This window comes from Paenibacillus sp. sgz302148 (assembly GCF_056120465.1).
In genome coordinates this window covers 173,015-284,667 of sequence record NZ_JBVYOJ010000011.1, presented here as the reverse complement: position 1 = coordinate 284,667, position 111,653 = coordinate 173,015, and the positions used below count along the sequence as shown (strand labels likewise).

Below are 111,653 nucleotides of genomic sequence, written 5' to 3'. Positions count from 1 at the left end.
GCTACGCTCGCCGCCGACCATGTATTCTGAATATTCGCAAAGTAACAGAGATTATCCATTATCTCGACGCACTACCCTACTGACTTACACAAACTTCTTGACGCTACCACGAATTCTCGCATTATTGCATGATTCAGAAAAAAATTTCTGAAATAAAGAAAATTTTGGCTAAAAACAGAAAATAATTTCTGAATTCTGCTCTATCCCCCTCTTTGCTCCATAATTTCAGAAAAAAGTTTCTGATTTTCAGAAATTTTTTTCTGAACGCAATGCAGAGCACTATAAATACGAATCCTATCCATCTATTTCGGCAAGCTGCAAGTACCGAACAATCCGATCATCCATTTCATCGATGGTGACGGAACGGGTCCTGACATTTGGCCGCTTGCCATCCCAATACTTATCGTATTTATGAAAAAGGCTGCTCCTCCCTACCCGAACCATCGAGTGTTGGAGAAACAGCCTTCTTTTTAGTTGAACTATTCATTTGGATCGGGTCCGCTTGTTACCATCACTAATATCCAATACTATTGGAGCCATCTAGTTATCATTTAAATCTTAAATTACCATTGCAACCTTCCATCATCACAACTACCCATTATCATCGCAGCTACCTATTATCATCGCAGCTACCCATTACCATCGCAGCTACCCACTCATCGCAGCTACCTATTATCATCACAACTACCTATTATCATCGCAGTTACAACCAATCGCCACGATTTGCAGCTTACCCGTTTACCCTTGTAAAATCCGTTCAATCTCAGCCAGCTCGTCGGACGTGAAGATGAGCTTGCTTAGCGCCGCGACATTGTCCTCGATTTGGCTGACGCGGCTTGCGCCGATCAGAGCCGACGTCACGCGGCCGCCGCGAAGCACCCAGGCAAGCGCCATTTGCGCCAGCGTCTGGCCTCTGCCCGCAGCAAGATCGTTCAATTGCTGCACTTTGCGGACCGTTTCCGGCGTCACGGCGCTTTCCTGCAAGAAGCCGGTCGGCTTGGCCGCCCGCGAATCGCCCGGAATGCCGCCCAAATATTTGTTCGTCAGCAAGCCTTGCGCCAGCGGACAAAACGCGATGCTGCCGACGCCATGCTCGTCCAGCACGTCCTGCAAACCTCTCTCGATCCAGCGATCGAACATGTTGTACGAAGGCTGGTGAATGAGGAGCGGCGTTCCGAGCCCTTTCAGGATGCGGATCGCTTCCGCCGTTTGTTCCGCGCTGTAGCTGGAAATCCCGATATAGAGCGCCTTGCCTTGCCGCACGATTTGATCGAGCGCCGCCATCGTTTCCTCCAGAGGCGTGTTCGGGTCCGGACGGTGGGAATAAAAAATATCGACATAATCCAGCCCCATCCGCTTTAAGCTCTGGTCCAGGCTCGAAATCAAATACTTTTTGGAGCCCCACTCGCCGTAAGGTCCCGGCCACATATAATAGCCGGCTTTGGTCGAAACGATCATCTCGTCGCGATAAGGCGCGAAGTCCGTTCGCATCATTTGTCCGAACATCTCTTCGGCCGAACCTGCAGGCGGGCCGTAATTGTTCGCCAAATCGAAATGCGTGATGCCAAGGTCGAAAGACCGGCGGAGCATAGCCCGTCCGTTCTCGTATGTATCGACCCCTCCGAAATTGTGCCATAAGCCAAGCGAAATGGCCGGCAGCAGCAGTCCGGACTTGCCGGTCCGGTTATACTTCATCGTCGCGTAACGCTCGGAATGCGCTTGATATACCATACAATGGATTCCCCTTTCGGTGTGATCGGTTTCATTCGGTTCCATTGTAGCTCAATCGCGCTGCATTTGCCATGCAAAATTGCGACAAATGGATGGGGCTGCGGCGAATATCCGATACTTCCGTCGGACAGTGCCTAAGCCTCCACACTCGTCGTGACGCTGACCGGGCGTCCCGGTTCCGAATTGGGCCGCAACCGGCTAAAATAAATCATCATTCCATCATCCGAATCGAGCGCTTCTTCATCCCTATCAATTCCGGCAGCGCAATGCCTGCCAATATGAGAACGACGCCAAGCCATTGCCATAACGAGACATGCTCGCGCAAAACGAAGCACGACATAAGTACCGCGGTCGGAAGCTCGGCCGCGCTCAGGATGGAGGCAAGGCCGCCGCCGACGTGCGGCACGCCGAACGTAAAGCAGATCGTCGGGATGACCGCGCCGAACAATGCGAGCAGCAGCCCCCATAACAGCAAGCCGTTCCAGAGCGAACCGTCGAACAAAAACGTAGGCGGGTAAACGATCCATACCAATGCGAGGCCTCCGATCAGCATAATCAGGCTTCGGCTAATCGGCGCCACGTCCGACGCGGCACGTCCGCTGAAAATAATAAATGCGGCGTAAGAAACGGCGGATAGCAATCCGAGGACGATACCGCCCAAGTGGAGCGTAAGCGAACCCGAATCGCCGCCGATCAAGCCACCGGCCATCACCGTGCCTACAACAAGCGGAATCAAGGCGAGAAGCTTTTCTTTTCCGGGCATTTTCCGGTCAAGGATCGCTTCGATTAATATGCCGATCCACGTAAATTGAAACAGCAGCACGATCGCAATCGAAGCCGGAATATATTGCAAAGACCCATAATACAGCATGCCGGTTAACCCGATCGGCGCACCGACAACAAGGAGCGTGAGCCACTTTTTGCCGGACACCGTCTTCAGCCGGACCCGATCGTCTTTGCGCCGCATGACGAAATACAGCACGAACATCATCAGCACCCCAAGCATCATTTGGCTTCCCGTCACGCCGTTTACGCCAAATCCTTCGTCGTATGCCAGTTTGACGAATGTCGAAAGCACGCCGTAGCTGCATGCCCCGAGAATAATAAGAAATAAATACCGCATCGACAATTCCCCCTTTTCAAATAAAAAGAGGATACCTAAAAGGTATCCTCGAGTGTCTTAGTGTTAACTTCCTCATTTCTGAGTCCGTTCATCCGTATCGGATGTCGAAGAATTATTCAATTCTAGGCGCCGCTGCGCGCCTTAAGCTCCGCGGCCAAGCCGTCCGCCGCTTTCCATATGTCGCCCGCTCCCATCGTCAGAACGAGGTCGCCGCTGCGCACGCGGCCGGCCAAATACGACTGCACTTCCTCTTTGGTCGGAATATAAGTTGTATTGCCATTGCTATTCTGAATGATCAATTCGACGAGCTTCTTCGAATGGATGCCTTCGATTTGTTTCTCTCCTGCCGGCGAATAAATATCGGTAATAATCACTTCATCCGCTTCTTGGAAAGCCCGGCTGAATTGATCCAGCAAGAAATAGGTGCGCGTATAGCGCTGCGGCTGGAATACCGCAACGATTCGTTTTCCGGTCGCTTTGGCAGCTTGAATCGTTGCCTGGATTTCCGTCGGATGATGGGCGTAATCGTCGATGACGAGAATGTCGTCGACTTCGCCCATCACCTGGAACCGCCGTTTCGCGCCACGGAATTGCTTGATCGCTTCTTTGATCTGCTCGAACGACAGACCCGCTTCCAGGCACGTAATCAGCGTAGCTAACGCATTGTATACGTTGTGGCGTCCCGGAACCGACAGCTCCAGCTCGCCCAGCTCCTGGCCGCGGCAGCGAACCGTAAACGATACTTTGCGATCGCCGAGACGGATATGATCCGCCGTGTAATCGGCCTCCGCATCGATCCCGTACGTGATCGTACTCGAACCGATCGCAGGCAGCATGTTCCGCAGCGTCTCGTCGTCACTGCAGACGATCGCTTTGCCGCCATCGCGCACTTGGCTTAAGAAACGGGCATAAGCGTCCTTCAGCTTGCCGAAATCGCCATCATAATTTTCCAGATGGTCCGCTTCGATATTGGTTACGATCGCCAAGTACGGATGGTACTGCAGGAACGAGCCGTCGCTTTCGTCGGCTTCCGCGACGACATATTCCCCTTTGCCCGCCTTCGCGTTCGTTCCGACGTTGACGATTTCCCCGCCGATAATGTAGGTCGGATCGATGCCGCACGTTTCCATGACGAGGGCGATCATCGACGATGTCGTCGTTTTGCCGTGCGCTCCGGCAACCGCAACGCCTTTGCCGGAATTCATCAGACGCGCCAGCATTTGCGCCCGGTGCAGCACCGGAATGTTAAGCGCCTCCGCCGCGACCCGCTCGACGTTATCCTTGGACAGCGCCGTGGAATATACGACGAGATCGGCTCCATGCACGTTATCCGCCTGATGTCCGATAAATACGCGGGCACCTTTCGCCTGCAGCTTATCGATCAGCTCCTGACGAGCGACGTCGGACCCTGTAACCGTATATCCCATCTCAAGCATTACACGGGCAATCGCGCTCATGCCGTAGCCGCCGATGCCGATAAAATGAACATGCTCTGCTGTATTCAAAAACGTCTCACCAACCTTTTTCAGAATCGGATTGATATAAAATCCAAGAGCGTATGTCGGAAATTAAATAAAGCGTCCCGGTAACGACACCGAGATCGTCCTGCTTCGTCATCGCCTTCAGTTGTTCCAGCGCCGCTTTCCAATCGGGCTCAACGATGATGTTCACCGTTCGTCCCACTTCAGGCAGCAGCTCTTCAACAATATCCGAAAGCGCCGACGCGTCCATTTTTTTGCGAAAATCCGGTTCGGTTATGATGAGCGTATCCACTATTGGTAGTATATGCCGGAAATAGTCGCGATGATTCTTCGTTGACAGCATGCCGGCCATGATGTGCAGTTGTCCGTACCGGTACGTGCTGCGCAATGCCGCTGCAAGCGTCTCCGCGCCTTCCGGATTATGCGCGCCGTCGATGAGAATTCGAGGATCGCTCGAAACCATTTCAAGCCGCCCCGCCCACTGCGTATCCTTCAGGCCGGCTAATAAATCCTCGTCCTCTACGATCAACGCGTAATATTGACGCAATACTTCCAACGTCATGACGGCGACGGCGGCATTTTTGAACTGGTGCGGTCCGTTCAGCGAAATCGCTATATCCGAAACGGATCGGAATGGCCCGTTAAAATCGAATACCTGGTTATTCTCCTCCGACGAGATCGGCTTTACCGAGAAATTATCGTCAAGCAGGTAAAGCGTAGATTGACGTTCCTTTGCCGTCCGGCGGATGACTTCGACCGCTTCGGGCTGCTCCACCGCGCTTACGACCGGGACGCCCGGTTTAATAATGCCAGCCTTTTCGACGGCAATCTGCTCCAGCGTTTCGCCCAGAATGTCCATATGGTCATGGCCTACGTTCGTAATGACCGATACGACCGGCGTCACGATATTCGTCACGTCAAGCCTGCCGCCAAGTCCCGTTTCCCACACGACGTAATCCGGGTATGTGACTCTGGCATAGAACAGAATCGCGAGCGCCGTCGAAACCTCGAACATCGTCGGAGAACCGAGCTCGGTTGCCGCGATTTCATCGACATGCGGTTTTAATTCATTTGCGAGCCGCAGAAGCGTCTCTTCTTCGATATCTTGACCGTTATATTGGAAGCGGTTCGTGAACTTCGTAATATACGGCGAAGTAAACGTACCGACATCATATCCGCTTTGAATGAGGACACGGGTCAGGAAGGCGCAAGTCGAGCCTTTGCCGTTCGTGCCCGCCACATGAATGAACTTCAGCCTGCGCTCCGGATGGTTCAATCGCTCCATCAGCAGCTCCATGCGGCTTAAGCCGGGACGTACGCCAAACGGAATGAGTCCGTTAATCCAGTCCACAGCCTCTTGATAATGTGAAAAAGCGGCTGCCGCAGCAGCCTCATGCGATTGTACCATCGTATCTCTACCTTCTTACGCGCAAATTTTATGGATTGGGCAGCGGAAAACGATTGGACCGAGCGATGCCCGGCAATCCGTTCCGCTGCCGTTTCGATATCGATTTCTCAACGTCCGAGAGATCCGCGGGTACGTTAGCCGCGCAGCTCCGCGATCCGCGCCAGCACTTTTTCACGTTTGTCGGCGTAATCCTGCATTTTTGCTTTTTCCTCTTCGATGACCTTCGCCGGCGCTTTGGCGACGAAGCCTTCATTGGAGAGCTTCTTCTCGACCCGCTCGACTTCGCTGTTCAGAAGCTGCAGCTCTTTCTCCAGTCGGGCAATTTCCTGGGCAATATCGATCAGTCCCGCGAGCGGCAGCAGCAGCTCCGCTCCGGAAACGATGCCCGTCATCGCCTTCTCAGGCGCGGCGAGCGCGATATCGATTTCGAGCTTGGACGTGTTGCAGAATCGGCGAATATAATCTTCGTTCCGGCTGAGTACAAGCTGGATTTCTTCGTTCGCCGGCTTGATCAGCAGCTCGACCTTTTTGCTCATCGGCACGTTGACTTCGGCGCGAATGTTGCGGACGCTGCGAATGACGTCCATAAGCAGCTCCATCTCCCGGACCGCTTCCGGCGCTTCGAAGGAAGCCGTATATTCCGGCCAAGCAGCAAGCGTGATGGTTTCGCCTTCGTGAGGCAGATGCTGCCAAATTTCTTCGCTGATATAAGGCATGAACGGATGAATCAACCGCTGCGTCCGGTCCAGTACGTACGCGAGCACGGATTGCGTTTTCCGTTTCGCTTCCGCATTGTCGCTGTACAAGCTCAGCTTCGCGAATTCGATGTACCAGTCGCACAAATCGTCCCAAATAAAGTCGTACAGCTTCCGACCTGTTTCGCCGAACTCGTAGCTATCCAATAAACGCGTAACGTCGCGCGAAGTTTCGTTCAAGCGATGAAGAATCCAGCGGTCGGCCGTTCCCAGCTCTCCGCTTAGGTCGATATCGGCAGCCGTGAACCCTTCCAGGTTCATGAGCGCAAAGCGCGACGCATTCCAAATTTTGTTCGCGAAGTTGCGGGCTTGCTCCACCTTCTCCCAGCGGAAACGCAAATCCTGTCCCGGCGTGCTGCTCGTCGACAGCATAAACCGCATCGCATCGGCCCCGTATTGGTCGATAACTTCCAGCGGATCGACGCCGTTGCCAAGCGACTTGGACATTTTGCGCCCTTCGGAATCCCGCACCAATCCGTGAATGAGCACGTCCTTGAACGGCATTTGATCCGTGAACTCCAGACCCATAAAGATCATCCGGGATACCCAGAACGGAATGATGTCGTAACCGGTCACCAGAACATTCGTAGGGTAGTACGTTTTTAAGTCCTCGGTTTGTTCCGGCCAGCCGAGCGTCGAGAACGGCCACAGCGCGGAGCTGAACCATGTATCCAGAACGTCCTCGTCTTGATGCAGATTGCCGCCTCCGCATTTGGCGCATGCCGTTACCTCGTCACGGGAAACGTTCGGTTCTCCGCAATCGGCGCAGTGCCATGCCGGAATGCGATGGCCCCACCAAAGCTGACGGGAAATACACCAATCGCGGACGTTTTCCATCCAGTGCAAATAAATTTTCTCGAATCGGTCCGGCACGAAGTTGACGCCGTTGCCGCTTTTTTGAGCTTCGATCGCCCGCTCCGCGAGCGGCTTCATCTTCACGAACCATTGCGTCGACAAGTAAGGCTCGACGACGGCGCCGCTTCGTTCGCTGTGGCCGACCTGGTGCACATGGTCCTCGATTTTGACGAGCACGCCAAGCTCCTTCATATCGGCGACGATTTGCTTGCGGCATTCCGTTCGGTCAAGTCCTTTGTACTTGCCGGCATTTTCGTTCATTTTGCCGTTTTCGTCCATGACGAGAATTTGCGACAGGTTATGGCGTTGCCCGACCTCGAAGTCGTTCGGATCATGCGCCGGCGTAATTTTAACCGCGCCGCTGCCGAACTCTTTCTCGACGTATTCGTCGGCGACAACCGGAATTTCCCGGCCGATAATCGGCAATACGAGCATTTTGCCGATCATGTCTTTATAACGCTCGTCCTCCGGATGTACGGCAACCGCCGTATCGCCCAGCATCGTTTCCGGACGCGTCGTCGCGACGGTAATGGAGCCGCTGCCGTCCTTCAGCGGATATTTCAGGTGGTACAGGTGGCCCTGCACCTCTTTATATTCGACCTCAATATCGGAAAGCGCCGTGCGCGCCGCAGGGTCCCAGTTGATGATGAATTTGCCGCGGTAAATAAGCCCTTTTTCGTACAGCTTGACGAATACTTCACGCACCGCGCGCGACAATCCTTCGTCCATCGTAAACCGTTCACGGCTGTAGTCGAGGGAGAAGCCTACTTTAGCCCATTGTTCGTGGATGTTGTTCGCGTATTGCTCCTTCCACTCCCATACCTTCTCCAGAAACTTTTCACGCCCAAGGTCGTATCGGGTTACGCCCGTTTCGCGCAGCTTCTGCTCAACCTTCGATTGGGTCGCAATGCCGGCATGGTCGGTGCCCGGCAGCCACAGCGCATCCAAGCCTTGCATCCGTTTGGCGCGGATCATAATATCCTGCAAGGTGCAGTCGAGCGCATGGCCGATATGCAGCATTCCCGTTACGTTCGGCGGCGGGATGACGATCGTAAACCGTTCCTTCGCCTGCGGATTGCGCCCCGCCCGGAAATATCCGCCTTTCATCCAATAATCGTACCATTTGGCTTCGGCCGCTTTCGGATCGTACGTTGTCGGCATCGCCGTCGTTGTCGTCGTATTCGTTGTTGCTTCTGTTGACGCTTGAATTTCTGACATGCAGCATTCCTCCATATTGAAATTCCTAACTGTTCCTAATGGCTCAAGGTTACCGAAAAAAAGAAAAAACCTGTTCGCCGCAAAGGACGAAAGGTTTTGCTTCCGTGGTACCACCTTCATTTCGCATCCGTAAAACGGATACGACACTTGTTAGGATAACGGCTCTTCACCGGCCCGTCCGGCATACCGGACGCGCAACTCAAGGGCGACTTCGGCGAGTTACATCCTGCGAAACCTCACAGCGAACGGTTCCACTCTCTGAAGGGTTGGCTGCCTACTATTCCCTTTCAACGCTTTTATGCATATATAACAGTATGATACCCATCTTCTCCATAACAGTCAATATATAAACCACAATCGGGGAATATCCGCAGAAGATCCGCATCCCGTTCATCCCGCGGGGAAAAGCTTGTCATAACTTCGTTCGCTTCGCACATAAACATAACTAAAAGCAACGCAAGGTGGTGTTCACGTTGGAACGTTGGTGGTTCAAAGTCCGGTATACGATCAAAGGCATTATTTTTCCGCTCATTTGCATTCAGTTTGTGCGTACGCTGTTGCTCCCGACGGGGCTTGACGTATTTATCTTATTCGTGCTGTTCTTGATTTACTTGGGCTTTTTGCTCGATGTGTATTAAATGCTGCGGCAATTCGTATTTGACCTCCGAAAAATTACGGATCAATTGTTCTTCCTTCAATACGCTGCCGGTTGACTTGTCGATGGACCGCCTCCAAATTTCGTTCTCGCGAAAATTTAGGCCTCCCTGCCTCAGGAAGCGATGGTTCCTCTCTTCGATATGGTATGCCAACTTCCACTCGCGATCGCTATGAAGCGAACCTTTCAAATGCGTGTCGGTCAGCCACAGCTTGAACTGAAATGTGACGTCCGTCGGATTGTAGAAACGAAGATCGATATAGTTGAAAAAAACGCTCGCCCCGCTCCCGAAAGGTAGGACCCGCTGCTCATCAGGGAACGGATCGAAGCTATGGTGATGGCGCTCGACAACCTCAAGCGGGCTGTGGAGCGCCATCCATTACAGCAAATTCGCCAGCTGGCACAAGCCTCCGCCGACCCCGGTCTTCACTTCTCCCTTCGATAGCTGCAGTCCTTCCAAATACCCTTTGCGGGCCGTCGTTCGTCCGACAAGCCGCCAGAACGAGAACGTTTCGCCAGGCTGAATAAGAATGCCGTCCATCGCCTCGATGCTCAGCCGCAAATTCGTAATTTTATTTTCCTGCAGCTGCGGGTCTGAGGTTCCAAGTTTTCTTCGGAGCAGCGATTGATGTTTCTTGCCGGTATGCATATAAATTTGCCGGACTCTCGTCTTTGCGAATTTTCGTCCCGATATCGCGTCGTGCAGCCTTCGCTGGACTCGAAGCTGGGCCACCCGCAGCCGGTAGAAGCCCGGAATCCGCCGAATCCAGTTTCGCATCACGTAGCTTCGCCTCCTTCTGCCAAGCCCGTGCACGTTTCCATATAAACGCAAGCAACCGTTCGGGATCCGATTTGCCGCTTCTCGATCGAATACGGAACAAAGCCCAGCTTCGTATAAAACAACAACCCCGCCGTGTTCGTATTATGGCAGCACAAGCGCAGCTTAGGCACCTTCAGCTCGTCTCGCGCGAGCCCGATCATCGTCCGAATCAAATCTGCCGCCGCTCCTTGACCCCGGAATTCCGGGGCTACGATGACATTGCCGAGCCAACACCACCGGCCATCCTCTACATCGTACAAATTGGCAAAACCGGCGACTTGCCCGTCATGTTCATGAACAATGACTGTCGGGTGGAACCGGCTTTCGACATTGCGTTCGATTTGCTCCGGCGTTAACGGAAATGCGGCAGACGGGTACATATAGAACAATTCGGTATCGTTTTGCGGAAAACCGCTGATCCGTTCATAATCTTCGGGTGTTACTGGGCGATGCCAAAACATTTTCGATTCCCCCCTATTCATCGCCATCTCGCCGACTCGGCGGCGGCTCGGAAATTAACGTGATGCCGCACGAAGGGCAAACCGACGCCTGAACCGGAGCCGCATCGCCGCATGCCGGGCATGGCTCAAACCTTTCGATTGCAGCCCCTTTCGATCCGTTTCCCGACGCTCTTCCGCTGTTCTGCTCTTGCAGTTGGACGAGCAGCTTGGTCATGTCGTCCATCTTCCGGTTCATCTTCTTCATCTGTCTAGTCATCTCGGAATTGTCGATCGCAGCTTTAATGATCGAATATAAAATAACTATGCCGACTGCCCATAAAGCAAGTGCCCAAATAATTCCTCCCATGAAACCCGCCTCCCTTTCCACATGGTTCGAGTATACCATAATTTCCAAATTGTTTATCTGTCCTGATCGTCCTTTCATCACCTCTTCGCACGCTGCGACATATCATATCATGTTAAATTATGAGATCGATCAATAGAATTGATAAGTCTAGAGGTGTACGGAACGTGGATATTGGGATTGCATTGATGGGTTTGCTCGTTGGGGTTCTCGTCGGTTTGACCGGCGTCGGCGGAGCGGCGTTGTTGACGCCGATCCTCGTGCTGCTGGGCATTCATCCGAGCGTCGCGGTGGCGACGGATTTATTTTACAACTCGATTACGAAGCTGTTCGGAAGCATTCAGCATGTCAGGCAAAAAACGATTCAAACGAAAATGGTTTTGTATTTGGCGATCGGCAGCGTACCTAGCGCCGTTGCCGCCATCACGCTGCTGCACTTTTACGAGCCGCTTTACAAGCACCAGGAGTCGATCATTAAGCATGCTCTGGGCATCGTCCTGATCGTTGTGGCGTTAGCGACGATCGCCAAGCAGTTTTTCGATAAAATCGGCGCCAACCGATGGCAGGACAAACCGATTGAGGACAAAAAGACGCTGCTGATCGTGATCGGCGCCATCCTTGGCTTCATCGTCGGCCTGACGTCCATCGGTTCGGGTTCGCTCTTCGCGCTGGCAATGATCTATCTGTTCCGGATGAGTGCTTCCGAACTGGTCGGAACCGATATCGCCCACGCATTTTTGCTCGTGACGGCCGCCGCGGCGATCAACGCCATGTTCGGCAATATCGATTATTTACTGGCAAGCAATTTGCTGCTTGGCTCGGTACCCGGCGTTATCGTCGGAAGCAGCTTATCCGCCAGGGTTCCTTCCAAGCCGCTTCGCGTCCTTGTCGCGGCCGTTATTCTGGTCAGCGGAATCAAGCTCATTTAAGCGGACGGAAAAACCGAGATCGCCGGCGTCGTCCCCGGCCTTCCCGGTAGAATGAATCGGTTCATCTCGCTTTTTTGCCATATTTTACGTGAATGCTCGTGAATTCGGCCGTTTTCCGGCCGTTTTTTTGTTAGCGGGGAGCCGCCGCATCGTATAGTGGATGCTGCGGAGCTATTCGCAGGTCTACGGCCTATTGTGCATTGTTATAGCGCATGCCAAAAAAGCCACAACGGCTATTGTGGCTCTTTGTCGGATCATCCCGTTTAGGAACTCGGGATATAAATGACTTGCCCTTCGGATACGCTTTGCTCGGACAGCCGGTTGTAAAGCATGATTTCACGAGGACTCATATTGTAACGGCCTGCGATCGTTTCCAACGTTTCTTCCTTCTGGACGATGCATAACCGGACGGTGCGGAATTTGTTCTCATTGGATAAAGCGCCAAGGAACAAGCTTTTCCATTCCAGTTCATCGCCGGAAGTTCGAGAGTCGGTTTTCTCCGAAACGAGCGGCGTGTTTTCCTTCTTTGACGGCTTCGGCGTTTCCGCAGGTTCTTGTTGTTCTTTGAAGCTGTTATGTAACAAAGAACGAATGCCGACCGGCTGCTGTTCCTCGGCAATCTCCTGATTTTTGCCGGCGAAGGCGATTTTGACCTCTTTTTTCTCTTCAGGCGGAGCGATATCCGGAATCGTGTCGCGGGACGTAATTGGAACCTCGGCAAACGCCGGCATATCTCCATCATCCACCGGATCCTCGTTCACGGGATCGGCCGCGATAGGCTGCCTCTCCACTTCATCATCTTCCTCTTTCAATTCCGGTTCCGATTCCAATTGTTCTACCGCCGCTTCCTCTTGCTCTACATCCTCGCGGATGGATTCATAGGTTTCGTATGCCGGCGTGAATGCCGCATAATTGAATTCCTCAAATGCCGGTTCCGTAATCGAATATTCATTCGATTCCGGCACAATAGCCGAAGCCGGCGTCGAGTTAAAAGATAGTGCGTCGTCCTCCTGCTCGTAAGAGAACGAATCGCTGCTCCTGATCGGCTCAGACGAGAAAGTCTCCCCCAATTGCGGCTCAGTTGAGAAAGTCTCCTCCGATTGCGGCACATCGGACGATTCAGGCTGCCGGAATTCCGGTTGTGTCCAATTGACGGGTTCAAACTGGACGAACTGCTGAAATCCCTCGTCCGCCTGATGAACGGCATAAAACTCTTCGTCGCCCCAACGCCCGGGCGCTTCCGGCGCCTGCGTAGGCAGCATTTCAATGCCGCGCAGCGACAATACGCCCGTTATATTCATACTCCTCGATGAAAGAAGCTCGACGTCAAAATTGTCGATATCGATCGAAATATCCTCCAATCGCGGAATCCGATTCATCGGCAACGTAATTTCAACCGGAATCAGATGCTCCAGCGATTCGTTCGAACGCATTTCCCCTGCACTGGAATAAATGCCGGACAACAGCAGATGACCGCGCAAAACGGCATAATCCCCTTGGGCGACAACCTGGATGCGCGGCACAAGCTCGATTTCATCCAATTCCTCAATTCCTGCTACATGTTCCTGCAAGTGAATGCGTTCATAAATATCAAAGCGCATGCCGTTTGATTGATCGAACACGTTAACATCCTCCCCTCCACAAATCGCAACATCATCCGCATGACAGGCAGATCACGAGATTTCCCACTACTTATTTATATGCCTGGGCGGGGAGAGCATGCCTTATTTTTTGCCGAATCAACAACCGGAATCGCTTTTCTATTTTTTGCTGCGTTATTTTACTGCCATATCACCCTACTCTATGAATGGAGCAGTCGCTGCCCAAGATCGAGCATATCTTGCGGCCAAGGAGCCTGAACGCGAATTGTCTCGTTCTCGAACGGGTGAGGAAAATGAAGCTCCTCTCCATGAAGCGCCTGACGATGGATCAGCTTCGTCGAACCGCCGTATAAAGCGTCGCCGAGCAGAGGATGTCCGCGATGGCTCATATGGACGCGGATTTGATGCGTCCTCCCGGTCTCCAGCCGAAGCCGTACGAGTGCGGCGGATGCGTATTGCTCGATCACCTCGAAGCGGGTAACCGCCGCGTCACCGGCCTTCGAGACGCGGCGCCGATTCGGATGATGGCGGTCTTTGCCGATCGGCTCGCGAATGATGCCCGAACGAGGAGTAACTTTACCGCTTGCGAAAGCGACGTAGATCCGTTCGATCGTCTTCACGCGCATCGCCTCATCCAAGCGCAGGTGAGCGAGCTCGTTTTTGGCATACAATACGGGACCCGACGTATGCTCGTCCAAACGATGGATGTGCCGAACGCGGCAGCGCTGCCCGCTGCATTCATAATAGGATGCGACCGCGTGCGCCAAAGTCCCGCGCTCGCCCGGCGCCGTCGGATGCACTCGCATCCCGGCCGGTTTATTCACGACAAGGCAATAATCGTCCTCGTGCAGAATATCAAGCGGAAACCACTCCGGCTCGAATTCGCCGCTCTCATCCGGGAACAATCGGAGGCGAAGCCGGTCTTTGTCCAAGACCAATCCGCCGGTATGTCGTAATTTGCGGATCAGCTTATCCGGGAAATTCAGCGTTTCGCGTACGTATGCCGCCGCTTCCTCGACTGCTTTGCCCGTATTGTCGGCGCCGGCTGAAACCGGAGTATCGTCCGCAGCGGGTGAAACGCCGACGATTTCCAGCCATTCTCCGACTCTTCTCGTTCGAAGCTTGCCGTTCATTAAATCACTTCCTTCACGGTAATCGCAAACATCGAATAAAGACAAACCAGCCCTGAGCACATCAGCCGGACTGGTTTGAAAGTGGAACGTTATAAACGTTTCAATGCTTCATAATGCGCGGCAATCGTCGCTTCGATATCCTCGTCCGTATGCGCGGCGGAAACGAACATGCCTTCGAACTGCGAAGGCGCCACATTGACGCCGAGGTCAAGCAGATGCCCGAAGTAGCTGCGGAATTTGGCGAGATCGGATTGCTTCGCCGAATCGTAGTTGATGACCTTCTGGTCGGTAAAAAACGGGCAAACCATCGAACCGATCCGATTGATCGTGAAGGCCACGCCAAGCTCCTTCGCATTGCGCTCAAAGCCGGCTTCAAGCTTCGCCCCCTGCTTTTCCAGTTGGGCGTACACTTCAGGCGTGAGCAGCTTCAAGGTCGTATACCCTGCGGCCATCGCAAGCGGATTTCCGGACAATGTGCCGGCTTGATAGATCGGGCCGCTCGGCGCCATTTGCTCCATGATTTCGCGTTTGCCGCCGTATGCGCCAACCGGCAAGCCGCCGCCGATCACTTTGCCCATGCAAGTCAAATCCGGCGTGATGCCGAACAGCCCTTGCGCGGAATGGTAGCCAACGCGGAACCCGGTCATCACCTCGTCGAAAATCAGCAAGCTGCCGTATTGTTTCGTTACGTCGCGCAAGCCTTGCAGGAATCCCGGCAGCGGCGGCACGACGCCCATATTGCCGGCAATCGGCTCAACGATGACGCACGCGATTTCTTCACCGTACCGTTCGAAGGCCAGCTGCACCGACGCCAGATCGTTATAAGGCACCGTAACCGTATTGGAAGCAACGCCTTCCGGTACGCCGGGGCTGTCCGGCAGGCCAAGCGTCGCTACGCCCGATCCTGCTTTGATCAGCAGACTGTCGGCATGGCCGTGGTATGATCCTTCAAATTTTAAAATTTTGCTCCGTTTCGTATAGCCGCGAGCGAGCCGCAGCGCGCTCATCGTCGCTTCCGTGCCGGAGTTGACCATCCGCACGATTTCGACCGACGGCATTCGCTCGCAAACAAGCTTCGCCATCGCCGTCTCCAGCTCCGTCGGCGCGCCGAAGCTCGTTCCGCGTTCCGCCGTCGCTTTCACCGCCTCGATGACCTCGGGGTGCGCATGACCCATAATGAGTGGCCCCCAGGAACCGACATAATCGATAAAGCTGTTGCCGTCGATATCATAGATGCGGGAGCCTTGCCCGCGTTCGACGTAGATCGGAGTCAGGCCGACCGATTTGAAGGCGCGCACCGGGCTGTTCACGCCTCCCGGTATGTATTGCTTCGCCTCGGCGAACGCTTCTTTGGAACGGGAATCCACTCTTTTGTTAACCGTTTCGCTCATCGCGAATCACTCCATTCTACTGAAATCAATTGAAACTTATGGTAAAATGATAGGGTCAAGCATACGAGTAAAGAGGGTGATGACATCATGATCGAATTACTGAGAAAAGTAGATTTATTCGAAAGCCTAAATACGGAACAAATGCAATCGGTGCTAGGGATATCAAACAAAGAAACGTACCCGTCCGGCTTGGTATTGTTTCGGGAAAACGATCCCGGCTCCGCGTTTTTCATCGTTCTGAGCGGCTCCATCAAAATTTACAAAGCGAACCCATCCGGCGAAGAAAAAATATTGTCCGTATTCCGGGCAGGCGAAAGCTTCGGCGAGCTGTCGCTCATCGACGGCAAGCCGCGCTCGGCGACTGCGCAGACGCTCGAGGAAACGACCGTTCTCGTCATTTCCGGCGACGGCTTCATGGAACTGCTTAAATCCAACTTCGACATTACGCAAAGTATTATGGCTGAGCTCTGCCGCAGGCTGCGGGATACGAATCAGCATGTCCACGACTTGACATTTCTAGACGCCAAAACGCGGGTCATCAAAAATTTAATTACGCTTGCGAACCGTCATGGATCGAGGAAGGGCAGCATCATCGCAATCCCGCTCGCCTTGAATTTCGACGAACTGTCCCAGATGGCCGGGGTCGCCAAAAACGTCTTGACCCAAGTGATCCGGGACCTGGAGGAACGGCAAATTTTGCGGCTCACCATGAACGAATTTACGCTTGATTTAACCAAATTGCGAGCTTAAGCGCCGGATCTCCCGGATCCAAGATCCCGCAATTCCCAGAAGGCCGTCCGGCTGCAGCCGGACGGCTTCGTCGCAATTACCCTTTGAGCCAACGTGCTACATCCTTGGCGAAATACGTAATCAATATATCGGCGCCCGCACGCTTCATGCCGACGAGCATCTCCAGCACGATCGCTTTTTCGTCGATCCAGCCTTTTTCCGCCGCCGCCTTCACCAGCGAATATTCGCCGCTTACGTTGTAAGCCGCAACCGGCAGATCAAACTGCTCCTTCAGCGCCCGAATGACGTCCATATAGGCCAAAGCCGGCTTCACCATGAGCATATCCGCGCCTTCGACAACGTCGGATTCCGCTTCGCGCAGCGCTTCCCTAACATTCGCAGGGTCCATTTGATAGGTCTTGCGGTCGCCGAATTGCGGTGCCGAATGCGCCGCTTCGCGGAAAGGACCGTAGAAGGCCGATGCATATTTCACCGAATACGACAAAATCGGCACATGATCGAACCCGGCATCGTCCAGCCCGTCGCGGATCGCATGCACGAACCCGTCCATCATGTTCGACGGCGCGATGATGTCAGCGCCTGCGCGCGCTTGCGAGACGGCAGCGTTCACGAGCAGCGTAAGCGATTCGTCATTGGCGATGATCGCATCGGAGCAGCCTTCAATATGCTGAACAATGCCGCAATGTCCATGACTCATGAACTGGCACAGGCATGTATCGGCGATAATGAGCAGTTCGGGATAATGCTTCTTGATATAACGTGTCGCCACTTGGACGATGCCGTTCTCGTCAATCGCCGAAGTGCCGGCTTCGTCTTTGTGTTCGGGAACCCCGAACAGCAGAATCGCTTGGATGCCCAGCGCTTTGATTTCGGCGAGCTCCTCCTCGAGTTTGTCCATCGAATAATGGTATACGCCCGGCATGGAGCTGATTTCTTCTTTGACCCCGGAGCCATGCGTCACGAAAATCGGATACACGAGGTCATTAACGGTCAGTACCGTTTCGCGCACCAGATTTCGAATGGCTGCGGAACCGCGCAGTCTGCGGTGTCTTGTGATCGGAAATGCCATTGCTGTAACCTCCTGCCATCAGCCTCAAATTGTGTATTTACATTCATATATTATCAAATCAATAACGCCATTAATTCCTGCTTAATGCAGATTTCGTGCGATGCTATGTGCAACCAAGCTTTCGACTAGCGAATCAATCGTCGCTTCCTCGGACACGACGCTAACCTCGAGTCCGGCCTCGGAAGCCGTTTTGGCCGTAACCGGTCCGATGCAGGCAATCTCGATTCCTTGCAGCAGGGCGGCCGGGTCCGTAATGCCGGCGCCTGACAAAATGCGAAGTAAATTCGTTACCGTCGAAGAACTGGTGAACGTAATGATTTGAATTTCGCCGTTTTGCAAATATTCGATCAGTTCGTCGGCATGCTCATTCGTAATGACGGTCTCATATACATCCACTTCCGTGACGCCGAGACCGGCTACCCGCAGCTGATCGGCCAGGTAGGCCCGTGCCAAGTCTCCGCGCGGCAGCAGCACCTGCTGTCCGGAAAGCAGCTCCGGCCGCAGCGCCTCGAACAAGCCTTCCTGCTGGAACTTCGCGGGAAGCGATATGGCCAGCGACAGACCGCGCTCCTGCAGCGCTTCAGCCGTTTTGGGACCCACTGCGGCGATGCGCGCTTTGCTCATGCTGCGAATGTCGAGCCCCAGCTCGCGCAATCGGCGGAAGAAATGTTCGACGCCGTTCGGGCTCGTGAAGACCGTCCAATCGAACTCGCCGAGCCGACGCAATGCTTCATCGCAAGCTGCGATTTCCGCCGGATCGGACGGAGGCTGCGTGCGAATGACGGGGAATTCCAGCGCTTCTCCGCCCAGCTCGTCGATCCGTTCCGCCAGATCGCTCGCTTGCGCCCGCGCGCGAGTAACAAGAACTCTTTTGCCGAACAACGGCATCTTCTCGTACCATTGCAGCTTTTCGCGTTGGCTCACGACATCGCCTACGACGATCACCGCTGGAGGCTGGAAGTTTGCGGCCTTTACCTGCGCCTCGATCGTTTCCAGCGTGCCGACGATCGTCTGCTGCTCGACACGGGTTCCCCAGCGTATTAACGCAACCGGCGTCGTTGCGGGGCGGCCGTGCCGCATCAACTGATCCGCGATATAGCCGATTTTGGCCACGCCCATGAGAAAAATAAGGGTGCCGGTCGCATTCGTAACTTTATCCCAATAGATGTTCTGGTCGAGCTTGTCAGGGCTTTCGTGACCGGTCACGACGGAGAAAGAAGAAGCCTTGTCCCGGTGTGTCACGGGAATGCCCGCATACGTCGGCACCGCGATGGCCGATGTGATGCCAGGGACGATTTCGAACGGAATGCCGTGATCGACGAGCAGCTCCGCTTCTTCGCCGACGCGCCCGAAGATGGACGGGTCGCCGCCCTTTAGGCGGGTGACGATTTTGCCTTCCAAAGCGAGGTCTACGAGCAGCCGATTGATGTCCTCTTGCTTCATCGTATGCCGGTCAGGCAACTTGCCTACGTAGATTTTTTCCGCTCCGGGCTTCATGTGATGCAGCAGCCGCGGGCTGGCCAGCCGGTCATATACGACGACGTCCGCTTTGCGGATGCAGTCCAGCCCCTTCACCGTAATTAATCTCGGGTCCCCGGGCCCCGCGCCCACGAGAAATACTCTCCCTTTCTCCAACCGACTCATCCCCTTAGTTCAGCTAATATCCGGTCGGCTCCCCGGGCTGCGACCTTTGCCGCAACCTGATCTCCCAATGCGATCGGATCGATGCCAATCATCGTTTCCTTCAATAACAGTTTGCCGTCCGGCGACCCGACCATGCCGGTCATTTCGATCAGCGGCCGATCGCCGGCCGCAATGTCGGCCCCTTCGGCAATCGGCTCGGCCAACGTAGCGTAAGCGCCGATCGGCACTTGACAGCCGCCGTTGAGCTTGCCGAGAAACGTCCGCTCCGCTTGCACCGCAAGCTCGGTCGCCCGATGATTCAGCTTGCCGAGCAGGCTCAGCATCTCCTCGTCGTTTGCGCGGCATTGGATGCCGAGCGCGCCTTGCCCGACGGCAGGCAAACATACCGACGCCGGCAAATATTGCGTGATTCTGTCCTTCCAGCCGATTCGGTGAAGACCTGCGGCCGCCAACATGATCGCGTCGAATTCCTCCGATTCGAGCTTCTTCAGCCGCGAATCGATATTGCCGCGGATCGCTTCGAGCTTCAAATCCGGGCGATAATGAGCAAGCTGGCTCGCGCGCCGCAGACTGCTCGTCCCGATGCGCGCCCCTTGGGGCAGCTCGTCCAGCGTAAGGCCCGTGCGCGATATGATGCAATCGCGTGCGTCCACCCGCTCCGGCACGGCGCCGATTACGAGCCCTTCCGGCAGCTCCCAGGGCATATCCTTCATGCTATGTACCGCCATGTCGATTTCGCCGTCAAGCAGCGCCTGCTCGATCTCTTTAACGAACAGCCCTTTGCCCCCTACCTTCGACAAGGTGACGTCCAAAATCCGGTCGCCTTTCGTTACGATTTTTTTCACCGTAAACTCGCACGCGATCCCGTGCTCCATGCACAGCTCCTTCAGCCGGTCGATCACCTGATTCGTCTGTGTCAGCGCGAGCGCGCTTTGTCTTGAGCCTACTACGATTGTACGCATCGTATGACCTCCTGCTCTTCAGCTCTATGGTTGTTGCTTAACTTCGCGAAGCATCGTTTCTACCATCTTTTCTATTCCGCACCGGTTCCATTCATCGAATGTCCGGCCAAACCATAATCGATCCGGCTCCGCCTCGGCGATCAACCGCAGCAGCCGCAGGCGCGTCCGCTCGTCGTCCACCGTCGCCATGACTTGTTCACGAAACTCGTGCAGCACGTCCAAATAACCGGCATACCGCTCGTCGAATTGAAGCTCTAACTTTCGGCGGATCAACTTAGCCGCGGCAGGGCTTGCCCCGCCCGTCGAAACGGCAATCGTCAGCCGTCCGCGCCGGAACGCCGCAGGCACTTGGAACGAGCCCGCCTGCGGACCGCTCGCCGCATTCGCCCAAATCCCCAGCGCATCGGCCTGCTCTGCGATCCGCCGGTTGACTTCTTCCTTGTCGGTCGCCGCAAAAACAAGCGCCGCTCCTTGCAGCTGCGCCGCCTCGTATTCCCCGCGGAGCGCCTTGACGTCACCGCCTGCGATCCACTGCTCGATCGTATCGGTAAACGAAGGGCTAACGACCGTTACCGAAGCTCCACACTCGAGCAGCGAACCGATCTTCCGTTCCGCCACCGCCCCGCCGCCGAAAACGATGCAACGCCTGCCTTCCAGCCGGACCATCATCGGATACAACGGCTTTTCCACCATTCTAACGCCGCCTCCTGCCGCATATCCTCACGATTATTTCCAGATCCACTGATGGAAGCTGGAAAACGAATTCGAAAGGACGAAGTTAATGACGACAAACGCAAATGCCAGCAAGTTCATAAGCGCCAATCGGCGGCCGGTATCTCCCGCGCGTCTTCTGCGGATCAAATAGACGATATAAGCGCCCAACGCGACGAAAGACATGAACACTTTCGGGTCCAGCAGAAACATCCATTTGCCCTCCAGCGATACCGAAACGACGGCAAGCGCAACCGCCATGAACAGCAAGGGCACGCCGCTAATGACGCTCATATAAGAATAGCTTTCAATCTTCTCCAAGCTCGGAAAACGCCGCATCGTCGCCGACCATTGCTTCTCCTTCAATTTGCGATGCAAGAATAGGTACATTCCCGAAAATATCGCGCCGATCGTAAAAAATACGTAGCTGCATACCGCGAGCGCGATATGAATGAACAGCATCTCTCTTGCAATCTCCCAATTATGGAGCGGGCTCGGAGACATCGGATTGCCGAACATATTCAATACGAGCATGGCGAAGCTGACAACATTGACGAAAAACACGAGCAGTTCCACCCGGAAAAACCTGCTGACGACTAGCGACACCGTAACTAGCAGCCATGAGAAAAAAAACATAATTTCAAATAAAGTAAGCACCGGCAAGTAGCGGTGTTGGATCATCCTCACAATAAAAAACAACGTCTGAAGCACCCAGACGAAAATAAGCAGCCCTGTACCTATCCGCTTTGCACTCCGATTGGTTCCGGCAAAATCAGAGAAGTAAAACAGCAGGCTCAGGGCGTATATATAAATAATCGCGTCATATATCCAATTGTTCGTCATAGGGCGCCTCCTTGTCGTAGAGAAGGTTTGCCTTTAAGGCGCCGCAGGTACAAACGACATTGTGGCCGCGTTCGCATGCGCTCCGGCTTTGGCCGAATTCTCCGTCGCAGGAAGCGACTTCAGCTTGTCCTGCCGTTCCAACATCTCTTCCAGAGCAAAAATTTTCGAAAACATCGCGAGGGATTCGTCGCCGCGTTTTTCGCCGGCCATTTCCTTCACCCGCTCGATCGGATCGTGCATCATTTGATTCACGATGCTTTTCGTCAGCTTGCGGATCACTTTGCGTTCGCGCTCGTCCAGGTCGGGCAGCTTCTTGAACAAGCTGTCCATCGTTTCCTGATGAATGGCATCCGATTTTTCTTGCAGCGCGCGAATTACCGGTCCTACGCCAAGCGTTTTGTACCAATGACGGAATGCCGAGATTTCGCGGCCGATCATAACTTCGATTTTTTCCGCTTCCTTACGGCGCAGCTCGAGGTTACTCTCCACGATACCTTCCAAATCGTCGATATCATAGAGGAATACGTTCTGTACGTCACCGATCGACGGATCCAAATCCCGCGGCACGGCAATGTCGATCATGAACAACGGGCGCGCTTTGCGCTTGCGCATCGCCGTTTCGACTTGCGCCTTGCGAAGCACATATCCGTCCGCTCCCGTCGAGCTGATGACGATATCGACCTCGGCGAGCCGCTGCTCCGCTTGTTCCAACGAGCAAGCCGTACCGGAAAATTGCTTCGCCAATTGCTCCGCCCGGGCAATGGTCCGGTTGACGACGATAACCTCGTCTGCACCGTTCGAGTATAGATGCTTCCCGGTCAGCTCGCTCATTTTGCCGGCCCCGATAATCATAACCTTCTTGCTGCTGAAATTTCCGAATATCCGTTTGCCAAGCTCCACCGCGGCATAGCTGACGGAAACTGCCGCTTCGCCGATCGACGTTTCGGCATGCGCCTTCTTCGCCATCGTGACGGCTTGCTTGAACAACATGTTGAACAGTGTGCCTGTCGCCTTATATTGCTGGGCTGCCAGAAAAGCATCCTTTACCTGGCCCAAAATTTGCGTTTCGCCGATGACCATCGAATCGAGTCCGCTCGCAACGCGGAACAAATGCTCCATCGCCTCGTCGTCCTCGTAAATGTACATATGATTCGTGAATTCCTGGCGAGGCACCTTGAACCACGATTCCATAAAGCTGCGGATAAAATGTCCGCACAAGTGCAAACGGTCGACGACCGCATAAATTTCCGTCCTGTTGCAGGTTGCAACAATGACACATTCCAATATGCTCTTGGTGTCCTTCAACTGCCGCAGCGCAGCCGGCAAATCCTGCTCGGCGAAAGCGAATTTCTCCCTCACCTCAACCGGGGCCGTGCGATAGTTTAATCCAACGACGACAATGTGCATGTGCTTCACCTGCCTTCCTTCCGTTTCATGCCTAGATCAACACCCATTATACCATAGTTCGACAAGCCATTCAGAAATAAAAATTGAAAAAATTATGACTCTATTTTTCACGACTTTGGACAGCGTTATACGGTATGCATTCGAATCATTGCAAAATATTGCCGCGCAGCAGCTCCGTAATTTCCGTGTCTAGCTTGCCGACTTCGCTGTTCTCGGACGCAATGACCGAACCTCCGCTGCTTAGCAGCTTGCCGTAAGCGCCGTCCATCGCCTGAAACAACTCCTTGACCGCCGCCAGCGTCGCAGACTCCTGTTCCTTAAGCGGCCTGTTGCCGCCGATCTGCAAGCCGGAAACGTAGCTGACTAGCGCAGGCAGAGACTCCAGCGCGGCAAGCCTGTCGCTTCCGAGCACCGAAACAAGCCGGGTATGCGTATAATCCGCCATATAGGCGGTCAGCTTGATGGCATCCAGCGCGGTCGTTTCGTGCAGCTTAGCCGAATCGTTCAGAAAGCTGCTTAGCAAGCCCATCTGAAAATTCGACACTTCGTACAATTCCCGCGTGCTGTCCTGCTTGGCCGGTCCTCCAACCACATAACCGTATAGCTGGTACGCCGGCCACCCGATAACAACGATCATAACCAGAATAAGCAGCCACCTGCTCCCAGGCTTCGTGCGGCTCATTGCCGTTCCCCCTTTGCATGCAACCTGCGAGGCGCCTTTTGCCGGCACCTTCGTCCCAATTACATTGTATGGGGAACGGATATAACAAATAACCACGGAGCCGCAGGGCTCCATGGTTATACTTTGAATTCGATATCGTTTCTGTTCTCGGCTTCTGTAATTAAACAAGCTCGGCTTGCTTAATTACCGGCGTTTCTACAGTCATTTCGCCCACACCGCGAATCAGCTTTTTCGCATGCGTCGTTTTCGGTTTCAGCACGGATACCAGATAGTCGATGGCGAGTTGCGGATCGACAGTTTCACCGCAAGTATAGCAGTCGATCGCGGCGAACCCTTTCTCAGGATACGTATGGATGGAGAGATGGCTTTCCGATAGCAGTACTAATACGGTCGCTCCTTGAGGCTCAAATTGTTTCGATTGTACTGACAAAACTGAGGCTCCACATGCTTCTGCAGCTTCAACCATTTGTGATTGCAACCATTCCGCGCTGTTCAGCTTCTCGAATTCGACTCCCCAAGTATCAACAGCAACGTGTCTTCCGAAAGTTGAGTATTCCATCTTTCGGTTCCCCCTTCCTAGGAATAAAATGATAAACAAATTTCATCCGCTAGGACCTACGTCATTCACTTCTCGAGGGAATAATCTCTCGCAACATTCAATGTCCTGAGTGAATCCTGGTTCCTATATTGTTTTCAACGAAAATAAAAATAACATCTATTGCGAAGAAAAGCAACAACTTTTTTTCACAACAGCCTAATCGTGCCTAACGTCCGGCTCCAATATTCAAAATATGGCGGACGGGCGCGGATTGTGCGTCTCTACAAAAATAAAAAAGAAATCCGGCATGCTCATGGTTGAGATGCCGGACTGGGTTATGACTTATGCTTCGAGCACGAACAATTGATGCGTCCAATGCTTCAATTTGGCGTCGATCTCGCGAATCGCCTCCGGATCCCGGGTTCGATTGCGCATATCAAGCAGTTCATTAATGTGATGCTGAGCCGATACAATTTCCGCTTCGATCTGTCTTTTCTTGAACAATTGTTCCAATTGACCGAGGGTATCCTTGTATTCGTAAATCAGCTTTTCGCAGCCGTCGCCGCGGGATTCGATGATTCGTACGACGGAGCCTTTGACATAATGGTATACCATGGTGTAACTCGAGTAGATTCGATTGACAACCGCATCGCCTTTATAAGTTGCCACAATGTTGCGCATCACATTGACGAGCTTCGGATTCAACAAGCGACACGAGCCTTCAAGAATGTAACGATTGCCTCTCCGTTCGAACGAAAATGCGATTTCGTCTCCCGATGCGTCCTCCAATACAACTTCCTGATTGCCGTTCTCCATTACTTTCACGTTCAGGTGCACTTGATGTTCCGCAAACGACTGCACAAACGCCAACAATTCGGCTTCCGATAACTGCAGGCAGGTTTTGACATATTCCGTCGCTAACCGCTGAGCCATAAAAATCTCCTCAATTCTTTGTACCCGTATACCTTACCTGCTTATATTATACGATAAAAGAACTCATTATGCCTGCAAGCTTTTTGCGATATTTTCGCAAATTTCATAAAAAAACGCTTTTAGCCGGAAGCAGATGAACAAATTACATAAAATGCTCACTTTTCTTTGCTAACTGTTAAGGTTCCCTGTGGTGTCCGACGGTTTGTGCACATGCCCCTCGCTCGCCGTATCTTCGATTTGCTCCGTTTTTCCGGTTCCTGCGTAGGCATTAATCACTTCCCACAGCTCGTCTCTCCCGATTCCTTCCTCCGACGAGAACATGACGAACGGATCGTTCTTGTCCGCCTGGAGTTCCTCGCGAATGACTTTCAGATGCTTCTGCCATTTGCTGCGCGGAATTTTATCCGCTTTGGTGGCGACGATGCATACGTTCGCTTCGTAATGCTTCAGCCATTCGTACATGGCGATGTCATCCTTGGAAGGCGAATGCCGGATATCGATGACGAGCAGCACGAGCTTAAGAAGTTCCCGTTCGAGCAAATATCGTTCGATCATTTGGCCCCACGCTTTGCGCTGCGTTTGCGAAACTTTGGCATAGCCGTAACCGGGAAAGTCGACAAGGTAAAGCTCGTCGTTGACGCGGTAATAGTTGAGCTGCTGCGTTTTCCCGGGTGTGGAGCTTGTCCGCGCCAAATTTTTGCGGTTCAGCATTCGATTGATGAGCGATGACTTGCCGACATTGGAACGCCCTGCCAGAGAAATCTCCGGCAAGGCATCCTCAGGGTATTGATCGGGTCGAACCGCGCTTATTACAAATTCAGCCTGTTTGATTTTCATGCGATGTTATCCTTATACCTTCAAATTTTTACACTACGGTAGCGGGTGCCACCAGCGCATGCCGCAGCACTTCGTCTATATGGCCGACCAGCTCGATCGTCAGGTCGCCCCGGACGCTGTCCGGGATATCGCGAATATCCTTCTCGTTGTCCTTCGGAATGAGAATTTTGCGAATGCCCGCGCGATGCGCGGCTAGCGATTTTTCCTTCAGACCGCCGATCGGCAATACGCGTCCGCGAAGCGTAATTTCGCCGGTCATCGCGACTTCCTTGGACACCGGCTTGCCCGTTAACGCCGATACGAGCGCGGTTGCCATCGTAATGCCGGCCGAAGGGCCGTCTTTTGGTATCGCGCCCTCCGGAATATGAATGTGAATGTCGTTTTTCTCATGAAAATCGGGTGCGATATTCAGCTCGCTCGCTTTGGAGCGCGTGTAGCTGAACGCCGCCTGCGCCGACTCCTTCATGACGTCGCCGAGCTGACCGGTAAGCGTAAGCTTGCCGTTGCCCGGCATAACGGTTACTTCGATGACGAGCGTATCGCCGCCGACCTCCGTCCAGGCGAGGCCCGTAACGGCGCCGACCTGATCTTCCCGCTCCGCGGTACCGTATCGGAATTTGGCCATGCCGAGATACTGCTTCAGCATCACATCGTCGATGACCACGCCTTCCGCACGCCCTGCCACAACTTCTTTGGCCGCTTTCCGACACAAAGCGGCGACCTGCTGCTCCAAATTGCGCACGCCGGATTCCCGGGTATATTCCCGAATCAGCTGAAGCAGCGTCCCGTCGTCGATGATGAGCTGATCGTCCTGTAAGCCGTGCTCCTTGCGCTGTTTCGGAAGCAAATAGTTTTTGGCGATTTGCTGCTTCTCCAGCTCCGTATACCCCGGTAGATATAGCAGTTCCATCCGGTCAAGCAGCGGGCGCGGAATGTTGTGCGCGGCGTTCGCCGTCGTGATGAACATGACATTCGACAGATCGAACGGCAGATCGATATAATGATCGCTAAAAGTGCTGTTTTGCTCCGGATCAAGAACTTCAAGCAGCGCGGATGCCGGGTCGCCCCGGAAGTCCATCGCCATCTTGTCGATTTCGTCCAGCAGGAAAACCGGATTGCACGTGCCGGCATTTTTCAATCCCTGAATAATACGGCCGGGCATCGCGCCGACATACGTGCGGCGATGGCCGCGAATTTCCGCTTCGTCACGTACGCCCCCAAGCGAGATTCGCACGAACTTGCGGCCGAGCGAGCGGGCGATCGAGCGCGCTAACGACGTTTTGCCGACGCCCGGAGGTCCGACGAGACAAAGAATCGGCCCCTTCATCGATTGAACGAGCTTCTGCACGGCCAAATATTCCAGCACGCGCTCCTTCGGTTTTTCCAAACCGAAATGATCCTCGTTCAGGACCGCCTCCGCCTTCGCGATATCGTGATCGTCTTCCGTTTGCTTGAACCAAGGCAGTCCGAGCAGCCAATCGACGTAGTTGCGGATGACCGCGCCTTCGGCGGAAGCGGCAGGCATTTTCTCCAGCCTGTCGATTTCCTTCTCGATTCGCTCCCGCACCTTCTCAGGCACTTCAAGCTGCTCCAGCTGGGAACGGAGCTCCTCGGCTTCGCCGGCGCGGCCTTCCTTCTCGCCTAACTCCTTTTGGATCGCCTTCATCTGTTCGCGCAAATAATATTCCTTTTGCGTTTTTTCCATCTGTTTCTTGACGCGTTGGCTGATTTTGCGCTCGAGCTCCAGAACTTCGCGTTCATTGTTCAAAATATCGAGAAGCTTTTCCAGCCTTGCTCGCACATCAACGGTTTCGAGAATTTCTTGCTTGTCTTTGATCTTGAGCGACAGATGGCTCGTGATAACGTCGGCCAGCCGTCCCGGCTCGGCAATGTCGGAAACGGCGGCAAGCGTCTCCGGCGTCACCTTCTTCGACAGGTTGATGTAATGCTCGAATTGGCTCAACACCGTGCGCATGAGCGCGTCCATCTCGGAGTCGCTTGTTTCTTGTTCGGGCAAGTCTCTTGCCATGACCTCGTAAAATTCGTCGTTCGGTAGAAAATCGACGATTTCCGCCCGTGTAACGCCTTCGACAAGCACCCGAATCGTTCCGTTCGGCAGCTTAAGCATTTGGCGTACGCGCGCGACGGTACCGACGCGGTAAATATCTTGCTGCGTCGGTTCCTCGATATTTATTTCAGATTGAGAACAGAGCAATATCAAGTTGTCCTCGACCATTGCCTTTTCCAAAGCCCGAACGGACTTATCCCGGCCGACGTCCAGATGCAGCACCATGCTGGGATAAACGAGCAGTCCTCTGAGCGGCAGCAGCGGCAAACGGCGGCCTTTCGCCTTACTAGGCCCCATTCTCAAGCACCTCCTTCTTATCGTCCGACAACATCTCGGATCTTAGATGATCTACTCATTTTACCAAATGTTGAATGGAAACTCCAATTCGCCGGCGCGGCGGAATGCCTTATCGCTTCGACTCGGACGAATCGGCTTGCAGAAAAGGCGCCGTAGGGGACGCGATCAGCACTTCGCCTTGTTTCGGGACGGCCGCGACGACCGGCTGCACTTGTGTGCCGAACACATGCTGGAACACTTCGAATATATCGTCCACGGCGATCACCTGCAGCCCTTGCAGATCGGCGAAAATTTCCTGCCAGTTTTCCTTCGGGATGATCACTTTCGTCGCTCCCGCTTGGAAAGCGGCCTCTACCTTGGCAATGACGCCGCCGATCGGCTTCACCTTGCCGTGAATGCTCACTTCGCCGGTCATCGCGATTTTATTGTCGACAGGCACGCTCTTGACGGCCGACGCGATCGCCGTTGCCATCGCGATGCCGGCGGATGGACCGTCGATCGGCGTGCCTCCGGGGAAGTTAATATGCAGGTCGAACCCGCTTGTATCCATGCCGATGCGCCGCAATACGGTCAGCACGTTTTCGACCGAGCCTTTGGCCATGCTTTTGCGCCGCAGCGTTCGCGCGCCGCCGCCTAGCTCTTCTTCGTCAACGACACCGGTAATGTTGAATTTGCCTTGGCCGTGAGGCACGGGGGTCGCCGTCACTTCAATTTCGAGCAGCGTGCCCATATTCGGCCCGTAGACGGCTAAGCCGTTGACAAAGCCGATCTGCGGCTCGGCCGGTATTTTCCGGTCCGGACGGGGCGGGATTTGGCTGCTGTTGACGACCCACTCCACATCGGCGGCGCGCAGCTCGTTTCTCTTTTCCGAAAGCGCGACGCCGGCGGCAAGCTGGATCACATTGACCGCTTCGCGCCCGTTCGTGGCGTATCTTTTCACAACTTCGATCGCTTCCGGACAAGGCGGGAAGCCGATTTTCTTCACCGCATTCATCGCGATGAGGCCAATTTCGTCCGCCAGCAGCGGGCGGAAAAATATTTCCATGCAGCGGGAACGAAGCGCGGGCGGCAGCTCGTTAGCCGACCTTGTCGTCGCTCCCACTAAGCGAAAATCGGCAGGCAAGCCGTTTTGGAATATATCGTGAATGTACACCGGAATATTCGGGTCCTCCGAATTGTAATACGCGCTTTCCAGGAAAACCTTGCGGTCCTCCAGCACTTTTAATAATTTATTCATCTGCACCGGATGCAATTCACCGATTTCGTCGATGAACAGGATGCCGCCGTGCGCCTTCGTGACCGCACCGGGCTTCGGCTGTGGTATGCCCGCAACGCCCAAGGCGCCCGCTCCCTGGTAGATCGGGTCGTGGACCGACCCGATGAGCGGATCGGCGATGCCCCGTTCGTCGAAACGCGCCGTTGTGGCGTCGATTTCGGTAAATTTGGCGTCGGTTAAGAACGGAGAAGCGGGATTTTTCTTCGCCTCCTCCAGTACGACGCGCGCGGCCGCCGTTTTGCCGACCCCCGGCGGTCCGTATACGATGACATGCTGCGGATTGGCGCCGCACAAAGCCGCCTTAAGCGCGCGCAGCCCATCCTTCTGGCCGACGATATCCTGCATCGTCGAAGGGCGCGTTTTCTCGGACAACGGTTTGGTCAATGAAACCGAGCGCAGCTTGCGCAATTTGTCCATTTCCTTCTTCGACTCCCGATCGACGGCCGATCGGTTCGTTTTTTGGCTGCGCAGCAGGTTCCAGAAATACAGTCCGATCACGATGGCGAAAAAAACTTGAATTAACATCAGGATAATACTAAAGCTCATGACAGGTTCCTCCTCAAACAAAAAATCCAGCAAAAGGCTAATACTTGGTAGTATTGCCTTTTTGCCGGATTGTATAAGCCTGCCCGGATATAAAGTTGTTACGCCTCGATTCCCGGCGACAGCAAATTGAGAAAACGCCGCGTCCGTTCATCCCGCGGATTCCCGAACAGCTCTTCCGGCGGTCCTTGCTCGATGATGGCGCCATGGTCCATATGAACGACTTTGTCCGCCACGCTGCGGGCAAACCGCATTTCATGGGTCACGACGATCATCGTCATGCCTTCGGCGGCGAGCGCCTTCATAACGTTCAGCACCTCTCCCACGAGCGACGGATCAAGCGCCGACGTCGGCTCGTCGAACAGCATCACGGCCGGGTCCATCGCGAGTGCGCGGGCGATGCCGACTCGCTGCTGCTGGCCGCCGGACAGCTGATACGGATAAGCATCGGCCTTATGCTCCAGACCGACTTTGCGAAGCAGATCGTTCGCTTTCTCGCGTGCCTCATCTTTTCGTTTTTTCTGCACGGTCAAAGGTCCTTCCAGCACGTTCTCCAGCGCGGTCAAGTGAGGGAACAGATTATACGTCTGAAACACCATTCCCGTTTGCTTGCGCAGCGACAGCACTTGGTTGAAGCTCAGCTTCCCTTTCCCTTGAAAAGATACCCGCTCGCTCCCAACGCTGATTGTTCCTTCAGCCGGCGTTTCCAATAGGTTAATGGATCGCAGCAGCGTCGTTTTGCCCGAGCCGGACGGGCCGATAATGACGACGACCTGTCCTTTGTCCACCTGCAAATCGATGCCCTTCAGCACCTCGTTCGCCCCAAACCGGACGTGCAAGTTCGAAATGTTGATCATGGTTATATGTCCCTCCATCACTTGGCTACGTAACGGTCAAAGCGCCGCTCCAGCCGGTTTTGCAGCGCGGACAGCACCGTGCTGATCACGAGGTACAACAATGCGACCTCGGTATACAGCAAGAGCGGCTCGTATTTCGCCGCAGCGATTTGCTGTGAGGTTTGGAACATTTCCGTGACGGTGATCGCCGCCGCAAGCGACGTATCCTTCACCAAGCTGATGAACGAATTGCCGAGTGGCGGCACGGACACACGGGCCGCTTGCGGCAATATGATCCGACGCATCGCTTGGGTGCGCGTCATGCCAAGCGAATAAGCCGCTTCCCATTGACCTTTGCTGATGGAGAGCAGCGCCGCCCGAAGCAATTCGGAGTTGTAAGCTCCGACGCTAAGCGTAAAGCCGATGACGGCCGCGGGAAAGGCGTCGATCGTTATGCCGATGCGCGGCAAGCCGAAGAAAATGATAAACAGCTGCACGAGCAGCGGCGTGCCGCGAATGACCCAGACGTAAAACCGGGCGATCGCGACGAGCGGTTTGATGTTCGATAACCGTGCAAGCGCGGTTAGAAATGCCAGGATTAACCCAAGCACGAATGTAATGAGAGTAAGCGGGACCGTGAATAGCAGTCCCGCCTTAATTAAGGGCCAGAGCGAATCAAGAAAAATATCGATATAACGATCCATGCCGGAGTTCATCTAGCCGTCCCTCGCTTTTTATTTGGAGACGTCCGCGCCGAACCATTTCTCCGATATTTTCAAATACGTGCCGTCCTGCTTCATGTCGGCCAGCGCCTTGTTCACGGCTTCGACGACTTCAGGGTTGTTTTTATTGAACATAAATCCGCTTTGCGAAGCTTCTTTCGTTTCTTCAACGATTTTGATCGGCGCGTCCGGCTTCTGTTTCTTGAAATCAAGATACGACAACCCGTCGTTAATCGTAGCATCGATTCGTTTGGACATGAGCAGCTCGATCGCTTGGTTGAAGCCGTCCGTTTGCACGATTTCAGCGCCGTTCGCTTTGGCGATGTCCGTCAGGTTGCTTGTCAGCGATTGTCCCGACTTCTTGCCTTTCAGATCGGCCAATTGTTTAATGTCCGTGTTGTCTTGATGAACGATCAATACCGCTTTGGAGACGATGTACGGATCGGAAAAATCGTATTTTTCTTTGCGGTCGTCGCGAATTGACACTTCGTTGGCAACGACGTCGAACCTTTTGGCGTCCAGCCCGGCGAACATGCCGTCCCATTTGGACTCGATAAACCCCGCCGTAACGCCAAGACGCTTGGCGACTTCTTCCGCAATTTCGACGTCGAAGCCCGTCAGCTTGCCGTCTTTATCATGAAACGTAAACGGCGGGTAAGTTCCCTCCGTACCGATTTTGATTTTGCCGTTTGCTTTGATTTGCTCGAGCAAATTTTTCGCCGTTTGTCCGGAACTGTTGTCCGCACCGGATTGATCCGTCTGCTGCGATTGTTCGGTTTTTTGGCCGCAGCCGGCCAGCACCAACGTTAGAATGACGGTAAACACGATTGCTAATGCCCACTTCTTTCTCATAAAAACCCTCCTCCAAGTAATCCAAGTTGTTTACTCTGATTTATGTATCATACTCGGGTTTGGCCATTCCGTCAATAGTGTTGTCTGTGCGCATCCATAGTTTAGTCAAAATCTCCGGAAATTATCGAATTACCCGAGAAGCTGCTGACATCATATACAGATGCCACATCATCGTACGCGATCGGATTCATGAGAACAAGAGCACAAAAAAAGGAAGAAGCTAGGCTCCTTCCGAGTTGACCTTCTCTCGTACCCATTCTGTGATTGGTTCCGATCGACATCTCTGAAATCTATCAAACGACTCTGCTTAAAAAATGCTGCAAAAACCGGTCTGCTTCGACTTCCAGGCAAACGTCCATGTTCGGAGCCTGCGCCGGCTTGCCGCGCAAATCGCCGATCGTCCGGCCGAGCGAAAGATCACCTTCGAGGTCGACCTGGACGTGCATCGGCTTCGCCTTGACGAACGTCGGATCGATGACGACGCCGACCGCAAGCGGGTCATGCAGGGCGCAGCCTTGGATATCCGGGTAAAACTGCTGGTACGCATCGATGTAAAAATCGGTCATGTCGGCCAGGAAGTTGCCGAGACGCGGATTGCGCTCCCGCCATGCCGGCAGTTCCTCGCGCGGCAGCAGCGTTTGCATCGTGACGTCGAGGCCGACGAGCGTCATTGGAATGCCTGAACGGAAAACGTATTCGGCCGCTTCCGGATCGGCGTAAATGTTCGCTTCCGCCGAAGGCGTCAGGTTGCCGTGTACCGTAACGGCCCCGCCCATAATGACGACCCGCTCGACGAGCCCGACGATTTCCGGCGACCGCATAATCGCAAGCGCCAAATTCGTCAGCGTCCCGACTGTTATGATCGTCACCTTGTGCGGCTGCTGCTTCACTTGCCTGACGAAAAACGCGGCCGCGTCTTCCTGCAGCGGCTCCCGTTTCGGCAGCGCGGTCAGCGTGTTGCCGATTCCGTCCTCCCCATGAATATGTGTTGTATTTCCTTTGAGCGGATTACGGAACAAAGGCTTGGCCGCACCGGGAATGACCGGAACGTCGCTGTCCAGATAATCCAGCACGACAAGGGTGTTGCGGGTTGCTTCCTCCACTGTGCAATTGCCGAAGCAGGTCGTAATGCCGAGCATATGCAGTTCGGGCGAACGGACGGCGTACGCGATCGCAAGCGCGTCGTCGATCCCTGTATCTACGTCAAGTATAACCGGTTTCAAGTGGGGTTCCTCCTCCGTTTAGCTGGATAACACGCGAATGAAATGTTCAAGGAATCGTTCCCGATGAACGGCAACGCATACGGAAGCGTTCGTCTTCTCCGGCGGTCGCCGGAAATCGGCGATCGTCGCTCCTGAAGACAGCTCGCCCTTCGTCTCGATTTGGACGTACCAGTCCTCCGTTTCGCAGAAGCTCGGGTCGAAGGCGACCGCAACGGCAAGCGGGTCATGAAGCGGCGAACCGTAGAAGCCGTTTTGCTTCTCGTAGGCTTTAAAGTAGAAGTCGACGATATTTTCGATAAAATCGACCTGCTTCACAAGGCCGGGACCTGCTTGCTCTTTCAACTGACGGATATGCTCGCCGTGCCATACCGCTTCCATCGTAACGTCGAGGCCGACCATCGTAATCGGCATCCCCGATTCGAATACGCGATGCGCCGCCTCCGGATCGCCCCAAATGTTCGCTTCCGATACCGGCGTAACGTTGCCGGGCACCCGCAGCGCACCGCCCATGAGCACAAGGCGTTTTGCTTTTTTCGCTATCGTCGGATCTTTGGCTAATGCGATCGCGAGGTTCGTTAACCTGCCGACGAACACAAGCGTAATCTCACCCGGCTGCTCATTGGTCTGGCGGATAATAAAGTCGGCTGCGCTTTCTTCGATCGGCTGCTGCGAAGGCATCGGCAGCTCATAGCCGCCGATACCGTTGCTGCCGTGAATATGCGGAACCGGGCCGTCCCACGTACGGAACAGCGGGCGATCCGTTCCTTTGGCCACGGGCACTTCGCCCGCTCTCCCGGCCAGCTCAACCACCTGCAGCGTATTGAGCGTCGCACGTTCCACATCCACGTTGCCGAATACGGTCGTTATACCTACGAGCTCCACGTCCTTCGATTTAAGCGCAAGCAATAAGGCGAGCGCATCGTCAATCCCAGTATCCACGTCAAGAATCATTTTGACCGGTGCCATCGTATGCTTCCCCTTTATGCGTAATTTTTCAAGGAATCGATCAGAAGATTCCAGAATTTGTCTTGGTCCAGCTTCAGCGCGACCTTCACGTTCGGCTTGCGGCCCGTGACGCCTAGCAAATCAACGACCGTCATGCCGTAGCTGAACTCGCCCTTCGTTTCGATATCGACGCGCAGCAGCTTGCATTCGAACGCCGACGGATCGATGCAATACGCAACGCAGCATGCGTCATGAATCGGCGCTCCATCAAAGTCGAACACTTCTTTGTATGTGCCGGCGAAAAATTGCAGCAGCTCGACGATAAAATCAGATACGCGGTTGCCGACCGCGCCGATCCGGTCGCAAATGTCCGGCGTCGCAAGCGCCTGGTGCGTTAGGTCAAGCCCCATCATCGTAATCGGCACGCCGCTTTCGAACACGACCTTGGCTGCTTCGGCGTCGACGTAGATGTTGAATTCGGCGGCCGGCGTTTTGTTGCCGAACATGCCTCCGCCCATAATGACGATCTCCTGGATCTTCGGCAAAATGCGCGGTTCCTTGCGCATCGCCATCGCGATGTTCGTCAGCGGCCCGACAGGCACTAGCGAAATGTCGCCGTCCGATTCCAGCAGCGTGCGGATGATGTAGTCGACGGCATGGCCTTCTGCGGCCGTTTTGGTCGGCTCCGGCAGCACCGGGCCGTCCATCCCCGAATCGCCGTGAATGTCCGGCGCCGTCTCCCGTTCGCGGACGAGCGGCTGTCCGGCCCCTTTCGTGACGGGCACGTGCGGGATGCCCGCGATTTCGCACACCTTTAGCGCGTTGATCGTCGTTTTCTCAACCTCGGCGTTACCGGCTACGGTTGTGATGCCGACCAGCTCGATCGACGGATTTCCCGCCGCCAATAAGATGGCTATCGCATCGTCATGCCCGGGATCGCAATCCAATATAATTTTTCGTTTGGCAGCTGCATTCATGTCTTCGTCCTCCTGCGGGTTAGGTTACGGCCGACAGCTTGCGGCGCTTGCGCAGCGCAAACACGACCAAAGCGATAATCGTTACGATATACGGGATCATCTGGATAAACTGGCTCGGGAACGTGTTGTTCGGCGTCGTCTGAACGATCGTCGTCACCGCGCTAGCGAGGCCAAAGATGAGCGAACCGGCAAGAATGCCGAGCGGATTGCGGTTGCCGAGCAGGACAACGGCCAAAGCAAGGAAGCCGGTGCCCGCCGTCATATCTTTGACGAACATGCTCGTCATGCCCGTGGACAAATACGCGCCAGCCAATCCCGCGAACACGCCGCTCCAGGCGAGAGCCGAATACCGGATCCGGTTTACCGGAATGCCGAGCGACTTGGCCGCTTCCGGCGCTTCGCCGACGGACCGGAGATGAACGCCGTACGGCGTGCGGTAAATCAAGAAGATGCAGAACGCGACGGATAAAAACGCGATCCATGCCATCAGGCTGTGGCCGCTTAACAGCTTGCCGAGCACCGGTACATTTTCGATGCCGGGAATGTTGATCGTCGGGATGTTGCTGATGCTTTCCGGCGAATAGTTGCCGGTTACGCCGTAAATTTTGCTCATCATGAAAATCGTAAAGCCCGATCCGAAAATATTGACGGCAAACCCGGTTATGATAATATCCACCTTCATTTTGATCGAAAAAAAGCCCATGCCGTAGCTGATCACTACCGCTGCCGCAATTCCGGCGAGTATGCCCAGCACCCAGTTGTCCGTCGCCGAGTTGACGGCGATCGTCGTAAACGCCGACAGCAGCATCAGCCCTTCCAGCCCGATATTGATAACCCCGCCGATATCCGAGATGAGACCGCCCAAGGCGGAGAGCAGAATCGGCGTCATAAAACGGAACAGTACGACGATCAGCGTCAAATCGATCACTTGCGACCATAACGTGTCGAGCATTTACTTCACCGCCTTTGGTTCTGTCGAATATTTCTGCTTCAAGTACGTGAATATCGCCTGGGACGATACGAGCAGCACGAGCATGACCTGAATGATAACCGCCACTTCACGCGGCATGTCGCTGCCGACCTGCATCGTCTGGGCGCCGACTTGAATGTAGGCGTAGAATAATGCCGCGATCAACACGCCGATCGGATGGTTGCGCGCAAGCAAGGCGATAATGATGCCGTCAAAACCAAGACCGGCCGAGAAATTGTCTTTATACGTACCGTGAACCCCGAGCACCTCGACAATGCCGGCAAGGCCGGCCAAAGCTCCGCTGATGGAGATGCTGAGCACGATCATTTTCTTCGTCGCAATGCCGCCGTAGTTGGCGAAATGGCTGTTTTTACCGACAAGCCGCAGCTCATAGCCGGTTTTCGTTTTATAAAGCAGCAAATATACGATGACGACGGCGAGCAAGGCGATCAATACGCCTGCATGCGCGGGAAAACCTGCGAACATTTTGCCGAGCAGCAAGCTCGGATCGATATACGGCATGCGCGCGTAGCCGCCGCTTTGCGGATCTTTGAACACATTGTTGACGAAATAGGAGGTCGTTAAAATGGCGACAAAGTTAAGCATCAACGTCGTGACGATTTCGTTGGCATGAAGCTTCGTTTTCAGGAAGCCAGGAATGCAGCCGTATAATGCCCCGCCGAGCATGGCGCAAATCAGAATGACCGGAATGTGGATCCAAGGAGACAATCCCGGAATGTATACGGCCGCCAGCGACCCGATAAAGCCGCCCACATACAGCTGGCCTTCCGCTCCCATGCTGAACACGCCGGACTGGAACACGACGGAAAGGGCTAGCCCGGTAAAAATAAGCGGAACCGCTTTGTTCAGGATCGTCCCGATATTAAACAAATTGGAAACCGGGTCGATAATCAAGGAAGAGATGGCGGCCAGCGGCTCGTCGCTCGTGAACATGATCACGACAAATCCGCACAATAGCGCGAACAACGCAGCGAGAACAATGCCGGTAAGCTCTAAAGTAACTGCTCTTCTATTATTCATTGAGCCGCCTCCTCCCCATCCTGTGTTTTACAGCCTAACATGTAATACCCGACATCTTCTTCCGACAATAGATTGGAATTATCCAGAACGGCCACGAGCTCTCCTTCGTATAGCACGCCGATCCGGTCGCTTAAGCCGATGACCTCCGACAGCTCTGCCGATACGAGCAGAATCGCGGTGCCTTCGTCCCGTTTCTTGATCATTTCGCGGTGAATGAATTCGATTGCACCGATATCGACTCCGCGCGTCGGCTGCGATGCGATGAGCAGCTTCGGATTTTTCGACAGCTCGCGGGCGATGACGACCTTCTGCAAGTTGCCTCCGGAAAGCGAGCCGGCCATTGCTTCTTCGCTTTTGGCGCGAATGTCGAACGTCTGCATCATGCTCTTGGAAAACTCGCGGATTTTCCGTTTGTTCAGAAACGGACCGCGGCGGAATTCTTTTGTCCGGTAACGATCCAAGATGAGATTTTCCGCGATCGTCGACGTGAGGCATGCCCCCGTCGTTTGCCGATCCTCCGGTACGTGCCCGATCTGCAGCGCGCGAATGTCGGCGACGCTTCGTCCGGCCAGCTCCTTGTCGAGAAAACGGATGCTGCCGCCGGTCGCCCTGCGGAGTCCGGTAATCGCCTCGATCAGCTCGGTTTGTCCGTTGCCTTCGACGCCGGCAATGCCAAACACTTCGCCTGCCCGCACTTCAAACGAAACGCCCCGGAGCGCGGGAGCGCCTTTATCGTTATTGGCGCTAAGTCCATGAACGCTAAGCACCGTCCCTTGCGGCTTGGCTTCCTTCTTCTCCACGCGGAACAAAACGTCCCGGCCAACCATAAGCCTCGAGATTTCTTCCGGATTCGTTTCTTCCGTCTGCAGCGTTTTGATTGTTTTCCCCGCTTTGAGCACGGTGACCCGGTTGGAAATTTCCATAACCTCGCGCAGCTTGTGCGTAATGAATATGATCGTATAACCCTGGCTTACAAGCGATTTAATCGACAGGAACAGCTCATCGGTCTCTTGCGGCGTAAGAACGGCGGTAGGTTCGTCCAAGATGATCAGCTTGGCGCCTCGATATAACACTTTTAAAATCTCGACGCGCTGCTTCTGTCCGACCGTTATCGTATCGACGACCGCATGCGGATCGACCTTCAGGCCGTAAGTTTCCATGAGGCTTTCGATTTGCCCGAATTCTTTGTTCCGGTCCCGAACTAGCGAAAACGGTCCTTTGCGCGGCTCCTCGCCGAGCACGATGTTCTCCGATACGGTCAGCGACGGCGCCAGCATAAAGTGCTGATGCACCATGCCCATCCCTTGCTTGATCGCGTCCCTCGGGCCGTTAAAACGGACTTCGCGGCCTTTGTATTCGATCGATCCGCTCGTAGGCGCTTCGAGGCCGAACAATATTTTCATGAGCGTCGATTTGCCCGCCCCGTTCTCTCCGACGAGCGCATGGATCTCGCCTTCGTGAACGGTGAGATTCACCCCTTGGTTCGCCTTCGTCCCATTGGGATACGTTTTATGGATGTCTTTCATTTCAAGTAATATTGGCATCGTAACCCTCTCCCCGTCAGGGTTATTGGAGGGGGAAGGATCCCCCTCTGAAGTTTAAGGCCGTCCGTCTTATTTCAGGATCGAATTGACTTTGATTTCACCGCTAGCCATCTTGTCTTCGATTTCTTTCATTTTGTCTTGAATCGATTTCGGCACGTGTTTCTCATACAGATCGTCTTTGGCGATGCCTACGCCATTTTCTTTAAGTCCCAGCACTTCGTTTACGCCGAAGCTCAATTTGCCGTCGTTATAAAGCGTCAATGCGCGGGTAATCGATGTGTCGATGTTTTTCAGCATCGAGGTCAGCGTGAAGCCTGGGTACAGCGGGTTTTGGTTGGCGTCGACGCCGATCGAATATTTGTTTGCTTCCTTGCTCGCTTCCAGAACCCCTAGACCTGCTCCGCCCGCCACTTGGTAGGCGATGTCGACTTTTTGCGAGTTGTATTGGGCTAACGTTAGCTCCTTCGCTTTTGGCGCGTTGGCGAAATCTCCGATGTAGGATGCAACCACCTTCACGTCTTTGTCGATGTATTGCGCGCCTTGCTCATAACCTGCTTTAAAGTCGTTGATGATCGGAATGTCCATGCCACCGACAAACCCAATCACTTTATCCGGATTCGCTTGCGGCAATTCGGTGCTCGTCGTGACAAGCGCCGCGAATGCGCCGGCCAGGAACGATCCTTCGCTTTGCGAGTACAGCATCGAATAGATGTTAGGCACGTCTTTGATCATTTCGTCGAAATAAATGAATTTTTGATCCGGGTAACGCTTTGCGATGTCGATTGTAATGTCTTTCATTTGGCTTGTTCCGACAATGATCAAATCGTATTTTTTGCTCGATACGAGCGATTCCAGGCCTGCAGGCCAGTCCGCCTGGTTCGTGCCGCCTTCGACCGTTTTCGTTTCAATGCCGATGTCGGATTTCGCTTTCTCCAAGCCCTTTTGCGCCGAATCGAAAAATCCTTTGTCGCCGAGCGTTCCGTTGACGTAATAAGCGACGCTGAACTTTTTGCCGCCGCCTGATTCCCCCGACGCTTCGTCCTTCTTGCCGCCGCAGCCGGCCAATACGATCAACATGGATAAAATGACAAGACCGATCGTCCACAACTTATATCTTTTCATTCGAAATTCCTCCTCTAATTTGGTAATATAAATTGGATTTATTTGTATAGCGCTTACATTTCTATTTAAGTTAAATAAATGGATCACATTTCTTCCCGAGAAGCTCGCAGCATGAAAGCTTCCACTTCCTTCAAGTCGGGCATGGATGACTGCGCTCCGGCTTTCGTTACGGTTAACGCGCCGACGGCATTCGCGAATTGGGCGGCCGCCCAAACATCCTGACCCGAGACGAGGGCTGCGCCCACGGCTCCGGCGAACGCGTCTCCCGCCGCCGTCGTATCGACGGCTCGGACTTTGTAGCCTTCGACGAAAAACGTCCGGTTCGCATTAATGACGACGACGCCTTTTTCGCCTAGTTTGGCAAAAACCGTCTTGACGCCTTTGCGGAGCAGTTCGACCGCAGCTACTTTCGCGGATCGCGTATCCGTTACCTCAATGCCGGTTAGTCTGGATATTTCGCTCTCATTCGGCGTCATGTAGTCGACCATGGCCAGCAGCTCGTCTTGCAGCGGATGCTGCGGTACGGGAGCCGGATCGAGCAGAACCGGGACCTGATGGCGTCTTGCGATCGAAACCGCTTCCATAACGGTGTCCATCGGAATTTCCAGCTGCACGATAAGCAGCTTGGCTTGCTTGATCAATTGTTCCCGCTTGCGCACATCATCCGGCGTAATCCATTCGTTTGTACCCGGAGCGACGATAATGCTGTTATCCCCTTCTTCATCTACGGAAATTTGGGCGATGCCTGTCGCATGCTCCGAGCTTCTTTCGATACATGTCGTATCGACCCCCACTTGCTGTAAATTCGTAAGCAATTGTTCGGCGAATACGTCCATTCCCAGCTTGCCGATCATTGATACGGAAGCGCCCAGTTTCCGAGAGGCGTAAGCCTGATTGGCGCCTTTGCCGCCGGGACTCATAAAAAAATCCGAACCCATGACGGTTTCCCCTCGAGCGGGCCTTCGTTTCACCCTAACAACCATATCCATGTTCAAACTGCCGACGACGACGATATCAGAACTCATTGTTGTTTGGCCTCCCCACCACACGATTCTCTCTTTATTAGCCGGTGCTCCAGAATGACGTGTTTCTTTTCGGCCCTCACCCCTTTCACGCGTTCGTGCAGCAGCTCCATGGCGGTTACGCCGATTTGGTAAACGGGAACGGCAATCGTGCTGAGCATCGGGTTGCACATCTGTGCGAAAGCAATATCGTCGCAGCCGATAACCGCAATATCTTCCGGGACTCGCAGGCCTCTGCTTCGTATTGCGTTGATCGCTCCGAGCGCGATCAAATCGTTTGCCGCAAATACGGCCGAAGGCAACCCTTCGTCAAGAATGGACGACATTCTCTGGAACCCGGATTCATAGGTAAACGGACCATGGCTAATTATCGGCTTCAGGTTCGCTTCGTTCATCGTGTCCAAATATCCTTGCTTCCGTTTTTCCGCCGATTGAATGGACGTCGGACCTGCGAGATGACAAATTCGTTCATGACCTTGGCGGATAAAATAATCGACAACCTCGCACGCCGCCTTGAAATTGTCGATCGCCACCGCATCGAACGGCACGTCGGGAAACCAACGATCGCTTAGGACGAATGGAACTTTCAAAGAAACGAGCTGCTGGATTTGGACTTCCCCGAAGCTCGACGAAATGAGCACGATTCCTGCAACTTGCTGCTGGACCATTTTATGAATATATTCTTGCTCGATGGCCGGGTCGTTATCTGTATTGCACAAAAATAACGTGTACCCGAGACGGTGGGCGACATCCTCAATGCCTCGCGCCAAAACCGGGAAAAACGGGTTCGTAATGTCCGGCAAAATCAAGCCGATCATATTCGACGTATTGCTGGCCAAGTTTCTGGCTAACGTACTCGGGCGATAGCCCAGTTCGTCGATCGCCTGCAAGACGCGCGCCTTGATTTCATCGTTAACGCTGGAATTTTTGTTGATGACTCGTGAAACGGTCGCTTTCGATACATTCGCTAATTTTGCGACATCCAAAATGGTGGCCTTCATGTCCTGCTCCTTCACACCTTGTGAAACCGGTTTCTCATTACCTTAAAAAAAGAGAAAGCGGTTTCTGGGTTCTTGTAAAAACATCATAACGTGCAAGTCGGAAAAATGCAAGCGCTTTATTTATGGTAATATTCAACAATAAACGGCGCGAATGCGCCGTTTATGTTTCAAAAATCCATCATTTTTTGACCGATGCGGACGATTCTTGCTTGGCACGGTGCTTCTCGCGTCGAGCTGCTCGGTCTTCTTCTTTTAGCTTGGGACATGTATAACAGAGATGGCCGCCTTCCGTTAAATAATACAGGCAGCATACATTTTTCATCCGCATCTGCTTGGAGGGATCTTCGAGATGTTCGATCCGGCGGATTTTCACGTTCAACGGATTTTTGCTGCGGCCGAACGCAGCAGGATCGATTTCCTTCAGCACACGATAGTCTGCATCAATTCGCTCGCGAAGGCTCGGATCGCTTTCTTCTTCCATCCAAATGGCAAGGGAATAATTAAATCGCGTCGGAAGCTGCCCCCACATTTGGCCTACATCGATACCGCCGGATCGTGCGGCCGCCTCGAATATCGGACGCAGCGTATTGCCATAAAACTCATCGTATCCTTTGCGAAGCCATTCGGTACGTTCCGCCGTTTCGGTTGGTCCATCCTGCTCTGACCAAGAATGTATCTTATATGAGTACCAATAATAATCATCCTTGCAGTACAGCTGCACCGTAATGTTGTGCAGCGACAAATCGAACAGCTTGTTGCAATACGACACTCCATACTGCAATGCAAGCGCCGTCGCCCCGAACCAGCTGCAGAAATACGCCGCCGCCGCTTTACGCTCCAATGCCTTCATAAGCGGCGCGTACGTGTCGATGAATTGATCCATTTTTGCTTGCTCCAGCAGCTCTATGGCAGGAACGGACAGGACAATCTGTTCCTTATCGTTCCGATGTATATAAAATTGTTTGGATAACTGGTCGAAATCTACAGTTTGCAGAAACATTCTTTTACGCTCCTTGTAATGATATTGATAATTATTATCATTATAACACAATTTCGACCAATTGCCAATTTTACGCAATCGGGCGCCGAGCTGGAACACTTGCCCATCGGCTGCCGCGATTCAGAAATTTTTGGCTGAACGCCGGATGTAAGGTTCGCGATCGTAACGTCGTCAGCATTTTGCCAATCTCGTACTATGACGCAGAAAAGCCCATCAACGACGAGTTGATGGGCTTCGATTGCAGCCGTTCTATGGCACGGGAACTTACCCGTGTTTGCGTCCCGGTATTTTGCCGGTCCGTTCGAATTCCTGTACGATCGTATCGATTTCCTTCTTCAGCTCGCTGACAAGATCGGCTTCAGGCACCTTGCGCACCATTTCGCCGTATCGGAACAGCATTCCTTCGCCGCGCGCGCCCGCGATGCCGATATCCGCTTCGCGCGCTTCGCCCGGTCCGTTGACCGCGCAGCCAAGCACCGACACTTTGATCGGCACTTTCAGCTTCGAAATGTATTCCTCGACTTCGTTCGCTACCGAAAACAGGTCGATATCGAGCCGGCCGCATGTCGGACACGACACCAGCGTTGCGGCGTTCGTGATCAAGCCAAACGCCTTCAGCATTTCGCGGGCGACCTTGATCTCCTCGACCGGATCGGCGCTTAGCGAAATCCGCATCGTCGAGCCAAGCCCCATCGACAGCAAAGCGCCAAGGCCCGCCGCGCTCTTCACCGTGCCGGAAAACAACGTGCCGGCTTCCGTAATGCCCAAGTGAAGCGGGTAACGGAACTTCTCGGCCGCTTTCGTATATGCGGCGATCGCCATCGGCACGTCGGATGCTTTGAGCGACACGATAATGTCGCGGAAATCGAGCTCTTCCAATATGCCGATATGGTACAGCGCGCTTTCGACCATCGCGTCGGGAGTCGGATATCCGTACTTCTCCAGCAGATGATTTTCCAGCGAGCCTGCGTTCACGCCGATTCGGATCGGAATGCCCCGTTCCTTGCAGGCGCGTACGACGGCTTCCACCTTCTCGCGCCGGCCGATGTTGCCCGGATTGATTCGTACTTTATCGATTCCGTTCTCGATCGCTGCGAGGGCGAGACGGTAGTCGAAATGAATGTCCGCGACAAGCGGTATGCTGATTTGTTTCTTGATGTCTTTGATCGCCTCGGCCGCTTCCTTGTTGTTCACGGTCACGCGCACGATTTGACAGCCGGCTTCCTCCAAACGGTGAATTTCCGCGACGGTCGCTTTGACGTCCGCTGTTTTGGTCGTGCACATGCTCTGGATGATGACTTCGTCGCTTCCGCCGATCGTCAGGTTGCCGACCTTCACCGGTATCGTATCTTTACGCAAGTACATTGTTCATTCTCTCCCATGAACGTGCTTTAGGACGTATAAGCACAAAATTGCCGAGAACATCTGTGTACTCGCCGGAAAATGTCCGCTTTCCACAAATGATCTCGACATGGGCGCTTACGCGCTTTCTTCTTTTTTCTTGCCCTTCTTCGTCGTCAGCTCCGGCGCCAGCTTATCCTGAATCACCTTTTCGTTAACGATGCAAGTCGTTACATCGTCGCGGGACGGCACTTCGAACATCACGTCCAGCATGACGCCTTCGATGATCGCCCGCAAGCCGCGCGCACCCGTATTCCGTTTGATCGCTTCCCGGGCAATCGCCTCGAGAGCGCTTTGTTCGAACTCCAGCTTCACATTGTCCATGTCAAGCAGCTTCTGGTATTGCTTCACGAGCGCGTTTTTCGGCTCGGACAGGATGCGTACAAGCGCAGCCTCGTCTAGCGGCTCCAGCGAAGAAATGATCGGCAGACGGCCGACGAATTCCGGAATCAATCCGAATTTCAGCAAATCTTCAGGCAGCACGAGGGACAAATATTCGCCAGGCTTCAAGTCCTTCTGGCCGTCGCCGCCCGTTCCGAAGCCGATCACCTTTTTGCCGATCCGGCGTTTGATGATTTGCTCCAGGCCGTCGAATGCGCCGCCGCAAATAAACAGGATGTTCGTCGTGTCGATTTGGATGAACTCCTGGTGCGGATGCTTGCGCCCGCCTTGCGGCGGAACGGATGCAACCGTTCCTTCGAGAATTTTGAGCAGCGCCTGCTGCACGCCTTCACCGGAAACGTCGCGCGTAATCGAAGGATTTTCCGATTTGCGGGCGACTTTGTCGATTTCATCGATATAAATAATGCCGCGCTCAGCTTTTTCCACATCGTAATCTGCCGCTTGAATGAGCTTCAGCAAAATATTTTCGACGTCTTCGCCTACATAGCCGGCTTCCGTCAGCGATGTCGCATCGGCGATCGCAAACGGCACATTTAATATTTTGGCGAGCGTTTGCGCCAAAAGCGTTTTCCCGGAGCCGGTCGGACCTACGAGAAGAATGTTGCTCTTCTGCAGTTCAACGTCTTCCAGCTTATTCTGGGAATTAATCCGCTTGTAATGGTTGTACACGGCAACGGAAAGCGATTTTTTCGCATGCTCCTGACCGATGACGTAGGAATCCAAAATGTTGCGGATTTCTTTAGGCTTCGGCACGTCCTTCAGGTCAAGCTCTTCTTCATGACCGAGCTCTTCCTCGACGATTTCCGTGCACAATTCGATGCACTCGTCACAAATATATACGCCAGGACCGGCTACGAGCTTGCGCACTTGATCCTGAGATTTTCCGCAAAAGGAACATTTCAGCTGTCCTTTTTCGTCGTTAAATTTGAACATGGGATCACCCCTTTAACATTATTTGAGCCGAGTGATAACCTCATCGATCAGACCGTAAGCTTGCGCTTCCTCCGCGCTCATGAAGAAGTCGCGGTCGGTATCGCGCTCGATTTTTTCAATCGGCTGTCCGGTACGGTCGACATAAATTTGGTTCAGCTTTTGCTTCGTTTTGATAATCCAATCCGCATGGATTTTAATGTCCGCCGCTTGCCCGCGAACGCCTCCGAGCGGTTGGTGAATCATCACTTCGCTGTTCGGCAGCGCAAAGCGCTTGCCTTTCGCCCCGGCCGTAAGCAGAAGGGACCCCATGCTTGCCGCCATGCCGACGCAAATCGTCGACACGTCCGGTTTAATATATTGCATCGTATCGTATATGCCCATTCCCGCCGTGACGGAACCGCCCGGGGAATTGATATACAAGTGAATGTCCTTCTCCGGATCTTCCGCGGCCAGGAACAGCAGCTGCGCTATGATGAGATTGGCAACATCGTCATCAATCGCGCTCCCCAGAAAAATGATTCGGTCCTTCAGCAGCCGCGAATATATATCGTAGGAACGCTCCCCACGGCTCGTTTGTTCTACAACGATAGGTACCAGACTCATGTGCTCAACCTCTTTTCCTCTTCAAGATCCTAACAGCTTTATTCTAACACGTTCCGCTTGCGATGTCATTTTTCATAAGTCTAGTATTAGTGTATGAACCGGTTTATGTACAGATGTTTTGAGGTAAAAATAAGGCACGCAGAAGTATACGTGCCTTATATCTCCATTTACGCTACAGTTGCAGCCGTTTTGCTGTTCTCAACAAGGAACTTGATCGTTTTCTTGACGGTCAAATCGCTTGTAAAGCTTTCCCATCCGCCGCTTGCGACTAAGTTTTCGCGCAGTTGGTCGGCAGGTCTTCTGTAAGCTTGGGACAGCTGCTCCAGTTCTTCGTTGATTTCATCTTCCGTTACCGTGATGTTCTCGGCTTTGGCGATTTGCTCCAGCACAAGGTTGTTGCGAACGCGTTTTTGTGCGTCGTCTTTCATTTGCGCTTTCAGAGCGGATTCGTTTTGGCCGGAGAATTTGAAGTACAGCTCCAGGTTCATGCCTTGCATTCTCAAACGGTTTTCGAATTCTCTCACCATTTGATCCTGCTCGGTCTCGATCATCACTTGCGGAATTTCGACTTCGGCCGTTTCCGAAGCTTTTTCAACGACAGCAACTTCGCGTTGTTGTTCGTTTTCTTGTTGTTTTCTTTCCGTCAGACGTTTAACAACGTCTTGCTTGAACTCCTCGAGCGTTTCGAATTCGCTGACGTCTTTGGCGAACTCGTCGTCAAGAGCAGGCAAGTTTTTGCGTTTGATTTCATGCAGCTTCACTTTGAACACGGCCGCTTTGCCGGCAAGGTTGTCCGCATGGTACGTTTCAGGGAAAGTTACGTTTACGTCCTTCTCTTCGCCGATGGACATGCCAACGACTTGGTCCTCGAAGCCAGGGATGAACGATCCGGAGCCAAGCTCGAGCGAATAGCGCTCCGCTTTGCCGCCTTCGAAAGCTTCGCCGTCAACGTAGCCGTCGAAATCGATGATCGTGATGTCGCCGGATTGCGCCGCGCCTTCTTCGACAACGACAAGCTCGGCATGACGCTGCTGCAGGCGGTTCAATTCTTCGTTCACTTCTTCTTCCGTAACTTCCGTGGATGTCGCAGGCACTTCGATGCCTTTGTAATCGCCAAGGGTAACTTCCGGTTTAACCGTAACTTTCGCTTTGAACTTCATCGTTTGGCCTTTAGCGAATTGCTCGATCTCCACTTCCGGACGGTCTACAGGCTCGATGCCCGCTTCTTTAACAGCTTCAGTATAAGCTTCTGGCAAAATAATTTCGATCGCGTCGTTGTAGAGGCTTTCCACTCCGAATTTTCTTTCGAAAATTTGGCGAGGCACTTTACCTTTACGGAAGCCTGGTACGTTAACTTTGGCAACGACTTTTTTGAACGCTCTGTCCAGAGCGCCTGCAACTTGCTCTTCATTCACTTCGATATCAAGAACGCCTACGTTCTTCTCTATTTTTTCCCAGCTTGCTTTCATTTTATGCTTTCCCCTCCAACAAATTTAGCCAATCCGCATGTTGCTTCATTTGGCATTTAATGTAAGTTAATATTTACCCGCAGACAAATAACCATTCCATTATAAACAGAAAACTCGTCCATTTCAAGGCATCCCTTCCGGACGGAACGAAGTTGCCGCATAATTGCGGATAAAACGGTAAGCTTGCTCGAACCGGAACTGCAACGATTCGGTAATTCCGTACAATTCCATCGTCGCTTCGGGATCGGCTTTGCCCGTCATCGCCTCCAGAACGGCATGGTGCAGAGCGGCTGCCCAGAGAGCCGTCGTATGTTCATCCTCTTCATGAAGCAATGCATAAACCGAAGTGCCGTATATGTAAAATAAAAATTCCTTCCACATCTCCTCGGCAAAATAAGCGAGCATCGGGTGCTGGACTTCGCTCGTTTCCCTCAGCAGATCCACCACGCGGTGCAGCGACGGATGAAAGTCACCGTAAGATAGCGGCGTATCCTCAAGATCGAGAAGAACGTCCTCGCCCGACTTGCGCATCCGAATTTGGCCCTTCACGTTGCGATGCTTGAGCGTTTGCAACACTTTCAGTTGAACGAGCGGGTGCAGATCGACGTGCTCGGCCCAGCGGATCAATGTATCATTGATGTGGGGATGCTCGACAAATGCCAATTGTTCAAGCGCCAGCATCTTCTTGTCGATCGTCACGTCGGCCAGCAGCGTGTCCAGCAGCTTCTTCGCATATTGACTGTCGACTTCGGCTTTCGCCCGCGCATGCTGCCGGGCCATGTCATGCTCCGACTCGCCTTCCTCGTCCTCTTCTTCGTCCTCTTCTCCGTAGAACCTGCCTGCTTCCCAGGTCTCCGACTCCAGCGCCGGAAAGGCGGACAGCAGCCATTCGTGAAGCGCGCGCCACTCCTCATAGTTCCGCTCGTCCTCACCCTGGCACTGGAGCAGGAACTGAAGCAGCTCGACAGCTTCCTTATATCGTTCCGTCTCCAGCATCCGGGTCAGCTGAATTTGATAATAATCAAGCGTCTTCGGGAATAAAAAAACGTTTTGTTTGTTCGTATCCGTATCGTCTCACCTCCGGTTTTCCCGCGGGAAAACGTTGTTCAAAAGCCTGTCCGCTTCCGGTACAGCCATTGTCTCCACATGCGCTCGCGTTGTACCGGAGGAATCCGCTCCGGGCAAAGATAAACGTACTGCTCCGTCCCAATCGGTGCATTCGTTTACCGATGATATAAGCTAAGTATGGAATGAACCTTATGCTTTGCTCATATTTGAACAAGGGATTGGCACCATTGTAACATAGTTGCCGGTCCTTTTGAAAAAAGTGGGGGCAACGAAACATGAAAATGAAGTTCAGAAAAAAATATGTTGATTTTCACTATGCCCTATGATATTATAAACCATGCTCGCTTAAAAATGAATGCGGGTGTAGTTCAATGGTAGAACGCCAGCTTCCCAAGCTTGAGGCGAGGGTTCGATTCCCTTCACCCGCTCCATTGTTATATTATGACCCAGTAGCTCAGCTGGATAGAGCAACGGCCTTCTAAGCCGTTGGTCGGGGGTTCGAATCCCTTCTGGGTCGCCATTTATTGCTTATGAAACCTCCCTTCGGGGAGGTTTTTTGCTATGGCGACACAGAAACGGGGAAGAGAACCCCCGTAGGGTTCGTCGGAGCGACGCTTCGCTGAAATCGCTTCGCAGTCTCGACCGTAGGGAGAGCATCCCTTCTGGGTCGCCATTTATTGCTTATGAAACCTCCCTTCGGGGAGGTTTTTTGCTGTGGCGACACAGAAACGGGGACGAGAACCCCCGGAGGGTTCGTCGGAGCGGCGCTTCGCAGTCTCGACCGTAGGGAGAGTATCCCTTCTGAGTCGCCATTTATTGCTTCTGAAACCTCCCTTCGGGGAGGTTTTTTGCTGTGGCGACACAGAAACGGGGACGAGAACCCCCGGAGGGTTCGTCGGAGCGGCGCTTCGCAGTCTCGACCGTAGGGAGAGTATCCCTTCTGGGTCGCCATTCTACATAACAACAAAACCTCCCTCTGGGAGGTTTTTTGCTATGGCGACACAGAAACGGGGATGAGTACCCCCGGAGGGTTCGTCGGAGCGACGCTTCGCTAATTCCGCTTCGCAGTCTCGACCGTAGGGAGAGTATCCCTTCTGGGTCGCCATTTTTTCGCTGAGGGCGTCAAAAATGATCCAGTTTCAAAAATAACTGTATTTCCTGCCCTTAATTTCGCCTGTATCGCCCATTTCCACGGCATTAAATGGAAAACATGCAGTTATTTTTTTCGGTTTTATTCATTACTAGAGAAAATGGGTTATTTAAATACATGTTTTCCAGTTATTTTTTCCCCTGCGAATTTTTCATTCTTATTAACTACATCTTTTCCAGTTATTTTAGGCAAATTGCTTGCAGAAGCGCATAAAGCAACCCAAAAAGAACAACCGGCGCGTTTGCCCCATGCTAATATTCTCCGCACTCTCGGCAGCCGTTCCGCACACTCGAAACCTGCTCACAAACCGCCGCTTCTGCGTCACCATTTTTTCGCTTGCGCGGCAAAAATGATCCAGCATCAAGAATAACTATAACCTGCACACTTTTTCCAAGCTAACATTCTCCGCACTCTCGGGCAACATACGCACTTCGGCAGCCCTGCCCGCAAACGCGGCCTCGTCCGAGTCGCATCCAGCATAACAATAAAACCTCCCTTTCGGGAGGTTTTATGCCAAAATGTTGCTCCGGCATCAATCGGCATCAAGTGGATTTAGCCCTGCCGACATAATCCGCAAAAACATCGGCGAAAGCTTCCGCCGTTCGTAAACTTTCCTGCAGCGTATTGTTCGCGCCTCCGAATTCCAGCAGCAGGCTGCCGGGGGAAAGGGATTGATTGTACTCCCCGTTCCCCTCCTTCGCGCTTTTCTGCACAATGCCTCGCGACAAACCGGGATATTTCTTTTCCAGAAGAGCGTGTAGTGCTTCGGCGAATTTTTTATTCTTCGCATAATTTGGATGATCGGTACCGACAACGAACAGGATTCGCGCATACGTCTTGCCGCCTATTTTTACCGAGGTGGTTTTATGCGGAAGATCGCTATCGCGATGGATGTCGAAAAAATAAGCCAGGGAAGGATGAGCTTTCATCGCCGCGTTGACGGCTTTTCGCGACTCCGAATAGGAATCGCCGTAACTTTGCTTCTGGTCCTCCAGCTTCTTGGTGAAATCGTCGTCCCCGATTAGCGCGGGAATGCCCTTCTTCTGCAATAGCTGCCCTAGCTCCTTGCCGACTAATGTAATGTTGACGTTCGGGTTGCTGACCGAAGACCCTTTCGTGCTGCCGGCGACATTTTTCCAGGACTCGCGATTGTGAGTATGATAAATATACACTTTGTATTTATCGGCGTTCACGACCCAACTCGCGACATAAGCTGTCCCGCCGTCCCGAAGCGATACTTTGTACCACTCCCCCTCCGTATCGACGATCGGGAAAGATTGGCCCGGTCCGGCTTTGCCGACGATCTTGTAGTTTGTTCCCGGTCCGCTTCGCAGGTTGGTGTTTTTGGTCATTTTGACAACCTTCTGCTGAGGCGATGGTTGATCCTTCACATATTCGATATATTGGGCAGACACCCAGCCGTCTCCTTCGTCCGACAACCCGATCTTTACCCAATCGTCCTGTTTGTCCAATACTTGGTAAACCTTCGTTTTCCCGATCATTTGAATGATCGTTGCGGATGGATTCGGCTCCGTGCGCACATTTAATCGATCCACCTTGCTTCTGGCGTATTCTTTCCCTGCCCGCTTCGCACTAGTTCCGGTCCCAACGTTGACGCCCTCTTTGGTCGTTTTCGCCTGGGCGGCCGAATCTACTGAATGAACAGCGCCGAAAAGAAGAACAGAACATACGACAATACTTCCGATTTTGTATCGCAACAAGAAGGCTCCTCTCTCTATATCGTTCGTGTCTTTCTATCAATTCGACATAGATTGACGAAAACCTTCCATTTTCACCCTAAAAGGAATATTCGGAATGCTGGAACGATGCAGCAATCGCCCTTCGACTTGACATGCATGTTCACTGCATGGTACCTTGACTTTGACTTATCAAGGCCCATTTTTTAGGAGGTTTCTACCATGAAACGAAACCATTGGCTTAAACAGACTACAGCAATCGTATCGTTGGTCGCTCTATTATTCGGAAGTACCGGCATCGTAGCGGCGGCCCCCGCACAACCGGAACAAAAATCGTTTTTTTACACCGTAACGGGCTCAACTTCCGTTGAAACCGGCCTTTACTTCAGCGGTCCGGACAACGCGGCTCCTTCTGCCCTCATTACAGACGCCGTACGCAAACTACAGCAGGATGAGTCCATCGACAATTTGTTTGCGGGGTTGGAGTATTCGATCCAAACAGCCGGGGAGCAAGCGGAACCAAGCGAGTTGCAGCAGGGAACCGCGGGACTGCTGACCAAATCGGTCGGAAAGGCGGGCGAGCTGGACGGCAAAGGGATTTTCACCCAATTCAAGTACAATGCCGTGTACAAAAGCGCATCATGCGGCGGAGGCTTTGGCGACTTGTACAACCTGTACTCCATCGACGCTCAAGGCAACATGTCCCTGCTTACCGATGACGAAATTTCGTCTGTCGGAGCGCAATTCGAGATTTACAAAGACGCGATCTATTACTTGAAAGTGAAATCCAGCCCATTCGAAGGCTTTGATCTGATGAAACTCGCGTCAGGCAATGCATCGCCGCAAACAGTCGCCGTGAACGTGCAAAACTTCTCGATCAGCGGCAATACGCTTTACCTCGTCAAAGGCAACGGTTTGCTAAAATCGGACTTAGACGGCAAAAACGTCAGCCCTGTTGCCGAATTGAACGGCAAGCTGTTCAACATGAGCGGCTGCGATGAAGGTACATACAACATCGTTAACGATAAGGGAATCGCCTTCCTGAACAATGCCGAGGATAAAACCTCGTTCTACGACTTTGCGACAGGCAAAGTTACTTCGCTGAAAAGCAATTATTATTGGATCGCCGACATCGACGTCAAGGCAGGCAAAGTATATAGCTTCCATGACCAAGGACTGTACGTTTCCAGTCTGACAAGCGCAGCGGAAAAACGAATCGCGGGCAGCATAAGCGACATCGCTTCGATCCAAGCTCAGAACAAACAAGCAACAATCGTTCAGCAAGGCCGGCTGGTCCATATTTCGCTTTAATGGCAAAAAAAGCAACGCACCCTCTTCGGGCAGCGTTGCTTTTGTTTTATACTCGTGTTATTTGTAAATGATTGCACCCCGCAGTTTAACCGATCCAATCCGCCTCAACCTGCCGGATGCATTCCTCCGTTTCGTTCTGGACCTTGTTAACGACATCAGATACAGGGTACGCGTGCATTCCGTCGGCATCGTACGGCTTAAGAAGCGAAAGCAGACTTGCGACATCGCCGTTATTGCGATCCAGCCATGCGGCCTCGTCCTTGGGCGCCAGTATGACAGGCATCCTGTTATGGATCGGCGCCACCAATCGGTTCGGCTCCGTTGTAATGACGGTGCAGGTACTTAGCCTTTCGCCTGTTCCGGTATGTTCCCATATATCGTACAGGCCCGCCATGCTGAACATCGCACCGTCCTTCAGCATGATCCGCAACGGCCGCTTTTTGCCGCCGACCGTCTGCCATTCGTAGAAGGAATCGGCCGGGATGATACAGCGTTTGCGACTGAGAAGCGGTCGAAACGAGGCCTTCTCCATAAGCGTCTCCGCTCGTGCATTAATCATTTTGCTGCCGATTTTATCATCCTTCGCCCAAGAAGGGACAAGTCCCCAACGCAGCTCGCCGATCCGGTTGCGCCGACCGTCGCCAACGATGGCTGGTACATGCTGAAAAGGCGCTACGTTATACCGCGGTTTATGGTAAGGCGGCGCCACGCCGTCGATGGCGAACCGATGCATCATTTCTTCGAATGAAATCGTAATCGTATATCTTCCGCACATGGCCACCCCTCCTTACCTCAGTATAGACCATTATTCTCCCGTTTCAACTCGTTAATTGCAACTTGCAATCATTAACATATCCCTAGACGAAGCAAAGGGAGGCTCCTTGCCGGACAACCTCCCGGTTCATAATCCAACTCACTCTTTGCTGAGCGTATCAAGCTTCTGCACAAGCCGTTCAAGCTGATGAAAGCTTTGCACGATGTTGTCGATCCGCCTGTCCTGCTCTTCCACGCTGGCCGTTACTTCTTGCACCGACGCCGCGCTTTGCTCGGTTATGGCCGAAACGGACGTCGTTTCCTCCAATATGGTGACGCTAAGCGACCGAATATCGCCGACCCTATCGTCAAGCAACGCCGCTTGCTGGAGCACATCTTCCGCATGATTGCGGATTTGCTCGAAGGAGCCGACAAACGCTCGACACCTGCGCGGCTCTCTTCTACAGCCGATAACCCGGCAGCTACTTGTTCCGCCGTTTGATTCGTTCTGGCAATGAGCCCGTTCACGATCCCTGCGATTCGCTGCGCAAATTGGTTCGATTCCTCGGCGAGCTTGCGGATCTCCCCGGCGACGACGCTAAAGCCTCTGCCGGACTCTCCCGCTCTAGCGGCTTCAATGCTTGCATTCAGCGATAGCAGATTCGTTTGCACGGATATTCCCTCGATTGCCTCGGTCATTCGGCCGATGGAGAATCGCGCAAACCGAAACTTTACCGGCAAAAATAACGTAACAATAATACACAAATCAAAACTAATCTAAAATGGAGCTGGTTTCATGGATTCGGACTTCGGATTTGGCGGACCGCCGGGCTTTGGTCCTCCTCCTCTTTTCCAATTCGCCTTTACCGCAATCATCGTGATCATTATCGGGGTCTTCGTCTTTATCGTCGGAAGAGGGCTGCTTACGTGGTCTCGTAATAACGCGGCGGATCGTCAGACAAAGCCTGCGCTGATCGTCGCCAAACGGACCGAAGTATGGGGAGGCTCGGGGCAATCGAGTGCCAATACATCGTATTACATGACATTTGAATTCGAAGACGGCGAACGGCTTGAGCTAGGGCTGAACGGAAACGAGTTCGGACTTCTCGTAGAGGGCGATCACGGCACGCTGACGTATCAAGGATCGCGATTCATCGATTTTACGAGAAATTAAAAGACCAATCAAAGCGTATCAAAAGGCTGTGCCTGACCATCCGAGATGGTTTCAGGGCAGTTTTTTTGTTCGCAATAGAATGATTCCTCCGGTCGGCCAATCGTCGCTTGCCGTCGACGCATCATTCATATTCAGTTCATATTGAGCAATTATAGTGGGATTCAGAAACGGAACGAAGCTAGATAAGCTACCAAGACATATAGGAGTGGTATCATGGAGCGACAAATCAAGGAAACCAAGGAAACCGAACAAACCAAAAAGAACAAACAAGCAGGCAGCTGGCGGCAGTTCATGCGTCTTGTCATGCAAACGAAGCCGTCCAAGCTGAAGCTTGCGATCGCGCTTGCGCTTAGCATCACCTCAACCGTCGTCAGTCTCGTTATTCCGATGTTTACGAAAAATCTCGTCGACGGCTTTACGTTGTCGTCGGTAAACGGCATGCAAATCGCCGGCATCGCGGCTGCATTCATCGCGCAAGTCGTTGCGGGCGGCGTCTCCATCTACCTTCTCAATCACGTCGGTCAAACCGTCGTCGCGGGTCTGCGCGACCGGCTGTGGCAGAAGCTGCTCGTCCTCCCTGTCGCCTATTACGACAACAATCGTACCGGGGAAACGATCAGCCGGATGACGAACGACACCGGCGTCGTCAAAGGGCTGATTACCGAGCATTTGACCGGATTCATTACGGGCATCATCTCGATTATCGGGTCCATCGCCATATTGATCGCTCTGGATTGGCAGATGACGCTGATCATGCTGATCGCCATTCCGCTAACCGTGCTGATTTTATTCCCGCTCGGAAGGCAAATGTACAAAATATCGAAAGGACTGCAGGACGAAACGGCGCGATTCACCGCGATATTAAGCCAGGTATTGTCCGAAATCCGGCTTGTGAAGTCGTCCAACGCCGAACGGCGCGAATACGAAAGCGGCAAAACCGGCATCGTCAATTTGTTCCGCTTCGGATTAAAGGAAGGCAAAGTGCAAGCGATGATTTCGCCGCTTGTCTCGTTCGTCCTGATGATGCTGCTCGTTGTCGTCATCGGCTACGGCGGCATGCGAGTATCGAGCGGGGCGTTGACCGCGGGTGCGCTTGTCGCGTTTATTTTGTACTTGATTCAAGTCATCATGCCGATGACGCAGTTAACGCAGTTTTTCACCCAGCTGCAAAAAGCGTCCGGCGCAACCGAACGGATCGCCGTCACGCTAAATGCGCCGGAAGAACATCCGGACGAAGGTCAAACGCTCGGATTCGCCAACCTGCCGATCACGGCGGATCGCGTCACGTTCGCATACGAGGGCGGCGAACCGATTCTGAAAGGCGTCAGCTTTACGATCGAACCGGGCAAAGTGACTGCAGTGGTCGGCCCAAGCGGGGGCGGCAAAACGACATTGTTCTCGCTCATCGAGCGTTTCTACGAACCGTCGGGCGGCACGATCAAGCTTGGCTCCGAGCCGATCCAGTCCTATTCGCTCTCCTCCTGGCGCAGCCAAATCGGCTACGTGTCGCAAGAAAGTCCGCTCATTGCGGGCACGATCCGCGACAACATCTGTTACGGGATCGACGACGAGGTCAGCGACAACGAACTGAAGCGCGTCGCCGCCATGGCCTACGCGGACCAATTCATCGACGAGCTGCCGAACGGCTACGATACGGAGGTCGGCGAACGGGGCGTCAAGCTGTCCGGCGGACAGCGTCAGCGAATCGCCATCGCCCGCGCCTTGCTTCGCGATCCGCAAATCCTGATGCTGGACGAAGCGACGGCCAGCCTCGACAGCAAGTCGGAAATCGTCGTGCAGCAAGCGCTCAAAAACTTGATGGAAGGCCGTACGACGCTGGTCATCGCCCATCGCTTGTCTACTGTCGTGGATGCGGATCAAATCCTGTTCGTGGAGAAAGGCGTCATCACCGGCAGGGGAACGCACGAACAGCTGCTGGAAACGCATGCGATGTACCGGGAATTCGCCGCGCAGCAGCTTCGCATCAAAGAACTGGTATAATAGGGCAATAGGAGGTGCACGAAGATGACCAAAATACTCATCGTCGACGACGATCCCCATATTCGTGAGCTCGTGAAGCTGTTTCTGCGCGGCGAAGGCTTCGACATCTTCGAGGCGTCGGACGGCGTTCAAGCCATGTCGATGCTCGAGTCGATCAAAGCCGATCTTGTCATCCTCGACATCATGATGCCGAACATGGATGGCTGGCAGCTATGCCGCGAGCTGCGCGAGCACGAAAGCGACCTGCCGCTGCTCATGCTGACCGCCAAAGGCGAAACGATGCAGAAGATCAAAGGGTTTGAGCTCGGCACCGACGATTACATGGTGAAGCCGTTCGAGCCGCAGGAGCTCGTCGTTCGGGTGAAGGCGCTGCTGAAGCGATACCGGATCGCCGTCTCCCAGACCGTGCAAATCGGCGAGCTCATGCTGAACCGAAAAACATTCGAAGCAACGGTCGGCGCCACGAGCTTGACGCTGCCGCTGAAGGAATTCGAGCTGCTGTTCAAGCTGGCGAGCTACCCCGGCAAAACGTTGTCGCGCGAACAGCTCATCGAACAAATTTGGGGTTACGATTACGAAGGCGACGAACGGACGGTTGACGTCCATATCAAACGGCTCCGCGAGCGGTTTCCGGAAGACCGCCATTCGTTCAAGATTACGACCGTGCGAGGATTAGGCTACCGATTCGAGGTGCTCCCATGACACGGTTGAAGCGATTTCTGAAAGGAACGCTAGGCTTCATTACGTTCGGAGCAATGCTTGTGGCGTGCTGGTCCGCCGCTTATTACGTCACCGACTATTCATACGATCGGTTCGGCTTCAGGCTGCATGGCTTGCTGCAGATGATCGTCAACGGGCTTCTCGGCTTTTTCTTCTTCGGCCTGATTATTTCGCTCGTTTCTCTCGCATTCCGCAAGCGCAGCGCCGTGGCCTTCAAGCTGATTGTCGACGCCATGCGGCAAATCGCGAAAGGCAATTTTAACGTTACGCTGGACGTCAAGCGGGAGCATCAAGGCCCTTTTACGGAAATTATCGAAAATATCAATTATATGGCCGTCGAGCTCAATCAAATGGAACAATTGCGCCAGGAGTTTATCTCCAACGTATCCCATGAAATCCAATCCCCGCTCACCTCGATTCGAGGTTTTGCCAGAGCGCTTCAAGACGAGCGGCTCAGCCGGGAGGAACGCAATCATTACTTGGGCATCATCGAAACGGAGTGCGTCCGTCTCGGCAAATTAAGCGACAACTTGCTGAAGCTGGCCTCCCTCGAATCGAAGCACCAGCCCTTTGAGCCGAAGCGGTACCGGCTCGACAAGCAGCTGCGCAGCATCGTATTGGCCAATGAGCCGTTATGGCTGGCCAAGCGGCTCGATATGGACATCTCCTTGGAAGAGATCGAAGTATGGGCCGACGAAATCTTGATGAGTCAGGTGTGGGTCAACCTGCTGAACAACAGTATAAAATTTACGCCGGAGGACGGGACCATCGGGATCAAGCTGGCTCGCGACGGGCAAGACGTGCTGGTGAGCCTATCCGATTCGGGCCCCGGCATTCCTCCGGAAGAACAGACCCGGGTGTTCGAGCGATTCTACAAGGCGGACAAAGCGCGCGATCGGAGCACCGGGGGAAGCGGATTAGGACTTTCCATCGTCAAAAAAATCGTTGAAATGCATCAAGGAGACATCGTCGCGGAAGGCGCTCCCGGGGGAGGCGCCCTGTTCAAGGTGCGTCTGCCTGGCAGACCTGATGCTTCGTAGCATCCATCTATCGGCGGGCGTCGGCGCGTTTCGGCGATGCGTATGCGATGGAGAAACTAGCGGGCACGTTACTCATACCAAGTTGTACCTGCAACGACAAGCCGGCCGCGAAGCAATTGCTTCGTGACCGGCTTGTTTGCGAATCAGGGGAACAACCACGGGGCTAATACTGGTTTTTCGGTTCTGCGCTGCGGTTCCTCGGATTGTTTTGCGCCGCGTGCTTGACGTTTTTTTTAACGACTTCTTCAGCAAATTCTTCGTTATGCGCATATTGGTTCCCTTTGTTCGCCTTATATTTTTCCGACATGTCCACTCACCTCCCTTTAAGGTAGTATCGTAAGCCGAAACGCGAATATGCACATTACAATTTGGGTGCAACTTTTACCATGTCCCATTCGTTATATAAAAGCTTGAGAATAAATGACAATTCGAAAAAGAGGGATCATCGCGTGAAAAAAATCGTAATCGCAGCATCTGCAGCAGTACTCCTCACCCTTTCCGCAGGCGTATACGCCGCCGAAGGGTACACGAAAAAAAAAGTCGCCGCCATCGAACAACAGAGCGTCCAAACACCTTATTATTCGCTCGCCGTGCCCAAAAGCTGGAGCGTAAGAAACGACAAATCGGGTGCGCTTGGTTTCACGCAGAATAAATCCATCGTTGGCACAGTCGAAGTTCTTGGCTATTCCAAGGATGTTCCGCTTGCCAATCTGCTGCCTAACCATAGCACCGTCCTGTCTTCCGAATCGTTGAAAGGCTTCGCCTTCGAGGTCGTCCGCTTTGAGCTCGAAGAAGGCGACACCGCGGCGTCGGGGAGCACGGAAACGGCGAAAACAACGCATTATTTGATCGTGGACAAAGGGCGCAGTTATGTATACGACTTTTCGTTAAAGACCGACGCGGTGAAGGAACAAGATGCCGCCGGCATCGTCAAATCGCTCAAAATCGCCCCCCTTGCAAAGAAGTTCACGCTGGAAACAGGAAAAACGATGACGGTCACGGTTATGGTCGAAGGCATGGAGCAAAAATCGAGGGTCGTTCAATACACCCTTCAGCCATACGGATTGCAATTTCAACTCGACGGCACGTTCACGAAACAAACGGTAAACGATAAATCCGAAGAGGCTTCTTTCCTTCGAAAAATGGGAAAAGCGGGCAATGCGGTCGTGAAACTGCAAACGGTGCAAGGAAAAACCGTCAAACAGGTCGTATCCGAGCTGCAGCAGGAATTCGCCAAAGCCGGCTACAAAAAATCGGGAACCGCGTTTAAAGTCGAAGCCGGCTTCAAACTTGCCGGACAGCGGCAAAACTATACGATCGGCAAACGTTTCGCCGCCTTTGAAGTTTACGATCTCGGCAAGATCAAGCTTGTCGTCAAATCGGACTATCCGGCCGAAGCCGGAGACGGCATGGGGTCGATCATGCACACGCTGACTTCCTCCATTCAAATGAAACGTTAAGTTTGAGCATACACTTTAGGCCTTACTACAGGGCGGAAGGCCGGCCATGTCAGCATTTGCTCCTTCTGCGGGCAGGGGGACAGACATCTTCCCCTGGGCATTCGCATATATTGTTTTCATCCCATGGAAACTCGAGAGGATGAACAACTTATGTGTGGAATTACGGGATGGATCGATTGGCAAAAAAATTTGACGAATTTTTCGGATATTGTGGAGCGGATGACGGAAACGATGTCGGATCGCGGTCCCGACGCTTCCGGGACGTGGATTTCGTCGCACTGCGCACTCGGTCATCGCCGTTTAAGCGTCATCGATCCGGAGAACGGAGCGCAGCCGATGCTCCGAACGGTGGAAGATCAAACTTACGCGCTTGTATATAACGGTGAACTATATAATACGCTTGAGCTGCGCAAAGAACTGGAGTCACGCGGGCACCGGTTTTATACCCATTGCGACACGGAAGTGCTGCTCGTTTCCTACATCGAATGGAAAGAAGCATGCGTCGACCGGTTTAACGGCATTTTTGCGTTTGCGGTGTGGGACGATGCGGAGCAAAAATTGTTTCTCGCCCGGGACCGTCTTGGCGTTAAGCCTTTATTCTACGCGCATCGGGGCGGCACGTTCATGTTCGGCTCGGAGCCGAAGGCGATTCTTGCCCATCCCGATGTGCCAAGAGAAGTCGGCGCCGACGGCCTGGCCGAAATCTTCATCGTAGGGCCGGCCAGAACGCCCGGACATGGCGTGTATAAGCACCTCGCCGAGCTGCGGCCGGGACATTGCATGGTATATGACACGAGCGGCTTGCGCATCCGCGCTTATTGGCAGTTGGAAAGCAAACCGCATACGGAGGACGTCGATGCGACGGCCGAGCATGTCCGGGAGCTGCTGCAGGATACGGTGGAGCGCCAGCTTGTTTCCGACGTGCCGGTCTGCACCCTGCTTTCCGGCGGGCTTGATTCCAGCGCGTTAACGACTTTTGCCGTCCAATATTACAAGCGAACCGGGCAAGGCAACGTCCATACGTATTCGGTCGATTATGTCGACAACGACAAGCATTTTCAGTCGAGTGCATTCCAACCGAACCAGGATGCGCCTTGGATCGAGCGAATGACCCGCTATCTCGGAACGGTGCACCATCAAATCGAGTTCGATACGCCGGAGCTCGTCGAGTCGCTTAGAACCGGCGTGCTCGCCCGCGATTTGCCGGGAATGGCCGATGTCGACGGTTCGTTATACTTGTTCTGCAAAGAAATCAAGAAGGATGCGACGGTGGCGATTTCCGGGGAGGCGGCGGACGAAATATTCGGCGGTTACCCTTGGTTCCACCGCGAGGAAGCGTTAAAGTCGAACACGTTCCCTTGGGCGCTCGCGACGAAGGAACGGGCCGATCTGCTGTCGCCCGATTTGCGCGGCTGGCTGCGTCCCGAGCAGTACGTGCAGGACCGTTACGAACAGGCGTTATCCGAAGTGCCGCGCCTTGCCGGCGAAGATGCCGCGCAAAACCGGATGCGGGAAATGTCCTACCTGAACATTACGCGGTTCATGCCGACGCTGCTTGACCGGAAAGACCGGATGAGCATGGCCGTTGGTCTCGAGGTGCGGGTACCGTTCTGCGACCATCGGCTCGTCGAATACGTGTGGAATATCCCGTGGGAGATCAAAACGGCCGGCGACCGCGAAAAAGGCATCCTGCGCAGGGCGCTCCGCGGCGTATTGCCGGACGACGTGCTCACGCGCAAAAAAAGCCCTTACCCGAAAACACACAATCCGAACTATATGGCGGCTGTCCGAGAAGCGCTGCTCGACATCTTAAACGATCCTGCCTCCCCGCTGCTCCAGTTCATCAACGTACAGAAGATCAAATCGCTTGCGACATCCGGCGCTTCGGAATTCAATCTCCCGTGGTTCGGCCAGTTGATGACGGGGCCTCAGCTGTTCGCTTATCTCGTCCAGGTCAATACTTGGCTGAAGGAATACCGCGTTTCGGTCCAATAAGCCGGCAAGGCTGTATTTTGAAATTCGCCTTTGCATATTCGAAATTAAGAAAAGCTCCGATTCAGAGCTAGAAAAAAGGACCTCAAATTCCACTGCGCACGTGGAATTTGAGGTCCTTTCGTTCATGATTCAGGTTGTTCCCATTCTATGCGAACACTTTTGTGACAGCGCCATGTTATCGCAGGCGCTCGAGCAGCGCTTCGAGCGCTTGTCCGCGGTGGCTGATCGCTTGCTTCTCCTCAAGCGACAGCTCCGCCATCGTCCGGCCGTATTGCGGCACGTAGAACAACGGGTCGTACCCGAACCCGTTATCGCCGCGCGGCTCGGCCGCGATAAACCCTGGCGCCGTGCCGGACGCCTCGACCGTCTGGCCGGTCGACGGATCGTACAGCACGAGCGCGCAGACAAACTGCGCCGCGCTGAGCAGCCGCGGCGCGCCGGGCGCCGCAGCGCCGGCTTCGCCTGCAGGCACGGCGGCGCCGATTGCGGCAAGCTCGCGCAGCAGCTTGCCGTTGTTGTCCGCGTCGGCCGCGCCGCTGCCGGCGTACCGCGCGGAGTAGACGCCGGGCGCCCCGCTCAGCGCGTCGACGCACAGCCCGGAATCGTCGGCCAGCGTCGGCAGGCCGAGCGCATCGCCGACCGCCCGCGCCTTGATGAGCGCATTGTCGGCGAACGTTTCGCCGTCCTCAACGATGTCTGGCATATCGGCAAAGTCGTACATGCTGCGAACTTCTTTGCCCAGCTTAGCGAAAGCATGGGCGAACTCGCGGATTTTGCCTTTATTTTGCGTGGCGACGATGACGATATTATTTGACGGCTGCATTCGAGGTTCTCCCCACCCAATCGCTGATCGGACCAAGCGCCTGCTTCTGCAGCTCGATCATTTGCAAAATGCCGAGCTCCGCTCTTCCCAGCAGCTCGTCGAGCTCCGTGCGGCTGAACGGCGCTTCTTCGCCGGTGCCTTGAATTTCGACGAATTTGCCGCCGCTCGTCATGACGACGTTCATATCCACCTTCGCCTTCGAATCCTCTTCGTAGTTCAGGTCAAGCAGCGTTTGTCCCTGGATGATGCCAACGCTGACCGATGCCAGAAATTCCGTAATCGGGAACCGCGGAAGCGAATGCTGTACGGCAACTTTATGTATCGCGATCGCCATCGCTACGAATGCGCCCGTAATCGATGTCGTGCGGGTTCCGCCATCCGCTTGGATCACGTCGCAATCGAGCGTAATCGTCCGCTCGCCAAGCGCCTGCAAATCAACGACGGAGCGCAGCGCCCTGCCGATCAGACGCTGGATTTCCATCGTACGGCCGCTCAGCTTGCCTTTGGCCGATTCCCGCTGGTTGCGTACTTGCGTCGCCCGCGGCAGCATGGAATATTCCGCCGTAATCCAGCCTTTTCCTTGCCCTTTCATAAAAGCGGGGACCCGCTCGTCGATCGAAGCCGTGCAAATGACTTTCGTCTCGCCGACTTCGATCAGCACGGAGCCCTCGGCATATTTGTTATAATGGGTCGTAATCGAAATCGGTCTCAATTGATCCGATTGTCGTCCGTCTGTTCTCATGTGGTTGCCTCCTACTGTTGATCTACCCCATTTTACCAAAGTGCGACAAGAAAAGCATCCGATCTGCCGCAATCGTCCCAAAAAGAGACGCGGATTCCGTGATTTCCGCTATGAAAAAACTTATATTTTCGTATTTTTTTAAAAAAACGGGAGACCGCGCAGCGGCCCCCCACTCTCTAATTATTATTTACAATTTCAGCGCATTAACATGCGCGGGACGATCGACCGGCTTGCTGTAGTCCGAATCGTCCGTTCCTTTCAGTCCGGCTTGGCCGTTGACGAGAATTTGCACTTTCTTCGCGCCGGTATTTTCCGTCAATGACAATACGACCGATTGGAGCAGCTCCGCAGGCGCCGTATTGTCCGCGCTCAGAATATCGTCGCTCAGGTTCACCGTTACGGTATCGTCCTGCTGCTTGAAATCGAGCACCTTCACTGTCGGCATGATGACCGAATTCAAAATATTCGTGTTCGCCGGTCCGGCGATCAGCTGCTCAATCGCTGTTTTCGCGATGGAATCCGTCCGTTTTACGAGCCGGGTCACAGGAACGTAATACTGCTCATCCTCGGGCGACAAGGCGGAGAAATAAAGCGTCACCGCGGAAAATTCGCCGAACTCGACGCCGTTCGCTTTTTCTACATTGATGCCCATCGTTCTTGTCAGCGGGCCGTCAAGCGGCGTTCCGTTGACCGGCATTTCCTTGAGCGGGGTGCCGTTGACGGAGAGCTTCACCCCGTTGACGTTCGGGAAGCCCGTTAACGTCCACGTGATCGCTTCCAATATTTTTCGTTCGTCTTGGCCATTGTAGTCCGTGAACTGATTCGAAAAGTCGACGGATGCCACATTCTCCTTGATGTCGACCGTCAGTTTCGTCCCTTTCGGCAGCAGCGGCATAAAGCCGGCAGGCAGCTCGTCCTTGTATTCGCCGTCTTCGACCATGTACAGAAGCGACTTCTTCGCGATGCCTTCCTCGTAGCCTACATTTAGACTTACCGGTGCGACATACCCTTTGGCATCCTTCAAATACACCGTAATATTCGAATTTTGCCCCGTTTCCTTGCCGTTGTCCGTCGATGTCCCCGACGTCGTGTTCGTTGTCCCCTGCTCCGTCTCCGTTCCGGTCTGCGGCGGATCGATCTGCCCGTTCGTCTGGCTCGTCTGAATAAGGCTGCATCCGGCCGTGAACAGCGGCAATGCGATTAAGCTCGTTACGGCGATATGCCGTATCCATCTGTCGCGTTTCATCTTCATATCCTCCCCAAGTGGATTTGTACTACTATGTATACGGGCCTTTGTCCAATTTATTCATTCATTTTGTCCCACTTGTTGGACATACTACATATTCGAGACCGATACGACGAATGGATGCGAAGGAGCATGCGATGGATACGAAACAAACGCAATACAGCTTGGACAGCGCCAAGGTTGCGCTTGCGGCGGAACAGTGGCTGGAGCGGCGCGGGGTCCGCAAAGAAGAAATCGGCGAGCTGGTGATGCTGCTTCAGAAGCAATATTACGCCGATTTGACACTTACGGAGTGCATCGACAATATCGACCGCGTTTTATCGAAGCGCGAGGTGCAAAATGCGATATTAACCGGCATTCAACTGGACATTCTGACCGAACAAGGCGCTCTCATGAGCCCGCTTCAGGAAATGCTGCAAAGCGACGAAGGACTTTACGGCTGCGACGAGGTGCTCGCCCTGTCGATCGTGAACGTATACGGCAGCATCGGGTTTACAAACTTCGGGTACATCGACAAAATGAAACCGGGCGTGCTCAAAAGGCTGAACGACAAAACCGGCGAACATACGCATACGTTCCTGGACGACATCGTAGGGGCCATCGCGGCGGCGGCCAGCAGCCGGATCGCGCACCGAAAGCAAGCGCAGCTGGAGTCGGACGGAACGGTTTCGTAGTGATGCCCAACGTAAAAAGGCAGCAAATCGAAGTCTGCGACTTGGAATTGCTGCCTTTCCTAATCCTATGTGCCCGATACGTTATCAACGGCGCTCAAAGTAAATCGTATCTCCGCGCTCTACCTGCTCCGCAAGCCCTTGATGCTCAAGATGAACCAAATGAGCCAGCGTCTCCGACATCGCGAACCGAAGCTGGTGTGTCGTCAGCTTGCTGCCGAACGAGGCAAGACATACCTCGTAAGCGGTCGAGGGCGTAGAGAGCAGGTCGCTCATCGCCTTTAGACGTTCTTCATGATGCCTTAGCAATTGAGCGATCCGCTCGGCAAACCCGGCAAACGGGTCGCGATGACCCGGGTACGCCCAGGCGACAGGGTAAGCCGTCAGCGACTTCAAGCTTGTCAGGAACAGCTGCAGCGGGTCGGCATCGCCTCCAGGCAGCAGGCTCACATTCGGCGAAATATGCGGCAGAACCTGGTCGCCGCAGAACATGACGCGCCGTTCTTCATCGTAAAAACATAGATGGCCGGCCGCATGTCCCGGCGTTTCGATCGAAACGTATTCGCGATCGCCGAGCCGCACCGCTTGTCCAGGCACGATGAACCGTACATGCGGGTGCGGCGATACTAGCGGGAGAAAGCTGTCCATGTGCGGCAATATTTCGTCGATTTGCGGCGAGACCATTCCATGCCGAACGTATAGAGCATGCAGCTGCCGCGACATTGTTTGTCCTTGGCCCCACAACCTTTGTGCGTAGTCATTGCCGGTCTCCGACATGAGCACGGGTGCGCCGCTTTGTTGCTGGAACCAGCCGGCAAGACCGTAATGGTCGGGATGATAATGAGTCAACACGATTTGCTCGATATCCGCAAACCGGATCCCTAATCGCAAAAGCGTATCCGTCCAACCCGACTTGGCTTCCTCGGTGCCCAGCCCGGGATCGATCAGCGTATAGCCTTTACCGCCTTGTACTAAATAACTGTTTACCCATCTTAATGCAAAAGGAAGCGGTACCTTAACTTGAATCACTTCGCCTCCCTGATGCGAATCGATTTGCCACGCCTCGTTCATTGCAATCTCCTTCCACAAGCCGATCAGTTGCGCTCGACGAATCCTCAGTCTGAATGAATACTACTCTGTACCATACAGGAATATAAGGCCGATTTCAACGACACCATACTAGTGAGTAAATACGAGTGAAAAAATCAAAAAACCTTCTCACCCTTCCCGCTTGCGAGGGAACGGATGAAAGAAGGTTCATCAGAGATGTATGAGGAACACCGTCAAATCTTTAACTCCCCAAGCCGTATTAGCTCGACAACCGCCTGTGAACGACCTTTAACGTTCAATTTTTGCATAACGTTTGAGATGTGATTCCTGACGGTTTTCTCGCTAATGAACAATTGCTGAGCGATGTCTCTGGTTGTTTTGTCCTGCACTAACAACTCAAAGACTTCCCTTTCCCGATTGGTCAACAAAAACTTGCTCTTGTGGTCGCTGCCCTTCAAAGTGTCACCCCTCCTTGCTCGGGTTTGTATGGTTTAACAAGGTTAAGGGATACAGTCAAATTTATACTATGAAGGACAGCGGACCTTGGTGCGTTCTCCTATAAAATTGGGCGGTTACCTGGCGGTTCGGCTCGTCGGGCCAACGCCGGTTGTTGGAGAAGGCGCATGCCCGGGCGTCGCAGGCTGATTTACCGTACGCTTTGCGGCGTTCGTCGGGAACAAACGCTGCACCATCGAGTAAAATTCCGTTGCGAAACCGGAAATCGGGCGGCCGCGTTTGACTTCTGTCGCATAACTGGTCATGCGGCCGACAAAATCGGGGTTGGCCGTGACGTATACGTTTTTCACCCGCGGATCGACGGATTTGACTTTTTGGGCGATCTTGCTCTTAATGGCCGCCGGCACGTCGGCGGAGGTCATGCTCGGAGCCGATTTCGTCCGGCCGGAGGCAACCTTCGGAGTTGCCGAAGAGGCGGCCTTCGGAGTAACCGAAGTGTTCGTCCGGCCAGGAACAGCCTTCGGAGTTGCCGAAGGCGCCGTACTGTGCAGCACGACGGCGACATATGCATTTTGATTTGTCAGCATGACGTAAGAAGATTTAACTTCATTCATGGCCGTAATATGGTCGGCGATTTTTTTGCTTAGCTCCATCTTCGTTTGGCCGCCATGAGGAGCTGTTGCATTATGAGGCGCATTGCCCGCATAAGGCGTTACGTTTCCATACGGTCTTGCGGTATTGTACCGGTTTATGCCGTCGGGTGTAGCCCCCGCGTTATAACGATGGTCTGTAGCATAAGGTCTGACTTGGTTCGAACGGATATTTTTGTTTCCCATGTCGCCTTGTCTCGGCGAGCAGGCCGATGCGCCAAGCATCAAAACGGCCAGACCGGCCGTTAATCCGATTTTCGTGGCAGAAAGCATGATGGACCTCCATTCGTGGATTGTATAAATACAATGTTAGAATGCCACGGTCCCACATGCCTATACGAGGTAAAAACAAGCGTCCTGACTACATAATCAAGTTGAACAAAACGCCGGTTACGATGCCATAACCGCCGATCGTAAAGACGACCATTCTCGCCTTTTTCTCGTCGGATGCCGATAGATTGTACAGGTCGATTCCCGCAATAAGGATGAAGACAAGGTCAATCAGCAGGAATAGGAACATCAGCATGATACCGATCGCCGGAATCAGCAGCGTGATGACGGCCGATGCCGCAATGCCCCCGCCAGCAAGCCACTGAACGCCGCCAAGCGTGGTCAAAATCTGTTTTACGTCAAGCTTCATGCCCGACAACATATTGCCTATAAACCATATCGCTCCCAGCAACACCGCTTGTGAAAAAAGGCCAAGAATGAACAGTTTGAAGATGGAGCTCATCATCACATCGCTTAGCAAGCTGAAAATACCGCCCGACGAGCTGAGCCGTAGATGAATCATGAGCAAACAAAGCAAAAACCCGACCGCTACCGCGGCAATGCCTAAAATCCCGGTCAAAATATGGTTCTGGACGGACATTTCCAAACATTTCAACGGATTGAGCATCAGTGTTTTGATCCGTTGGAAATCGATCGGATTCGTACCGGGCTGGCGATACGGCTGTTGCGGCTGAGTCTGCGGCTCGGCAGGGCCGCCGTAATTCGGTTCTGACAAGAAAAACGCCTCCTATGTATTTTTTCCTATTGGGATATGGTACCATCATACCGTTTTTTCCGAAAAGCACAACAGCTTCTCGAGCAGAAATCGAGAAGCTGCCTTCTTGGGCATATGCCCATAGGATCGACTATAACGTTGCTTGGTCTATCGCGCCTGCACCTTCCTATAAATTTTCTTCTCATTGACAGCAGGAAGCGATCGCAGTATAGTGTAATTATTAGAACCTGGTACTAATACCTGATTATAAACTTTGAAGATAGGGTGTGATCGTATGGAAACTGCGGCACGGTCATCGGCAGCGAAATTAATCTCGCAAGCGAAAATTACGGCAATCGGCTCCTACGTTCCCGAGAAGGTATTGAGCAATCATGACTTGGAGCAGCTCGTCGAAACGAATGACGAATGGATCGTTCAGCGAACGGGAATGAAGGAACGACGCATCGCGGCTGACGACGAATATACGAGCGACCTGGCTTTTGCGGCCGTACGCAACATGGTCGAACGATATCAAGTTGCTGTAGAGGACGTCGACATGATCCTTGTCTGCACGACCACGCCAGATCAGCCGTTTCCGAGCGTAGCGGCCAAAGTGCAGGCGCATTTCGGCATGACGCATGCGGGTGCGATGGATTTGAGCGCGGCGTGCGCGGGTTTCGTATATGGGCTACAGTTAGCCAACGGGTTGATTACAGCCGGTGCACACCGCAAAGTTCTCGTGATCGGTGCGGAAACGTTATCGAAAGTAACCGACTATACCGACCGTTCAACCTGCATCTTGTTTGGCGACGGGGCAGGGGCTTTTCTCGTCGAGCGGGATGCCGGCCAGCCCGGCTTCTTGGCTTCTTACACGAAAGCCGAGGGTCAAGGGGGCATTCATGTGTACGCCTCCGGAATCTCCAAGCAGATTGACGGCAAGCCGCTCCTGGGCGACGGGCGAATCGTTCAAAACGGCCGTGAAGTTTACAAATGGGCGGTATCGACCATTCCCGACGGGATGAAGTCGTTGCTGCAAGACAGCGGCTATGAGTTGAACGATATTGACTGGTTCGTGCCGCATAGCGCGAATTTGCGCATTATTGATTCGATTTGCGAGCGAACCGGCTTTCCGCTTGAGAAGACATTGTACAGTCTCGTGCATTACGGCAATACGTCCGCAGCGACCATCCCTCTGGCCATCGATCTTGGCGTTCGCGAAGGCAAGGTGAAATCAGGAGATCTCATGCTGCTCTTCGGATTCGGAAGCGGGTTGGTGCAAGCCGGTCTGCTGCTGCGCTGGGCGGCATAACCATAAAAACAGCCCATTTTCGGCATTCCGCCAAAAATGGGCTGTTGCAATATTATGAACAAGTTCACAAGCTATGGCTGTGCCACATAAGCATTCAAATGACCATCCTCGAACCCTTTGGCAAAGCCGGCATTGTAACCGTTATTGTATGTGGCGCGATACGGCCGGTTGTATCGTTTTGCCGTTTCCGGGCGTGCCGCGGTCCTTCTTTTGCGCAATTTACCGAAGATTGGCATTGCTTTTCGCAATTGCCGCTTCGGGCTTATTCTTTGCCCGGTTGCGCTTCCTGGGGGCATAGGACGTTTTTTGACGGAAAGAGCTTGGGGTCGCCCCGATGCTTGAAGCAGGCGCGGAGCCTTCGTTTTTCGAAGTCGCAGACGATTCATGAAATCTTCCTCCTTCTGCGATTCACATTAAACCAGGGCTTGCTCGGCGTCCCTTTCTGCATATGACGTATTCGCATTCCCGTCAATTTGCGGGCGATGGCCAACTGATAATTGGTCATCACCCGAATGTTGTCGCGAAGCCTTACCGCCATCGGATCGGATTGCTCCGTTACGTCCGCAATCGACTCGATCATCCGGGCGATTGCCGTTTGGCTTCGGGCAACTGCGCTCAATATGTCCAGCTTGGCTTCATTTTCCCGATCGGTCATATTCATCCGCCTCTGTCACCCGCGTCTTCGCCGAGACCGCTCAACCCCGATTCTTCTCCGTCGTGTCCCAACACGACTTTTAAATACCGGGACATGCCGTTCTCAAGCTTGGTCAAGCCGTCAATCGTATCGAGAAGCTGATCGTGAATCGTCAGCGATTGGTCGATTTGCTCAGTATGGCTTTTGAATGAACGGTCGGATAAATGATTGACGAGCCAGTTGCGCGCTTTTTCCGTCTCAATCGCCTTGGCCTCCAAAATCATCGCGATATTGCGTTGAATTTTGGCTGCTGCGTCCAATATTTGCATATAAGCATGCTCTCTGCTCACCCTCGTTTCCCTCCCTAACCCCGGTTACTCTTCGTCTACTTCTCCCATCTCTTTTATCACATGTCCAACCGTATCCGCCATCGCTTCTTCCAGTTCTGCAATACAGTTTAAATAAGCAACGAGGCTTTTCGTAATATTGCCGGATTTTTCGATGACGCCTTCTATCCCATCGAACCCGAGCTTCGAATCCGGCAAAGCATGAATAATATTCGACATACGAACGGCAATTTGCCGGTTCGCTTCAAGAATTCGAGCCATCTCGAGATGGGATTTCGCCATATGCGTAATGATTTCCGTCACTTTGCGCTGCATCGATGCTTCCTCCCGGACAATAGCGTAATCTCGGTTGTTCTACAGCATATGCAAGCCGCCCGGCCGTGCAACGGGGCAATCGCCCAACTGGCCGCCGGCTTGCGGATCGTTACCATTTGGAATCCGGAAGAACGACCGGAGGAACAATGATGGGATTGCCCTCGGCGAGCGTATTTTTCACTTCGTCGCTTAGCATCAAGGTTTGATCCCACTTCAGCGGCCAAGCCGTCTTCGCTCTTGCCCCGACGAACCGGTGCAAGCGTCCGCCCGCGAATTGGTATACCGATCCATCCGACCCTCGATAAAGCCGTCCTTCGACCGCATAGTCCGGTCCGTTCGGCACATTGACCGTATTCCATATCGCGGTAACTTGTTCCGCGGACACGGGTTCGCCGATCGGCCATTGCTGCAGGTCGACAAGCGACATCCGGACGGCCGGAAGGCGCAGCTCGCCTCGAACCGGACAACGTACGCCACCTTCGATCCAATAGACGTTCGTACCCGGACCCCGGGCTACGAAACGGGTCGGGTAAAAATCTTTGGATTGCCGCCGCGTTTCGCCGGCCTTAGCCGCTTCGGCGCCGGTCAACCGCAAATGACCCTGTAGCACTTCGGGGGTTTGCCATTTATCCGCATAGAACCGCTTGTTCTTCGCGGTCCATCGGGCAAACCTTTTACCGAATGCGCGTATGCTGACACTGCCATAGTGGTGGATGAACGTATCCCGAGCTATCCGAAGCTCGTAGCCAAGCATTCTGACGCGTACGTTCAAATCGTCATCTTCATAATTTCCGTACTCGTACCCTTCATCCAAATACCCGACCCGTAGAAACACTTCTCTCGGCATGAGCATGCAGAAGCCTATCACGCGATCGGCAGTCTCCCACAAATTCGGATCGGAACGATTGAAGTTTTCCGCAAAGCGGTGCATCTTAGCAATCGACCGGTAATTGACCGCAATGCGCTGCTTGCCGCTGCTTCTGTTCGTCACGGGACCGACGATGCCGATCGCCGGATTGCTGTTCAGGCAGGCGAGCATATTGTCCAGCCAACGATGCGTTACGATAACGTCGTTGTTCAATAAAAGCAGCGTACTGCCTTTCGCCATCATCAGACCTTGATTGATCGCCCCGGCAAAACCTCTGTTCTTCTTGTTGATCCAGTATCGGATCGACCTGCCTTGCTTCTGCAAATACTCCCGCGTTCCGTCCGTCGAGCCGTTATCCACGACGATAATCTCATATGGCAGCGAGGTATGGGCCCGAATGCTATTGATGCATTGTATCAAGTATTTCTTCTTGTTAAACGTCGGAATGATGATACTGGTGACATTCAGTTGCTCGCCGAGTCGAACCGTTCCCTCCTGGAAGCCCGCCGCATACCCCTTGGCGTAACCGATCTGGTAGCCACGGTCTGCGCGAACGTTTCGTTTGGGGCGGACCAATCGCCGCCTTCTAAGGGGCAGCTCCCTTATGATAGCCATCTCATTCATCCTCCCCAGGCGTTGGAACGAATGTCCCTCCGCTTCGCCGTAGTTTTCATCGGTTGTGCCGCCGACGCGCCTTCCGTATCGTTATTTCGCTTGATTACGCTGGTCTTTAACCAAGCGACGATAATAGCCGTCTTATTGCTCATCCTCCTGCAGCATCCGCCCCGCTTCGCGAAGCGTCCGGAACGTACCCGCATCCGTCCACCAACCCGACAGCATACTATGGTGCAGACGGCCTTCCTGCGCATAAACATTATTTACGTCGGTGATCTCGAGTTCACCGCGCGCCGAAGGAGTGATTCGCCGTATGACGTCAAACACGCCGTAGTCGTACATGTAAATCCCGGTGACGCAGTAGTCCGATTGCGGATCAAGCGGCTTCTCTTCGATATGGCGGATGCTGGAATCGGCATGAAAAACGGGAACCCCGTATCGGCTCGGATCTTCTACCTGCTTAAGCAGTACGCGCGCTCCCCCGCCTTGACCGGCAAACTGCTTCACATACGGCTCGAGCGGGGCTTCGAACAAGTTGTCTCCAAGCAGGGCGACAAACGAGTCTCCCGGCTGTACGAAGCCTTCCGCAAGCGCTAGCGCTTGTGCGATTCCTCCGGCTTCCTCCTGAATCCGGTAAGTCATTTCGACGCCCCACGACTTGCCGCTCCCGAAAAAATCAATATATAAACCGGCCGAAAATTTGCCGGTAATGAGCAAAATATCGGTGATACCAGCCGATTTGAGCTTGTCGACGGCGTAATGAATCATCGGATACTTGCCGACAGGCAGCATATGCTTATTGATGTAGCTTGTCAGAGGGCGCAGTCGTGTCCCGTGCCCTCCTGCCAATAGGACTCCTTTCAAACGGATCGCTCCTTCCCGATATTCGGAATAACAATCATTATTTCTTGCGTAGAAAAATACGGATCGTAACCCGCGCATGTTTATTCATCGCGCGTTTTCGCTTGCCCTATCCCGTTTGCGTACAGTATCGCCCAAGTGTTGACGCGCTCCGCCTTGCATGCCGCGAGCGGTTCGGCAATAAGCGCCGTTGTATCGTTTCGCAGCCTTGATCATGACCGGAAATGTACGAAACCTACTCCTGCGAGGCCATGAACCCATGCCGTCCACTCGATTCAACGCTTGGCACGAAGGATTTAACCCAAGGCGGAATGCCGGAATCGCATCGCTTCTCCCCCCTTCGCAGGCGGCGGACAGCAGCCCGGGGTTTGCGTTTCGCCTGCCGGCTTTAGACGGAGTTCGTCTCGCCAACCGTTTCATGAGATCACCTCACGTTATCCCGTTTTCGGTTAAGTCCGTTGCTTTTTGCGTTCCGATCGACGTATTGAACAAGTAATCGATCGACTCCAGATGATCGCCGACAAGCTCGCGCGATCCGTCGGTCGAACCGTTCGCGACGACGATCAGCTCTGCTCCCGGATCGACGCGGCTCGCTTCATGCAAAACGCCGACGATCATCCTTCGTTCGTTCATAACGGGAATAACGATCGAAACTTTCATACTCGCACTGGCTTCGGGAAGTCCGGCAGGCAGACCGTTGCCGCCCTGAAGCGGTGATCTGAATTTCCGTTTCAGTTTCGGCACGCGCCCACCTCGCCTTTCTTTTTAAACACATTGTATGTATCCATGTCTTATACGCAACGGCACATGTCATCTATCGCGCGACGTACACCCGGAAACACGGCAAAAAGGCGCAGCTTGTGCAAGCTGCGCCCGATCGGATCGCCGGATGAACCGAAAGGCAAATAGGTGTTAACGGAAATCTTTACGTTATACGCTTTATGCTTTGCGCCCGATGGCGATCCAGTTGATGAACCCGGACGGATGCGGACTGAATTTTGCCCGAACGATATCGATGGTCGCCTCCGATGCCGTTTTTTCCCGAAGTACGGCGTAGCAGGATGCATGGTTCGTCATTGCCACGATAACATATTGATCGTCCGCGAACGGTTCGCCTAATGCAACGGCAATGCTCACCTTCTCCTCATGATCGGAGAAATGGAAAGGTACAATGCCGAACTGCTGAACGGTTGCGGGTTGGCCGCTGCTTGCCTGAATCGGCGTAAACGCCAGCTTCTGCTCCGTAACCGAAGCATCCGCCAAATGCTGTTCACGGACCGCGCCTTGCTGCAGGTGATCACTTTGGACGGCTCCGTGCTTCAAATGCCTCGACTCAACGGCATTCGCAGACAACTTCTCGCCGGTCACCGCTTCGTTCGCCAGCTTCTCCGCCGTTACGGCATGATCCTGCAGCAGCGTTTTGGAAATCGCATGCTCCTGGATGTGTTCGGTCCGAATCGCCTGCTTGCGCAACTGCTCGGAGCCGATCGTAACCCCGTTGAAATGCTCCAGCTGCAGGGCGCCTTTCTCCAGATGCACAGGACCGATCGAGCCCGGCATAATGTGGCTGCCGTTAATCGCTTTACCCCGAATATGGAAGCTATCGATCGCGCCGTTGGCGATGATGGATTCAGTAACGGACGAAGGCGCAAGTTTCTCGGTTGTTACCGATTCATCCGCGAGATGCATGTCGGTCACGGCGAAGTTGCGGATGTGCTCGCTTCCGACCGATTGCGCCCGGATGTGGGCCCCTCCGATCGATCCTTCGGCAATATGGCCGGATCCGATCGAACGTCGCGTTACATGCTCCGACAGGATCGATTCCGGGTGAATATGGCTGGCGGTAACCGAATGTTCCGCAAGATGCGCCGCAGCTACCGCGCCTTCGGTCAAATGCTCCCGATGAATGCTCGCGGCGGCCAGCTTGCCGCCCGTGACCGCTCTATCGGCGATGGCCGGCGTTGTTACCGACGACTCGCTAAAATGCCTGCCGGAGATCGCCTGGTCTTGCAGATGCTCTGCACCGATGCTTCGCTCGGCGATCTGCTCTTCGCCTACGCTGCCTCCGCCCAAATGCTGCATGCCGATGGCTTGTGGCGCGATATGGCTGCCGTCGACGGCATGGAATGCCAAATGCTCGCCTTGGACGGAGTGACCGCCCAATTTGTTTGCCGTAACGGCCCCGTCCTGCAGATGAAACTCGGAAATCGCGCCCGCTTGCATGTGCTCCGAACCGACGGCTTGCGGGGCGATATGCCTTGTATCGACTGCCGATGCGGCGAGATGATCGCCTTGAACCGATCCCCAGCCAAGCTTCTCGCTCGTAATGGAGCCTTCCGCCAAGTGCGCGGAGCCTATAGAGCCGATACGCAGTTTGTCTCCGTTTATGCTGTCCGGTGCAAGCTGCTCGCCGGTAAAGGTTCCGGGCTCAAGATGTCTGGCATTCAAGGAACCGGCGCGCACATGGCTGCCGTCAACGGCGCCGTGGCGAATATGAATGCTGTCGACAGACTGGACGCCCAATTTGTCGCTTGTCACAGACGACATTGCCAGCTTGTCGTTCGTCACGGTCCCTTCCGCCAGATGCTCTTCCGTTACCGATCCGATACGCAGATGCTCGCCGCCGATCGACTGCGCTTGAATATGAGCGTTCAGCACGGAGCCTTCCGCCAAGTGCCGCGAAGTGACGTTGCCTTCGGCCAAATGTCCGGAATGTATGGCGCCTTGTTGAATATGACGCGCCGATACGCTGTCGTTCTGCAAATGCCTGGCTTCAATCGCGTCGTCCGTCAGGCAATCGCCCGCAATGACTCCGGCGGCCAGCTTCTCCGCCGTCACCGCTCCGTTCTGCAGCTGTTCCGTCCCGATCGCCTGCTCGCGAATGTGCCCGCTTTCGATGCTGTTCCATTCGATCTGACTTCCGGCAAACGTACCCGGCTCAAAATGCAGCGAGCTTAGCGATCCCGGACGAATGTGGATGCCGTCGACGGCGCCTTGCGCAATATGCGTGCCGTTGACGGCGCCATCGGCCAGCCTGTCGGACGTTACGGCATGAACCGCCAGCTTCTCCGTTCCGATGGAGCCTTCCTGAATATGGTCGGCAGTGACGGAGTCTGCCCGGAGATGAGTGCCGCCAACCGACGATTCCGCCAGTTTCTCCGCGGTTACGGCGCCTTGTGCCAGCTTTCTCGTCGTGACCGCTTCTTCGCTCAAATGCAGGTCGTGGATCGAGAAGTTGCGAATATGCTCGCCGCCGACGGATTCCTGGCGCAGATGTGCAGACCATATGGCGCCTTCCGCGAGATGCACGTCGTGGACGGCTCCTTGGCGAAGATGTTCCGTTCCGACGGCATCCGGCTGAATGTGCTGCGATCCGATCGAGCCTTCCGCGAGATGCACGTCGTGGACGGCTCCTTGGCGGAGGTGTTCCGTTCCGACGGCATCCGGCTGAATATGCTGCGATCCGATCGAGCCTTCCGCGAGATGTACGTCGTGGACGGCTCCTTGGCGGAGGTGTTCCGTTCCGACGGCATCCGATTGAATATGCTGCGATCCGATCGCGCCTTCCGCGAGATGCACGTCGTGGACGGCTCCGTGGCGAAGATGTTCCGTTCCGACGGCATCCGGCTGAATATGCTGCGATCCGATCGAGCCTTCCGCGAGATGTACGTCGTGGACGGCTCCTTGGCGGAGGTGTTCCGTTCCGACGGCATCCGGCTGAATGTGCTGCGACCCGATCGCGCCTTCCGCGAGATGAACGTCGTGGACGGCTCCTTGGCGGAGGTGTTCCGTTCCGACGGCATCCGATTGAATGTGCTGCGATCCGATCGCGCCTTCCGCCAGCTTCTGCGCCGTAATCGCGCCTTCGTTCAGCAACTGCGATTCGATGCAGCCCGGTGCCAGCTTCTCGGCCGTGATGGCGCCGTCGGCGATCGCCGACGTGGTGACGGCCTGCTCGGCGAGATGCCAGCGCTCGATGGCGCCGATACGCAGCTTGTCGCTGCCGATGCTGTGTTGGGCGAGCTTCTCCGTGCCGATGCTGCCATCCGTTATGTGCTCCGACGTGATGGCGAAAGCCCGGATATGCTCGCCGCTGACCGTGCCTTTCGCGAGCTGCGCTTCACCGACGGCTCCGTCCGCCAGCTTCGCCGAAGTTACGGCGCCATCCTGGAGCAGCATCGTGACGATCGCTTGCTCTTGAATGTGCTTGCCGCTAACGGATGCTTCGCTCAAGTGCCCGGAAACAATCGCTTCGCTGGCGATATGCTCGCTGAATACCGAGCCGGAACCTAGCTTATCGCTTGTTACCGAACCGCCGGCCAAGTGCTCGCTGTTAACCGCGGCCGGCTGGAGCTTGCTGCCGCCGATGCTGCCGTCCGCCAAATGCCCGTTTCCGATCGAACCGCTTTCGATATGAACCCCGTTGATCACGCCGGGACGAATATGAATCGCGTCGATGGCGCTAGCCCGAATGTGGTTGCCGTCGATCGTTTCCGCCGCTATGGCGTCCGCAGTAACGGCTTCGGCAGCCAGCTTGCCGCCGGTCACCGCACCGTCGGCCAGGTGCTCGCTGTTTACCGCCGCTTCGCCGAGCTGTGCGCCCCCAACCGCACGTTCGGACAAATGCGCCGCCGTAACGACACCCTCCCCAAGCTGCTCCTTGCCAATCGCCTTCTCGGCCAGATGCCATGAATGGATCGCTTCGAATCGAATGTGCGAGCTATTGACGGCTTCGGCCGCGAGGTGCTCCGCGTTTACCGATTCCGGTGCGAGCTGCTCGCTTCCTACGCTGCCGGGCGCCAGCTTCTCGGCCGTCACAGAACGATCGGCCAGCGTTTCCGACGATACCGACGCCGCGCTTAGGTGCCGACCTTCCACGGCTTGATCCCGGAGATGCGCGCCTTCGACGCTCCCTTCCGCAAGCTTCTCAGCCGTTACGGAACGGTCGGCTAGCGTTTCCGACGATACCGATGCCGCGCTCAAGTGCCGGCCTTCCACGGCTTGATCCCGGAGATGCGCGCCTTCGACGCTACCTTCCGCAAGCTTCTCGGCCGTCACGGAACGGTCGGCGAGCGTCTCCGACGACACCGACGCCGCGCTCAGGTGCCGGCTTTCTACGGCTTGATCCCGGAGATGCGCGCCGTCGACACTTCCTTCCGCAAGATGATCCGCGCCGATCGCGGCGTTGCTCACATGCCCGGCACGAATGGCGCCGGAACGGATATGGCTTTCGTCAATCGACTCCGGTTCCAGATGACGCCCGGCAACGATGCCGTCCGTCAGATGCTTTGCCGACACGGAGCCGTCCGCCAGTTTGTCGCCGGTGATGGCCCCATCGCGCAGCATTTGCGTGCCAACGATATTCTGCTGCAGGTGCTCCGCGCCGATCGATTGCTCCTTGACATGAATGGATACGATGCTTCGTTCCCCGATATGATGCGACTTGATCGCTCCGTATTCGACATGAACGCCTTGTATCGCATCCGCCTTCAAATGCCGTCCTTCCAGCTGGCCGTCAGCCAGCTTGCTTGCCGTCACGCTGCCGTCTTCCAGCTTCTCCGACGTGACCGCTCCGTTCTGCAAAGCCGAGCTGCTTACGGCGTTCGCCGTCAATTGCTCCGGCCCGACGGACTGCTCCTGCAAATGCCGTCTTCCCACTGCGCCTTCGCCGATATGCGACGAACCGACCGACTCCGGCGCCAGATGGCCGGCTCCGATCGCATTCGTGCGGATGTGCACGCCGCCGACGGCATCAGCTGCAATTTTATCCGGCGTTACCGCAGACAAAGCCAGCTTCTCCTGCGTCACCGCACCGGCTTGAAGGACTCTGGCGCTGACTGAGCCTTCCTGCAAATGTTCGGCGGAGATGGCCCCCGGCTGCAGCTTGCTGCCGTCGATGCTGTCATCGGCGAGATGATCGGCCGTAAAAGTACCCGGCGCCAAATGGTGCGCGGTGACGGATCCTTTTTTGATATGGTAGCCTTGAATCGTCTCGAATTTGATATGCTTGCCGGCAACGACTTCCGGCGCCAGCTTGTCGCCGCTCACCGCTCCGGTCGCGAGCTTCTCTGTCGTTACCGCCAAGTCCTGCAGCGCCCCGCTCGACACCGAGTTCATCTGCATATGGCTGGCGGCGACGGTCCCCGGCTGGAGGTGTCGCGTACCTATGGCTTGCTCGGAGATGTGCGTGTCGGCGACGCTATGCGAAGATAATTTGTCAGCCGTTATGGCCCCCGAACGAATATGTGACGTATTGACGGCGTCCGGCTGCAAGCGGCTGCCGCTTACGCTGCGCTCGGCTAGTTTATCCTCGGTCACGATGTTCGGCTGAAGCATGGCGGAGGTGACGCTTTGCTCGCGAATTTGTTTTTCGCCGACAGCGTGTTCCGCAATATGCTCCATCTGCACCAAATCCGCCGTCAAGTGTCTGGATTCGATCGAGCCCGGCCGTATTTTCTCGCCGCTTACCGACAGCTCTGCCAGGTGTTCGCCGGAAACGGACTTCTCCTGCAGCTTGCCGCCGCTAACGCTCCGTTCCGCCAGTTGGTGCTCGGTGACAGACTGCGCATCGAGATGATAAGCCCGCACGGAGCTTTCCTGAAGATGTACGCCTTGCACCGATTCGGCCTTCAGATGGTGCCCGGCAATGGAGTCCGGCGCGATCTTCTCGGCGACGACGGCGCCGTTCGCGATTTTGTCGGTGACCACGCTGCCGGGCTGAAGCATTTCTTTCGACACCGCTTCATCCTGGATATGATCGGCCGTGACGGCTTTATCGACGAGATGGTAGGCATGAACCGTATTTTCACGCAGTACATGCTCCGTTACGGCACCGATGGCGAAATGCTTTGTTTCGATTGCATGATTGGCGATTTTATCCGAAGTGATCGTCTGGTCGGCGATTTTTACGGCGGTGACCGCAAAATCGGCCAGCTTGTCGGTCGATACGCTTTCTTCGGATAGTTTCAACGAGGTTACCGCATGATTCGCCAGATGGTACGATTGGATTGCCCCTGCTTGAATATGCCGGTCGTTGATCGCATAAGGCGAAATTTTATCGCTCGTCACACTGAAATCGCTGATCATCTGCTCCTTCACGGCATCGCTGGCAATATGCTCGAACGTAATGATTCTCGGCTTCAGATGCCGCGATTCAACCGCGCCGGTCGCAATCGCCTCTTCCGTCACGGCGCCTTCGGCGATATGCTCGCTCAGTACGGCTCCAAGCTGCAGCTTGTCGGCACCAACCGCTCCGTCCGACAGATGGTTCGACGTGACGGACCCGGCGGCCAGCTTCTCCGCCGTGACGCTGCCGTCCGACAAATGTTCTTCGGCGACGGACGATGGCACCAAGTGCCGGGACTCCACTGCACCTTCCGCAATTTGCGCCGACCCTACCGCGGAAGGAGCGATATGGCCGGTGCCGATGATACCGTCCGCCAAATGCTCCGCGGACACGGAGCCTTCTTGCAGATGCTGCGCGCCAATCGACCGTTCGACCAGATGCTCGGACGCTACCGTCTGCTCCTGAAGCTTGCTCCGGCTAATGCTTCCGTCGGCCAAATGCCGCTCCTCCACCGCTCCGCCTGCGAGGTGGCCGCCGTGTACGATCCCTTCACGCAGATGGCCGCTGTCGATCGCTCCTTGGCGGAGATGCTCGCCGGAAACGGCCTGCTCCGCCAGCTTCGCCCCGCTGACGGCTCCGTCCTGAAGCTTCAGCTCCGTAATCGAGCCGTTCTGGAGCATGTCGCTAACGATGGCCAAATCTTGAATATGTTCGGAGGTCAATACTTTGCCATGCAAATGCCGGGCATGAATCGAGCCTTCCTGCAGCGCATGTTCGTTTACGGCTCCTTTAGCCAGATGGCCGGCGTCGATCGTGCCTAGCGCGATTTTATCCGCCGTAACGACTCGGTCGGCCAGCTTGCCGGACGTCACCGCAAAGTCGGCCAGCTTGTCGGTCGCCACGCTTTCCGGCGACAGCTGCAGCGATGTAATGGCATGCTCGGCAACATGGGACGACTGGATTGCGCCTGCGCGAATATGACGCTCCTCCACCGCTTCAGCCGCGATCTTGCCGGCGGTCACGCTGCCGTCCATCAGCATCTCTTCTTCGACCGCGCCGGCCTTGATATGCTCAGGACCAATGATATCCGGCTTCAGGTGCCGGGCATCCACCGCCTGATCGCGGATCGATCTCTCCGTAACCGACTGTTCGGACAAATGCTCGCTCAGTACGGCGTTGTCATTGATTTTGGCTGCCGTAACACTATGATCGCCGAGCTTCTCGGCCGTCACCGAGCCATCCACCAGCTTGTCGGTTCCTACGCTGATCGGTGCAAGCTTCATGCCGTTGATCGAAGCCTCTGCAAAGTGCCGAGTCGTGACCGATCCGGGAGCAAGGTGCTGGCCGCCGATGGATTCCAGCGCAATTTTGTCCGACGTAATGCCGCCGTCCCGCACCAGCGCGGTCGTGATCGATTGCGCTTGAATATGCCGGGTCGCCACCGCCTTATCGGCCAAATGCTCGGCAAGGACGGCATGCTCTCCGATCTTCTCGCTCGTAATCGCCGACTTGGAAATATGCCGAACGAGTACCGCTTCATCGGCGATTTTTTGCGGGACGATGCTTTGATCGGCAATCTTGGAAGCGGTGACCGCATGATCGACCAGCTTGGCGGTCGTGACGGCTTGATCGCTCAGCTTAAGCGAGGTGACGGCGCGATCGGCCAAATGCTTCGTCACAATATCCTCGTCGCCGATATGATACTGCTTGATCGACTTCGGCTGGAGTTTTGTGGAACCGATGACGTTGTCGGCCAGCTTGTCGGCCGTGACGGAATGATCGGCCAAATGCTTCGTGCCGATGACTCCGGGCGCCAAATGCTCTTGCTTCACATGCTCTTTGGCGATGTGATGGCCTTCGATCGATCCCGGAGCCAGATGCTCGCTTGCAAAAGCCCCTTGCTGCAAATGCTTCGGTCCGATGCTCGATTCGGCAATTTTGTCCGACGTAACGGCTTGCTCGCGCAATTTTTCCGTAGTTACGGCCCCGTCATCCAGCTTGGAAGTATCGATGATGTAGTTGGCCAGATTTTCGGAATGAATCGCCCCGCTCTTGATTTTCTCCGACGTGATCGCCTGATCTTGAATGAGATTGGAAGTGATGATCAGATCGTTCAAATGCTTGGCCTGAATCGATTTTTCGGCGATTTTCATCGAGTCGATCGTTTTGTCGGCCAGCTTATCCGACGTGATACTATTATCTTTCAGTTTTTCTCCGGTGATGGACCGGTCGCGGATTTTGCTTCCCGATATTGCGTTTCGAGTCAGATGCTCGGACGTGATCGACTCGGGTGCGATTTTTGCCGAGGTGACCGCTCCGTCGGCCAGCTTGTTTCGATCGACCGCGTAATCCGTGATCGCCGCCGTCACCACGCTTTCCGGTTTCAGCTTGGAACCGTCGATTCCGTGCGGGGCGATCTTCTCGTTTGTTATGGCTCCATCCGCGATATCGTCGGTGTAAATAAACGGAATGTTCTTGTTCGGTTTTTTGCGTTCCAAAATAACGATCGAAGGCGAAACGTTCGGTTCCACGGCTGTCGTCTGCTGCTCCGTCTTCGAATCGGCGAAAAAACGCAATTCTTCCTCCAAGATATCCTCTTCCGCATGCTCGCGGCCTTGTTCCTGATTGGTTCCGGATTCATTCGTATCCCGAGCCGCTTCACGATTCCCGGAAATCTCCCCTTCCGATTGAACGATAGGTTCCTCAAAATCCGGTTCATCTTGCAGCGCACCCGCCCCGTCGCTTACCGCAAAAAATATTTCGGCTTCAGCCAGTTCATCGGCATCTGTGACAATAGCCGCATTGAATTCCTCTTGCCCCTGCTCCGGTGGAGTCGATTCATCCGAAAGACGAGCTTCGGGACGTGCTTCTGGATCTTTGTTCGGCTGCTCCCCGGATTGCGTTCCGGATACTCGACCGGTCTCGTTCATAGCAGTCTGCTCCGTACGATTCGGCGCAGCCTGACCGCTAGCCTGGCCTCCATCCTCGTTTTTGGAAGGTTTAGCCGCAGTGACCGGCGGTTCCTCCAAGACGACCGCTCTTATGTTTGCGCTCTTATCCGCTGGGGTATTCTCGTTCGTTTTTCCCGTTTTTTTCTGATCTTTTATTTCATCCAGCCAGCTGAGTTCCATCGCATTCGGATTATCCACGATAAATAGCGGCTTCCGTTGTTTTCCCGTTCGCGCCTTCTTCTTCATAACGTTCTCCTTCCCTGCAAAAAAGTAGTCATTTGTAACATATGCATTGACCTGGGCGGCGGCTACTGTCTAGGGAAGCGGCGCTTGACAAAAAAAAGCCCTTCGGGAAGATTAAACTCCACGAAAGGCCTAACGGATCAAGTGTTATTCGCTGTACAAAGGTTCGATGAGCTGCAGCAGCATGAGGAGCTTATCGTAGTCCAGCGGCTCTTCCGGTTCTTCGCCGGGTTCGCCCGGCATTTCATCCTCTCCGAATCTTAAGTTCGATACATCGAGTGCCGTCAATCTGACAACGTCATCAATGGAAAATTTGCCGTTATGGTTCAAGTCCAGCAGCTTCAAAGGAATGATCGGCTGCTCCGTTTCCTGGTTCGTCGTTTCGTCGCTGGCCCAAACGGCTTCTTCCAGAACGGTTACGGTTGTGCCTTCGCCCGAATCCGGCAGCGGTGTAGTTAACTTGAGAATGACTGTGCGCCGCTCTTCGTCGTTGTCGTCGTATGAAGCCGACTGTACTCCGACTTCCCCGTCCATGACGACGAAATGTTCCGGATTCAGCTCGATTCCGGTATCCAGCGGCTTCTCAAAGCGGATGCGGATCTTCGTTCCGGCCACGTTCGCAAAAGCCCACTCCGCGTTAAGATATCCCTCTGATTCGTCTTTCGCGAGTACCAGCACGTTGAACTCCAGCGTTTGAGCCGCTGGCCCTTTTTGGATCGTAGCCGTCAGCTTTACATCCACGTCCTCGTCTCCCACGGCAGGCCGGTTGACGGTACCGTCAATTCCCACCACGTCCGGATTGGACGACGTCCAAGAAATTGAAGTGCCGCTTTCGCCCGCGACTGGCAGCTTCAAATTTGAAGTTACCGTTTCCGAGGAATTATTGCCCAGCTTGATCGTCTCCCAAGTTAATTCCGAGGCGACCGCGGCCACATCAAAAATATGATCTATCGGATTCATCGATTCGTTTGCGGGTTTCCTGCCTAACCCGAGCTGGCCGTGGTCGTTTTTGCCGGCAACAAAAATGCGTCCGTCAGCGGTTAGCATATACATGCTTTCTCCACCGCTTACGATCTCGTTAACCCCCAAACCGGTTGTCGAGTTATCGGTCATTACGGCATCTAGATTGCCAAAATAAGTATGTCCCGTGAATCCGACCGCCGACCCGTCAAAGACCATGCTCAGCGTGCCTCCGGCGGCGATTTTGGTAGCATGCTCTACGGGGGTTTTGACCGTCGAACCGCCTACGATCGTCATCTTGTTCATTTTCAGCGGCATCGCGCTATAAGTTGCGCCTGTCACGGTAGTCGCCCCTAGCTGACCTGCATCGTTATTTCCCCAGCCCCATACGGATTGTTCGGAACCCGTCTCCGCCATGATCGTGACGACATGGTTGTCACCGGTAGAAATTGCTGTAATGAAACCGTTCAGGAGCGAATAGGGAACTTGGTTCGGAAAGAGTTTGTTCTCCGTCGTACCGTCGCCGAGCTGGCCCAAGTCATTTCTGCCCCACGTAAAAACAGAGCCGTCAGTCCGTAAACCAACGCTGAATTGGTTGCCCAAGCTGATCGACGTAAACCCGGACACGCCCGTCCCGCCGTTATTGATGACATCGACCGCATAAGCGGGCGACGGCGATTCTGCCGAATTGATCCCCAGCTGGCCGTATGCGTTGCCGCCCCACGCTTTGATCCAGCCGCCGTTCAGCAGCACGGCGGCGTGATCGTAACCGGCGGCAATCTGAACGACATCCGTGCCCAAAACTAATGGAGTACCCGCCGCATCGCCCTTGACCTGCACCGGATGATAGGTAGAATCCAACGTATCGTTACGATTCCCCAACTGATGTACGGAGTTGTCCCCCCATGCCCATACCGTTCCGTTCGTCATAAGCGCGACGGTAAAGTTCCCCCCGGCGGCGACCGATTTTGCTTCTAGACCGTCTACCGGGAATTCGACCTTCCGCGGCACCGTCTGGTCCTGCTCTCCCGTATAATAACCGAGCTGGCCTTTGTCGTTCGCTCCCCAAGTCCATACGGATTTGTCTTTGGCTCTGATCGCTGCGACGTGGTTTCCGCTCGCCGACATCATCGCAAACCGAACGTTCCCTCCGGACTGCCCGTATGCCCATACTGTATTTGAGCCGGATGTAAAAGAAATGGACCACGTAACCGCAACGGCTACTGCAAACAGCATTCGAAGAAGCGCCATGCTTCGTCTCGTTCTCACAACATTTGCCCCTTTCATGACACTCTGCGAAAATATCTCCTCATTCATCATGATGAGTATAAACGATGATTTGTCATGAAGTTGTCATCAGTTCACGATGACATTGTCACTTTTTTCGGACGGGCTTCCGTAAGCCGCTTCCTCGACACATCGCAACCAGCGTTCCGCCGTATGCCGCCACGTAAAATGGCTTTGCACCCGGCTGATGCTCTCCATCCCCATGCGCTGCCGCAACGCCGGATCGGAGAGCAGGGACAGCAGCCGGTTCGTCAGTTGCCGCCGCAGCCGCTTCCTATCGATGAGATAACCGGTCGCGCCGTTAACTACGATTTCCGGCATGCCCCCGGCACGGGAAGCGACGACCGGGACACCGCTCGCCATCGCTTCGACATTCACGAGACCGAACGCTTCGCGGGCGTACGAAGGGACAACCGCTATGTCGGCATACCGGAACCAATGGGGGATGCTGTCGTAGGGTACGTACGGCACAAACTTGACATGCCGGCGCATGGATGCTGCAAGACGATGCAGCATCCGCACATAACGCGTTTTCCTATGAGAGCCGTAAAATGCGCTGCCTACGATGACAAGCAAGGCGTCGGGATGCCGGGCGACAATGCGGGGCATGACGCGAAGCAGATGGTGGACGCCTTTCGTGCGAATCAGTCTGCCGACGTACAGGATGACCTTGCGGCCTGTCATGCGGGAGCCAAGCGATTCCGAGAAGGCTTGGCGCAGCGCTTCGCCTTCCGGCGTCCAGCGAGATACGAACTGCTCGGTATTGACCCCAAGGTGGTTGACGTACAACTTGCTTGCCGTTTCAGGAAACAAAGCCGTTACGTGATTGCGAAGATACTCGCTGTTGACGATAATCCGGTCCGCCGCCCGCAAACAATTTTGCAGTTTTCGCCGTCCGATAAGCGGCTTGGATATAAACGTCGTCGATTGCAGCGAAAGCCATATGCGGCTGCTCGGGTGTCTATTCCGCAAATATCGTACATAACGCGGCCGGTTCACCACCTCGATCACATCCGGCGCAATGTCGTGCAGCCTTCGGCTAATGCTGGACAAATAAGCGATTGTCGGCCTGGATGGGTAACGCTCGAAAACGGTGCCTTCGACGACTTCCGATGCCGCATACCCGGGGCTTGATTTGCCGAAAACAACCAGGTTGAGCCGATCCCGCATGAATGGAATCATCTGCTCGACCACTCGTTCCACGGAGCTGCTGTTCGCCGACGGAATCGGGAACGACCCCGGCGTTACGATGACTGCGGTTAATTTGCCCATATGCGCCCTCCTGTTCCCTCGTTCCGTTAGCATGTACAGCAACTGCCGGCCAGGTACCTTGCCGTTTGTATAGCAAATTAGACAAACATATACGTCACTCGTCCATACGGTAAACTTGCCGGCGACATAGCCTGTAGAAGACTTCAATGTTAGATCTTCGTACAGGAGCGAGTCCGAAGGAGTGATCGGCTATAATGAACGATATGAAGGCTGAACCTGCCTATATTGGAGTTATGGTGAATACCCCCGTCTTCCGAGGTATTCCGAGCGGGAAAACTTTTCATGAAGCGATCGAATTGTACGAGGAAGCTGCATCGCATTACGGCCTTAAGCCATGCTACTTCCGGCTGCAGGATATTCACCCGGAAAACGGGACCGTCCAGGCGTACGTCAAAGAACATTTCAGCTATATCAAACGCCGAATTCCGATTCCGCGGGTCATACACAATCGAGGTTTCCAGTCTCATCCGCGAACTAAAAAGTGGCTATCAAATCTTACGTCTCATGGCACAACGGTGTTCAATCCGCGGAACCGTTACGGGAAACTGTTCGTCCATCAGCTGCTCATGCGCAATCCGCTGCTCGTGCCGCATTTGCCGGAAACGGTGAAGGCCACGTCGTCCTCATTAAAGTTTATGATGCAGCGTTACGATTCGCTCATCCTAAAACCGAGCAGCGGCAGCGTTGGGCTCGGCATCCTGAAGCTCGACCGCAATTCTTACGGCTGGAGCGCCGCCCGATCCGTCGGCAGCACGCCGCCTCTTCCGCCTTTTCACGAAAAACGCATTCCGGCATGGCTGCGCCGCCGATTCGCCCAGCGGAATTATATCGTACAGCAGCGGATTCCTCTTGCGACATTCCAGGGACGTCCTTTCGACCTGCGCGTTTCGGTTCAACGCGACGGTACCGGCGAATGGCAAGTGACCGGCCTTGCCGGCAAGGCTGCAGCGCACAAAAAATTCGTCACGAACGTTGTCCGGGGCGGGACCGTTTATCCGCTCGATATGCTGCTCTCGAACTACCCCGAACTCGATCCGGATTTTGTGCGCCATCAGGTTGAGGCGCTGGCGCTTGCCGTCGTTTCCGAGCTCAGCCTCTATTTTCCCGAACTGGCCGATGTCGGCCTGGATATCGGGATTACAAGCGATGGGTTCCCGATGTTTATCGAGTGCAACGGGCGTGATTTGCGGTTAGTTTTCCGTGAGGGAGAAATGATGGACGTATGGAAATCCACGTTCCATAATCCGGTTGCTTACGCGAATTATTTGCTGCAGGGTCATGCAGACAGCTAGGTATCCGAAACAACGAAAAAAAACCGGCTGATTTCCGCAAATAACGGAAAACCACCGGTTTTGATTTTGCTCGCAAAACATGTTCAGCCGTACTTTTTTGAACGGAATCGTTCTTGCCGCACGCTATTTACGCATCCTGGTTACGCCGGCCATTGCTCCCGTCGGTACGCCATCTCCCAGAACATCAGCTCATAACGGCTGCTGATGACGAAATGTTCCTTCATTCGTTCGCGGTCGCCCTCGGAAACCTTCTCCGCAATTTCATCGAGACGGTTTATTTGCTCCTCGACCAATTCTTTGAACCAATCGGCATTGTACGCTGCGATCCATTCGCGGTAAATCTGCTGGTCCGGTACCCTGCCCTGAAACCTTCTGCCGATCTCATAATAGAGCCAATAACAAGGGAGAATGGCGGCGACCACATCGCCGATATGCCCGTTATGCGCGGCGCGATGCAAATGTGAAGTATATGCGTAAGCCGTAGGCGCCGGCTTGAAGCTCGCTTTTTCTTCTTCGGTAATATTCAGCAGCTTCATGAACTTCTCGTGCAAGCCAAGCTCGGCCTGGTATGTTCCTTGGACGTGAATCGCAAATCGGCTCGACGTATACAAGTCTTCCGCCTTTGCCGCCCCGATCGCTTGAATGCGTGCAAATTGCGATAAATAATATGCGTCCTGCATAACGTAAAACCGGAAGCATTCCAGCGGCAGCGTTCCGTCCGCAATGCCGGTCACGAACGGGTGGGCAAAGCTGGCTTCCCATGCCGCGTCCGCTTCCCGGCGGACAAGCTCGGAAAATTTCATCGAATTCACTCCTGTCGCATTAATCCGTAGATTTCTTGCTTCAATTGCAATAATTGCATATCAAGCATCGTTTCCTCTCCGCGCGGACGCGGCATGTTGACCTTAATTTCCCGCAATATGCGCGTCGGCTTCTGCGAGAGGATATAGATGCGATCCGACAAAAACAACGCTTCCTCGATGCTGTGCGTGATGAACAGCACGGAACGCCTGTTGCCCTCCCACAGCTTGAGCAGCCAGCGCTGCATGTCCATCCGTGTCAGCGCGTCAAGCGCGCCGAACGGCTCGTCGAGGCACATGACCTGCTGCGGGCTGAGCAAAGCCCGAAGGAAGGAAACGCGCTGCTGCATCCCGCCGGACAAGACGTGAGGATACTCGCGGGCATATTCCGCCAGCCCGATGTTGCCGAGCCATTCCTGCGCCTTCTTCCGGGCCTCCTGCTTGCTCACGCCGGCAACGATCATCGCCATCATGACGTTGTCCTCCACCGTGTACCACGGGAACAGCGAATGCTGCTGCGGCATATAGCTGATATGGCCTTTTTGGCCCGTCACGTCTTGGCCGTCGATCAGAACTCGCCCGGCGGACGGCGGAACGACGCCGCCGATCAGATGCAGCAGCGTGCTTTTGCCGCTTCCAGACGGTCCGATCAGCGACACAAATTCCCCTTCGTCGACATGCAGCGATATTTCGTCCAATACGGCGACCTCTCGTCCGCCCCCGTTGCGGAACGACTTGGCGATACCGTCCAATCGAAGCTTCTCCATTACGACAAATCGCTCCTTTGCATCGTTTTCCAGCGAATCACGCGCGATTCGATCCAAACGATCAGCCCGAATACGGTCAAGCTGAGGGCCACGATGACAAATACGGCGACGAATACCCGGTCGGCCCGAAAAGAAGTTTGCGACAGCTTCATATATAAGCCGATGCCTTTGCTTGCACCGAGCCATTCCGCGATAACGGCCCCCATGATGCTATAAGTCGCCGATATTTTCAACCCGGAGAAAATGTGCGGCATCGCTCCCGGCAACTCCAGCTTCATGAAGATATGCCTACGCGAGGCGCCGATCATCCGCATATAACCCAGCATGGTTCGATCCGCCTGCATAAGGCCGCTAAGCGTCGATACGGTAATCGGGAAAAATAGCATCAGCACGATGAGCACGATTTTCGGCAGGACGCCGAAGCCTAACCATACGACAAGCAGCGGTCCGAGCGTTAGGATCGGAATATTTTGCGAGATGATGAGCAGCGGATAAATCGCTTCCCGAAAGCCTTGAAACAAATGCAGCAAAACAGCCGCGGCAAACCCTACTGCGATGCTAAGCGCAAAGCCGGTCAGCGCAATGCCGAGCGATGCCTTCGTATGCTCCATGACGCGCGGGAAGCTCGCGATGCCTTCTTTCACAATATCGACCGGTCCCGGTAAAAACCACTTGTCGATGTTCCCCAGTTGAACGGCTGCCTGCCAAACTGTCAGTATGAGCAGGACAACCGCTACGGGTGCACCTATTTGATACAGTTTCCTTGCGGACATTAGCGATATTTCTCCGTCAGCTTGTCCATGGACGCGCCTTCCGGACGATAATAAATTTTCACCTGCGAAATGATGCTCGGGCAACCCATTTCCGTCATCGCTTCGTTCATTTGCTTTACGATGCCCAGCAGCTGGCCGAGCTCGCCTTCCATCGTCGTTTCGAGCGGGCTGACATGATAAGGAACGCCGGAGCGGTCGATGATCTCGATCGCTCGGTCTACGTAAGGGATAACGTCTTCGCCGTTCGGCGTTTTCGGAATAATCTGAATGCTAAGCAATGCGTTTGTCATGGATTATCACCTTTGTATACAAATTTGATAGAGATCCTTGCGGCATTCGGTTATTGCGGCAAAAATTCGTTCGTAAACGCCTTCTCCGCTTCCAGCGGCTTCTCCAGCAGCTTATGGTCAAGCATCCACTGCGCGTAATTTTGCCATCTTTCCACTTTTTGCTCGCCCCAGCGCGGCGCATCGTCCTTATATTTGGCGCTTAGCCATTGCTGGCTCGCGGCCACCAAATCTTTGTCCAAATCCGGCACTGCCGCGAGCAGCACGTCCGCCGCTTCTTTAGGCTGGTCGATCGCAAACTGATAACCTTTGGCCGTTGCAGCCATAAATGCTTTGACGAGATCTTTCTTCCCGGCGATCATCTTCTCGCTTGTAATGATCAGCGGGGTGTAGTAATCGAGCTTATCGGAATATTGGGTCAGGTAAATCATATCGATCGGTTCTTTGCGCAGCTCCGCCTGAATCCCCGTCCAGCCGTAAAAAATCCATTCGAAATCGATGTCTTTTTTCGTTGCAGCAAAAAAGTCAGCCGCTCCGGCGTTGACGAAGTTCACCTTCGAGGCGTCAGCGTTTTCGGTTTCCATGAGCGATTTGATCATTGCTTCTTCCACCGGCGATCCGAAGCTGCCGTAGGTTTTGCCTTCGAAGTCCTTCGGAGACTTGATGTTCTTACCGGTCGGCGCCGCAAAACCCGACGTATTGTGCTGGATAATCGCCGCGATCGAAACGACCGGAACGCCCTGGATGCGCGCTTGCGTAACGCCCTCCTGGAAGCTGATGCCGAAATCGGCATTGTTCGCGGCGACCATTTGATCCGCCGTTACGCCTTCGCCCGGCTGAATGATTTCAACGTCGAGTCCTTGCTCCTTGTAATAACCTTTGTCGCGCGCGACATACAACCCGGTATGGTTCGTATTCGGCGTCCAGTCGAGGACAACCTTGACATGCGTAAGCGGTTTGTCACCGCCGTTATCCGTTGATTGGTCCGCTGCTTTATCTGCGGAATCGCCGTTTTGGCCGCAACCGGCGGCTGCGATGGCAAACAATACAATCGCCAGCATCGTGTATAATCTTTTTCTGAACATTTTAGTAACTCTCCTTTTCTTGTAAACGAGGTAAAAATAAAAAGACCGTCCGGATATGCGCAGACGGTCAGAATTGGGCCCTTGTAACTGATTCTCTCCGCTGGCATTATCCAGTTCAGATTAACGGTCAGCGGAAAAACGTCCGCAATCTCAGCCTGACTTCATCAAGCCCCCGTATCACATCAACAACTATGCAATTGATTATACGATACACCATGGCTTTGTAATAATCAATATCCGATCCGCATGATGGGAATGATTTTTCGAGATGGATTGCGGATAGGGATATTTTGCCGTAACGTACGGCGGGAGGAATATAATCGGCCGTTCCGTGCTTATTGCGCCGCGCTGCTCGTGCTTTTTGCATGCAGTCGTTATTGATTTGTCTTCTATTCTATGTCAAGATTAACGGAGGCATGGCCTATGACTATGAGGTGTTAAGAAGAAAGGGAACAGGTGACGGAATGATGAAGGCGTTGATGCGGCTCATGACCGAGTTGTCGTCGCGAAAAACGATTTCCCGGATAACCGGCAAACTAGCCAAATCGAGAATAAGCCGGGGCTTGATCCCGAAATTTGCGAAAATATACGGCATTCCGATCGCCGATGCGGAAAAAGCGCTTCATGAATACGAATCGCTGAACGATTTTTTTACGCGCCGCCTCAAACCGGGACTTCGTCCCGTCGATGAAGCGCCGTCCACGCTTGTCAGTCCGGTCGATGCGCTCATTACCGGAATCGGAGAAATTCGCTCCGGGCAAATCCTGAACGTCAAAGGGCAGGATTATACGCTCGAAGAGCTGCTGCGCCATTCGCCGAGAGCGGAAAGTTACAAGCACGGATTTTATATGGTACTGTATTTAAGCCCGACCGATTACCACCGCATCCATTCGCCGGTGGCCGGTAAAGTCGTGGAACGCGAACATATCGAAGGCAAAGTATATCCCGTCAACGATTTCGGCCTCCGCCACATGCGCCGCGTATTGAGCCGCAACGAACGGCTGATTACATATATTCGCCATGAGCATGGAGAGGTGGCCGTCGTGAAAGTCGGGGCGATGAACGTCGCCAGCATCCGTTATACGGAGCCCTTAACCGACGAATTGACACGCGGACAAGATTTGGCTTATTTCGAGTTCGGCTCTACCGTCGTCCTACTGACGGAAAACGGAACGTTTACGCCTAGAACCGATCTTAAGCTCGGCAGTAAGGTGAAAATGGGCGAAGCGCTTGGACAGCTGCAGAGCAAAGCGTAATCCAACAACCTGGGAGAGGAGTGGATTGCTTATGCAGCTCGGAGCGGCAGGACTAGGCCGGCAATCGCAGCTCGGCGGCACCGTATTTCCGATTTTGCTGATGATCAGTATCGTCCACTTGTTCAACGACACGATCCAGGCGGTCGTACCCGCCATTTTTCCGATATTAAAAGATACGATGCATTTATCGTATTCCCAACTCGGCATCATCGCATTTATGCTGAACGCGACCGCTTCGCTGATGCAGCCTGCCGTTGGGGTTTATACCGACAAAAAACCATCCCCGCTGCTGCTTCCGCTGGGGATGGCTTCTACTTTATGCGGCGTGCTGACGCTTGCTTTTGCGCCGAATTTCGGGATAACGCTCCTCAGCGTCATCCTGATCGGGATCGGCTCCGCCGTTTTTCACCCCGAAGGCTCGCGGGTGGCGCATATGGCGGCCGGCGGCCGCAAAGGACTCGCGCAATCGATTTTCCAGGTCGGCGGCAATGCCGGGCAATCGCTCGCGCCGGTGATGACGGCGCTCATCTTCGTGCCGCTCGGACAAATCGGCTCGGCCTGGTTCACGCTAGTTGCCGGGGCGGCGGTCGTCGTGCTGCTGTTCGTCGCGACTTGGTACCGCGACCGGCTGCGCGTATCGCCGCGTTCGGCGCGCGCTTCCGCGGCCGTCGTATTTACGCCGGAGCATAAGCGGAAAATCCGCAACGCGATGCTGCTGCTCATCGTCTTCGTGTTCGCGAGATCGTGGTATTATGCCGGGATCGCTTCGTTTTACCCGTTTTATTTGAACGAAAGCTACGGCGTTTCGATCAAGGACGCGCAAACGTACATTTTTGCCTTTTTGCTGGCGGGCGCTTTCGGAACGTTCTTCGGCGGTCCGCTGTCGGATAAATTCGGCAAACGGAATGTGATGCTGTTCTCGATGCTTGGCGCGGCTCCGTTATCGCTGCTGCTGCCTTACGTCAGCTTGCCGTTTGCGTTTGCGATTTGCCTCGTGAGCGGCTTCATCCTGCTGTCGAGCTTCTCCGTTATGGTCGTCTATGCGCAAGAACTCGTCCCAGGCAAGGTGGGCACCGTATCCGGACTCATTACCGGGCTCGCATTCGGCATCGGCGGTATTGGTTCCGCCGCTCTCGGCTTGTTCGCCGACCACATCGGCTTGCATTTCGTCATGCTGTTTTGCTCCTTGCTGCCTTTGGTCGGCTTGGTCGCGTTCTTCCTGCCCAGCGATAAAAAGATGCGCCAGTGGAACGAAGCCGCCATGGCGCAAGGCGCGGCGAAGGAGTAGAGGCGGACTGCGGGCCGGACACACTTTGTGGGCTTTGGGCTTTGGGCTGCGGGCTGTGGGCTGTGGGCTATGGGCTGCGGGAGTAGATAGTGCTCGTAACAAAATCTTGAGTCGTTTCACGCTCAGGAATCGCTATAGCTAGCATTTTGATGTCGATTTCGGCCGCAGTTCGGAAACTGACTCACACGATGAGCTTAACCTGGGGACAATACCTCGGGTTAGGCTTTTTATGTATAAAATAACTGGATTTTATGTGGTAAAATGAACAAATTATCCTGTTAATATTATATTAACTGGATTTCATGTAGTTAATTCATGTCTTTTCCAGCATAACGGGGCAATCTGCGAAAATTAACTGCATGTTTTCCATCTAATCTATACTTGAAGGTATGAAATAGCAAAATTAACTACATAGAATCCATCTATTTATGTCATTCCCCCATCACTATCAATCATTTCCCAATATGAATATAGTTGCCTTTTTCAACTTCACCCTCACCTCATTCATCCTCATTCATCCTCATTCATCCTCATTTATACTCACTTATCATCCTCACTTATCCTTACTTATCCTTACTTATCCTCACTCATCCTCACTTATCCTCACTTATCCTCACTTTTCCTCATCCATCCTCATTAATACTCACTATCCTCAATTATACTTGCTTATCCTCACTCATACTCACTCATACTCACTTTTAATCGTCTTTACTCACTTATACTCACTCATACTCACTTTTAATCGCCTTTACTCGCTTTTACTCGCTTTTACTCACTCTTACTCACATATACTCACTTATACTCACTTTTACTCGCCTATCCTCACCTATCCTAGCTTATCGTCCCAATAAAATACTAATCCCTCCTTACCAACCACTATCCTCCTTCACCCTTCCTTACCATAGACTACTCCTCCGCTATGCTCAGTTGCTCCAAAAAAATATTCCGAAAACCCTAGCTCTCGGCAAAGGAAACACATCCTTGATCGCGAAATATTAGTGCAGCATCCATGAGCCACATACGCGATTCAAAAGCCTTAAGGCAAAAGGAGCGATATCGATATGGGCAAGCAAGTGAAGCTGTTGATCGGAACGAACAAAGGATTGTTCATTTATTCTTCAGATGCGGAACGTAAACATTGGAGGCTGCAAGGTCCGTACATCTCAGGCTGGGAAGTATACAGCGTCTTGGGCGACAGCCGCCACGGGAATCGGATATTCGCCGGCACTTCGCACGCCGCTTACGGGCCGACGATCCGGGTCAGCGAAGATATGGGCGAAAGCTGGGCGCAATTGGAGTACGGGCCCCGCTACGCCAAGGAAAGCGGCTTTGCGCTGCAGCGCTTCTGGCAAATCGTGCCCGGGGCTCCTTCCGAGCCCGACACGTATTATGCCGGAGCCGAAGAAGCAGGCTTGTTCGTCAGCCGCGACCGAGGACTGACCTGGACCGAGCTGGACGGCTTGACGAAGCATCCGACGCGGCCCGGTTGGGGAGGCGGCGCGGGCGGCATGGGACTGCATACGATATTGGTCGATCCGGACAATCCGAAGCGAATATGGGTTGCGATGTCGGCAATCGGCGTATTCCGGTCCGACGACGGCGGGGAGACATGGAAAATTTGCAACGAAGGGCTCTCCCGGGTGCCGATCGGCGAGCCTTATCCGGAAATCGGTTATTGCGCGCACAAGGTTGCAATTGACCCGACCGATTCGAACATCCTGTACTTGCAGGATCATGAAGGCGTATTTATGACGACGGACGGCGGAGACCGTTGGTTCCCTATCGAAGAAGGCTTGCCTTGCATCTTCGGCTTCCCGATCAGCGTCGCCCATAACCGCGACGTGTTCATCATCCCGCTCGAAAGCAGCGAGCAGCGGACGATGCGCGGCGGAAAGCTGCTCGTATACCGCAAGACGGCGAATAGCAGCGGCTGGGAGCCGATCGGCGACGTGCTGCCCGAAGAGGAGCGCCATGTCAGCGTCCTGCGCGACGCATTGTGCGTGGATAATTTGGATAACTACGGCGTCTATTTCGGAACGACATCCGGCGAAGTGTTCTGCTCGCTTGACCGCGGCGCGACATGGGAACGTCTTCCCGGGCAATTCCAGCGTATTCTGTGCGTCAAGCCATGGATCATCGACGAGGAAGAAACGGCTTCGCTTCCGTCGGATCAAGCATCGGCATAGGAGGTTGAAGCATGATCATCGAAGTGACCGTTCCTTCCCTCATCGCCGACTGCACGAGAGGCCAAACCCGCTTTACGCTGGATGCCGTTACCTTACAGGACGCCATCGATCGCTTACTCGCGACGTACCCGCTGCTTCGCACCCATTTGTTTACGGAGCAAGGCGAGCTGCGGCAGCATGTTCTTTTATTTTACAATGACGACAGCATTGGGTGGATGGATACGCTCGACGTCCCTCTTCGCGAGGGAGACCGGCTTAACGTATTTCAAGCCGTGTCCGGCGGTTAGCGGAACATCACTTTGCAGCAACAGCAGCAACAGCAGCAGCTGCGGGTATTCTCCTTGACGACGATCCGCTGTTTCGCTGAATTGCATTATGTTAGCGCCGCCAGACGATGAATATTCGTTTTCCGCTTCGTCGGCAACGAACCGGGCGCGGAAATAACAAAACGCCGCGGCAGCCGCGGCGTTTCTCGAGGCCGAATCGGTCAATCCGATTCGGCCTGAAGTATTTGTTGTAAAGGCCCTGACGGAAATCGGCAAAACAGGCGCGATGCTGCCAAGCGAACTGCTTGTCAACGATGACGCCTAGTTACCTGATTTCCGATGGGCTTTTGCCTGTGTATTGCTTGAATTGCCTGCTGAAGAAGAAAATATCGCGGTAACCGAGCGCGTCCGCCACCTCGGTCACGTTCATCCCCGCATGGTGGAGCAAATGCTCGGCGCGTTCGATCCGCGTACGAATAATATACGTCTGGACCGACATGCCGATCATTTCCTTGAACTTGATCGAGAAATACCTCGGCGACAAATTCGCCCGCGCCGCCAAATCCTCGACCCGGTGGGCAATGCCCGGATGCTGCCGAATGTAGTTGGCCACCTCGTGGATGACCTCCGTCAGCTGATTGCTCGCTTTTTTCTCTATCGGGTCCTGCCGATCCTCGCGCATCAGATGAATCATCATCTGCTTCAAAATAAGCCGGGCTTCTTCCTCCGCCGCAAACGTCTGAACGAGGAACAACCGTACGTACCGCGACAGCAAATGCTCGAAATCGACCGTTTCTTTCATGATCCGGTACGATTCGGGGATCTCCTCAGGCCGCTCCTGAATATCAAAATGGATGTAAGTCAGCACAAGCGGCTTCTGCGAATTGTGCACGGCGCTCGTGAAATCGCCCGGGCGGAACAAGAAGCAGCTGCCTTTGCCGACCGCGTAAGACTTCTCGTTCAGCACAACCTCTCCTTCGCCGCTCCATACGTAGAACAAGTCGAAATTCGGCATCGGCTTCTCGCGTTTCATCCATTTCCACGACGGTTCGCAGACGATTTTCGCAAAGGCCGGCAGCAAAATAAAAGATGACGGCGAAATGTGCAGCAAGACGATGACCCCCTTCGTGTTTAATCGAATAACGCATCCAGCGACGGTTGATCTTGTCCGCGTTGGTTTTGTTGATGAATGCCGGTCCATTCCCGCTCGGGAATGCGTAAAAATGCGCTGACGACCTTTTCGCTGAGCTGCGAGCCTGAGGCTTTGACGATTTCCGCTTTCGCCTCCTCGTAGCTTTTACCGCTGCGGTAGGGCCGATCGGACGTTATGGCATCGTACGTATCGCATAAAGCGAATATCGCCGCGCCGATCGGAATTTGCTCGCCCTGCAGGCGATGCGGGTAACCGGTGCCGTCCCAGCGCTCATGGTGGTACCTGACAACATCCAGCGCCGGCTGCAAAAATTCAATATGGCGGAGCATGCCGTAGCCGATCTGGACATGGCTTCGCATCGTTTCCCATTCTTCCTCGGTCAGCTTGCCCGGCTTCCGCAATATCGCGTCGGGAACGCCGATTTTGCCGACGTCGTGCAGCAGCGCGCCGCGCGCGAGCGCCGTCAGCTCCGTCTGCGTTAAGCCCATTTCCTTGCCAAGCCGAACCGCGTATGCGGTCACCCGGTACGAGTGCCCTTGCGTTTCGCTGTCCCGCGAATCAAGCGCCCCGGATAACGCCTGCAGCGATTCGTCGTACGTCCGCTCCGTCAGCCGGATTAATTTTTGCAGCTCCGCATTCTGCTCGTCAATCGTCCGGTTGCTGCGGATCATCACGTGGCGCAAGGAGAAAAACAACAATCCCATCGCGGCGATAATCGCAGCGAGCAAGGTGATCAGGATGACGTTCAACCTGGCATCCTCGTTCCTGATGTCGCGCAAGGTCTCCACGACGCCAATCACTCGCCCTTCATGGCGGATCGGCACCCAAACCTGGAGCCTATGGTCGCCCATTCTCTTATGTATAACATTTCCACCGATCGCATTTTTAAAATCTTCGCGGGAAGCCTGCGCAATATTCGTTGCGATTTCGTCTTTCATGTAGCTGAATTTGATTAATCCGTTAACCCCGTAAAATCTCGCCTGCTCGATCGTGTACAAATCAAAATGCATCGACACCGTCATCTTCAACTGCTGAAACCGTTCTTCGTCCATCGGCTGGGTCGGATTTGCCGAGGGCTCTACCGCATCCTCGCCGGCCATGTCATGACCTGCGTGTTCTTCATGACCTTCATGCTCATCATAAGCGGGCGACTCGGCGTCGGCGGTTTCTTCCCCCGGGGCAAGCAGCTTGATGAAAGCGGGGATTTTGGCAAAATGCTTCTCCACGGCCCCCTGCGTCAACTGGACCGTATCGCGAATCGTATAATACTGCATCAATCCGTAGCACAACCCATAAAGGGCTGCGCCAACAATGATAATACATCCTGCCAAGATCAGCGTAAACCTTTTGTACGGACTGACGTACGGTTTCGGCGAAGCGCTTGCCCTCAGTTGAGTTTTCATCGGTTCTCCCTTTCTTCTCGGCATCGGTCGTTATTCTATTACCGCTATAGTTTCACAATCGCTCCCAGCACTCCGCAATCCGCTCAACTCCTTGCTCGAGCTCCGGCTCCCGAAGATGCGCGAAACCGAAGCAAGCGGCCGTACGCGCGGCTTCAGCGTAATATACCGAACCGTCTATCCACTTTACGCCGGATCGCCGGCATTCCGCCACAAGCCGCTCATATTGCCAAGGCGCGTGCTTCCACTCCGCGAATATATGAAGTCCTGCGTCTGATGGTATAAAATTAAACAGCGATCCGAGCTTTTCCTGCAATAACCGATAAAAAATCGTATATTTTTTCGCATAGATCCGCTTCATTCGACGAATGTGCCGCTCATACTGGCCGCTGTTCATAAAAGCGGCGAGCGCCCGCTGCTCGATGAGCGACGACGGATGCGGCTCATAGAGCTGCTTCGCCAGCCGGACCGGCTCCACGAGCGACGGCGGCAGGACCGCAAAGCCGATCCTGAGGTCGGCGCGCATCGTCTTCGAGAACGTGCCGACGTAAACGACACGGCCCGTCTCGTCCAATGCCTTAAGCGGTTCGATCGGTCTGCCGCCGTAGCGGTATTCGCTGTCGTAGTCGTCCTCGATTATAAAAGCGCCCCGTTCCATCGCCCATCGAAGCAATCGCTGCCGCCTCTCCAGGCTTAGTACGGCGCCGGTCGGAAACTGGCGGCTCGGCGTCACGAACAGAATCCGCGCATCCCACGGTTCCGGCACAATCCCGTGTCCGTCCACCGCGGCCGTAAGCGGAACTCCGCCCGCCGCCTTGATCGCCTTGCGCATGCCGGGGTAACCCGGCTCCTCGACGACCGCGCGGTCCCCGGCATCGATCAGCAGCTGCGCAAGCAGCGCGAGCGCCTGCATGGAGCCGTTGAACACGACGACTTGCTCCGCCGTCGCTTGGATCCCCCGGCTGCGCCGCAAATGATGGGCGATCGCTTCGCGCAGCGGCAAATACCCTTCGGTCGCGAATATGCTCGTGCGCTGGCCGCCCACAAGCTGGCGCACCTCCGCATATAAGCAGCGGCTCCATTCCGCGGTCGGGAAATGCTCCAGGTCGGTGAAGCCGTCGGCAAAATCGATTAGCGGCGATCCGTTCGACCCGTGCCCCCCGTTCACCGCGTTCGCCGCGGTACGCAGCGGAAACTCCGTCAATCGCCGTCCCCAAGCCGACAACTCAGGCTTCGCCTCCGCCTTGTTCTCGCCCTCCTCCTGCAAATCGTCGCGGAGGAACGAAACGAACGTCCCCCGCCCCACTTCGGCCGTCACGAATCCTTCTGCGAACAACATCTCGTATACTTGACTGACGCATCCTCTGGACACTCGGTACAGCGCCGCCAATTCCCTGCTGGAGGGCAGCTTCGTTCCGTGAGCCAGCGTCCCTCCGGCAATCGCATCGCGAAACGCGTGATATAATGCCAAATATTGATGCCGATGCTCCTGCAAATATTGGTGATAAGGCAGCAAAAAATCGATGGAATCCACCGCCTAACGTTAATGGTCTAATTAAATTATCGTAAATTGGATCTTTTTCATTGTCAATGAATCCTCTATGCTAAGTCCAATCCCACGAATTTTCGTTGCTTAAGGAGTGTTGCTACATGCGCAGAAAAGAATTCGCCGTTCAAGATTTGCAGGAGATCGAGTCGTTTTTGGCGGAGATGAGCTTTGGCTTCCTCGGTACCGTAGGCGCGGACGACCGTCCACATGTCAAGCCGTTGAACTTTGTTTACTTGCGGGACAGCATTTACTTTCACGGCAGCAAGGTCGGGCAAAAGATGGACGATGTGAAGCTCGGCACGAAGGTTACGTTTTGCGTGGCCCAAGAATACGCCCTGATCCCATCCTATTTCACCGACCCGACCTTTGCTTGTCCGGCAACCGCTTTCTTCAAATCGGTGCTCATCACCGGAACGGCTTCCATCGTCGACGATCTGCAGGAAAAAGCCGAGGCGCTGACCGCTTTTTTGGCCAAACTTCAGCCGGAAGGCGGTTACGATCCGATTGACCCGAACAATCCGGAATATGTTTCCCGCATTCGCGGCGTGGCGATCGTCCGCATCGATATCGAGGAGATGAGCGGCAAATTCAAGTTCGGCCAAAACCTCAAAAGCGACCCATTCGACAACATCGTCGCCGGTTTGACGGAGCGCGGCAAACCGCTGGATGCCGAAACTGCGGCGCTGATGAAAAAATATTGCCCCGCCCACCGCGAATAATCGAAGGCGAAGGATGACTGGAAACTTCCAAAATGGTATAATGGCGTAAATCTCAAGTTCATTATTTGGAAGGATGGACAGAATGAATCCACTCGTCAAGCAGTTGAATGAAACGATCCAACGTGAAAACCCTCATGTGTACGCCATGCTTTCCTCCTTGGGCAAACAAATTTATTTTCCGAAGGAAGGCATTTTGAGCCAATCGGCCGAAGCGAAGACCAAGGCGAAAAAATATAACGCCACGATCGGCATCGCAACCGAAAACGGCCAACCGATGTACCTGAAGGTCATTCAAGACACATTATCCTCCTACAATCCTAAAGACATTTACGAATATGCCCCGCCTGCGGGCAAGCCCGAGCTGCGCGCGGCTTGGCGAAAGAAGATGATTCAAGACAATCCGTCGCTCGAAGGCAAATCGTTCGGCAATCCGGTTGCGACCAACGCACTGACGCATGGCCTCAGCATCGTCGCCGACCTGTTTGCGGATGCGGGCGACAGCGTGATTTTCCCGGATAAGAACTGGGAGAACTACGAGCTGACTTTCGGCGTGCGCCGCGGCGCGAGCATTGTCAACTTCCCGCTGTACAACGAAGCGAACCGCTTCAATTCCGCGGGCTTGCGCGAAGCGCTGCTTGCCCAGAAGGATAAAGGCAAAGCGATTGTCGTCCTAAACTTCCCGAATAACCCTACAGGATATACGCCAGGCGCCCAGGAAGGCAAAGAAATCGTCGCCGCCATTCTGGAAGCGGCCGAAGCGGGCATCAACGTCGTTGCCGTAACGGATGACGCCTATTTCGGCTTGTTCTTCGAGGATTCGCTCAAGGAATCGCTGTTCGGCCAGCTGTCCGACCTGCATCCGCGCGTTCTTGCCGTGAAGGTTGACGGCGCGACGAAAGAAGAGTACGTATGGGGCTTCCGCGTCGGCTTCATTACATTCGCGAACCAAAGCGAAGCGCTGCTCAGCGCACTCGAGCAAAAAACGACCGGCATCATCCGCGCGACGATCTCCAGCGGACCGCATCCGTCGCAAACGTTTATCCTGCATGCGCTGAATTCGCCGGATTTCGAAGAGCAAAGACAACAGAAATTCGACATTATGAAACGCCGCGCCAACCGCGTCAAAGAACTGCTCGACAGCGGCAAATACGGCGACGTTTGGGGCTATTACCCGTTCAACTCCGGTTACTTCATGTGCCTGAAGCTGAACAGCATCGACGCCGAAACGCTGCGCACGCATCTGCTGAACGAATACGGCGTCGGTACGATCGCCTTGGGCGAAACCGATCTGCGCGTTGCGTTCTCCTGCATCGAGGATGAAAATCTTGAGGATCTGTTCGATCTGATTTACAAAGGCGTGCTCGACTTGACGCAAGCATCGGTGAAATAAACACCGTTAATCATGTAGAAGACCTCCCAAGGCGTAATTGCCGAGGGGGGTCTTCGTATGTTCCGTATGTTCCGTATGTTCCGTATGTTCCGTACGGCACAGAGTTCCCGGATCGTTCATCGAGAAGACCGGCCGACGATTTGCTCCAGCAGTTCCGCAGTAATGTCGCGTATCGAATCTACGACGATATCGGCCTTAGACAAATCCTGCTCGCCGGAATTGACGTTGCGGTACCCGATGCACGACATGCCAGCCGCTTTGGCGGCGGCTACCCCGTTGCGCGAGTCCTCAATGACGACGCAGCCCGCCGGGGAAACATTCAGCAGTTCGGCCGCCTTCAGGAAGATGTCGGGCGCAGGTTTGCCGCGCTCCATCTCTTCCCCGCTGATCCGATGCATGAAGCGCGGCGCGATGCCGAACTTGTCCAGGACCGCGTCGATAAAACGGACCGGCGACGAGGATGCCAGCGCCAGTTTAATCTCCGCTTCGCCAAGGGCTGCAAGCAGCTCGGGTATTCCGTCAATCGGCTCATAGTCGCTTGTCTTGAGCGTCGCAAGCTTCTGTCCGAGCTGGATCTCGATCAGCTCTTCGATGCTCTCCGCAAGGCCGTGACGCTCCTTCAGCAGCTTCCACATCTCCGGGTTCGTCATTCCGACGTAGGGCTCCAAATCATGTTGGACGAGCTTGACATTCAAGCCGCGGAGCACGTCAAGATCAACTTGAAAATGCAACGGCTCGCTATCGATGATCACGCCGTCCATGTCGAATATTACGGCTTCCAATGATCCTTTCATTTCCGCTTCCTCCTTAGAGTCAATTCCTCATTCATTTGTATTACGAATCAAGTCTCGGACTCCTTCGACCATTTGCGGAGAAGCCATACATAATGGAATCCGTAGGTGAACAACGCTCCGGCAATCAAAGACAACACCCAAACGACCGTTGAAGACGCAGTCAGAGCTATAGGCACGAACATCAGGAATGCGACAATCATATGCGCGATGTATGTAACGCGGAGGATGGAACGCTGACGCAGCGTTTCGGGAAGCGGGTACAGCTGCATCCAGAACATATAGCGATGCTCCCGCTCCAGAGCCGATAACTGAATTCCCGTAAAATACAAAAATAGGACGTAAACCATGACCTGTATCCAGCCGGTATCGAACAATGCAACCGCAATCGCTCCGATCACGGCAAGACGCAGCACCATGCTTAGCAGCTCGGTCCTGACCAATGTTTTGACATACAGGAACAAATAGGCCCGGTCCTGACGGAATTTCAGCTTCGGAATCAATGCCAGCAGCCATGCGCGGCGCTTGACATTGACCGGCAGCTGCGGCACGTCGACAAACCAGCTGAAGAAACGATAATACCTTGAACGGCTTCGCTCCTCGTATACCATCAACCGTTCCCAAGCTACGTGTAAACGGGCCGGAAGCCGTAATGCCAAGCTGAATGCGAGCCAGGTTAATCCTATGAATACAAGAGACTTCCATGTCGGATTCCAGAACAAAGCGCAGACGGAAAGCGCCGTTGCTGCCCATCGGAGCAAACCGAACGCTACGCGGTGCTGGATCCAGACCATCCGGCTTTGCTGCCAGTCGCCATAAAGATTCAATGCCTTCAGCAAGCTTACCGCGCCCCAGACGAGCAGGAAAGCCCCCTCCTGCCCGGCTCCGTCTCCTCCGTACAATTTGGCATACAACGGCCATAAAACGATGACGACGGCGCTGGCGCGCAGCCATTGCGGGAGGAAGCTATACATGGCACTTAACCGGAAATAAGGAGCCATTCTCGCCTCAAGCGGAAGCCAGTACACGATATCGGCCTGCTGCAGAAACGTACGCACCTTCCCCATTGCGAGAATAGGCGTCAACAGCACCACCGCAACCGCGAGAAAAGGAAAATCGACCGGTACCTGCTGCAAAAACATCCGGTAACCGAACCCGCCGGCAATGATGAACAAAAATAAAAAACCGACGAAGCCCCCGCGCGCCACATAACTGAAATACGGCACCGCTTCTCGCCAGAAGGCAAGTACCCGCTTCCTCCATAGCTCAACGAGCGAATTAGGCTTAATCCCGTCAGTCTTGTTGTTGTAAGAACGCATAAAACACCTCTTCCAGCGGAGCTCCCGGCTTCCGCGCCGCCTCGCGGACTTCCTCCAGCGTTCCTTGGGAAACGATCCGGCCCTGGTGAAGCACGATAAAACGATCGCAATACGATTCGATCGCCGATAAGATGTGGGAGCTCATCAGAATCGAAGCTCCGGTCTGTTTCATCTTCATCATGAGCTCGAGCAGCGAGCGGATGCCAAGCGGGTCGAGGCCAAGAAAAGGCTCATCGATAATATAAAGCGCCGGACGAACGAGGAATGCCGACATGATCATGAGCTTTTGCCGCATCCCTTTCGACAAATGCCGGGCAAAGCTGTCGAGCTTGTCCTTCATGCGGAATTCGTCAGCCAGCTCATCCAGGCGAAGCGTATACTCCGCTTGACTTACGCCGTAAGCCATCGCAGCCAACTCCAGATGTTCCCTTACGGTCAGCTCTTCATAAAATAACGGATTTTCCGGCACGTACGCGAATGAAGCGCGATAGCGTTCCGGCGCCTCGGCGAGCGTATCGCCTTGAATCCGCACTTCTCCGCGCTGTGCTTGCATAAGACCTAGAATATGCTTGATCGTTGTGCTTTTGCCTGCCCCGTTCAAGCCGATCAAACCGATCATCTCGCCCGGCTTTACGGCAAACGTCAGCTCGTGCAGAACAGGCCTGCGCGTGCTATAGCCGCCGCTAAGCCGATCAACCTCCAACACCGGCTTCATAACCATCACCTCTCAAGTCATTATACCGTATTTTTCCGCTTGCGAAAAAATGCTTTTCATCCCCCCCTGTTCGTATTACAATGAAAATCTGTAAGTATATGAGGCAGATAGCTGAAAGGGTGTGCGGCATGGGGATTTCAAACGTTGCGTTATTCGGGGAAAGAGAGCTTCATAGCGTATCGGAACCGATCGGTACGATTACGATGATTCAGCTCTATTCGATCAAGCTTTCACCGATCAGGACAACGGCTTCGTGCGATAGCCTCTCTAACATTTGCGTTATTGTCAAAATATCGACTCGCAATCAATACGCATGGGGCCATTGCGTTATCGAGACGGAACGGCTGCCGTTTGACCTCGTACAATGGGGCAAGTGCTTCAACCAGTTCAAAAACCGGTCCGTAGCGGACGCTTTATTCCTCCTCGAGGAACAACGAAGCTGTTGGCGTCGCGAGCGATTCGAACTGGTTCACTCCGCTCTTATACATATGAACGAATCTTCCCGGGCCAATAATCTCCAGCATACGGTTGTCGGCGATCTGTACCCCGAGCTCGGCCATCCATCCGATGTCCGGCTTATGGACGCCGCGGAAGCCTATTACGCCATATTCTAGTAGCGAGAATTAACTGAAATTGTTCATTTCATTTCAATAGGTCCGTAAAAAAGGGAACCCCCTTGCTTCAGCTGCTTGTACAGCCGGGCAAGGGGGATTTGTTGTTTATTGCGGATTCAAGGGAACGTATTATTTGATTTCGATGGATGTTACGATTTGGTTGCTGCCTTTCAGCTCGACGGCTTGGTTCGCAACAAGCTGGGAAGCGTTGCCTGTAATCGTTACATTGTCGGCTACGTTATAAATCGTTACTTGCGTCGAGCCGTTTACTTCTTTGGAGATCGAAATCGTAGCCAGACGGCCTTGCGCGTTTAATGTCGTCGAGTTGATTTTGCCTGCATCCACAAACGTTACATTCGCCGGAGGAGTGGTCGGAGCCGTGTACGGCTTCGTTACATCAACGAAGATGATTGCGTTGTTATAGGAACGCACGACGATTTCGTCGCCGACAACAAGCGCGCTTGCAGGCGATTTGACGCCGCCGCGGAAGATAAAGGCGTTCGGATCAATTGCCAGCGTCACTTGCGTTCCGTCGTTTTTCTTGATGGACAGCGCCGATGCGTTCACTGCCGTTAATGTTCCAGCAACGGCCGTATTGTCCGGCATTTGATCGCCCGTACGGTCAAGCAGGGCCGCCAGCTCGGCGCGGGTTACCGGTTGGTTCGGACGGAACGTGTTGTTGCTGTAGCCTTTGACGAGTCCTTTCTCGATCGCAACGGCTACATAACCAACGGAGCCTGCCGGAATTTCACGCGCGTCCTTAAACGTAAGCTTTGTGTTCATTTTCGCCTTCGCTTCGCCTTCCAGCTTTAATGCTTTGACGAGCAGCGTTGTCGCCCAAAGACGATCTGCCGCTTTTTCCGGTTGGATCATTTCTTCGTTTTCGGAGAACAAGTCGTTTTCAAGTGCCACCGCTACGTAGCCAACGGCCCACGGATATTTTTTCCCCAGCTTGTCGGCGTCCTTGAAGTTCAGGTTTGCGGACATTTCTTCCTGGGATTCCGCTTTATCCTTCAACCCCATCAAACGAACGGCCGCCGTAATCGCTTCGATCCGCGAAATCGTTTGGTTCGGTTTGAACGTTCCGTCCTCGTAACCGTTGAATACACCTTTCGAAGCCAAATTAATGATGCTTTTCAGCGCCCACTCCAGCTCTTTTTTGTTCATGTCCTTAAAATTGATATTAATTGAAATATTGCCCTTGCCTTTGGAATTCGATTTATTGTTTTTGGACGATTCGTACCGGTCTTTATCGTGATCTTTATCATGACCTTTGCCTTTGCCGTCGGCAAACGCCGCCGTCGCTCCGCCAAGAGCCATCGTTAATGCCAAACCCGCCACCGCTGTTTTCTTCCAAAGTTTCTTCGTCATATTCATCTTGTAACCTCTCCTCTTATGTATGAAGTTGAACCCTCGCGAAGTGTTCTTTGATCTTACTGGTACAGGATTCGCGGTTCTCATATGCTTTGAGGGGGTCTTTCGGGAAAATGAAAAAATAACCCCACAACGTGGGGTCTAAATGAAGGCTGATCGAGGTAAATGCAGGATCATTATCGAACATTGTCGTTAGAACGGATTCAGCAGCTTGAACCGGAAGACGATGCCGTTCGGTTCAAAATCAACGCTGCGGATGCCGACGAAATCCGGCAGCTTATCTTCGATAGGGATGGCGATCGGTTTAAGCGACACCCATGCCGGCGGGAGTTCGTAGCCTTTGACCTCGGTCCGCAGCAAAGTCGCAACGATGCTCGGCTTTCGCCATTCGAGCTGAAAATACGCCGCCGCTTGCGTCCGGATCAAGCCGCGGTATGTCAAGTTCAAATGTGCCGTCAGCGAATCGCCGTTCAACTCGAACCGGGCGCCGGTCACTTCGATGTCCTGACCGATGCGCGGATGAGCGGCGAGCTGTTTTTTGGCCAGATCGTTGATTTCCTGCCCGGTTATGACGGTCTCCAGCTTGAGATTTTTGGCCATGTTTACGATTTTTTGTTGAATCGGAACCTCGGCGTAAGTCAGGTCGAGATCTTCATCGGGCGCAATATACCAGACTAATCCGACGACAAGCAGTATAACAAACACTAGGAATGCCAACAAAAGCTTTAACAGCGTACGCATGTTCATCTCCTCCTAACGAAAGCAGGGGCACGCCGGTTAGCCGGTTGCCCCATACGTCTTTACTGCTGCGGATTTTGCTTCGACTTCAGCCACTTCGGCGCGCCTTTGTTCTTGCGGTCGCGCTCCTTCTGCGCCTTAAGCTTCGCCGCGGAAGGCCCTTTCGGCGCCTGCTTCGCGGCAGTTGGCTGTGCAGCGGGGCGAACCCCGGCGCCGTTTTCGCCGGATTGTCGGCTGGCACCTGCTCCGCCGGCATCGCCCATCTGCATCGGCTTTGCCGCTTTCGGTGCTGCCGCAGCCGTTTCCGCCGCAGGCTTGCGCTGCTCGGCCAGCCTTCGCTGCGCCGCCGAACGGCGCGCTTCCTCCGGCGATACCTCCTTGCCGAAGTACATCGCTTTTTCCCTCAAGTCGATGCCGAGCTTCCGGCCAAGCTTTTCGAAGAAAGTCCGTTCCTTCGGCGTTACGATCGTCACGACGGTGCCGCTCTTGCCCATGCGCCCAGTCCGTCCTGCGCGGTGCACGTACCGGTCGGCCTCGAACGGCTGATCGAAGTTAAACACGTGCGTTAAGCCTTTAATATCCAGTCCGCGTGCGGCAACATCGGTTGCGAGCAGCAGCTGGAACTTGCCGTCTCGGAATCGCTTCAGCGTAGCGGCCCGCTCTTGCTTGTCCGAATCGCCATACAGCGCTTCGATGGACAAGCCTGCGAACTTCAGCTTGGATACGATTCCGCCGACATCATCGGTATCGTTAATGAATACGATCGCCGATTTCGGATTATACATTCGCACCATTTTGCGAAGCGTATCGATTTTATCCCGCTCGTCGCTTACGTAAAACAAATGCTCCAACGTCTCCGCCGTCCGCTGACCGGGCTGCACGTCGACATGGACGGGGTCGCGCATCCAACGCTCCGTCACGGCGCGGATTTCCTGCGGCAGCGTAGCCGAAACGAAGACGAGCTGCTTGTCCCTCATCGCGCTTTTGAATATCGCTTCCGTCTCGCCCATGGCGCCGAGCGCAAACACCTGATCCGCCTCGTCCACGACGATCGTGCGGACTTCGTGCAATTTCAGCTTGCGCTGTTTGATCAGCTCCAGAATTCGCCCCGGAGTGCCTACGACGATTTGCGGGTGCAATCTCAGCTTATCGATTTGGCGGCTGACCGCGGCTCCTCCGATCAGCGCTTGGCCCAGAATGCCGGTTGTTTCCGCGAACAGCTCGATTTCGCGCAATATTTGCATGCCTAACTCGCGCGTCGGCACGACAATGATCGCCTGCAAATGCTTCGAGTTCCGTTCAAGCCGCTGAAGCAAGGGGAGCAAATAAGCCAAAGTTTTGCCCGTTCCGGTTTGCGATTGGACCAGAACATCTTTGCCTTCCAGTACGACCGGGATCGCTTTCTCCTGAATCGGGGACGGCGAAGCAATTCCTAACTGCTGCAGCCGGTTAATCAAAGATTCGTGCAGCGGCAAAGCCGCAAAAGTTCCATTCATAACAATCCTCGCTTCCGTTTAGTACAACAATCTCTACCTCATTATAAGCGAAGTTGCCGCTGCTTCCAAATGCGAATCGGAGTAGAATATATTTCCTTCCCGAGGATCACAATAAAGCGAGTACATAAACGGAGGTGAACATTCATGA

General features: G+C 54.1%; 98 protein-coding genes, 2 tRNA genes, 2 pseudogenes, 1 riboswitch and 1 other annotated feature (1 of these 104 cut by a window edge). Of the genes and pseudogenes, 23 read left to right on the top strand and 79 right to left on the bottom strand.

Annotation, left to right across the window (positions count from 1 at the left end; translation table 11 throughout):
* Positions 1-738: 738 nt before the first annotated feature.
* The 5 genes from mgrA to AC0LWM_RS18410 form a co-directional block, all read right to left on the bottom strand.
* Positions 739-1,731: an L-glyceraldehyde 3-phosphate reductase gene (gene mgrA / locus AC0LWM_RS18430; protein WP_474676439.1), complete on the bottom strand. Its 993-nt coding sequence runs from the start codon at positions 1,729-1,731 to the stop codon at positions 739-741.
* 211 nt (positions 1,732-1,942) lie between these two features.
* Positions 1,943-2,854 carry an EamA family transporter gene (locus tag AC0LWM_RS18425; RefSeq protein WP_474676438.1) on the bottom strand — a complete coding sequence of 304 codons (912 nt, stop codon included), beginning with the start codon at positions 2,852-2,854 and terminating at the stop codon, positions 1,943-1,945.
* Between the two features lie 122 nt (positions 2,855-2,976).
* The gene (murC, locus tag AC0LWM_RS18420) at positions 2,977-4,359 is read right to left on the bottom strand and encodes a UDP-N-acetylmuramate--L-alanine ligase (RefSeq protein ID WP_474676437.1); all 1,383 of its coding nucleotides are present in this window, start codon (positions 4,357-4,359) and stop codon (positions 2,977-2,979) included.
* Positions 4,360-4,366: 7 nt separating this feature from the next.
* Positions 4,367-5,743 carry a bifunctional folylpolyglutamate synthase/dihydrofolate synthase gene (locus AC0LWM_RS18415; protein ID WP_474676436.1) on the bottom strand — a complete coding sequence of 459 codons (1,377 nt, stop codon included), beginning with the start codon at positions 5,741-5,743 and terminating at the stop codon, positions 4,367-4,369.
* Between the two features lie 134 nt (positions 5,744-5,877).
* A complete protein-coding gene (locus AC0LWM_RS18410) occupies positions 5,878-8,571 on the bottom strand; it encodes a valine--tRNA ligase (protein ID WP_474676435.1) in 2,694 nt (897 codons plus the stop codon).
* 79 nt (positions 8,572-8,650) lie between these two features.
* Positions 8,651-8,871: a binding site (T-box leader), on the bottom strand.
* A 173-nt stretch (positions 8,872-9,044) separates the two neighbouring features.
* Here AC0LWM_RS18410 and AC0LWM_RS18405 point away from each other — a divergent pair.
* Complete coding sequence (locus AC0LWM_RS18405) at positions 9,045-9,209, top strand: hypothetical protein (RefSeq protein ID WP_474676434.1); 165 nt, start codon at positions 9,045-9,047, stop codon at positions 9,207-9,209.
* Here AC0LWM_RS18405 and AC0LWM_RS18400 read toward each other — a convergent pair.
* From AC0LWM_RS18400 to AC0LWM_RS18390, 3 genes and pseudogenes are all read right to left on the bottom strand, one after another.
* Positions 9,159-9,875: pseudogene (locus tag AC0LWM_RS18400) on the bottom strand (VanW family protein). The gene AC0LWM_RS18405 and the pseudogene AC0LWM_RS18400 sit on opposite strands and share 51 nt — an antisense overlap.
* Before the next feature lie 128 nt (positions 9,876-10,003).
* The gene (locus AC0LWM_RS18395) at positions 10,004-10,507 is read right to left on the bottom strand and encodes a GNAT family N-acetyltransferase (RefSeq protein WP_474676433.1); all 504 of its coding nucleotides are present in this window, start codon (positions 10,505-10,507) and stop codon (positions 10,004-10,006) included.
* Positions 10,508-10,520: 13 nt separating this feature from the next.
* On the bottom strand, positions 10,521-10,853 hold the full coding sequence (locus tag AC0LWM_RS18390) for a hypothetical protein (RefSeq protein WP_474676432.1): 333 nt from the start codon (positions 10,851-10,853) through the stop codon (positions 10,521-10,523).
* A 164-nt stretch (positions 10,854-11,017) separates the two neighbouring features.
* Between AC0LWM_RS18390 and AC0LWM_RS18385 the strand changes: the two genes are divergently transcribed.
* Entirely contained in the window at positions 11,018-11,779 is a 762-nt protein-coding gene (locus tag AC0LWM_RS18385; protein WP_474676431.1) for a sulfite exporter TauE/SafE family protein, read from the top strand.
* A gap of 263 nt (positions 11,780-12,042) precedes the next feature.
* On the opposite strand, the gene AC0LWM_RS18380 is transcribed toward AC0LWM_RS18385, so the two are convergent.
* The 3 genes from AC0LWM_RS18380 to hemL all read right to left on the bottom strand — a co-directional run bounded on the left by AC0LWM_RS18380 (position 12,043) and on the right by hemL (position 15,904).
* Positions 12,043-13,380, bottom strand: a complete 1,338-nt coding sequence (locus AC0LWM_RS18380) for a LysM peptidoglycan-binding domain-containing protein (protein ID WP_474676452.1) — start codon at positions 13,378-13,380, stop codon at positions 12,043-12,045.
* Between the two features lie 200 nt (positions 13,381-13,580).
* Complete coding sequence (locus tag AC0LWM_RS18375; protein WP_474676430.1) at positions 13,581-14,513, bottom strand: RluA family pseudouridine synthase; 933 nt, start codon at positions 14,511-14,513, stop codon at positions 13,581-13,583.
* 89 nt (positions 14,514-14,602) lie between these two features.
* Positions 14,603-15,904: a glutamate-1-semialdehyde 2,1-aminomutase gene (gene hemL, locus AC0LWM_RS18370; RefSeq protein ID WP_474676429.1), complete on the bottom strand. Its 1,302-nt coding sequence runs from the start codon at positions 15,902-15,904 to the stop codon at positions 14,603-14,605.
* Between the two features lie 87 nt (positions 15,905-15,991).
* Here hemL and AC0LWM_RS18365 point away from each other — a divergent pair, with 87 nt between their 5' ends.
* Positions 15,992-16,654: a Crp/Fnr family transcriptional regulator gene (locus AC0LWM_RS18365; protein ID WP_474676428.1), complete on the top strand. Its 663-nt coding sequence runs from the start codon at positions 15,992-15,994 to the stop codon at positions 16,652-16,654.
* 76 nt (positions 16,655-16,730) lie between these two features.
* On the opposite strand, the gene hemB is transcribed toward AC0LWM_RS18365, so the two are convergent.
* From hemB to AC0LWM_RS18215, 30 genes are all read right to left on the bottom strand, one after another.
* Positions 16,731-17,723: a porphobilinogen synthase gene (gene hemB / locus AC0LWM_RS18360; RefSeq protein WP_474676427.1), complete on the bottom strand. Its 993-nt coding sequence runs from the start codon at positions 17,721-17,723 to the stop codon at positions 16,731-16,733.
* 81 nt (positions 17,724-17,804) lie between these two features.
* Complete coding sequence (cobA, locus tag AC0LWM_RS18355) at positions 17,805-19,358, bottom strand: uroporphyrinogen-III C-methyltransferase (protein WP_474676426.1); 1,554 nt, start codon at positions 19,356-19,358, stop codon at positions 17,805-17,807.
* 5 nt (positions 19,359-19,363) lie between these two features.
* Positions 19,364-20,329 (bottom strand): hydroxymethylbilane synthase, encoded by a 966-nt coding sequence (gene hemC, locus AC0LWM_RS18350; RefSeq protein ID WP_474676425.1) that lies wholly within the window; start codon positions 20,327-20,329, stop codon positions 19,364-19,366.
* Positions 20,330-20,353: 24 nt separating this feature from the next.
* Positions 20,354-21,022 carry a precorrin-2 dehydrogenase/sirohydrochlorin ferrochelatase family protein gene (locus tag AC0LWM_RS18345; RefSeq protein ID WP_474676424.1) on the bottom strand — a complete coding sequence of 223 codons (669 nt, stop codon included), beginning with the start codon at positions 21,020-21,022 and terminating at the stop codon, positions 20,354-20,356.
* Between the two features lie 33 nt (positions 21,023-21,055).
* On the bottom strand, positions 21,056-21,883 hold the full coding sequence (locus AC0LWM_RS18340; RefSeq protein ID WP_474676423.1) for a cytochrome C assembly family protein: 828 nt from the start codon (positions 21,881-21,883) through the stop codon (positions 21,056-21,058).
* Positions 21,884-21,916: 33 nt separating this feature from the next.
* On the bottom strand, positions 21,917-23,290 hold the full coding sequence (gene hemA, locus AC0LWM_RS18335; RefSeq protein WP_474676451.1) for a glutamyl-tRNA reductase: 1,374 nt from the start codon (positions 23,288-23,290) through the stop codon (positions 21,917-21,919).
* A gap of 145 nt (positions 23,291-23,435) precedes the next feature.
* The gene (locus AC0LWM_RS18330) at positions 23,436-23,972 is read right to left on the bottom strand and encodes a hypothetical protein (RefSeq protein WP_474676422.1); all 537 of its coding nucleotides are present in this window, start codon (positions 23,970-23,972) and stop codon (positions 23,436-23,438) included.
* A 160-nt stretch (positions 23,973-24,132) separates the two neighbouring features.
* Positions 24,133-24,531: an adenosylmethionine decarboxylase gene (speD, locus tag AC0LWM_RS18325; RefSeq protein WP_474676421.1), complete on the bottom strand. Its 399-nt coding sequence runs from the start codon at positions 24,529-24,531 to the stop codon at positions 24,133-24,135.
* A gap of 321 nt (positions 24,532-24,852) precedes the next feature.
* Positions 24,853-25,443: a non-ribosomal peptide synthetase module gene (locus AC0LWM_RS18320; protein WP_474676420.1), complete on the bottom strand. Its 591-nt coding sequence runs from the start codon at positions 25,441-25,443 to the stop codon at positions 24,853-24,855.
* 168 nt (positions 25,444-25,611) lie between these two features.
* Positions 25,612-26,280: a ribosome biogenesis GTP-binding protein YihA/YsxC gene (gene yihA, locus AC0LWM_RS18315; RefSeq protein ID WP_474676419.1), complete on the bottom strand. Its 669-nt coding sequence runs from the start codon at positions 26,278-26,280 to the stop codon at positions 25,612-25,614.
* A 28-nt stretch (positions 26,281-26,308) separates the two neighbouring features.
* Positions 26,309-28,645 (bottom strand): endopeptidase La, encoded by a 2,337-nt coding sequence (gene lon / locus AC0LWM_RS18310; protein ID WP_474676418.1) that lies wholly within the window; start codon positions 28,643-28,645, stop codon positions 26,309-26,311.
* Positions 28,646-28,754: 109 nt separating this feature from the next.
* Positions 28,755-30,467, bottom strand: coding sequence for an ATP-dependent protease LonB (lonB, locus tag AC0LWM_RS18305; RefSeq protein WP_474676417.1), 1,713 nt, complete (start codon positions 30,465-30,467; stop codon positions 28,755-28,757).
* A gap of 98 nt (positions 30,468-30,565) precedes the next feature.
* Positions 30,566-31,321, bottom strand: coding sequence for an amino acid ABC transporter ATP-binding protein (locus AC0LWM_RS18300; RefSeq protein WP_474676416.1), 756 nt, complete (start codon positions 31,319-31,321; stop codon positions 30,566-30,568).
* A gap of 17 nt (positions 31,322-31,338) precedes the next feature.
* Positions 31,339-32,004 (bottom strand): amino acid ABC transporter permease, encoded by a 666-nt coding sequence (locus AC0LWM_RS18295; RefSeq protein ID WP_474676450.1) that lies wholly within the window; start codon positions 32,002-32,004, stop codon positions 31,339-31,341.
* Positions 32,005-32,034: 30 nt separating this feature from the next.
* The gene (locus AC0LWM_RS18290; protein ID WP_474676415.1) at positions 32,035-32,874 is read right to left on the bottom strand and encodes an amino acid ABC transporter substrate-binding protein; all 840 of its coding nucleotides are present in this window, start codon (positions 32,872-32,874) and stop codon (positions 32,035-32,037) included.
* Between the two features lie 293 nt (positions 32,875-33,167).
* Positions 33,168-34,097 (bottom strand): nucleoside hydrolase, encoded by a 930-nt coding sequence (locus tag AC0LWM_RS18285; RefSeq protein WP_474676414.1) that lies wholly within the window; start codon positions 34,095-34,097, stop codon positions 33,168-33,170.
* An 18-nt stretch (positions 34,098-34,115) separates the two neighbouring features.
* Positions 34,116-35,063 (bottom strand): nucleoside hydrolase, encoded by a 948-nt coding sequence (locus AC0LWM_RS18280; RefSeq protein ID WP_474676413.1) that lies wholly within the window; start codon positions 35,061-35,063, stop codon positions 34,116-34,118.
* Between the two features lie 14 nt (positions 35,064-35,077).
* A complete protein-coding gene (locus AC0LWM_RS18275) occupies positions 35,078-36,019 on the bottom strand; it encodes a nucleoside hydrolase (protein WP_474676412.1) in 942 nt (313 codons plus the stop codon).
* A gap of 19 nt (positions 36,020-36,038) precedes the next feature.
* Positions 36,039-36,971 (bottom strand): ABC transporter permease, encoded by a 933-nt coding sequence (locus tag AC0LWM_RS18270; RefSeq protein ID WP_474676411.1) that lies wholly within the window; start codon positions 36,969-36,971, stop codon positions 36,039-36,041.
* A complete protein-coding gene (locus tag AC0LWM_RS18265; protein WP_474676410.1) occupies positions 36,972-38,030 on the bottom strand; it encodes an ABC transporter permease in 1,059 nt (352 codons plus the stop codon).
* On the bottom strand, positions 38,027-39,574 hold the full coding sequence (locus tag AC0LWM_RS18260) for an ABC transporter ATP-binding protein (RefSeq protein WP_474676409.1): 1,548 nt from the start codon (positions 39,572-39,574) through the stop codon (positions 38,027-38,029). The genes AC0LWM_RS18265 and AC0LWM_RS18260 overlap by 4 nt, the downstream gene beginning before the upstream one ends.
* A gap of 69 nt (positions 39,575-39,643) precedes the next feature.
* Entirely contained in the window at positions 39,644-40,696 is a 1,053-nt protein-coding gene (locus AC0LWM_RS18255) for a BMP family lipoprotein (protein ID WP_474676408.1), read from the bottom strand.
* Positions 40,697-40,779: 83 nt separating this feature from the next.
* Positions 40,780-41,721, bottom strand: a complete 942-nt coding sequence (rbsK, locus tag AC0LWM_RS18250; RefSeq protein ID WP_474676407.1) for a ribokinase — start codon at positions 41,719-41,721, stop codon at positions 40,780-40,782.
* Positions 41,718-42,719, bottom strand: a complete 1,002-nt coding sequence (locus AC0LWM_RS18245; RefSeq protein ID WP_474676406.1) for a LacI family DNA-binding transcriptional regulator — start codon at positions 42,717-42,719, stop codon at positions 41,718-41,720. Before AC0LWM_RS18245 ends, rbsK begins: the two co-directional genes overlap by 4 nt.
* A gap of 178 nt (positions 42,720-42,897) precedes the next feature.
* Complete coding sequence (locus AC0LWM_RS18240) at positions 42,898-43,719, bottom strand: (2Fe-2S)-binding protein (protein WP_474676405.1); 822 nt, start codon at positions 43,717-43,719, stop codon at positions 42,898-42,900.
* A gap of 264 nt (positions 43,720-43,983) precedes the next feature.
* Positions 43,984-45,084 (bottom strand): flavodoxin-dependent (E)-4-hydroxy-3-methylbut-2-enyl-diphosphate synthase, encoded by a 1,101-nt coding sequence (gene ispG / locus AC0LWM_RS18235; protein WP_474676404.1) that lies wholly within the window; start codon positions 45,082-45,084, stop codon positions 43,984-43,986.
* Positions 45,085-45,198: 114 nt separating this feature from the next.
* Positions 45,199-46,455 carry an ATP-dependent protease ATP-binding subunit ClpX gene (clpX, locus tag AC0LWM_RS18230; protein ID WP_474676403.1) on the bottom strand — a complete coding sequence of 419 codons (1,257 nt, stop codon included), beginning with the start codon at positions 46,453-46,455 and terminating at the stop codon, positions 45,199-45,201.
* Positions 46,456-46,473: 18 nt separating this feature from the next.
* Entirely contained in the window at positions 46,474-47,058 is a 585-nt protein-coding gene (gene clpP, locus AC0LWM_RS18225; protein WP_474676402.1) for an ATP-dependent Clp endopeptidase proteolytic subunit ClpP, read from the bottom strand.
* A 167-nt stretch (positions 47,059-47,225) separates the two neighbouring features.
* The gene (tig, locus tag AC0LWM_RS18220; protein ID WP_474676401.1) at positions 47,226-48,527 is read right to left on the bottom strand and encodes a trigger factor; all 1,302 of its coding nucleotides are present in this window, start codon (positions 48,525-48,527) and stop codon (positions 47,226-47,228) included.
* Between the two features lie 123 nt (positions 48,528-48,650).
* Positions 48,651-49,523, bottom strand: a complete 873-nt coding sequence (locus AC0LWM_RS18215) for a hypothetical protein (protein ID WP_474676400.1) — start codon at positions 49,521-49,523, stop codon at positions 48,651-48,653.
* A 429-nt stretch (positions 49,524-49,952) separates the two neighbouring features.
* Between AC0LWM_RS18215 and AC0LWM_RS18210 the strand changes: the two genes are divergently transcribed.
* Together AC0LWM_RS18210 and AC0LWM_RS18205 are read left to right on the top strand one after the other, a co-directional pair.
* Positions 49,953-50,026 (top strand) — tRNA-Gly (locus AC0LWM_RS18210).
* A gap of 12 nt (positions 50,027-50,038) precedes the next feature.
* Positions 50,039-50,115: transfer RNA gene (locus AC0LWM_RS18205), tRNA-Arg, on the top strand.
* Positions 50,116-51,287: 1,172 nt separating this feature from the next.
* On the opposite strand, the gene spoIIP is transcribed toward AC0LWM_RS18205, so the two are convergent.
* The gene (gene spoIIP, locus AC0LWM_RS18200; RefSeq protein WP_474676399.1) at positions 51,288-52,466 is read right to left on the bottom strand and encodes a stage II sporulation protein P; all 1,179 of its coding nucleotides are present in this window, start codon (positions 52,464-52,466) and stop codon (positions 51,288-51,290) included.
* 198 nt (positions 52,467-52,664) lie between these two features.
* Here spoIIP and AC0LWM_RS18195 point away from each other — a divergent pair, with 198 nt between their 5' ends.
* Entirely contained in the window at positions 52,665-53,753 is a 1,089-nt protein-coding gene (locus AC0LWM_RS18195) for a hypothetical protein (protein WP_474676398.1), read from the top strand.
* 85 nt (positions 53,754-53,838) lie between these two features.
* Here AC0LWM_RS18195 and AC0LWM_RS18190 read toward each other — a convergent pair whose 3' ends face one another.
* The 3 genes and pseudogenes from AC0LWM_RS18190 to AC0LWM_RS18180 form a co-directional block, all read right to left on the bottom strand.
* The gene (locus AC0LWM_RS18190) at positions 53,839-54,528 is read right to left on the bottom strand and encodes an SOS response-associated peptidase (protein ID WP_474676397.1); all 690 of its coding nucleotides are present in this window, start codon (positions 54,526-54,528) and stop codon (positions 53,839-53,841) included.
* A gap of 138 nt (positions 54,529-54,666) precedes the next feature.
* On the bottom strand, positions 54,667-54,834 hold the full coding sequence (locus AC0LWM_RS18185; RefSeq protein WP_474676396.1) for a hypothetical protein: 168 nt from the start codon (positions 54,832-54,834) through the stop codon (positions 54,667-54,669).
* Positions 54,804-55,184 (bottom strand): annotated as a pseudogene (locus tag AC0LWM_RS18180) (methyl-accepting chemotaxis protein); the annotation flags it as partial. The pseudogene AC0LWM_RS18180 and the gene AC0LWM_RS18185, both read right to left, overlap by 31 nt.
* Positions 55,185-55,302: 118 nt before the next feature.
* Here AC0LWM_RS18180 and AC0LWM_RS18175 point away from each other — a divergent pair.
* From AC0LWM_RS18175 to AC0LWM_RS18160, 4 genes are all read left to right on the top strand, one after another.
* Positions 55,303-55,680, top strand: coding sequence for a DUF2500 domain-containing protein (locus AC0LWM_RS18175; protein WP_474676395.1), 378 nt, complete (start codon positions 55,303-55,305; stop codon positions 55,678-55,680).
* A gap of 213 nt (positions 55,681-55,893) precedes the next feature.
* Positions 55,894-57,681 (top strand): ABC transporter ATP-binding protein, encoded by a 1,788-nt coding sequence (locus tag AC0LWM_RS18170; RefSeq protein WP_474676394.1) that lies wholly within the window; start codon positions 55,894-55,896, stop codon positions 57,679-57,681.
* A 24-nt stretch (positions 57,682-57,705) separates the two neighbouring features.
* The gene (locus tag AC0LWM_RS18165) at positions 57,706-58,383 is read left to right on the top strand and encodes a response regulator transcription factor (RefSeq protein WP_474676393.1); all 678 of its coding nucleotides are present in this window, start codon (positions 57,706-57,708) and stop codon (positions 58,381-58,383) included.
* Entirely contained in the window at positions 58,380-59,441 is a 1,062-nt protein-coding gene (locus tag AC0LWM_RS18160; RefSeq protein WP_474676392.1) for a HAMP domain-containing sensor histidine kinase, read from the top strand. Before AC0LWM_RS18165 ends, AC0LWM_RS18160 begins: the two co-directional genes overlap by 4 nt.
* Before the next feature lie 163 nt (positions 59,442-59,604).
* On the opposite strand, the gene AC0LWM_RS18155 is transcribed toward AC0LWM_RS18160, so the two are convergent.
* Positions 59,605-59,748 (bottom strand): hypothetical protein, encoded by a 144-nt coding sequence (locus AC0LWM_RS18155; RefSeq protein ID WP_474676391.1) that lies wholly within the window; start codon positions 59,746-59,748, stop codon positions 59,605-59,607.
* 142 nt (positions 59,749-59,890) lie between these two features.
* On the opposite strand from AC0LWM_RS18155, the gene AC0LWM_RS18150 reads away from it, so the two are divergent.
* Both AC0LWM_RS18150 and asnB read left to right on the top strand, forming a co-directional pair.
* Positions 59,891-60,901: a hypothetical protein gene (locus AC0LWM_RS18150; RefSeq protein ID WP_474676390.1), complete on the top strand. Its 1,011-nt coding sequence runs from the start codon at positions 59,891-59,893 to the stop codon at positions 60,899-60,901.
* 150 nt (positions 60,902-61,051) lie between these two features.
* Positions 61,052-62,896, top strand: a complete 1,845-nt coding sequence (gene asnB / locus AC0LWM_RS18145) for an asparagine synthase (glutamine-hydrolyzing) (RefSeq protein ID WP_474676389.1) — start codon at positions 61,052-61,054, stop codon at positions 62,894-62,896.
* A gap of 175 nt (positions 62,897-63,071) precedes the next feature.
* On the opposite strand, the gene AC0LWM_RS18140 is transcribed toward asnB, so the two are convergent.
* The 3 genes from AC0LWM_RS18140 to AC0LWM_RS18130 all read right to left on the bottom strand — a co-directional run bounded on the left by AC0LWM_RS18140 (position 63,072) and on the right by AC0LWM_RS18130 (position 65,707).
* Positions 63,072-63,719 carry a non-canonical purine NTP pyrophosphatase gene (locus AC0LWM_RS18140; protein WP_474676388.1) on the bottom strand — a complete coding sequence of 216 codons (648 nt, stop codon included), beginning with the start codon at positions 63,717-63,719 and terminating at the stop codon, positions 63,072-63,074.
* Entirely contained in the window at positions 63,703-64,461 is a 759-nt protein-coding gene (rph, locus tag AC0LWM_RS18135; protein ID WP_474676387.1) for a ribonuclease PH, read from the bottom strand. The genes AC0LWM_RS18140 and rph overlap by 17 nt, the downstream gene beginning before the upstream one ends.
* A gap of 187 nt (positions 64,462-64,648) precedes the next feature.
* On the bottom strand, positions 64,649-65,707 hold the full coding sequence (locus AC0LWM_RS18130; RefSeq protein ID WP_474676386.1) for a GerMN domain-containing protein: 1,059 nt from the start codon (positions 65,705-65,707) through the stop codon (positions 64,649-64,651).
* A gap of 137 nt (positions 65,708-65,844) precedes the next feature.
* Here AC0LWM_RS18130 and AC0LWM_RS18125 point away from each other — a divergent pair, with 137 nt between their 5' ends.
* On the top strand, positions 65,845-66,381 hold the full coding sequence (locus AC0LWM_RS18125; RefSeq protein ID WP_474676385.1) for a phosphatidylglycerophosphatase A family protein: 537 nt from the start codon (positions 65,845-65,847) through the stop codon (positions 66,379-66,381).
* Positions 66,382-66,465: 84 nt separating this feature from the next.
* Here the strand turns inward: AC0LWM_RS18125 and AC0LWM_RS18120 are convergent, their stop codons facing one another.
* The 4 genes from AC0LWM_RS18120 to AC0LWM_RS18105 all read right to left on the bottom strand — a co-directional run bounded on the left by AC0LWM_RS18120 (position 66,466) and on the right by AC0LWM_RS18105 (position 69,540).
* Complete coding sequence (locus tag AC0LWM_RS18120) at positions 66,466-67,449, bottom strand: MBL fold metallo-hydrolase (RefSeq protein WP_474676384.1); 984 nt, start codon at positions 67,447-67,449, stop codon at positions 66,466-66,468.
* 212 nt (positions 67,450-67,661) lie between these two features.
* A complete protein-coding gene (locus tag AC0LWM_RS18115) occupies positions 67,662-67,886 on the bottom strand; it encodes a helix-turn-helix domain-containing protein (RefSeq protein ID WP_474676383.1) in 225 nt (74 codons plus the stop codon).
* 114 nt (positions 67,887-68,000) lie between these two features.
* A complete protein-coding gene (locus AC0LWM_RS18110; RefSeq protein ID WP_474676382.1) occupies positions 68,001-68,807 on the bottom strand; it encodes a YhcN/YlaJ family sporulation lipoprotein in 807 nt (268 codons plus the stop codon).
* A gap of 88 nt (positions 68,808-68,895) precedes the next feature.
* A complete protein-coding gene (locus tag AC0LWM_RS18105) occupies positions 68,896-69,540 on the bottom strand; it encodes a hypothetical protein (RefSeq protein WP_474676381.1) in 645 nt (214 codons plus the stop codon).
* A 274-nt stretch (positions 69,541-69,814) separates the two neighbouring features.
* Here AC0LWM_RS18105 and AC0LWM_RS18100 point away from each other — a divergent pair, with 274 nt between their 5' ends.
* Positions 69,815-70,828 (top strand): ketoacyl-ACP synthase III, encoded by a 1,014-nt coding sequence (locus tag AC0LWM_RS18100; protein WP_474676380.1) that lies wholly within the window; start codon positions 69,815-69,817, stop codon positions 70,826-70,828.
* Positions 70,829-70,899: 71 nt separating this feature from the next.
* Here the strand turns inward: AC0LWM_RS18100 and AC0LWM_RS18095 are convergent, their stop codons facing one another.
* The 12 genes from AC0LWM_RS18095 to AC0LWM_RS18040 form a co-directional block, all read right to left on the bottom strand.
* Complete coding sequence (locus tag AC0LWM_RS18095; RefSeq protein ID WP_474676379.1) at positions 70,900-71,214, bottom strand: hypothetical protein; 315 nt, start codon at positions 71,212-71,214, stop codon at positions 70,900-70,902.
* Complete coding sequence (locus tag AC0LWM_RS18090) at positions 71,211-71,483, bottom strand: hypothetical protein (RefSeq protein ID WP_474676378.1); 273 nt, start codon at positions 71,481-71,483, stop codon at positions 71,211-71,213. Before AC0LWM_RS18090 ends, AC0LWM_RS18095 begins: the two co-directional genes overlap by 4 nt.
* A 2-nt stretch (positions 71,484-71,485) precedes the next feature.
* Positions 71,486-71,812, bottom strand: coding sequence for an alpha-helical endospore appendage domain-containing protein (locus tag AC0LWM_RS18085; RefSeq protein ID WP_474676377.1), 327 nt, complete (start codon positions 71,810-71,812; stop codon positions 71,486-71,488).
* Between the two features lie 24 nt (positions 71,813-71,836).
* The gene (locus AC0LWM_RS18080; RefSeq protein WP_474676376.1) at positions 71,837-72,124 is read right to left on the bottom strand and encodes a nucleoside-diphosphate sugar epimerase; all 288 of its coding nucleotides are present in this window, start codon (positions 72,122-72,124) and stop codon (positions 71,837-71,839) included.
* Between the two features lie 109 nt (positions 72,125-72,233).
* Positions 72,234-73,607 (bottom strand): glycosyltransferase family 2 protein, encoded by a 1,374-nt coding sequence (locus AC0LWM_RS18075; protein ID WP_474676375.1) that lies wholly within the window; start codon positions 73,605-73,607, stop codon positions 72,234-72,236.
* A gap of 5 nt (positions 73,608-73,612) precedes the next feature.
* Positions 73,613-73,759, bottom strand: a complete 147-nt coding sequence (locus AC0LWM_RS18070) for a hypothetical protein (RefSeq protein WP_474676374.1) — start codon at positions 73,757-73,759, stop codon at positions 73,613-73,615.
* A complete protein-coding gene (locus AC0LWM_RS18065; RefSeq protein WP_474676373.1) occupies positions 73,749-74,471 on the bottom strand; it encodes a sugar phosphate nucleotidyltransferase in 723 nt (240 codons plus the stop codon). The genes AC0LWM_RS18070 and AC0LWM_RS18065 overlap by 11 nt, the downstream gene beginning before the upstream one ends.
* Positions 74,472-74,555: 84 nt before the next feature.
* On the bottom strand, positions 74,556-74,888 hold the full coding sequence (locus tag AC0LWM_RS18060; RefSeq protein WP_474676372.1) for a hypothetical protein: 333 nt from the start codon (positions 74,886-74,888) through the stop codon (positions 74,556-74,558).
* Positions 74,889-74,897: 9 nt separating this feature from the next.
* Positions 74,898-75,212, bottom strand: a complete 315-nt coding sequence (locus AC0LWM_RS18055; RefSeq protein ID WP_474676371.1) for a glycosyltransferase — start codon at positions 75,210-75,212, stop codon at positions 74,898-74,900.
* A gap of 195 nt (positions 75,213-75,407) precedes the next feature.
* Positions 75,408-84,731 carry a WIAG-tail domain gene (locus AC0LWM_RS18050; RefSeq protein WP_474676370.1) on the bottom strand — a complete coding sequence of 3,108 codons (9,324 nt, stop codon included), beginning with the start codon at positions 84,729-84,731 and terminating at the stop codon, positions 75,408-75,410.
* Positions 84,732-84,875: 144 nt separating this feature from the next.
* Positions 84,876-86,957 carry an RCC1 domain-containing protein gene (locus AC0LWM_RS18045; protein ID WP_474676369.1) on the bottom strand — a complete coding sequence of 694 codons (2,082 nt, stop codon included), beginning with the start codon at positions 86,955-86,957 and terminating at the stop codon, positions 84,876-84,878.
* Between the two features lie 87 nt (positions 86,958-87,044).
* A complete protein-coding gene (locus AC0LWM_RS18040; protein ID WP_474676368.1) occupies positions 87,045-88,247 on the bottom strand; it encodes a glycosyltransferase family 4 protein in 1,203 nt (400 codons plus the stop codon).
* Positions 88,248-88,441: 194 nt separating this feature from the next.
* Between AC0LWM_RS18040 and AC0LWM_RS18035 the strand changes: the two genes are divergently transcribed.
* Positions 88,442-89,539 (top strand): YheC/YheD family endospore coat-associated protein, encoded by a 1,098-nt coding sequence (locus AC0LWM_RS18035; protein WP_474676367.1) that lies wholly within the window; start codon positions 88,442-88,444, stop codon positions 89,537-89,539.
* 140 nt (positions 89,540-89,679) lie between these two features.
* Here AC0LWM_RS18035 and tenA read toward each other — a convergent pair whose 3' ends face one another.
* From tenA to AC0LWM_RS18010, 5 genes are read right to left on the bottom strand one after another with little or no spacing between them, the layout of a single operon-like run.
* The gene (gene tenA / locus AC0LWM_RS18030; RefSeq protein WP_474676366.1) at positions 89,680-90,342 is read right to left on the bottom strand and encodes a thiaminase II; all 663 of its coding nucleotides are present in this window, start codon (positions 90,340-90,342) and stop codon (positions 89,680-89,682) included.
* A 5-nt stretch (positions 90,343-90,347) separates the two neighbouring features.
* Positions 90,348-91,106: an ABC transporter ATP-binding protein gene (locus AC0LWM_RS18025; protein ID WP_474676365.1), complete on the bottom strand. Its 759-nt coding sequence runs from the start codon at positions 91,104-91,106 to the stop codon at positions 90,348-90,350.
* Positions 91,106-91,879, bottom strand: a complete 774-nt coding sequence (locus AC0LWM_RS18020; protein ID WP_474676364.1) for an ABC transporter permease — start codon at positions 91,877-91,879, stop codon at positions 91,106-91,108. Before AC0LWM_RS18020 ends, AC0LWM_RS18025 begins: the two co-directional genes overlap by 1 nt.
* Entirely contained in the window at positions 91,879-92,169 is a 291-nt protein-coding gene (locus AC0LWM_RS18015; protein WP_474676363.1) for a thiamine-binding protein, read from the bottom strand. The genes AC0LWM_RS18020 and AC0LWM_RS18015 overlap by 1 nt, the downstream gene beginning before the upstream one ends.
* Before the next feature lie 50 nt (positions 92,170-92,219).
* Positions 92,220-93,251, bottom strand: a complete 1,032-nt coding sequence (locus tag AC0LWM_RS18010) for an ABC transporter substrate-binding protein (RefSeq protein WP_474676362.1) — start codon at positions 93,249-93,251, stop codon at positions 92,220-92,222.
* A gap of 75 nt (positions 93,252-93,326) precedes the next feature.
* A riboswitch (TPP riboswitch) is annotated at positions 93,327-93,437 on the bottom strand.
* A gap of 278 nt (positions 93,438-93,715) precedes the next feature.
* On the opposite strand from AC0LWM_RS18010, the gene asd reads away from it, so the two are divergent.
* The 4 genes from asd to AC0LWM_RS17990 all read left to right on the top strand — a co-directional run bounded on the left by asd (position 93,716) and on the right by AC0LWM_RS17990 (position 98,268).
* Positions 93,716-94,507, top strand: a complete 792-nt coding sequence (gene asd / locus AC0LWM_RS18005) for an archaetidylserine decarboxylase (protein WP_474676361.1) — start codon at positions 93,716-93,718, stop codon at positions 94,505-94,507.
* A 31-nt stretch (positions 94,508-94,538) separates the two neighbouring features.
* Positions 94,539-95,795, top strand: a complete 1,257-nt coding sequence (locus tag AC0LWM_RS18000; RefSeq protein ID WP_474676360.1) for an MFS transporter — start codon at positions 94,539-94,541, stop codon at positions 95,793-95,795.
* A 1,061-nt stretch (positions 95,796-96,856) separates the two neighbouring features.
* Complete coding sequence (locus tag AC0LWM_RS17995) at positions 96,857-97,981, top strand: WD40/YVTN/BNR-like repeat-containing protein (RefSeq protein ID WP_474676359.1); 1,125 nt, start codon at positions 96,857-96,859, stop codon at positions 97,979-97,981.
* A gap of 11 nt (positions 97,982-97,992) precedes the next feature.
* A complete protein-coding gene (locus AC0LWM_RS17990) occupies positions 97,993-98,268 on the top strand; it encodes a MoaD/ThiS family protein (RefSeq protein WP_474676358.1) in 276 nt (91 codons plus the stop codon).
* A 304-nt stretch (positions 98,269-98,572) separates the two neighbouring features.
* Here the strand turns inward: AC0LWM_RS17990 and AC0LWM_RS17985 are convergent, their stop codons facing one another.
* From AC0LWM_RS17985 to pdxR, 3 genes are read right to left on the bottom strand one after another with little or no spacing between them, the layout of a single operon-like run.
* A complete protein-coding gene (locus tag AC0LWM_RS17985; RefSeq protein WP_474676357.1) occupies positions 98,573-99,358 on the bottom strand; it encodes a helix-turn-helix domain-containing protein in 786 nt (261 codons plus the stop codon).
* Positions 99,359-99,378: 20 nt separating this feature from the next.
* Complete coding sequence (locus AC0LWM_RS17980) at positions 99,379-100,803, bottom strand: HD-GYP domain-containing protein (protein WP_474676356.1); 1,425 nt, start codon at positions 100,801-100,803, stop codon at positions 99,379-99,381.
* A 52-nt stretch (positions 100,804-100,855) separates the two neighbouring features.
* Complete coding sequence (gene pdxR, locus AC0LWM_RS17975) at positions 100,856-102,316, bottom strand: MocR-like pyridoxine biosynthesis transcription factor PdxR (RefSeq protein ID WP_474676355.1); 1,461 nt, start codon at positions 102,314-102,316, stop codon at positions 100,856-100,858.
* 134 nt (positions 102,317-102,450) lie between these two features.
* Here pdxR and AC0LWM_RS17970 point away from each other — a divergent pair, with 134 nt between their 5' ends.
* Both AC0LWM_RS17970 and AC0LWM_RS17965 read left to right on the top strand, forming a co-directional pair.
* On the top strand, positions 102,451-103,068 hold the full coding sequence (locus AC0LWM_RS17970) for a pyridoxamine 5'-phosphate oxidase family protein (RefSeq protein WP_474676354.1): 618 nt from the start codon (positions 102,451-102,453) through the stop codon (positions 103,066-103,068).
* Between the two features lie 82 nt (positions 103,069-103,150).
* On the top strand, positions 103,151-104,458 hold the full coding sequence (locus tag AC0LWM_RS17965; RefSeq protein WP_474676353.1) for an aminotransferase class I/II-fold pyridoxal phosphate-dependent enzyme: 1,308 nt from the start codon (positions 103,151-103,153) through the stop codon (positions 104,456-104,458).
* A gap of 116 nt (positions 104,459-104,574) precedes the next feature.
* Here AC0LWM_RS17965 and AC0LWM_RS17960 read toward each other — a convergent pair whose 3' ends face one another.
* The 3 genes from AC0LWM_RS17960 to AC0LWM_RS17950 are packed head-to-tail and all read right to left on the bottom strand — an operon-like array spanning position 104,575 to position 107,289.
* The gene (locus tag AC0LWM_RS17960; protein ID WP_474676352.1) at positions 104,575-105,252 is read right to left on the bottom strand and encodes an HAD family hydrolase; all 678 of its coding nucleotides are present in this window, start codon (positions 105,250-105,252) and stop codon (positions 104,575-104,577) included.
* Positions 105,253-105,299: 47 nt separating this feature from the next.
* A complete protein-coding gene (locus AC0LWM_RS17955; RefSeq protein ID WP_474676351.1) occupies positions 105,300-106,568 on the bottom strand; it encodes an ABC transporter permease in 1,269 nt (422 codons plus the stop codon).
* Positions 106,543-107,289 carry an ABC transporter ATP-binding protein gene (locus tag AC0LWM_RS17950; RefSeq protein WP_474676350.1) on the bottom strand — a complete coding sequence of 249 codons (747 nt, stop codon included), beginning with the start codon at positions 107,287-107,289 and terminating at the stop codon, positions 106,543-106,545. The genes AC0LWM_RS17955 and AC0LWM_RS17950 overlap by 26 nt, the downstream gene beginning before the upstream one ends.
* 122 nt (positions 107,290-107,411) lie before the next feature.
* Here AC0LWM_RS17950 and AC0LWM_RS17945 point away from each other — a divergent pair, with 122 nt between their 5' ends.
* Complete coding sequence (locus tag AC0LWM_RS17945) at positions 107,412-107,897, top strand: hypothetical protein (RefSeq protein ID WP_474676349.1); 486 nt, start codon at positions 107,412-107,414, stop codon at positions 107,895-107,897.
* 129 nt (positions 107,898-108,026) lie between these two features.
* Here AC0LWM_RS17945 and AC0LWM_RS17940 read toward each other — a convergent pair whose 3' ends face one another.
* From AC0LWM_RS17940 to AC0LWM_RS17930, 3 genes are all read right to left on the bottom strand, one after another.
* On the bottom strand, positions 108,027-109,274 hold the full coding sequence (locus tag AC0LWM_RS17940; RefSeq protein WP_474676348.1) for an S-layer homology domain-containing protein: 1,248 nt from the start codon (positions 109,272-109,274) through the stop codon (positions 108,027-108,029).
* Between the two features lie 189 nt (positions 109,275-109,463).
* On the bottom strand, positions 109,464-110,012 hold the full coding sequence (locus AC0LWM_RS17935) for a hypothetical protein (RefSeq protein ID WP_474676347.1): 549 nt from the start codon (positions 110,010-110,012) through the stop codon (positions 109,464-109,466).
* A gap of 59 nt (positions 110,013-110,071) precedes the next feature.
* Positions 110,072-111,505 carry a DEAD/DEAH box helicase gene (locus AC0LWM_RS17930; protein ID WP_474676346.1) on the bottom strand — a complete coding sequence of 478 codons (1,434 nt, stop codon included), beginning with the start codon at positions 111,503-111,505 and terminating at the stop codon, positions 110,072-110,074.
* Between the two features lie 144 nt (positions 111,506-111,649).
* On the opposite strand from AC0LWM_RS17930, the gene AC0LWM_RS17925 reads away from it, so the two are divergent.
* On the top strand, positions 111,650-111,653 hold the start of the coding sequence (locus AC0LWM_RS17925; protein ID WP_474676345.1) for a YkuS family protein. It continues 251 nt past the right edge of the window; only the first 4 of its 255 coding nucleotides appear in the window; it begins with the start codon at positions 111,650-111,652; its stop codon lies beyond the right edge, outside the window.

Bases quoted from the DNA above. Each gene is read 5' to 3' on its own strand.
- mgrA (WP_474676439.1), bottom strand. From the start codon at position 1,731: ATGGTATATCAAGCGCATTCCGAGCGTTACGCGACGATGAAGTATAAC.
- AC0LWM_RS18425 (WP_474676438.1), bottom strand. From the start codon at position 2,854: ATGCGGTATTTATTTCTTATTATTCTCGGGGCATGCAGCTACGGCGTG.
- AC0LWM_RS18415 (WP_474676436.1), bottom strand. From the start codon at position 5,743: ATGGTACAATCGCATGAGGCTGCTGCGGCAGCCGCTTTTTCACATTAT.
- AC0LWM_RS18410 (WP_474676435.1), bottom strand. From the start codon at position 8,571: ATGTCAGAAATTCAAGCGTCAACAGAAGCAACAACGAATACGACGACA.
- AC0LWM_RS18395 (WP_474676433.1), bottom strand. From the start codon at position 10,507: ATGTTTTGGCATCGCCCAGTAACACCCGAAGATTATGAACGGATCAGC.
- AC0LWM_RS18390 (WP_474676432.1), bottom strand. From the start codon at position 10,853: ATGGGAGGAATTATTTGGGCACTTGCTTTATGGGCAGTCGGCATAGTT.
- AC0LWM_RS18380 (WP_474676452.1), bottom strand. From the start codon at position 13,380: ATGCGCTTTGATATTTATGAACGCATTCACTTGCAGGAACATGTAGCA.
- AC0LWM_RS18375 (WP_474676430.1), bottom strand. From the start codon at position 14,513: ATGAACGGCAAGCTTCGAACGAGAAGAGTCGGAGAATGGCTGGAAATC.
- hemL (WP_474676429.1), bottom strand. From the start codon at position 15,904: ATGAGCGAAACGGTTAACAAAAGAGTGGATTCCCGTTCCAAAGAAGCG.
- AC0LWM_RS18365 (WP_474676428.1), top strand. From the start codon at position 15,992: ATGATCGAATTACTGAGAAAAGTAGATTTATTCGAAAGCCTAAATACG.
- hemB (WP_474676427.1), bottom strand. From the start codon at position 17,723: ATGGCATTTCCGATCACAAGACACCGCAGACTGCGCGGTTCCGCAGCC.
- hemC (WP_474676425.1), bottom strand. From the start codon at position 20,329: ATGCGTACAATCGTAGTAGGCTCAAGACAAAGCGCGCTCGCGCTGACA.
- AC0LWM_RS18345 (WP_474676424.1), bottom strand. From the start codon at position 21,022: ATGGTGGAAAAGCCGTTGTATCCGATGATGGTCCGGCTGGAAGGCAGG.
- AC0LWM_RS18340 (WP_474676423.1), bottom strand. From the start codon at position 21,883: ATGACGAACAATTGGATATATGACGCGATTATTTATATATACGCCCTG.
- hemA (WP_474676451.1), bottom strand. From the start codon at position 23,290: ATGCACATTGTCGTCGTTGGATTAAACTATCGCACGGCCCCGGTTGAG.
- AC0LWM_RS18330 (WP_474676422.1), bottom strand. From the start codon at position 23,972: ATGAGCCGCACGAAGCCTGGGAGCAGGTGGCTGCTTATTCTGGTTATG.
- speD (WP_474676421.1), bottom strand. From the start codon at position 24,531: ATGGAATACTCAACTTTCGGAAGACACGTTGCTGTTGATACTTGGGGA.
- AC0LWM_RS18320 (WP_474676420.1), bottom strand. From the start codon at position 25,443: ATGGCTCAGCGGTTAGCGACGGAATATGTCAAAACCTGCCTGCAGTTA.
- yihA (WP_474676419.1), bottom strand. From the start codon at position 26,280: ATGAAAATCAAACAGGCTGAATTTGTAATAAGCGCGGTTCGACCCGAT.
- lon (WP_474676418.1), bottom strand. From the start codon at position 28,645: ATGGGGCCTAGTAAGGCGAAAGGCCGCCGTTTGCCGCTGCTGCCGCTC.
- lonB (WP_474676417.1), bottom strand. From the start codon at position 30,467: ATGAGCTTTAGTATTATCCTGATGTTAATTCAAGTTTTTTTCGCCATC.
- AC0LWM_RS18300 (WP_474676416.1), bottom strand. From the start codon at position 31,321: ATGATCAACATTTCGAACTTGCACGTCCGGTTTGGGGCGAACGAGGTG.
- AC0LWM_RS18295 (WP_474676450.1), bottom strand. From the start codon at position 32,004: ATGGATCGTTATATCGATATTTTTCTTGATTCGCTCTGGCCCTTAATT.
- AC0LWM_RS18290 (WP_474676415.1), bottom strand. From the start codon at position 32,874: ATGAGAAAGAAGTGGGCATTAGCAATCGTGTTTACCGTCATTCTAACG.
- AC0LWM_RS18280 (WP_474676413.1), bottom strand. From the start codon at position 35,063: ATGGCACCGGTCAAAATGATTCTTGACGTGGATACTGGGATTGACGAT.
- AC0LWM_RS18275 (WP_474676412.1), bottom strand. From the start codon at position 36,019: ATGAATGCAGCTGCCAAACGAAAAATTATATTGGATTGCGATCCCGGG.
- AC0LWM_RS18270 (WP_474676411.1), bottom strand. From the start codon at position 36,971: ATGCTCGACACGTTATGGTCGCAAGTGATCGATTTGACGCTGATCGTC.
- AC0LWM_RS18265 (WP_474676410.1), bottom strand. From the start codon at position 38,030: ATGAATAATAGAAGAGCAGTTACTTTAGAGCTTACCGGCATTGTTCTC.
- AC0LWM_RS18260 (WP_474676409.1), bottom strand. From the start codon at position 39,574: ATGCCAATATTACTTGAAATGAAAGACATCCATAAAACGTATCCCAAT.
- AC0LWM_RS18255 (WP_474676408.1), bottom strand. From the start codon at position 40,696: ATGAAAAGATATAAGTTGTGGACGATCGGTCTTGTCATTTTATCCATG.
- rbsK (WP_474676407.1), bottom strand. From the start codon at position 41,721: ATGAGTTCTGATATCGTCGTCGTCGGCAGTTTGAACATGGATATGGTT.
- AC0LWM_RS18245 (WP_474676406.1), bottom strand. From the start codon at position 42,719: ATGAAGGCCACCATTTTGGATGTCGCAAAATTAGCGAATGTATCGAAA.
- AC0LWM_RS18240 (WP_474676405.1), bottom strand. From the start codon at position 43,719: ATGTTTCTGCAAACTGTAGATTTCGACCAGTTATCCAAACAATTTTAT.
- ispG (WP_474676404.1), bottom strand. From the start codon at position 45,084: ATGTACTTGCGTAAAGATACGATACCGGTGAAGGTCGGCAACCTGACG.
- clpX (WP_474676403.1), bottom strand. From the start codon at position 46,455: ATGTTCAAATTTAACGACGAAAAAGGACAGCTGAAATGTTCCTTTTGC.
- clpP (WP_474676402.1), bottom strand. From the start codon at position 47,058: ATGAGTCTGGTACCTATCGTTGTAGAACAAACGAGCCGTGGGGAGCGT.
- tig (WP_474676401.1), bottom strand. From the start codon at position 48,527: ATGAAAGCAAGCTGGGAAAAAATAGAGAAGAACGTAGGCGTTCTTGAT.
- AC0LWM_RS18215 (WP_474676400.1), bottom strand. From the start codon at position 49,523: ATGCTGGAGACGGAACGATATAAGGAAGCTGTCGAGCTGCTTCAGTTC.
- AC0LWM_RS18195 (WP_474676398.1), top strand. From the start codon at position 52,665: ATGAAACGAAACCATTGGCTTAAACAGACTACAGCAATCGTATCGTTG.
- AC0LWM_RS18190 (WP_474676397.1), bottom strand. From the start codon at position 54,528: ATGTGCGGAAGATATACGATTACGATTTCATTCGAAGAAATGATGCAT.
- AC0LWM_RS18175 (WP_474676395.1), top strand. From the start codon at position 55,303: ATGGATTCGGACTTCGGATTTGGCGGACCGCCGGGCTTTGGTCCTCCT.
- AC0LWM_RS18170 (WP_474676394.1), top strand. From the start codon at position 55,894: ATGGAGCGACAAATCAAGGAAACCAAGGAAACCGAACAAACCAAAAAG.
- AC0LWM_RS18165 (WP_474676393.1), top strand. From the start codon at position 57,706: ATGACCAAAATACTCATCGTCGACGACGATCCCCATATTCGTGAGCTC.
- AC0LWM_RS18160 (WP_474676392.1), top strand. From the start codon at position 58,380: ATGACACGGTTGAAGCGATTTCTGAAAGGAACGCTAGGCTTCATTACG.
- AC0LWM_RS18155 (WP_474676391.1), bottom strand. From the start codon at position 59,748: ATGTCGGAAAAATATAAGGCGAACAAAGGGAACCAATATGCGCATAAC.
- asnB (WP_474676389.1), top strand. From the start codon at position 61,052: ATGTGTGGAATTACGGGATGGATCGATTGGCAAAAAAATTTGACGAAT.
- AC0LWM_RS18140 (WP_474676388.1), bottom strand. From the start codon at position 63,719: ATGCAGCCGTCAAATAATATCGTCATCGTCGCCACGCAAAATAAAGGC.
- rph (WP_474676387.1), bottom strand. From the start codon at position 64,461: ATGAGAACAGACGGACGACAATCGGATCAATTGAGACCGATTTCGATT.
- AC0LWM_RS18130 (WP_474676386.1), bottom strand. From the start codon at position 65,707: ATGAAACGCGACAGATGGATACGGCATATCGCCGTAACGAGCTTAATC.
- AC0LWM_RS18125 (WP_474676385.1), top strand. From the start codon at position 65,845: ATGGATACGAAACAAACGCAATACAGCTTGGACAGCGCCAAGGTTGCG.
- AC0LWM_RS18120 (WP_474676384.1), bottom strand. From the start codon at position 67,449: ATGAACGAGGCGTGGCAAATCGATTCGCATCAGGGAGGCGAAGTGATT.
- AC0LWM_RS18110 (WP_474676382.1), bottom strand. From the start codon at position 68,807: ATGCTTTCTGCCACGAAAATCGGATTAACGGCCGGTCTGGCCGTTTTG.
- AC0LWM_RS18100 (WP_474676380.1), top strand. From the start codon at position 69,815: ATGGAAACTGCGGCACGGTCATCGGCAGCGAAATTAATCTCGCAAGCG.
- AC0LWM_RS18095 (WP_474676379.1), bottom strand. From the start codon at position 71,214: ATGAATCGTCTGCGACTTCGAAAAACGAAGGCTCCGCGCCTGCTTCAA.
- AC0LWM_RS18090 (WP_474676378.1), bottom strand. From the start codon at position 71,483: ATGACCGATCGGGAAAATGAAGCCAAGCTGGACATATTGAGCGCAGTT.
- AC0LWM_RS18080 (WP_474676376.1), bottom strand. From the start codon at position 72,124: ATGCAGCGCAAAGTGACGGAAATCATTACGCATATGGCGAAATCCCAT.
- AC0LWM_RS18075 (WP_474676375.1), bottom strand. From the start codon at position 73,607: ATGGCTATCATAAGGGAGCTGCCCCTTAGAAGGCGGCGATTGGTCCGC.
- AC0LWM_RS18070 (WP_474676374.1), bottom strand. From the start codon at position 73,759: ATGAGCAATAAGACGGCTATTATCGTCGCTTGGTTAAAGACCAGCGTA.
- AC0LWM_RS18060 (WP_474676372.1), bottom strand. From the start codon at position 74,888: ATGAAACGGTTGGCGAGACGAACTCCGTCTAAAGCCGGCAGGCGAAAC.
- AC0LWM_RS18050 (WP_474676370.1), bottom strand. From the start codon at position 84,731: ATGAAGAAGAAGGCGCGAACGGGAAAACAACGGAAGCCGCTATTTATC.
- AC0LWM_RS18040 (WP_474676368.1), bottom strand. From the start codon at position 88,247: ATGGGCAAATTAACCGCAGTCATCGTAACGCCGGGGTCGTTCCCGATT.
- AC0LWM_RS18035 (WP_474676367.1), top strand. From the start codon at position 88,442: ATGAACGATATGAAGGCTGAACCTGCCTATATTGGAGTTATGGTGAAT.
- tenA (WP_474676366.1), bottom strand. From the start codon at position 90,342: ATGAAATTTTCCGAGCTTGTCCGCCGGGAAGCGGACGCGGCATGGGAA.
- AC0LWM_RS18025 (WP_474676365.1), bottom strand. From the start codon at position 91,106: ATGGAGAAGCTTCGATTGGACGGTATCGCCAAGTCGTTCCGCAACGGG.
- AC0LWM_RS18020 (WP_474676364.1), bottom strand. From the start codon at position 91,879: ATGTCCGCAAGGAAACTGTATCAAATAGGTGCACCCGTAGCGGTTGTC.
- AC0LWM_RS18015 (WP_474676363.1), bottom strand. From the start codon at position 92,169: ATGACAAACGCATTGCTTAGCATTCAGATTATTCCGAAAACGCCGAAC.
- AC0LWM_RS18010 (WP_474676362.1), bottom strand. From the start codon at position 93,251: ATGTTCAGAAAAAGATTATACACGATGCTGGCGATTGTATTGTTTGCC.
- asd (WP_474676361.1), top strand. From the start codon at position 93,716: ATGATGAAGGCGTTGATGCGGCTCATGACCGAGTTGTCGTCGCGAAAA.
- AC0LWM_RS18000 (WP_474676360.1), top strand. From the start codon at position 94,539: ATGCAGCTCGGAGCGGCAGGACTAGGCCGGCAATCGCAGCTCGGCGGC.
- AC0LWM_RS17995 (WP_474676359.1), top strand. From the start codon at position 96,857: ATGGGCAAGCAAGTGAAGCTGTTGATCGGAACGAACAAAGGATTGTTC.
- AC0LWM_RS17990 (WP_474676358.1), top strand. From the start codon at position 97,993: ATGATCATCGAAGTGACCGTTCCTTCCCTCATCGCCGACTGCACGAGA.
- AC0LWM_RS17980 (WP_474676356.1), bottom strand. From the start codon at position 100,803: ATGAAAACTCAACTGAGGGCAAGCGCTTCGCCGAAACCGTACGTCAGT.
- AC0LWM_RS17970 (WP_474676354.1), top strand. From the start codon at position 102,451: ATGCGCAGAAAAGAATTCGCCGTTCAAGATTTGCAGGAGATCGAGTCG.
- AC0LWM_RS17965 (WP_474676353.1), top strand. From the start codon at position 103,151: ATGAATCCACTCGTCAAGCAGTTGAATGAAACGATCCAACGTGAAAAC.
- AC0LWM_RS17960 (WP_474676352.1), bottom strand. From the start codon at position 105,252: ATGAAAGGATCATTGGAAGCCGTAATATTCGACATGGACGGCGTGATC.
- AC0LWM_RS17955 (WP_474676351.1), bottom strand. From the start codon at position 106,568: ATGCGTTCTTACAACAACAAGACTGACGGGATTAAGCCTAATTCGCTC.
- AC0LWM_RS17950 (WP_474676350.1), bottom strand. From the start codon at position 107,289: ATGGTTATGAAGCCGGTGTTGGAGGTTGATCGGCTTAGCGGCGGCTAT.
- AC0LWM_RS17945 (WP_474676349.1), top strand. From the start codon at position 107,412: ATGGGGATTTCAAACGTTGCGTTATTCGGGGAAAGAGAGCTTCATAGC.
- AC0LWM_RS17940 (WP_474676348.1), bottom strand. From the start codon at position 109,274: ATGAATATGACGAAGAAACTTTGGAAGAAAACAGCGGTGGCGGGTTTG.
- AC0LWM_RS17935 (WP_474676347.1), bottom strand. From the start codon at position 110,012: ATGCGTACGCTGTTAAAGCTTTTGTTGGCATTCCTAGTGTTTGTTATA.
- AC0LWM_RS17930 (WP_474676346.1), bottom strand. From the start codon at position 111,505: ATGAATGGAACTTTTGCGGCTTTGCCGCTGCACGAATCTTTGATTAAC.